Here is a 115,343-nt window from a genome sequence, read left to right as displayed (position 1 = left end):
TAATACCCGATCTATTTTATCATAAAATACCGATTCTGGAATTGGTAAAATACTATCTGTTACCCAAATTCTTTTTAAAGAATGTTGAGCAATACTTGAAAAACTTATTATTAATAGCAATAAAACATAAAAAGTATTTTTTTTCATTTTGATTGGTTTTTGGTTCGTTTTTTTAGCAATGCTGGTCAATTCGATAAATTAAATAGCTATCGAAACTTCATGTAATCTAAATATTTTTATATTGATAATATTTCACAGTTATTGAATTCTTATGTCTGATTAATTCAGTAACCCACTATTCAACACAATCTTCCTAATTTCAGCTTCAAAATAATAAGCGATATCAAAATTATCAAAGGTTTGGTTTTCCAGAACAATGATACTTGTTTTTGTTTCAGGATAATATAAATTTACCGATGTAAATCCTTGATCAGGTACGATTCCGGTATGACCAAATTCTTTAATTTTAGCTTCGTCGTTCACACGAATGCCATAGCCATATCCAATTTCTTTATCGCCAAAAACAGGATGTTGGTTGGTAATTGTATAAGTGGTCATTCGGGCGTAGGTAGCTTCTTTTAAAAGTTTACCATTATGCAGCAAATCATTCCAAATAGCTAAATCTTTAACTGTGCTAACAAGTCCTGCAGCAGGAACTCGATCTTTAGGAATAATAACACCCTGGATTACTTTGGTTGTATTGTCTTTAAGATATTGACGACCGTTTACAACTTCATCTTGGTTATCTGAGTTAGGAAAAAAACTATCTTTCATTTTGTTCACTTTGAACAATTCGTTTACAACAGCTTCATAGGTTTTATTAGTTACCCTTTCGATAATCTGTCCTAGCAAAATATAATTCAAATCGGTATATTTAAATTCAGTTCCAACAGCAAAGGCGGTTGGCTTTTCTAAATCTACAATTCCTGAAGTATGATTTAGTAAATTCTCTACAGTAACAGTACTAGTCCAGGGCTGTTTTAGGTTTGGTAAATATTTTTTTATAGGAGTATTTAAAACAATCTTTCCTTTTTCAACTTCCTGAAGAATTAAAACAGCAGTTATTTGCTTACTATTGGACAAAATAACAAAATGGTCATCTAGTTTTAGAGGTGTTTTTTTTGTATAATCAGAATAGCCGTATGCTTTAGAGTATTTGATTTTTCCGTTTTGAGAGATTAGTATAGTCCCATTAAACGGACGTACTGAAGTTGTTTGAATTAAACTATCAATTCTGGCTGTGTAATTGTCTTTGACTTGAGCAAAAATAGTTTGTTTAAAAGCGAAGAGTAATAATAGAATTAGGAAAAACGTAGGTTTGATTTTCATGAAATTAGAATAGTTTTTTTTGGTTTATAGTTAAAAAAGCAAAACAAAAATACTATTATATTTGTTAAAATTTTATTTGATAAGGAATAAAATTATCTTAGGTTTTACTTCGTGTTTCATCTGATTTTGGTTTGAGGACTCCGATACAAATCAATTTTTTAATTAATATTTTTCTTTACTTCTTTGTAGATTTAACTAGCGTAGATAATTTTTTAATTGTAAGATTAATGTCTTAATATTGTCACGAAAATTTAAGACTTAATATAATCAATTACCTATTTTATGAAATTTCCAAAACTACTATTTTTTTTACCTCTAATGAGTGTGGTAATAACATCATGCTCCTCTGATGATTCTAAATCTGATCCAGTTGTAGCACCACCAGTTATTGATTTGGCAAATCAAAAACTGATTTCTTTTTCTTATCCTTATGATCCGTATATCGGAATTAGACGTGATGACGAATCCTATGAATATGATAACACAAATAAAATTGTTAAAGTAAAAGAAGGTGGATATGTTTATGGAATTACTTATGTGAGCCCAGATTTAATTGAGGTTAATCAATTAGAAGATAATCTTACAGGTTTTAAAATAATTTCTAAAAGATCAATTCATTTAAAAGCTGGAAGTGTTGAGTCAATAATAAATAACGAAATTTTTGTATCTGAAACTAATAGTGAAATTTCTAGTGTTAGTTCAGATTCAACAGTTTTTACATATAAAAATCAATACATTTCTAAAGTTGAATCATATAGAAAAAGTAAATATTATCCTACTTATAGATTAGGTCAACAAGTGGATTTTGAAGAACAGAATGGAAATATTACCAAAGCCATAATCAAATCAGTTCTGGCAGGAACTAGCTATACGATTAATTATACTTATGATTCTGATGCTTATGTAAAAGGTAGTGATTATACGTATGAAACTCCACTGCTTTATAGCTACTATACGCTTTTTTCTGTACTACATGACAAATTTGGAAAAAAGAGCACTAATAATATTGTAAAAATAGATCATGAGTATACTGATTCAAAGCCATCTCCGAGGTCCTTTAAAACAATGACTCTGAGAAGAATTTTGGATAGTGAAAAAAGATTAAAAGAAATTGTAGTATCAGGAACTACTTTTGATGATCTTAAGAATTATGTAGGTTTAGATTTTAAAGATGCTAAAGGTACTTTTACTTATAAATAATTGTAGAAAATAGATTGTTTTCCTAAAAGAAAACCACAAATTGTACTAGTCATTTTTAGTGTAATTTGTGGTTTTTTTTAGGTTTTATAATCAGAAGTGTATTACCCTAAAAATGATTTCAATTCCTCATAAGTAGCAATCTTTACACTTACTTTATCCTCATTAATAACACTTTCAATTTGTTCCGGAATCGAAAGTTTAATTCCTAAAGCAGGCTCAACAACATCAAGAAATTTAATAGGATGAGCAGTTTCTAAGAAAATACCAATTGCATTGTCATGCTTTTGTAATTCTTTTTTCAAACCAAGATAGCCAACTGCACCGTGTGGTTCTGCAATATAACCGTTAGCTTTATAAATCTGTTTCATTGCTTCTAACGTTTCTTCATCAGTATAACTATAAGAAGAGAAGTCTTTTTCGAAAGCTTTTAAATCATTTTGGTACATTTCCTGAATACGAATAAAATTACTCGGGTTACCAACGTCCATGGCGTTTGAGATAGTTGCTTTAGAAGGTTTCGGGTCGTATTTTCCGTTTTCTAAGAACCTTGGTACAGTATCATTTACGTTTGTAGAGGCCACAAAATGTTCAATTGGCAAACCTAATTTCTTGGCCATAATTCCGGCGCAGATATTCCCAAAGTTTCCACTTGGGCAAGAGAAAACTAACGGTTTGTTTTGGCTTTTCAACGCTTTGTAAGCAAAGAAGAAATAGAACATTTGCGGCAGCCAACGCGCAATATTGATAGAATTTGCTGAGGTAAGGTTTTTATGTTTTAGAGTTTCATCTAGAAAGGCTTTTTTTACCATATCCTGACAATCATCAAAAACACCATCAACTTCTAGAGCTTTGATGTTTTGACCTAATGTTGTTAGTTGCTTTTCCTGAATGTCGCTTACTTTTCCTGAAGGATATAAAATCACAACTTCTACACCCGCAACGCCAAGAAATCCGCTTGCAACGGCTCCACCAGTATCACCCGATGTAGCCACAAGAACTGTATTTTTACTTTCTGCTTTATCTTTGTTAAAATAGGCCAGACAACGTGACATAAATCGTGCACCAACATCTTTAAAAGCCATTGTAGGCCCGTGAAATAATTCAAGCGAATAAATTCCTTTTTCGACCTCAACAACTGGGAAATCAAAACATAACGTTTCGGAAATTATTTCTTTTAAGATATGCTCAGGAATTTCATCTCCAACAAATTGTTTGATGGCTTCAAAAGCGATTTCTTCATTGCTCAGATTTTCGATTGCATCAAAAAAAGAAGCATTTAATGGTGTGATAGTTTCTGGAAAATACAATCCTTTATCACTTGCTAATCCTTGTATTACAGCTTCCTGAAAAGAAACCTTTGGGGCATTATGGTTTAAACTATAGTATTTCATTTTTTTATTGCTTTGCGCAGTAAGCTTTAGGCTAGAGGCTTTAAGCTTTTTTGCTAATGTTTAATTATTTTTATGCTTCAAACGGTAGGCTTAAGGCTTAAAGCCTATTGCTTAAAGCTAAATTACGCGTACTCCGTCTGGATTAATTTGCGAGATATGAATTTCGTATGGTAAATCTATATTATCATATACTTCGCTCATGGCTTTACCGATTTTTTCAGCGTTTTCTTTTCCTCTGCTTAAAGCAAAAATAGAAGGGCCAGAACCTGAAATTCCAGAACCTAGTGCGCCATTTTCGAGAGCTGCTTGTTTAATTAAATCAAAACCAGGAATCAAGACACTTCGTAAAGGTTCTACGATTTCGTCATGAAGAGATCTTCCGATCAAATCGTAATCTTTAGTATATAATCCAGCGATTAAACCACCTACATTTCCCCATTGCATAATGGCGCTTTTTAGGGAAACATTTTGTTTTAATACCGAACGTGCATCAGATGTTTTTAGTTCGATTTGAGGATGTACAACTGTAGCATATAATTCTTCTGGACTATCTATTTTTATAATATCCAGCGGATTGTAGCTTCTTACCAAAGTAAAACCACCCAAAAGGGCAGGAGCAACGTTATCGGCATGAGCATTTCCGCTAGCTAATTTCTCGCCTTGCATGGCAAATTGTACCAATTCTTTTCTAGAATAAGGACGTCCTAATAATTCGTTTATGCCAAATACAGCACCAGCAGAACTTGCGGCACTACTACCGATTCCGCTTCCGGCTTTGATATTCTTATAAATTTCGATTTCAAATCCGAATTCGGTTTCTATAGTTTCAAGCATTGCCAATGCTGCAACTCCAGCTACATTTTTCTCAGTTTCCAAAGGCAAATCGGCACCAATAATTTTTGTGATACGAACACCTTTCTGATCTGATTTACGAACAATCATTTCATCACCCGCAGTTTCTAAACAAAGTCCGAGAACATCAAATCCACACGAGAGATTGGCAATTGTTGCCGGACAAAATAGTTTTATTTCTTTCATTTTTTTTAAGTTTCTGAGGCTCTAAGTTGCTAAGTTTCTAAGCTTTTTCTTAAATAAGAGTCTCTTTATATCTTTATAATAATATTTAGAATTCCTAAGATACTAAGTTTCGAGTTTTTCTCAGAACCTTAGTAACTTAGCAACTTAGTACCTCAAAATTAATTATTCCCAATTCTAATTACATCTGCAAAAATCCCCGAAGCTGTAACTGCAGCACCAGCACCAGCGCCTTTTATAAGTAGCGGCTGATCTACATAACGATCGGTGTAAAACAATACAATATTGTCTTTTCCTTCCAGATTATAGAATGGATGATCTTTTGGGATAAATTGTAATCCTACGCTTGCTTTTCCGTTTTCGAATTGAGCTACATATTTTAATCTTGAATCTTTACTTAAGGCTTCATCATAAATAGATTCAAAATGTGCTGAATATTTTTTTAATGATTCAAAGAAAGCTTCATTTGTAGTTGTTGCAAGAGATTCTGCAGGCATGAAAGATTCATTTGCAATAGCATCAATATCCATTTCATAACCACTTTCTCTAATTAGGATTAGAATTTTTCTGGCAACATCAATTCCGCTTAAGTCAATTTTTGGGTCAGGCTCAGTAAATCCTTGTACTCCGGCTTCTTTTACCACATCGAGGAAAGAGTTGTCTTTATCAAAATTATTAAAGATAAAATTCAAACTTCCAGATAAAACAGCCTGAATTTTATGTACTTTATCACCAGATGCAATTAAGTTTTTTACTGTATCTATAATTGGTAAACCTGCACCAACATTGGTTTCGAATAAAAATGGAGCATTGAATTGGCGTGATAAATTTTTTAGTTTTTTATAATTAGCATATTCAGATGAACAAGCAATTTTATTACAAGTTACTACCGCAATACTTTGTTTTAAGAATTCTTCGTAAGTTTCAGAAACAGTTGCATTTGCTGTAATATCAACAAAAATACTATTACGTAAATTCAGTTCTTTTGCACGTTCTATAAATGCATCTTTATTAGCTGTTTCTCCATTTTCAAGAGCCGATTGCCATTCTTTAAGTGAAATGCCATCTTCGTCGAAAATCATTTTTCTAGAATTGGATAAAGCAATAACGCGAACATTTATCTTTAGGTTTTCTTTCAAAAACTTTCTTTGGCTGTGAATTTGTTCGATGAATTTTTCTCCCACGTTTCCAACTCCCATTACAAATAAGTTGAGTTGTTTGGTATTCTCTTCAAAGAAGTTTTCGTGTAGGGTATTCAATGCTTTTTTTACATCACGCTCATTAATTACAACCGAGATATTTCTCTCGGAAGCCCCTTGAGCAATGGCACGAATATTCACGTTATTTTTACCTAAAGTACTAAACATTCTTCCGCTTAAACCTTGGTGATTTTTCATGTTTTCACCAACCAATGCAATGATGCAAAGGTTTTTCTCAACAATACAAGGATCCACTTTATTTTGAGTAATTTCTACTTCAAAAGCACCATTAATTGCTTGTTCTGCATTTTCGGCATCAGCATTTAAAATACCGATACAAATAGAATGTTCAGATGATGCCTGAGTAATAAAAATGACATTGATACTTTCGTTAGACAAAACTTCAAAAAGACGTTTTGAAGAACCGGAAACACCAATCATACCTGAACCTTCAAGAGTTATTAGCGAAATATTATCGATATGACTAATTCCTTTTACAATAGTATCTTTTGATGAAACCTGATTCGAAATATAAGTTCCTTCCGATTCTGGTTCAAAAGTATTCTTGATTACAATAGGAATGCTTTTTCTTAAAACGGGTTGGATTGTAGGCGGATATAACACCTTGGCACCAAAATGCGATAATTCCATCGCTTCCTGATAAGAAATAGTTGCAATAGGGTGTGCTTGTTTTACAATTTTAGGATTGGCAGTGTACATTCCGTTTACATCAGTCCATATTTCCAGTCCTTTAGCATTCAGTGCGCCTGCCAGAATTGCAGCAGTATAATCAGACCCGCCACGACCTAATGTTGTAATGATTCCATCTAGTGACGAAGCTATAAAACCAGGCATGATAACGACTTGAGATTCATTTGTAGCAAAGTAATCACGAATTAATTGATTTGTAACTTCAAAGTTTACAGCGGCTTTCCCAAAATGATTATTGGTTTTTATAAGTTCGCGGCTGTCTTTGTAACCGCTATTTTTATTAGTTTGTTTTAAAGCTTCGGCAATAATATAAGACGAAAGCAATTCTCCAAAACTCAAGATAGTATCAGATGTTCTATTGGATAATTCTCCTAATAAGAAACATCCGTCAAGTAAAGTTTCAAGATGGTTTATAATTCTTTTTACGTGGCTTAATAAGCTACTTTGTTCGCTAACAGGAATTAGAGCTTTTAAAGTATCTAAATGTTTTTTCTCTATTTCTGCAACTATATCTTTAAAACTTTCGTCATTAGAAGCTGCTTTCGTAGCAGCAGCCTGAAGTAAATCGGTTACTTTGCTTAAAGCTGAAACAACAACTACTAATTGATCTTGTTCTGATTTTTTGTTTACAATTTCTAAAACTCTTTTTATATTTTCGGCATTGGCGACCGAAGTTCCACCAAATTTTAATATTCTCATTTTGTGTTTTTTATTTTATAAATGCAAGTGTTTATACGTATTCAATGCTTTTCTTCTTTCTAGAAAAAAAAGTATGGATAACCGGATTATATGTAAAAATGTATACCCCTAAGGGGTAGTAGTAATTGTAGAAGTTGTTGTAGCAGTAATTGCAACCCAGTTTTGAGTTGTTATCGAAGAGTGATATTTTATACTGTTATCTTTCATTTTTGATTTTTCAAATGTACAGGTTTTTCTAAAGAGCAAAAAATCAAATTGAGTTTTTGCGAATATTTTAATAATCAGGAGGGTAAAATTGCAATACTGACTATTTGTTAAAATTTAAAGCTTCAAAATAGGGTATTCATATATTTATCTCAGATTAAGAGGGGTATTTTCTTTTGTCTGAGCAACAATATGAGTTTAAATCGCTTACAAATCGAACTTCAATAGTAAAATACATATATGCAGTATAATTTCTCGTTTCAATATTTGCTATCTTAATTTTGAGGTCAAGTTACTAGGGTTATATTTTAGGAAATGGATATATTTAATTTTAAAGAAAATTATTATTAATAATTTGTTTATTTAACATGTAAAATCTTTAGTTGTTTGTGTTGTTTTTAACTATTTTAGCCGAAATAATTAAAAAAAAATATAAAAATGAAGAAAAAAATCACTCTGTTATTTGTATCTTTTTTCATACTTACATCTTGTAGTAGTGATGAAGATAGTTCTATTATTCCAATAGCACCAGTGGCTCCTACTGCTATTCATGCAGTATTAAATGAAGGTAGTGTAGATGTAGATTGGTCTGTTGTACAAGGTTCTGGTATTACATATAATGTTTACAGAAATGCTGTAAAAATTAATAAAGCTCCACTTACGGAAGCAAAATTTACAGATGTTCTTAAAAATACAGGTTCTTTTGTATATACTGTTACGGCTAATTTAGATGGTGCGGAGAGTACAAAAGGAGTGGTTTCTGAAAAAGTAATATTAGAACTTCCTAAAACAAAAACTATGCAATCAATTGATATATATTATGACACGAAATATGAATATGCATATACTTATGACACATCTAATATTACTAAATTAGTGAGTCTAACTATTAAAGAAACCAATACAGATTTAACATACAAAAAGGTAACTGTAACGAATACAGTAGTTAAGTATACTTATGCTGGAAATTTAATTACAAAAATGAGCTACTATAGTGTTGATGATATTCCTAGGTCCTCTGTTGAGAATGTGTATAATGCGCAAAAGAAAATGATAGGTAGGATAGTAAAAAGATCGGATGGAAGTATTAATTATACTGTAACTTATAAATACAATGAGGATGGAACAATTACTGAAACAAATGACGCACGTGATTCGGGTGTGGGGATATATACTTTCGGAAAAGGTAATTTGGTAAAATATAGTATTACAACTCCAATGCGTGAAGATGAATATCTTGCGGTAAGTAATTATGTATTTGATACAAAGAATGAACCTACTTTAAATATTTTAGGATTTAATTTTTTTGTAAATAATAGTAAAAATAATGAGATCAGCTCCTCAACTGTTATTACGCTTAATGGTGAACTTTCGAGTACGGAATCGTCTAAAAGTGATAATACGTATAATGAAAATGGTTATGTTTTAACAACAATGAAAACTCTTAAGGTATCTTCTGGTGAAACATTACAAACTCAACAAACAGTTATTACTTATTATTAATTTAAGAAGTTTTAATTTGCCTAAAATTATAACAAAAGCACCCCATTTAGAGTTGCTTTTGTTGTTTTGGCACGTTCCTTTATTTACTATTAAGATTAAATAATCCTAAATAAACATTACTTTTTAATATTTGGCATTATAAACGGTCAAATTATAGTGGTTTATATTTTTGAGAATTGATACAATTTTATAATTAATCCTAAAAAAAAGATTATTATTCATTTAATTATATGTTTAACATGTAGAACCTTTGGTTATTTTAGCTATTTTCGCCGAAATAATTATAAAAATAAAAATGAAGAAAAAAATTACTCTGTTATTTATATCTTTTTTCATACTTGCATCTTGTAGTAGTGATGAAGATAGTTCAGCTACTCCAGTAGCTCCTGTGGCTCCTGTGACTATAAAAGCAGCATTAAATGGGGGTGGAGTAGATGTAAGCTGGTCTGTTGTGGGAGGTACTGGTATTACGTACAATGTTTACAGAAACGATAATCCTGTAAAAATTAATGCCGCCCCACTTACAGAAGCAAAATTTAAAGATGTACTTACATCTACTGGTTCTTTTACATATACTGTTACTGCTAATTCAGGAAGTATGGAAAGTGCAAAAGGGGTAGTTTCTGAAAAAGTAATATTAGAACTTCCTAAAACAAGAACTGTAGAATCAATTAGTACTAGAGAAAACACAAAATCTGAATATACGTATACTTATGATGCGACCAATATTACTAAAATAATAAGTCAAACGATCAAAAGTACTACGACTAGATTAAGTGATCAAACCGTAACTGTATATGATGTAATAGCAAAGTATACGTATAACGATGATTTAATCACAAAAGTGACCTACTATAATGTTGATAATACTGTTAAGTCATCTTATGAATATGTATATAATACAAAAAGAGATTTGACATCTATGATAAGAAAGGGATTTGATGGAACTATTGATTATACAATTAATTATGCTTACGGTACGGATGGTTTAATCACCGAGACGAGCGATTACCCTGATTGGGGCACCTGGGTTTATACTTATGAAAAAGGTAATATGGTTAAATATGTTCATTCAACTTCATATGTTGATATGACTAACTATGTTGAAACATCAGATTTTGTTTATGACACAAAAAATATGCCTACAAAAAATATTTTAGGATTTAATACTACTCTTATAGGTGTTAATAGTGCTAATAATGAAGCTAGCTCTTCGGTTATTGTAACTGAAGATGGAAATGTAGTCAATACCAGATTATCGAGAAGTGAATATACCTATAATGAAAATGGTTATGTTTTAACAAAAATGAGATTTCATGGAAAACCTACTGCAACAGTGCTAAATGAAAAAACAGTTATTACTTATTATTAATTTAATAGATTTTTAAAGTTTATATAAATTATAATAAAAGCAACTCATTTAGAGTTGCTTTTATTGTTTTTACTACTGTTTTTTCATTTTCTTATTTTTTATTTGAGAAGAAGTATTAAATAATCCTCAATAAACATTGCTTTTTAATATTGATTTGCTGAATTTTGACATTCAAATACAATATAAAATGAGCAACATTCATTATATCAGTACGGAGCTACTGAATTTAGAGCAATTACAAGAGATAATCGTAGAGCAAAAAACATTAGAACTATCTGATGAAGCTAAAATCAATGTTCAAAAATGCAGGGATTATTTAGATAAAAAAATGGCTTCACATTCTGAGCCTATTTATGGTATCAATACAGGATTTGGATCACTTTGTAATGTGAAGATATCTAATGAAAATTTATCTAAACTTCAAGAAAACCTTGTAAAATCTCATGCTTGTGGAACAGGTGAGGAGGTACCACAAGAAATTGTAAAATTAATGTTATTGCTTAAGATACAATCATTAAGCTACGGACATTCGGCTATACAATTACAAACATTAGAACGTTTAGTTTCTTTTTACAACAATGATATTTTACCAGTTGTTTATACGCAAGGATCACTTGGTGCATCTGGAGATTTAGCTCCATTAGCACATTTATCATTGCCGTTGTTAGGTGAAGGTGAAGTATATTTTGAAGGGAAGAAAGTACACTCAAGTGAAGTTTTAAAACACTTTAACTGGGAGCCAATTGTATTAAAATCTAAAGAGGGATTAGCATTATTAAACGGTACACAGTTTATGAGTGCTTACGGAGCTCATATTTTAATGAAAGCTTATAAGTTCTCTTATCTAGCCGATTTAATTGGAACAATTTCTTTGGAAGGTTTTGACGGAAGAATCGAACCGTTTCATGAATTGATTCATTTTATCCGCCCTCATAAAGGACAAATTGTTACCGCACAACGTATCAAAGAATTTTTAGAAGGAAGCGAAATCATATCTCAGGTAAAAACGCATGTTCAGGATCCATATTCGTTCCGTTGTATTCCGCAAGTTCATGGAGCTTCAAAAGATGCTATTGATTATGTGAGAAAGGTTTTTAAAACAGAGATTAATTCGGTTACTGATAATCCTAACATATTTGTAGAAAGCGATGAGATCATTTCTGGAGGAAATTTCCACGGGCAACCTTTGGCTTTAGCCTTAGATTTTATGGCAATTGCTTTGGCTGAATTAGGAAGTATTTCTGAAAGAAGAACGTATCAATTAATTTCAGGATTACGTAATCTTCCTGCATTTTTGGTAGATAATCCAGGGTTAAATTCAGGATTAATGATTCCGCAATATACAGCAGCAAGTATTGCTAGTCAGAACAAGCAATTAGCAACACCATCTAGTGTAGATAGTATAGTTTCTAGTAATGGCCAAGAAGATCACGTGAGCATGGGTGCAAATGGTGCTACCAAAGCATTGCGTGTTATGGATAATTTAGAGCGTATTCTTGCTATTGAATTATTAAATGCTTCGCAGGCAATTGCTTATAGAAATCCGTTGAAATCAAGCGACTTTATCGAGATGTTTTTAAGCAGTTATCGCGAAGTTGTACCGTTGGTTACTGAGGATAGAATCCTACATTATGATATCGAAAAGACAATTTCATTTTTGAATAGTTTCCAAATTGAAAATGATTTGTTAACAATGGCTTAACATAGCGAAAGAATAATGAAGTAATTTTGCAGTATTAAAAATATAAAAATGTCAATAAACAGTATTTTCCAATTTTTAGTGCCGAAAGACAAGAAATTCTTTCCACTTTTTGAAGAAGCATCAAGCAATTTAATTGAGTTAGCTTCTAACTTACACGAAGCAGTAAATCTTCCTTTGAAAGAAAGAGAAGTACTTTTTCAAAAGATTGATGAATTGGAACAAAAAGGCGAGGATATTACTCGTCAGACAAATCTAGAATTAAGCAGAAACTTCATTACTCCATTTGATAGAGAAGATATTCATACTTTGATTACTTCTATTGATAACGTAGCCGATTATTTACATGGTGCTGCAAGCAGAATGAAGTTGTATCAGGTTGATAAGATTACAAAATCTATCAGAAAAATGACTGAAATCAATCTTGAAGCATGTCAGAATATTGATAGTGCAGTAAAAGAATTGAGAAATTTAAAGAATTTCAAAGTCATTAAGGATGCGTGTGCCAGAATTAATAAACTGGAAAACAAGTCGGATAATGTTTATAACAAAGCAGTTTTTGAAATTTTTGAAAACGAAACAGACGCTAAAAATATTATTAAATATAAAGAAGTGTTATCTGTTTTAGAATCTGCAACAGATAAATGTAAGAGTGTTGCAAACATACTAGAATCTATTTCTGTAAAACATTCTTAAATTCAATTTATTTCAATTCTGAAGTTATAATTTTATGACGCTACTTATAATTATTATAGTATTAGCTTTAATCTTTGATTACATCAATGGTTTTCATGATGCGGCAAATGCTATAGCTACAGTTGTTGCTACAAAGGTATTAACGCCTTTTCAGGCCGTTCTTTGGGCAGCATTTTTTAACTTTTTGGCTTATTGGGTTTTCGGTTTTGGTGTAGCAGATACTGTTGCTAAAACAGCAAACACCATGGAAATCAATCTAGTTGTGATTTTGGCAGGGGTTATCGCTGCTATTTGTTGGAACTTATTAACTTGGTGGTTAGGAATTCCTTCAAGTTCATCTCATACCTTAATTGGAGGTTTTGCTGGTGCTGCAATTGCTCATGCAATCGCTGTACATGGTTTCTCTGGTTATGTAGGAGAAGATGGTACCACACAATATTGGTATCAAATTGTAAGCTGGTACAAAGCAGGAAAAGACGGAGGGATGCCCTCGGGAGTTCTCGTCATAGTTGCTTTTATCGTTTTAGCACCGCTGTTAGGAGCATTAGCTTCTTATTTAATTTCTATTTGGTTATTGAACTCTTCTAAAAAAAGTATTTTACCAAAGTTATTCACGATTGCTTTAATGATTTTTACAGCTGTTTTTATCTATTACCAAATGATTCCTTATGAAACAATCATAAAGGATGGAGGAAAACCTCGTTTTGCGTCTTCAGAATTTTGGAGCGTTGTATTAGAGGCACATAATATAAAATGGTTTTTGGTAGGATTTATTATCTATTCAATTTCAGCATTTGCTTTGATATTTAGTAGTTTAAATCTTCATCAGGCAGATGGAGCACTGAAAAAAATGCAATTACTATCTTCGGCTGCTTTTAGTTTAGGTCACGGTGGTAACGATTCTCAAAAAGTAATGGGTATTATTGCAGCAGCAGTTGCGGTTTATATTCATACAAATCCAGGTGTACATATGGATGCTTGGTTAGATGTGGTACTTCCGTCAGATGATGGAGCATTCAAGATGCCATCTTGGATTCCTTTAGCTTGTTACTCTGCAATTGCAGCGGGAACATTAAGTGGTGGATGGAAAATTGTAAAAACAATGGGTTCTAAAATCACTAAAGTAACTTCATTTGAAGGTGTAGCTGCAGAAACTGCAGGAGCATTAACATTATACTTTACAGAGCATTTTAAAGTGCCAGTAAGTACAACACATACTATTACAGGATCTATCATTGGGGTTGGATTAACAAAACGTGTATCTGCCGTTCGTTGGGGTGTAACAGTAAGTTTATTATGGGCTTGGGTATTAACGATTCCTGTTTCGGCACTTTTAGCTGCAATAGTGTATTATATACTTAGTATTTTTATATAATAGAAAAAAAGTATTTGTGAAATGTGAGATTTAAAATCGCATTTTAAACCTATAAAAAAAAGCTAGTTTCTTTATTGGAGGGCACTGAAAAACATCCCTTATTTTGATTGGGATTGTTTTTAGACAATGAAAAAACGCTTATAACAGGATTTAAAAATATCCGTTGTAAGCGTTTTTCGTTTTATATCTGTTTTTTATTTGCAGCTATATGAATCGATTTTTGATTTATAGGGGGCATTTTGTGTAGGCATACTTATTTTATAAATTTCTTACATTAATTTCAGTATTCTTTTTAAGTTGACTGTAAAAATAGCCATTGCTCCTTGCATTTGCATATTGGCAATGCCGTACGATATTGCTCTATCATAGCCATGTACGTTTTTTAACTCACTATTTTTAGCCTCTATTTTGTATCGATGTTTTGCTTTTTCTTTGAAATAATCCGTTTCTTGAAAGGCGATTTGTTCTTGGTGTAAGTCTGATTTTATCCTTACACAGTAGGTTTTTGTTTTTGCCCCTTTATAACACCCCTGTTTTAAAGAACAAGATTTGCATTTTTCGACATCGAAATAGTAGGTATATGTTTGATTTTTCCCAACATTTTTTTTGCCCTGTCTAGCTTTTCGTATAGCCATATGTCCTGCAGGACAAACCATTCTATCGGCATCTTTATTATATTGAAATTTATCTTCCTCTTTTCTTGTCCCATTTGCTACTGAAACATTTAACTTAGCTACAACTCTAATATTTTTCCCGTTTGCTCGCTTGAGATTTTCTGTTCCTGAATAAGCTCCATCACCAATAATGGTATTTACATCAATTCCGTTTTGCTGACTAATCTCTAAGAGTTTTGGTAACTCTGGACCATCTGCTTTCTCTCCTGAGGTAACTACAGCCGCTGTGATGATTCGCTCTTCGGTCATCGCTAAATGAGTCTTGTATCCAAAGAAAGAGCTATCTGCGGATTTATGACCTGTTTTAGCATCTATATCTTTTGATAAGATAAAATTTTCCTGAGTATCTTCTATAGTTTCTTTAAGCAGATTTAGCTTTTCTTTTACAGCAGGTATAGAACTCAAAGATTCTTCTTTTTCTATGCGCTGCTCCAGTTCTTTACAATAGGCTAATTCTTTTTCCAATTCATTGGTATTGTTCTTCTCGGGCATATGCTCTTTGAATTGGTCATCAAATAAATATACTGTTCTTCGTAGAAGTTTAGAGCGCTCTCTTAATACATCAATTGCTGCAAATGGATTTGATCTTGATAAAGTGTGTGTAGCATCAACTATAATAGACCTGGATCTGATGATTCCCTTTTCGACGGCTATAGATACTGTTTTACCAATGAGTAGATTTAATAAGTCCGTATCCTTCAGGCGAAGTTTACGAAATTTCGTTAAAGAACTTGGATTAATAACACTCTCCTCTGGTGTCATTTCTAAGAAATACTTAAAAGACATATCAAAACGTGAACGTTCTACTACATCAACATCCGAGACATCATAAATTGTTTTTAGAAGTAAATACTTAAACATACGCACTGGGCTTTCTGCTGTGCGACCATTAGTGATGCAATATTTATTTAGCAACTCATCGTAGATGAATGAGAAGTCTATGAGTTCGTTGATTTTTCTAAGGAGATTATCCTGAGGAACAATTAAATCATATAATGAGGAATAGGGACTAAACTGAATTTGTTGCTGTTGAATTAACATCTAAAAAGCCTTATGATTACACTCAAAAGATACAAAAAAAAGGAGCAGAAACTTTTAGCTTCTACTCCTTTTAATTAACAATTTATTCGTGAAAAGGACTTTTTCAGTGCCCTCCTTTATTGAGACTAGCTTTTTGTTTGTTGCATGTTTTTTACTGCCTAAATTTTATTTTCTATTATTAATATGTTGATTTAAAAAGATTAATCTTTCTGAAGCTTTAATAATATAAAAGACAATTTAATGGTTATTGACTTGTTTTTTAAAACTAGTTTTTTTAGAAGTTTTCATTCGAGTTAATTGCAAGGATGGCATAAATTAAGGTAAAATTGGCATTTACGCCAAATATGAAGTTTATATCTTTGAATTATGGAAAAAAAACTGATAGTTATTGTTGCAATACCCGATATGCTTATTCTGGATCTTGCAGGTCCTATGGATGCATTTCGCCTTGCAAAACATCTGATTGAAGAACAGGATAAGCAAATTAAATCTTTTAATTATGATGTTGTAATTGCATCACCTACGGACGAATTATATTTAGGTAATTTTAATGGTTTAAACTTTAGTTGTGATAAGAAAGTTGTTGACATTGTTGAGCCAATTGATACCCTTATTATTAGTGGATTTTCCTTTAAAACTCCACCACAGGATTATCTGATTTTTCAGGAATGGTTACAGAAAAATGCATACAAAATCCGTCGTGTTTGTTCCGTTTGTGTGGGAGCATTTTTATTAGCAGGATCAGGATTGCTGAATGGTAAACATGCAACTACACACTGGATGTATTGCGACTTACTAAAAAAGAAGTATCCCTTAATTCAGGTAGAATCGAAACCTATTTATATACAACAAAATTCAATATATACAGCTGCGGGTGCATCAACTGGTATTGATTTGTGTTTGGCTTTAATTGAAGAAGATTGTGGAAAGGAAACAAGTCTTTCTATAGCAAAAATATTAGTTATGTATTTACAAAGACATGGTAATCAGAGTCAGTATAGTAACTTTCTCTTACAGCCTGTGGTAGATAGTATGATTATTAAAAAACTTCATTTCTGGATATTAGAAAATTTAAATAAGCCGATAACTGTTCAAAATATGGCTGAAAAAGCAGCTATGAGTCTGCGTAATTTTAATAGAGTCTTTACTGCCGAAACGGGAATTACTCCTGCTAAATACGTAGAAAAAGTACGATTAGAAACGGCGAAAAAATATTTAGAAGAAACAGATCATGAACTAAAAAATATAGCGCATCTGGTAGGATTTGTATCAATAGATACTATGAGAGGAGTATTTATGAAACATTATCAGATTTCTCCCGCTGTTTATCGTATACAGTTTCAGAAATCAGACTTTAATCTGCTATTATAAAACCGTAGCGTTAAAAATGTAGAATAATAATTAAAATTAAAATCATTTAAAATGGAATCAAAAAAATTTCCACAATTCAACGAAAAAAAAACAATAAAAGTCGCGTTTCTAGTATTTGATCAAGTTGAAGCACTTGATCTGAATGGTCCTATAGATGTATTTGCCAAAGCTAATTTTTTTGGTAACAGATTTGAGCTCTATAGTGTTTCCCCAAATGAAAGTTTAGTATATTCTGAAGGTAATATCCTTCAAATCAAAGCTACTTATAATTTTTCTAATGCTCCACAGGCAGACATTATAGTGATTCCCGGGGCAGAACCATCTTTAGCAAAGCAGATTGGGGATAGTAATATTGAGATTGCCGAATGGATTAAAAGTCAACATAAGGCGGCGGCATTGATATTCTCAGTTTGTACAGGCTCCGTGATTCTTGCTGCAACTGGAATATTGGATAATAAAAAAGCAACTACTCATTTTGGAGCAATGCAGTATTTAAAGATGCATGAAAGTATTGAGATTGTTGAAAATGTACGATATGTCTTAGATGATGAAGTACTCACCACTGCAGGAATCACTTCGGGTTTAGACGGAACATTATATGTAATTGAAGAAATATTAGGTAAGGAAATTGCTGAGAATGTTTCGAAAATACTGGTTTACAATCGCGATGCGGTTTATGAATAATTAAATATAAATTTATTAAATGAAAGCTACAGGAGTAAAAAATCTTGTAGCTTTTTTGTTTGTTGAAATAATTTGTGCAAAAACTAAAATAGAGTACATTTATTCTATTCTAAAAATAGAACGAAGGAATAAAGATTAAAATGGAAGAATCGAATAATAAGTTCTTAGCTGAACAAATAGAAAGAATTAAAAGTAAGTTAGTCGAGGCTAAACAAATAGATAAAGGCTTAAAAGTATTTGGAGCTTCAAGTCATAAGTATATCTTGGGAGAAGTTGTAAATGCAGAAGATATATTAAAGTTTGAAACCGAATACAGTGTAGAGCTTCCGAATTGTTATAAAGCGTTTTTAATGAATATTGGAAACGGAGGGGAATCGTTTTTATCTTCGGCTGCAGGACCTTTTTACGGAATATACCCACTAGGAAAGAATGTAAATGACTTAATCTATGAAAATACTAAGGAGTATTTAAAAAAAGATTGTATTCTATATCCTAAAATGTCAGATGAGTATTGGGATGATTTAATCGAAAAAATAGAAGAAGATACCATTTCAGATGACGATTATGAAAAGGAACTAGGAAAGGTATATGGGGGATTGTTGCCTATTGGTGAGCAAGGTTGTTCTTGTTATCATGCAATTGTTTTAAATGGAGAATTTAAAGGAAGAGTTTTAAATATTAATAGTGAAAGATATAATCCTCAGTTTACTTTCGAATTAAATTTCCTGGATTGGTATGAAAGATGGCTTGATGAAGTAATTTCGGGTGATTTAATGCAGGATAATGCAGGATGGTTTGGGTATAGAATAGGAGGTTCTTTGCAAGATATTCTAAAAATGTACTTTTCGACTAATGCTGATGAGGTGAAGAGCGATTGTTTGACAGGGATTTTAATCAAGCAAAAGCTAGATGCTGAGACATTAGATATAATCGAAGAAGAATATAAAATAAGTAATGGCGAAATTCAAAAAGAGTTACTTCAGATGCTCGCAAAATTTGATTATGAACGTGCGTATCCTTATTTAGTTGATTTTGCCGATGTGAGTTTATTGCATGTTTTTCAATTTGTATTTTGGTATGCAAAAGATAAAAGTTCAGATTGGCTAGGAGTAATCGAGTCGAATATGGAAATGATAAAAGACGACGAAACTTTTAGTTTTTGTGCATATTTATTAAAAGAAATGAATATCGATTATAGCTATCTTATAATTCCTTTTACTGAAAATGATAATGAGAGTATAAAAGTTACTACATATTATATGCTTGGACAATTAAGTAATAAAGAAAATTATATAGATAGCTTTATTATAGGTTTAAATGATAAATCAAATAGAGTTATTCACACGGCTTTGCAAGCTTTAAATGGGGTAGAAGACAAGAAGCTTTTAAAGCATTATAAAAATATAGCAGAAAGATTTCCTGTAGAGCAAGATTATATTTTGGTAAATCTAAACCACAGACTTAAGCCGTTCGGGCTATCCAATACTACAATTAAAGATTTGGTTCTAGATGCTTAAAGTAATTTTAATTCTATAAAAAAGAGGATAATTTCATTGAAAATTATCCTCTTTTTTTATGATTTATGCTTTCCTGCAAAGTCTTTTTTGACCTTGTAGGTATTTAAATGATTATTTCTATTTTAAACTTCAACTTTAAATCCTAGATCAACATCATATGCCGATTGTCCTCCCTGAACACCCCAACTTTCTTTCTGACTATCTCTAACAACAATTAAAACATGGTCTTTTGGGATGCCTAATTCAGATAAGTTTTTAGTCATTTCACTGAATAGTTTTCTTTTTGCATCAATAGAACGTCCTGAAAATGCATCAACACTTATTAAAGTGTATAATTCAGGTTGGGTTTTAGTTGGTGAAACTGCAAATCTATGTGGCGGATGAACTAAAAGTCTGACGGTTTTATCTTCAGGTGGGATCTGAAAAGCTGTTACCATTGCAGAATGAACTGCATCGATAATTCTAGTACCTTCTTCTTCGTTATAGTCTTTTCTAACTTCTATTAAAATTGCCGGCATAATATTTTTGTGTTTGAGCTACTTGGTTTTAGTTGTTTTGACTGATGTTGATCCTTTTGACTTTATGACTTTTAAACTTTCGACTTACTTTTAACTACTTCTGAAAGTTTTTGTGATTGTGTTTTCGCTTGTATATTGTCTGCTTTAAATGATTTGTACTTTTTGAGATAATACTTATTGTACCATCTATTTCTAGCATGGCTAATTTTACCTCTTTATAATGTTCTACACCATGTTCCCGCATAGCTTCTTCAATTTCATCCGAAGATATATTTAATTTACTTAGCGATTTAAAATCGATATGACCATTATGAATGAGAACTTCAGGTTTTTCTAGCAAAAGATTGTGTAGTCCTTTGTATTTGTAGGTGAGTTTTTTTAGAATATAATTAATGATAAACAATACGGCTGCTGCAGCAATTCCTCCTAAAAGACTTGTGTCGCTACCAACCATTGCGTTTTGGACAGCATTACTAATTAATAATATCAGAATTACATCGGCAGTATTGAGCTGAGATAATTCCTTTTTTCCAAAAACACGTAATGCGATTACCATAAAAAAGTAAACCGAAGCACTGCGGATGACAATATCGAGATATGGATTCATTTTTTTAGTATTCGGTTTTTTAGTAACAGTGTTTGGTAACAGTATTCAGTTGCAGTAACTGAGACTGTAAACTGCAACTGTACACTAAAAACTTATCTAAGTTTAAAATTCTTTTCGATAGCTTTTATCATTTCACTGGCAACATCTTTATTAGTCGCTCCTTCAATTCCTTCTAAACCAGGAGAAGAGTTTACTTCTAGTAATAAAGGTCCTTTTGATGAACGTATAATATCTACACCAGCAACTTTTAAATCCATTGCTTTGGCAGCTTTTATGGCGATTCTTTTTTCTTCGCTAGTTATTTTTAATATCGATGCAGTTCCGCCTAAGTGAATATTTGCTCTAAATTCACCAGGCATAGCTTCACGCTGAATAGCTGCAACTACTTTTCCGTCGATTACAAAACAGCGTATATCTTTACCGTTTGCTTCTTTAATGAACTCTTGTACCAGAATATTAGCATTTAAGCTTTTAAAGGCATTTATAACACTTTCTGCAGCCTTTTTTGTTTCGGCTAATACAACACCTTTTCCTTGAGTTCCTTCTAATAGTTTTACGATTAAAGGAGAGCCTCCAACCATTTTTATCAAATCGTCGGTATCTAAAGGAGAATTAGCAAAACCAGTTGTCGGAATATCAATTCCGCTATGCAATAATAATTGTAAAGAATATAGTTTATCGCGTGATTGGGTTATTGCTGAAGCAGAGTTTAAACAAAAAACCTTCATGGCTTCAAATTGGCGTGTTAATGCACAGCCATAAAAAGTTATGCTTGGGCGAATACGCGGAATAATAGCATCAAATTCATTTAGAATTTTTCCGCCACGATAATGAATTTCTGGAGTTTTGGCATCGAGTTTCATGTAGCATTCTTTGATGTTCAAAAACTGCATATCATGACCTCGCATTTCGCCAGCTTCCATGATTCTTTTGTTGCTATATAATTCAGGATTACTGGCTAAAAGACCAATTCGTAAACCAGAACTTGCTTTTTCAGAATTTTGATATAATTCTTTTAGTGTATCAGATGACGGTTGCCCTAAAAGATATTTTTCCTCAGGATCAACAAGTACTCTGCCACTCATTGCTTCTCGACCTAAAAGCATTCTGAAACCCATCGAATCTCGATTGGTCAAAGTCATTTCTATAGGCCATTTGGTATCACCAATTTTTAGGCTGGTTTGTATAACATAGCGTTGCTCTCTAAAACCGCTAGAGCTTTTTACAACCCTTTTGTCTACTAGCGGAGCTTCGCAATGTATTATTGTTTTTGTATTGTTTTGTATCGGATTAATATCAAATTTAACCCAATTTGCATCATTTTTTATAAAAGGAGCTATGTTAATGGCATGCATCGCCGAGGTTTTTGCACCCGAATCTACACGTGCTTTAATTGTAGGGATTCCCAATTCAGGAAATGAGCACCATTCTTCGCTACCTAAGATGACTTTATTTTGAAGCATAATTTGATTTGTTTTACTTAATCAAAAGTAAATATTTGTTTTTAATAATTGACCGATTTCATATAAAGAATAAACCCGTTATGTTATAAAAAACGTAACGGGTTTATGATTTGTTATAAAAAATAAATTATATTATTGATTTGTTGGTTCTTCTGCTTTATGAACATCAACAGTAAGTTCTTGTAATTCTTCATTTAAATCAATTAAGATTTCATCGCCTGAAGTAATTTTAGAAGTAATTATTTCTTCTGCCAATATATCTTCAACGTATTTCTGAATCGCTCTTTTTAATGGTCTTGCTCCAAATTGCTTATCGAAACCTTTATCTGCGATGAAAGCTTTGGCTTTATCGGTAAGATTTAATTTGTAACCTAACTCTTCTACACGTAAGTATAGTTTTTTAAGTTCAATTTCGATAATCAAATCGATATCGCTTTTCTCTAAGCTATTGAATACAATAACATCATCAATTCTGTTCAAGAATTCTGGTGCAAATGTTTTCTTCAATGCATTTTCGATAATGCTTTTAGAATTATCATCGGCTTGAGCAATTTTTGCAGCAGTTCCAAATCCTACTCCTTGACCAAAATCTTTTAATTGTCTTGCTCCAACATTAGAAGTCATGATAATTATAGTGTTTTTAAAGTCAATTTTACGACCTAAACTATCTGTTAAATAACCATCGTCTAGAACTTGAAGCATCATGTTAAATACATCTGGATGTGCTTTTTCAATCTCATCTAAAAGTACCACACAATAAGGTTTTCTACGAACTTTTTCGGTTAATTGTCCACCTTCTTCGTAACCAACGTATCCCGGAGGCGCTCCAACTAAACGAGAAATAGCAAATTTCTCCATGTATTCGCTCATGTCAATACGTACTAAAGCATCTTCAGAATCGAATAATTCTTTTGCCAGAACTTTTGCTAGTTGTGTTTTACCAACACCAGTTTGTCCTAAGAAAATAAATGATCCAATAGGTCTGTTTGGGTCTTTAAGACCGGCTCTGTTACGTTGTATAGAACGAGCGATTTTTAAAACAGCTTCGTTTTGACCAATTACTTTGTCTTGAATTAATTCAGGAAGTTTGGCTAATTTGTTGCTTTCTGTTTGTGCAATTCTGTTTACAGGAATTCCTGTCATCATAGATACTACATCGGCAACATTATCTTCGGTTACAAGAATTCTATTATTTTTAGAGTCTTCTTCCCATTGTTCCTGAGCTATAGCTAGTTCTTTTTCGATACGCTTTTCGTCATCGCGAAGTTTAGCAGCTTCCTCGTATTTTTGTTTTTTAACAACTACGTTTTTCAGTTCACGTACTTCTTCTAGTTGGCGTTCTAGATCAAGGATTTGTTTAGGAACATCAATATTAGTAATATGCACACGAGATCCAGCCTCGTCAAGAGCATCAATTGCTTTGTCTGGTAAGAAACGCTCCGACATGTATCGGTTTGTTAATTTCACACAAGCTTCGATTGCTTCTGGAGTATATGTTACGTTGTGGTGATCTTCGTATTTGTCTTTGATGTTGTTTAAGATTTCAATTGTTTCTGCAACAGAAGTTGGTTCTACAATTACTTTCTGGAAACGTCTCTCTAAAGCACCGTCTTTTTCTATATATTGTCTGTATTCATCAAGTGTTGTTGCTCCAATACATTGGATTTCTCCTCTTGATAAGGCAGGTTTAAACATATTCGAAGCGTCTAGAGATCCAGTTGCACCTCCAGCACCAACGATAGTATGAATTTCATCGATAAAAAGGATGATATCATCATTTTTCTCTAACTCGTTCATTACAGCTTTCATTCGTTCTTCAAACTGACCACGATATTTGGTTCCTGCTACAAGGCTTGCTAAGTCTAGGGTAACTACACGTTTGTGAAATAAGATACGGGATACTTTTTTCTGAACAATACGCAAGGCTAGTCCTTCGGCAATAGCAGATTTTCCTACTCCAGGTTCACCGATTAATAAAGGGTTGTTCTTTTTTCTACGGCTTAAAATTTGCGAAACGCGTTCAATTTCTTTCTCACGCCCTACAACAGGATCTAGTTTCCCTTCCTCTGCCATTTCTGTTAAATCTCTCCCAAAATTATCTAGAACAGGTGTTTTTGATTTTTTGTTGGACTTATTGGCTGGATTATTAAAACTTCCTTCTTTAAGACTGTCATCTTGTCCTGAATCATCATTATATGATTCGTTTCTTGGCAAGTTTTCTAAAAATTCTTCTTCGCTTGGAGTCATATTTAAGTATTGTTCTTTAGCTATATCATAATCTATTTTTAGCTTATTCAATAGCTTGGTTGTTGGATCGTTTTCGTTTCGTAAGATGCATAAAAGCAAGTGTGCCGTACTAATAGATGAACTCTGGAATACTTTGGCTTCTAGAAATGTAGTCTTTAGCGCTCTCTCAGCTTGACGTGTGAGGTGCAGGTTTTTTTTCTCTACATTGACTTCGGCACTAAGATTGGCAGGGCTCAGTATTTCGACCTTCCTACGTAAATGCTCTAAATCGACTGCTAGGTTATTTAATATATGAATGGCTTTTCCGTTTCCATCCCTTAAAATGCCTAGCATCAAATGTTCAGTACCAATAAAGTCGTGACCCAATCTTAAGGCTTCTTCTTTACTGTAGGTAATAACATCTTTTACTCTTGGTGAAAAATTATCATCCATAATATATAATTAGTATTGTAAATTTAGTGAATTAGTGTATGAAAAACAAAAACCATACCCATTAGAAACTCATGTCAGCTAAGGGACGAAAAAAATAATAATAAAAGAGTTAAATAAGATTTAAATTATTAACTAAAATGTAAAATAAAGTTGTTAATAAATCATTGAAATAAGTAGGGGAAAATGCCCTCAAAAATTTCAAAAAGGCGTATATTGGCACGTTTTGAAACTAATATAATTTTTTAATATAACAACTTATGTCTGAAGGAGAAAAGTTAATTCCTATTAACATAGAGGATGAAATGAAATCAGCTTACATCGATTATTCGATGTCAGTAATCGTATCAAGAGCACTTCCAGATGTTAGAGATGGCTTGAAACCAGTGCATCGAAGAGTTCTTTACGGAATGTATGACTTAGGAGTAACATCAAAATCTGCCCACAAAAAATCTGCGAGAATCGTAGGGGAGGTTTTAGGTAAGTATCACCCACACGGAGATACTTCAGTATATGATGCCATGGTACGTATGGCTCAAGAATGGAGTTTACGTTATTTATTAGTGGATGGCCAAGGTAACTTTGGTTCTGTAGATGGAGATAGCCCGGCAGCAATGCGTTATACGGAGGCTAGAATGCGTAAGATTTCAGAAGAAATAATGGCTGATATCGAAAAAGAAACAGTTGATTTTCAATTGAACTTTGATGATACTTTATATGAGCCTAAAGTAATGCCTACCAGAGTTCCTACCTTATTGGTTAACGGAGCAACAGGTATTGCAGTTGGTATGGCTACAAATATGCCACCACACAACTTAACAGAAGTTATCAATGGTACATTAGCGTATCTTGACAATAACGATATTGAAATTGACGAATTAATTACTCATATTAAAGCTCCCGATTTTCCAACAGGAGGTATAATATATGGTTACGAAGGCGTTCGTGAAGCATTTAAAACAGGTAGAGGACGTATTGTAATGCGTGCCAAAGTAGGTTTTGAAGAGGTAGATGGTAGAGAATGTATCATCGTTACCGAAATTCCATACCAAGTTAATAAAGCAGAAATGATCAAACGTACTGCTGATTTGGTAAATGATAAAAAAATTGATGGAATCGCAAATATCCGTGATGAATCAGATAGAAATGGTATGCGTATCGTTTATATCCTAAAACGTGATGCAACTCCTAATGTAGTTTTAAATACATTATATAAATATACGTCATTACAATCTTCTTTTAGTGTAAATAATATTGCACTGGTAAAAGGTCGCCCACAAATGTTGAATCTAAAAGATATGATTCACTATTTTATTGAGCACCGTCATGATGTTGTAGTTCGTAGAACAAGATTTGAATTACGTAAAGCAGAAGAAAGAGCTCATATCTTAGAAGGTTTAATTATTGCATCTGATAATATTGATGAAGTAATTGCTTTAATAAGAGGTTCGAAAAACACCGAAGAAGCTCGTGAGAAATTAATCGAAAGATTTAAATTATCAGATATTCAGGCACGTGCAATCGTAGAGATGCGTTTACGTCAATTAACAGGTCTGGAACAAGACAAGTTAAGAGATGAGTATAATGAATTGATGAAATTAATCGATCATTTGAAAGCATTATTAGCAGATGTAGACTTAAGAACTAATTTGATTAAAGAAGAACTTATCGAAATCCGTGATAAATACGGAGATGCGCGTCGTTCATTAATTGAATATTCTGGTGGAGACGTAAGTATCGAAGATTTAATTGCCGATGAGAATGTTGTAATTACAATTTCGCATGCAGGTTATATCAAGCGTACAAACTTAACAGAATATAAGACACAAAATAGAGGAGGAGTTGGACAAAAAAGTGCAGGAACAAGAGATCAGGATTTCCTTGAGCATATGTTCGTAGCGACCAACCACCAATATATGATGTTCTTTACCCAAAAAGGAAAATGTTTCTGGATGCGTGTTTATGAAATTCCAGAAGGAAGTAAAACGGCAAAAGGTAGAGCAATCCAAAACTTAGTAAACATTGAGAGTGATGATAAAGTAAAAGCTTTCATTTGTACACAAGACTTAAAAGATAAAGATTACATCAATAGTCATAATCTTGTAATGGTAACTAAAAAAGGACAGGTTAAGAAAACTTCTTTAGAGAAATATTCTAAACCTAGAGTAAATGGTGTTGCTGCAATTACAATTAAAGATGGTGATGAATTACTTGAAGCTAAATTAACTAACGGAGAAAGCCAAATTATCTTAGCTGTTAAGTCAGGTAAATTGGTTCGTTTTGAGGAAACTAAAACGCGTCCGATGGGAAGAACAGCTTCTGGAGTTCGTGGAATTACCTTAAAAGACGATACTGATGAAGTAATTGGTATGGTTACTGTTGATAAAGACAACGTTAACGATTCACAAATCCTTGTTGTAACTGAAAACGGATACGGTAAACGTACTAAATTAGTTGATGATGATGGAGAAGATGTTTACAGAATTACTAACCGTGGAGGAAAAGGAGTGAAAACTCTTAATATTACCGAAAAAACAGGTAAACTTATCTCTATTAACGCAGTTACAGATGCTGATGATTTAATGATTATCAATAAATCTGGATTAACAATTAGAATGGCTATTGAAGATTTACGTGTAATGGGTCGTGCAACGCAAGGTGTTCGATTAATTAACCTTAAAGGTAAAGATTCTATTGCAGCTGTTACTAAAGTTATGAAAGATGATGTTGCAGAAGTTATTGTTGACGAAGATGGTAATGTTATCGAAAGTGTTATCGAAAGAGTAAAACCAGATTTAGAAGTTCTTGAAGACGATGGAGTTGTTGAAGACGATGAAGACGACGAAGATGATGTTGAGGACGAAGACGGAGATGATTCAGAAGAAGAGGAAGAGTCTGAAGAATAAATAATAAGAACCCAACAAACAATTTAAATAAATCAAAAATTAGAATTATGAAAAGTAAATATGTAATACTAGCGTCAGCATTATTGATATCGGTAGCTACTTTTGCTCAAAAAGATCAAATTAAAGACGCTGAAAAAGCATTGAAAAATGGCGATTCTAAATCGGCTATTACTATTCTGGATGCAGCAGATTACCTAATTGTAAATGCAAAAGATACTGAGCAAGCTCAATATTATTTCGTAAAAGGAAATGCTTATTTAGATATGGCAAAAAAAGGAGTAGAAGAAAGTAAATACCTTCTACTTGCTGCAGATGCATATAAAACATTAATTGATACTGAAAAAACATCAGGAAAAGTTAAGTATTCAACTCAGGCTGCTGCTTCAATTACTGATATCAAAGGAAGATTGATTAATGGAGCTATAGCAGATTCAAAAGCTAATAAAAATGCTGATGGTGCAAAAAAAATATATGATGCTTATTTGTTAGACAAAAAGGATACTATTAATTTGTATTATGCTGCTTCTACTTATGTAAATGCAGGAGACTATACAGCTGCTTTACCTTTGTATGAAGAATTAAAAAAACTGAACTATTCAGGAAAAGGAACAGCTTACTTAGCAACAAACAAAGCTTCAGGAGAAGAAAATGCATTTAATACTGCAAGTGAAAGAGATCTTGCTGTTAAGATTGGAACTCATGAAAAACCAAGAGTAGAAGTTTCTCCTTCTAAAAGAGGTGAGATTTATAAAAACATCACTCTTATTTTAGTTCAAAGTGGTAAAATTGAAGAAGCTAAAAAAGCAGTAGCTGAAGCTAGAGCTGCTAATCCAGAAGATTCTTCATTAATCTTGACTGAGGCAAATTTATACTTAGAAACTAAGGACTTTGAGACTTATAAAAAATTAATCGGTGAGGTTTTGAAAAACAATCCAAACGATCCTGATTTACTTTTTAATTTAGGTGTACTTAGCGGAAATGCTAAAAACGCTGCTGATGCTGAGAAATATTATGCTAAAGTAATCGAAATCAAGCCTGATTATACTAATGCTTATATTAACCTGGCTGCATTAAAATTAGAGGACGAAAAGCCTATAATTGATGAAATGAATAAGCTTGGAACATCTGCAAAAGATATGAAGCGTTATGATGAATTGAAAGCTAAAAGAAATAATCTTTTTAAAAGCACAATTCCTTATCTTAAAAAAGCTTCTGAGTTAGATCCTAAAAATGAGGATATTTCTAAGACACTTTTAAACGTTTACAGCGCACTTGAAATGACAGCTGAATACAAAGCATTGAAAGCAAAAATGTAAAATTATTTTGCAAGCATAAAAAAACCGAGATTTATATCTCGGTTTTTTTATGCTTTGTAAAGATGTACCGCAGTGCATCTTCTTTCTCTATTAATTTTTAAGAACTGAGATAATAATTGCAATGTGAGTTAATCAGACATTCATTGCATTTTGGTTTTGGACGACAAATTTCTCTTCCTAAAAATGATATTACCATTCCTATTTCTCCCCAAATATCCTTTGGTAAAATCTGCATTAATTCTTTCTCTACTTTATTACCATCTTTAGATTCATTTGTTAATCCAATTCTTGGAGCAACACGTATAACGTGTAAATCAGCAATAATTCCTTCTGCAGGTTTTTTCGATTCTCTCAAAATTACATTTGCAGATTTTCGACCAATACCTTTTAAAGCAACCAGATCTTTCATTGTCATCGGGATGTTTTCATCTTTTTTAAGAGTATTTGCAATTTCTATTAACCATTCCGCTTTCGTTCTGTAGTTTCTAACTTTACTAATGTCAGCAAAAAGTTCTTCCAGATTTGTTGCAGCAAGACTTTGCATATTTGGATATTTAGCAAAGAATGTAGGTGCAATGGAGTTAATATTTGCATCAGAATCTTGTGCAGACAATATGACCATTACAAGCAGCTGATACGTGTTTTTATAATCCAAAGGATGTTTTCTTCCCTTATATTTAGCAAGAAGAGGCTCTAGATTTTCTTTCCAATTTGGCGAATCTCCAAATAAATCCATGACTATTTGTCTTTAAAATCTATCGATAAGGAATTTACACAATAGCGTTGTCCAGTTTCAGTCGGACCATCGTTAAATACATGTCCCAAGTGACTTCCGCAATTGGCACATAAAATTTCAGTTCTTTTCATACCATGGCTCACATCCGAGATATATTCTACTTTACCTGGAATCGATTCATCAAATGAAGGCCATCCACAATGCGCATCAAATTTTGAGTTGCTCTCAAACAAAGGTTCATTACAAGCACCACAACAATAAACACCTTTTTCGAAATGAAGATTGTATTCTCCAGTATGCGGGCGTTCAGTTCCTTTTTGGCGAAGTACTTGATAACGGTCATTACCAAGTTGCTCTCTCCATTCTTGTTCTGTTTTTTCGATTGGATATTTCATATGTTTTATTTTAATTTATTTTTATCAAAAAGTAAGACTAACAAAATTAGTTACTTATGTTCGATAAATTGTACGGTTTTATTAATAACATTAGTATTGCCTAATATTTTTCGATGACCTAATCCTTCAGTTAATATTAGTGTACCATTTTGTAAATGTTCATTAATATGAATTCCAGCTTTTACGGCAACTTCAGGGTCATCTTTATCATGAATAACCAAGACAGGAATAGTTACAGCTGCTGCGGCTATATATGCCGAAAAATCATTCATTTTTATGTTGTGCTTTTCTTCAAAATAGTCACGTAAACGAATGCCTATTTCTGGTTTTAATTCTAGTTTAGCAACAAAGTCATCAACAATATCCTGAACAATATCACCGCTGCCAATAAGTACTGCTCGATTAATCTTTAGTCCCTGCTTAATAGCGTTTAATACAGACATACCACCTAATGAATGCCCGACTGCAGCTTCAAAAGGACCATATTGTTTTTCAATCTCTAAGATTGAAGCAATAAAATCTACCATATGAGTAGTTTTTCCAGGAGATTTTCCGTGAGCAGGAGCGTCAAAACTTATGGTTTCATAACCATGCTTAAGTAGTTCATCGGCAATCTTAAATAATTGCGTTCCGCGGCCTGACCAACCATGAACCAATAGAATCTTTTTTTTGCTTTGGCCAAACTTATAAACAACAACTTCTTTATTAATCGCAGGAACTTTTATTGTATTCTGGATGCTTTTATGATCCATTTCTAGTTCTCTTTTCGGAACTTTATGTTTTATTGGAGTTATAAAAAGTTTTATTGCATAGGAAGTAACCCACTTAGGTGAAATGAAATTAAGGAGTTTGCCTGTAAATATTATAAATTGAGGAACTTTTAATGATTCTGTAGGGCTAGGCTTTTTTTTAGACATTATAATACGTTTTAAGGAGCTTTTTGTTGTAATCAAATTTTAAAAATATAAAAGTAACACAATTAATAAAATCTATTGATAAGTTATAATTTAATAAATGTGCGATGCATGGGATAATAATCTAATTATGATATTTTTTAAACGAATTGTATAAAAAATAAATTTAGAATAATCGTATTTTTGTATGTCATTAAATGTAAAAGTCATGAGAAATAAATTATTGTTGGGAATATTCACTATAGCTTCAGTGTATTCATGTGCAGTAAATCCTGTTACAGGAAAAAAGAGTCTTAATTTTGTTTCTAATAGTGAGTTATTTCCATCTTCGTTTCAGCAGTATAATACTTTTATTAAAGAAAATAAAGTAATTACAGGAACTGCCGATGCTAAGCGAGTTGAAGTTGTTGGAATGAAAATTAAAGCAGCGGCCGAAAAGTATCTAACTTACTTAGGACAATCTCAATATCTTAAAGATTATCGCTGGGAATATAAATTGGTAGATAATAAAGAGGTGAATGCCTGGTGTATGCCAGGAGGTAAAATTGTAGTTTATTCTGGTATTTTACCAGTAACTAAAGATGATGCTGGTTTAGCAACAGTTTTAGGGCATGAGGTTTCGCATGCTTTGGCTAATCACGGTGCACAACGTATGAGTGCAGCTCAATTACAACAATTAGGTGCAGTAGGAGTTGCTGCGGTAACAGGTAGCCAGAGCGCTGACAAGCAAGAAATGTGGCAAAAATATTATGGAATTGGCTCACAAGTAGGAGTGATGCTCCCATTTAGCCGAAATAATGAAAGTGAAGCTGATAAGATAGGGTTAACGCTTATGGCAATTGCAGGATATAACGTAGATGAATCTATAGCTTTTTGGAAAAGAATGTCGGCTCAATCTTCGGGACAAACGCCAGAATTTCTTAGTACACACCCATCTGATGCTACTAGAATTGCTAATCTGAATGCTTTAATTCCAGAAGCAAAAGCTACTGCTCTTAAGGTTGGAATTATTAGGTAAAATTTCTCTAGGCTTAAGTTGCGATTAGATAGATAAAAAAAAACGAATTTCACTTTTAAAATTTGTGTTAATTCGTAAAATTAGTGTTCAAAATAGATTTACTTGTATGAATAAAAAAAGATTGACCTTTTAAAGTCAATCTTTTTTATTTACTATTTTGTTTGAGTGTTATTTAGTAACAGTCATTTGTGGATATACGCTATTTGTAGCAGGATTAATTACTCCAGTAGCGGTGTAACCATTTGCATCTTTGATAACAATGTTTTTAATGTTACTTGTTTTTGCAACACTAAGAATATTGATTTTTCTGAATGGAATACAAAGGTTAAATTTAAAGCTATTTGCTGTGATATCTTTAGCAGCAACTGTTACTGTTTTTGCAGTTTCTAATACAGTTCCTGTATCTGAATAAACATCATAAGTAACTTGTAAGTTTCCAGAAAGTGCTTTTCCAGCAAGTGGATATTTATAGTCTAAAGTAATATCAAAACCATAAGAATAAAGTCCGCTACATGGTAATGAAGAGGTTTTTACAGATCTGAAATTAGATACAGTCATTGTTTTGTTATAGTTTCCAACATTCCACAATGATTTGTTTTCATTAAATAATTCTGTAGTATATGCATTTATTCCTAAAGCTCCGAAAGAGAAAACTCCTGAAGAATAGAAATCTCCTGTAGAAGCAAAAGCTGATGTTTGAGAGATACTTCCATTTCCGATAGTAGAACTCTTAATTCCGAATACAATATTTCCTTTTATATCTAAAATATTAGAATCTAATAATTTAATTTTAGGTTTGATTGTTATTTTCATATCCGAGATAACTTCTCCTACTAAATCACTTTCAGTAACTTTTGCATTTGTGATGTTATTTTCATAGATGAAATGGCTCTTTTTACCAGGTATACCGTTGTAATAAGCAAAACCAATTTTGAATGTTCCGTTAGAATTGATAGCAAAATGAGATGCTTTTGTTACATTAGCCTGAACTTCCATTGGAAACGAAATTTCATCAATGCTTATTTTAGCAGGAAGATCTCCTAAAAGGTCACCAGCTGGAATATCAACATCTATTTCTACTTTTTTAAGTAAGTCTAAGATATTTGCAGGAACATTGTCGATTAGGTTGTAAGCATATTTTTTATTTACAGCTCCATCAAACGTAAAGAACGGATTGATAGCACTATTAATTTGGTAATACACTTCTATCTCGTTAGGAAGTAACTTAGATTTTCCAAATCCTATTTTGATATTAAGAGTTGAATTTACAGAAGTGTTTGGGCTTAATGTAAAACCGTTTGATTTGTAGTCTTTGACATTATTGAAGATGTCATAAGTAAAAGTGTTATCATAGTTTCCTCTTGCTGTAAGCAATGAAGTCTTTTTAGAATTTAACGCTTTTTCGCTTTCTTGCACATCCATTGAAAGTTCAATAGAACCTCCTTGGAATAAATCTCCAATATAAGCATCAGTTGTTTCTAATGAAAAGCTATTGTTATTTTTAGTAACATTAGAAATTTTTCTGAAATATACTTTACCACTATCAGATGTTAAGTAAATTAAATTTCCTGAGATAAGTTTTTCACTCATTTCAGAAGATGAAGCTTCAACTTCAAATTTACCTTTTTCCATATCTGCTTCAGAGCTAGAAATTGTAGCATTTTCAGAAGAAATTTTTGTTAAATCAGGGTTTACTGCTAAGTCCTGAAGTTTATAAGTCACCCCATCAGCCGATCCAGATGCATTAATCACTCTACTAGGATCATTCGCAGTAGCGGATAGGTCTTTCCCTAAATCATTATCACTAGAACATGATGTTAATGTGATAAAACTGGCAATAAATAAGTACAGTACTTTTTTCATAGTTTGTTTTTTTTAAGTTTAGAACAAAAATATCATGATGTACGCGCTGAAACTACCCCAATAGATTATTAAAATGGTTAAATAAGACTATATTTTGCTTTTTGAATTAAGGCGTGTTTTGTTTTAAGAAAACATAACTATTTTTCAGGCTTTTTATCGAGTTGTAAAATGATGTGGTTGAGAAGGATAAATTTTTATTAACAACATATTATTTAATATATGTTTTTCAGAAATTTATTTAATTACAAATAATAAATAGATAAATTCGCAGCCTATTAACGAAACTATTTTTATGAAAAACTTACAAAAAGGAGATAAGAAATTATTAAATGCGTGGGCATTTTATGATTGGGCAAACTCGGTTTATACGCTTACTATAGCCTCAGCAGTATTTCCAATATTTTATGAAGCTTTGTTTGCAGAACGTAATCATTACATTCAAGTTTTCGGAATGAATCTTAAAAATTCTGCTTTAATTAGTTTTATAACTGCGATGGCCTTTTTGGTTGTTTCTTTTATTTCCCCGTTATTATCAGGAATTGCTGATTATGTGGGAGACAAAAAAACATTTATGAAGTTCTTTTGCTATATGGGAGCCTTATCCTGTATGGGATTATATTGGTTTAACCTTGAGAATATATACGTAGGATTAGCATTTTATTTTCTGGGATTACTAGGGTATTGGGGAAGTTTAGTTTTTTATAATTCGTATTTGCCAGATATAGCTTTTGTAGAGCAGCAGGATAAGATTAGTGCCAAAGGATATTCTTTAGGATATATAGGTAGTGTTGTTTTATTACTTCTCAATTTAGCTATGATAATGAAACCAGAATGGTTTGGAATTGAAGGAACAGAAACAGAAAAAGCTTCAAATGTGGCTATGCGTTATTCCTTTTTAATGGTAGGAGTTTGGTGGATATTATTTAGTCAGTATACTTATTATTATTTACCAAAAGGAAGTAAAGACAAAGGAGAAAAATTAACTACATCTGTAATTTTTAATGGCTTTAAAGAATTAAAAAAAGTCTGGGCATTATTGAAACAAAATATTCCTTTACGAAGATATCTGGGCGGATTTTTCGTTTCAAGTATGGCAGTTCAAACCGTTATGCTTGTTGCTACTTATTTTGGAGCACAGGAAATTCAATGGTCATCCGAAGAAGAAAGCACTATTGGGTTAATTAAATGTATTTTAATAATTCAATTAGTAGCTGTTATTGGTGCTGTATTTACTTCGAGAGCTTCTGCAAAATTTGGAAATATTCCAACCTTGATTGTAATTAATATTATTTGGGCAATTTTTTGTGCACTTGCTTTTTTCATCACATTACCAATTCATTTTTATGTGATGGCTACAGTTGCTGGATTTGTAATGGGAGGAATTCAAGCGTTGTCACGTTCTACGTATTCCAAGTTATTACCTGAAACAGAAGATACTGCTTCATTCTTTAGTTTTTATGACGTGGCTGAAAAAGTTGGAATTGTAATCGGAATGTGTGTTTACGGTATAATTGATCAAATAACGGGAAGTCCGCGCGCAGCGATTGTAATTTTAGGAATCTTTTTTGTAGTAGCTATTTTTCTATTAAGAAGAATACCTAAAAATGACATGGTAAATAAGTAAAATATAATTATATGATAATTACTTCGCCACTATTAATATGTTGTGGCGAAGTAAAAATTATTTGTTTACAATTTCTTTTAACATCTCTTGAGCTAATTTATTAGTCGAATCTACTTCTAAGGCTTTTTTATAGAAAACTGTTGCCATTTTTTTGTTTTTATTTTTTAAATAACATTCGCCAATTAAAGTATACGTATTTGAATTTCTATTTAAATTAGAAAGGTCTATAGTAGTAGCACTTATCGTAAATATTTTGATAGCATCATCATATTTATCTCTTCTCATAAGGTATTTTCCCGTATTAACTAAATCTGAAACTTCATTCGAGAAATCGTATTTATCTTTTTCTTTTGATTTAATATGATTGTAAAATGCAATACCGGAATCGTAATTATCAAGTAATTTACCTCTAATCTCTAAATAAATAGATTTTTTGGGTAAAGAGAAAGGTTTGTTATCCAGGATATTAATGATTGATTCTGCAATTTCAGGAAGTTTAAAATTTTGATTATTGGCTATCATGGTTATGATTACATCTTCTTTATTTCTATAAAAAACAAAGGACTCATAATTGTTTCCTGATCCCTGATGAGAATGCTCCAGAAGATTTCCTTTTTTAATAACCACATTTCCTAAACTGGATTCAGAGCTTGCATCAAAGCTTTGCGAAAGTATATGTAAAGAATTTTGATTTATTAATTTTCCATCATGCAGACCTTTAACCCAATAAAATAAATCACTAATGGTAAAATACATTTCGCCACCACCATGAATAAAGGTTGTTTCTTTATAATCATTATCAAATGAACCTGCCATATTTAAAGAAAGTATGGAGTCTTTAGGGATTTCTCCACCTTCAATATCTAGTGGTTTAAAAAGATTTTCTTTTATAAAATCAGGATAAGAAAGAGAGGTGATTTTCTTTATGATTTCCTGCTGAAGAAATATATTGGCATTACTATAATTATATCCTTTTCCGGGAGTAAATTCTAGTTTTTTAATTTTATTTAATTCCGAAATATACTCAGTATCGGTAGTTTTTGATATTCTAGGTAAACCGCTAGTGTATTGTAAAAGATGTTGTATTTGAATTTCATTTGCCCATTCAGGTAAATAGGTCAAGTAATCAGAAACCTTATCTTCCAGTTTTAGCTTTCCTTTTTCTTTTAATAGTAGTATTGCAACACCATTAAATTCTTTACTAATAGAGCCAATAGGCATAGAGGATTCGTAGCAGAGTCTTTTGCTCTTAGTGTAATCGGTATATCCTAATTGTGACACATAAATGATTTTACCTTCTTTGGCAACGATTATATTCCCATTGAATATCCCTGTTTCATTTGCTGATCTCATTAAAGAATCTAAATTTCTTTGCTTGTTTGGTTGTCCAATAATCATAGAACAACTTAAAAAAACAATGAGAAAAAGTAATTTTTGTTTCATGATTTCTATTTTTTTGATTAATAGCTAAAAAGAAGACGTTTGAAACACTAATTAATCTTTATAGCTAATGATTTATTTGTTCATTCTGTTTTCGATTTTAGGAAGCATTTGTTTGGTGTTATCATTTTATAGTTTTCAAAAACAGCAACACTCAGTCCTTTAAGGTTATACTTCGTCATTAATGATGCAGTGCTAGCCTTTAGGCTATCTAGGACGATGATTTTATTTGCTGGTTTTTCCGTATATTCTCTTTTTTGCCCAAAAGACAGGGCACAAGAAAGCACCAGAAGGAAAATATAAATTATCCGTCTCATTTTTATCGAGTTTTAAAGGGTTTTTTAGGGATTATATCCCTTCAGCTTTATTTGCCAGAGTTTTTTAAATCGGTCAATAAACCTAGAGATGCAGCTTCAAGGTAAGTGCCCGAATTGTTATCGCTTTGATTCATAATAATTATAAAACCTAAATTATATTCAGGATATATTTTCAGCATATTTTGCGTGCCATTAGAGCCACCATCTTTGGCATAACTAAGCTTTTTGTTACTGTCTTCCTGAATTTCCCAAAAATAGCCCATATCACCATTTACATAGATTCTTCGATGCGATTCTATTACAACCTTATTGGTCGTATCTAATTCAAATTTTATGAATTTGATTAAATCACTCATTGTTGATTTTAGCATTTTTGAAGCTCCCCAAAGATTGCTTGATAAATTGGTCATTAACAATCCACTTCCGTTATAACCATTAGCAAGAACATCATTAGGAGCTAATTTTACCTTTGTGTTTTTCATTCCTGCTTTGTCAAAAATCACCTGACGCAATAGGTCTTCATAATTTTTTTTGTAAACATTTTCCAAAATATGTGCACATAATTCAGGACCTAAAGCTCCGTATTTAAACGCTGCACTTGAGCCTGGTAAAGTATCAACTTTTACTTTTCTTAAAGCGTTAAAAAAATCAGTTTTGGTGTAAGATTTATCTAGCCTGTTTTTATGAACAAGAAAGCTATCAGGACTAAATTTTTGTCTTATTTCTTTGGTATCAGGAAAAGGAGTTAGAATTCCGCTTCGGTGTGTAATTAGATTTTTTATTTTGATAGGAGTTCCTTTAAATTCTAAATTCGGGAATCCTTCATTGAGATACTTTCGAATATCATCGTCTAATTTTAATTTTCCATCTAAAACTGCATTTGCAACAAGAGTTCCTGTAAATACTTTAGTAGTAGACGCTATTTCAAACAGCGTTTCGTTTGTGGCTTTATTCCCTTTTCCTTTATCTATTTCGCCATAATGTCTGGTATACGTTTTACCGTCTTTTATTACACCAATAGAAACCGAATAGGCTTTTGAATCTTTTAGTAATGCATTGGCATTTTTATCTATAGATGCGAAAATTTCTTTTTCGCTAAGAGTATTTATTCTTTGCTGACTTGAGCATGAAAAACCAATGCTTAATAAAAAAGCAATAATTATATTTTTCATAGTTAGTTTTTTTTTGTTTAATAATTATTGCTTCTTTGTGATCTTTATTTTTTTAGGCTTTCGAGATACTTCCTGAGCCGCTTACTTTGGTGTCTTTTGTTTTAGGATCTCCCTTATATTGAATATCACCTGAACCCGAAACTCTGGCTTTTAGGTTTTCGCTACAAAAAACTTTGCTGTCACCAGATCCAGAAATGGTAATATCTACATTTTTAGCTTTTAATGCATCTGAATCGATATCGCCAGAACCAGACAATTTTGTTGTGAAATTTCCAGTATTTCCTTTTAAAACAACATCTCCGGAACCACTTACAGCAAGGTTAAATGAAGTTGCGTCAACATCTAGATCTAAATTTCCTGAGCCTGATAACGCTGCCGAAAAAGAATCAGATTTTATTGTACTCTTAGATCTTACATCTCCAGATCCTGAAAGTGTAACACTAGATATTTTTTCGAAAGGAATAGTTAGTTGGATGTTTTTACCCATGCTCGAACTAATATTTTTGTTTTTTTCGGTGTAAATTTTAAGAACATTGCCTTCAACTTCAACTTTAATATACTGTTGTAAATTTTCTTCGGCTTTAACTATAATTGCACCTTCTTTTCCTGCAACTAAATCGACATCAAACGATCCCATTACTTTAATATCATCATAAGAGCCAGTTGAGCGAGTATTGGTTACAACTTTTCCATTTCCTTTTATGCGTTCTTTAGACCATTGTGCATTGGCAACTGTACTTAAAAAGAATACGCTACAAACTAATAATTGAATTGATTTTTTCATTTTTTGATTGATTTTTAATGATTTATTGTTTTATTGTTTTTTAACTAATGATATACTTCCATAACTTGAGGTAAGAACGACTTTGTTTTGTCCTTTTTTCTTGTAAAACCCGTCGATTTTTTTTGCATTACTCTTTTCTTCACTAATAGAAATCTGAAGAGAAGAATCGGTTTTTATGCCAGAATATCTTGCCGAAATATCAAAGTCGAAAGCATAGTTGCTATCATATCCAATTGATACATCTGAATATCCAGAGGTAACATTTATATTATTGGCTTTTTCGTTTATGATGCCTACAGCCAGATTACCATAATTAAGATCTATGCTTAATGTATTTAAAATTTCACCAATATTAACAGTCAGATAATTTCCTGCTCCTGCAATAGAACCCATTTTCTGAAATTTAAATGTTCCGTAATTACAATCGTATCTAATATTCTGACCATCCCCCATAACAATATCAGTATAATTGGTGTCAAGATTAATTCTTCCAGCACTATTAATTTTAAGTCCTGAATATCTCGCTTCTAGATTTCCGTTTTTAATGTGTTGTATGCTAGAGTTTTGACAATATTCTATATGAATTGTATTTGCATTCCCATTTAATCTGCCCAGATTTACTTTCCCATATTTACAAGAGATATCTGTAGTTGATGCTAAATCTCCTGTAGTGATATTTCCGTATTTATTATTAAGCTTTACAGTTCCATTTTTCGGGATTTTTAAGGTGTAATTAATCTCAAAACTATTATTACTTCCTTTGCTTTTGTATGTTGAGTTCCCAATGCTTGTGCTGGCAGTAAGCATTGATTTTAATGCTGTGATATTTACATTGATACTGTTTAATTTTTCGTTTACCCAGTTTTCATTGTTTCCAGATACTTTTATAATTACTTCAATATCAATTTTATCTTCATCCCAGGTTGTAACCGTGATATTTCCGTATTTACTGTCTATATCTATTCCAGCATCAGAGTTAACGATATAGGTTTTCTTGATAACTTTTTGCTTTGTCGAATAACCATCGTCATTTGCAAATCCTAAAAAGGGAATTATCAGTAATAAGATAAGGAAGTTATAGTGTTTTTTCATGAGTGCTGTTTTTAAATTTTTCATTTTCGTCAATACGGGTTAATACATTTTGCAAGAATGAAATACGGGTTTGTAAATTGCTAATCATAGCGTAAATAATCTGTTTGTTTTCGCCATTTTTTTGTAGTTCGGTAATGATTTTTGCATAATCATTATCCATAACTTTCATTTGTTTAAGGGCATCGCTAATTATTTGCTCGTTTTCGGGCGATTTCTTGTCATGAAGTTTTTCAAGTTCATTGGCAATTAGAGCTCCAAAAATCGAATCAGTTCTTTTGGTTTCCTGTGAGGCAAATTTTAATTCTTTTGGTTTTTGATTTGCATTAAAAAACACAGAAATCCCCAGCATAAGTACTATCGAAGCTGCGATAGCATATGTAATTGTATAATTCTTTTTCGGTTTTGTTTTCTTTAATTTATTTAAAAAATCTGCTTCATGTTGAGGTTCCATCTCCTGGATATCCCACTGGTTTTCAAATTTTTCAAATAATTGGTCTAGTTTGTCATTTTCCTTTTTCATATATCCAAATTTTTATTTTTTAGAGGTGATATATAGTATCGCCTTTTTGATAATTAGTTCTTTGTTCCCACAAAATTGTTTAAGTGGCGATTTCATATCTCCTCTAATTTTTTTCTTAAACTGTTTTTAGCTCTGTTCAATGTAGTCCGGCAATTGGCATAGCTAATAGTAAGTATTTCACTTATTTCTTCTTGATCGTACCCTTCAATATAAAATAAGGTCAAAACCATTCGATAGTTATCCTTTAAGCTTAAAATAGCTTCCATGACTTGTTTTACCTTCAGAGAATCCAGATCTAGATTTTCAGAAAAGAAACTATCATTTTCCTCTATTTTATATAAAGTCTTACTAAGATCTTCTATTTGAAACTTATTGTTTTTTTTGTAAAAATCAATACTGTAATTAATTACGATTTTCTTGAGCCAAGCTCCAAAAGCGACTTCTTGTTTATAGTCATCAATTTTGGTGAATGCTTTAAGAAAAGCTTCTTGCATAACATCTTGAGCATAGTGTTCGTCTTTTACAATACGATACGCAACATTATACATGGCTTTACAGTATCTGTTGTATACTTCAAATTGTGCTTTTTGATTCTTTTGTTTGCACAATGTTATTAATTCTTCGATATTTTGGTTAGTTATATTCAAGTAGCGTCTAATGGTTTTTATTAATGACGGTGTTTTTTTTGGTTTGTTACACTTTTGATAAAATTAAATGTAAATTTTTTATAAAAGTTTTTTTGAGGCTTTAATTTAAAGCGAAACTTTCTATATTGCCGATTCTTAAAAATCAAAGTCGTTGTTTGCATTTGTTTGGCACAATGATTGTCTATTTTTATAGTTATGCAAATAAATTAAGCTCTTGTGGCGTTTTTATTTGAGATTAAGCAAGTTTATTCGATAATTTGCGATTTGAATTTATTTTTTTAATGACAAAACGACTTATATTATACTATGTCAAATCATAAAATACTTACTATTGACAATCTGTCACTTCAAGAATTTGATTCTGAAGCCGAATTAATACCGTTATTGACTCCTGAAGATGAGGAAGAAATGAATAACGAAGAATTACCTTTTTCGTTACCAATTTTACCTTTACGCAACACTGTTTTATTTCCAGGAGTTGTTATTCCTATTTCTGCAGGTAGAGATAAATCTATAAAACTTATAAATGATGCAAACGCAGGTGATAAAATCATCGGAGTTGTATCTCAGATAAACGAAGAAGACGAAGATCCATCCAAAGATGATATTCATAAGGTAGGAACAGTTGCGAGAATTCTTCGTGTCTTGAAAATGCCTGATGGAAATATCACGGTTATTTTACAAGGGAAAAAACGTTTTGAAATTGCTGAGGTAATTTCTGAAGAGCCTTATATTACTGCAAATGTAAAAGAGGTTGAAGAAACGCGTCCAGATAAAAACGATACAGAGTTTAATGCTATTGTTGATTCTATAAAAGAATTAGCAATTCAGATTATTAAAGAAAGCCCAAGTATCCCATCTGAAGCTACATTTGCAATTAAAAATATTGAAAGCCAATCGTTTTTAATCAATTTTGTTTCATCGAATATGAATTTATCGGTGAAAGAAAAACAAGGATTACTTTCGATAAATGGCTTAAAAGACCGTGCGCTTGAAACGTTACGTTACATGAACGTTGAGTTGCAAAAATTAGAACTGAAAAACGATATACAATCAAAGGTTCGTTTTGATTTAGATCAGCAACAACGAGAATATTTCTTGCATCAGCAAATGAAAACCATTCAGGAAGAATTGGGAGGCGTTTCGCAAGAGGAAGAAATGGACGAGATGAGTCTAAAAGCCAAAGAAAAGATTTGGGATGAGAAAACGCAAAAACATTTCGAGAAAGAATTGTCTAAAATGCGAAGAATGAATCCGCAATCGCCAGATTTTGGTATTCAAAGAAACTATCTAGAGTTATTTTTGGAATTACCTTGGGGAACATTCTCTAAAGATAATTTTGACTTAAAACATGCTCAAAAAGTATTAGATAGAGATCATTTTGGTTTAGAAGAAGTAAAGAAAAGAATGATTGAACATTTGGCAGTTTTAAAATTGCGAAATGACATGAAATCACCAATTATATGTTTAACAGGACCTCCGGGAGTTGGTAAAACATCGATAGGAAGATCTGTTGCCGAAGCTCTAGGTAGAGAATATGTACGTATTTCGCTTGGTGGATTACGTGATGAAGCCGAAATACGTGGACACAGAAAAACATATATTGGCGCAATGCCAGGTAGAATAATCCAGAGTTTGAAAAAAGCAGGAACTTCTAATCCAGTTTTTGTTTTAGACGAAATTGATAAATTATCAAATAGTAATAGCGGTGATCCATCATCAGCTTTACTAGAAGTTTTGGATCCAGAACAAAACAATGCTTTTTATGATAACTTCCTTGAAATGGGATATGATTTATCTAAAGTAATGTTTATTGCAACTTCTAATAATATGTCGGCTATTCAACCTGCGTTGAAAGACAGAATGGAAGTTATCAAAATGTCTGGATATACTATTGAAGAAAAAGTAGAAATTGCACGTAAGCACTTGTTTCCAAAACAACTTTTGGCTCATGGTTTAACTGCAAAAGATTTGACTATTGGTAAAAAACAATTAGAAAAAATCGTTGAAGGATATACTAGAGAATCAGGTGTTCGTAATCTTGAAAATAAAATGGCTCAGGTAATCCGTAATGCTGCTAAATCGGTAGCGATGGAGGAGGAGTACAATAAAAAAGTAACTGACGAAGATATCGTTAAGATATTAGGTGTACCAAGATTAGAGCGTGATAAATATGAAAGCAATGATGTTGCTGGTGTAGTAACAGGATTAGCGTGGACAAGCGTTGGTGGAGATATTCTTTTTATAGAATCATTAATATCTGAAGGAAAAGGTTCTTTGAGCATTACAGGAAATTTAGGAACTGTAATGAAAGAATCGGCTACAATTGCATTAGAGTATATTAAGGCAAATGCTAAGAAATTAGGATTGAATCCAGAATTGTTCCAGAAATATAATATTCATATTCACGTACCAGAAGGAGCAACTCCTAAAGATGGTCCAAGTGCAGGTATTGCAATGTTAACTTCATTAGTGTCATTATTAACACAAACTAAAGTAAAGAAAAACACTGCAATGACTGGAGAAATCACTTTGCGTGGAAAAGTATTGCCAGTAGGCGGAATCAAAGAAAAAATATTGGCTGCCAAAAGAGCTAACATTAAAGAGATTATTTTATGTCATGAAAACAAAAGTGATATTGACGAAATAAAACCAGAATATTTAGAAGGTTTAACTTTTCATTATGTGAAAGAAATGAGCGAAGTTTTAGCTCTTGCTTTAACAGATCAGAAAGTTAAAAATGCTAAAGATTTGAAATAAAAGGCATTGAATAGGTCTTAAGGACAATTCGAAATCTGAAATAAAATTCCAGATTCTAAATGATATAATAAAAAGTTTAGGGTTTGGAATTTTTTATTTGATACATAGAAGATTTAAGTAAATTTTCACCATTAAGTAATTAAGAAAAGTTAAGTATTCGGGACGAGAAGAAATCCGTGTTTATCCGTATTTTCGCTTTAGCGAATCCGTTTAATCCGTGTGTCATTTGCGCTGAATTTTCACCATTAAGTAATTAAGAAAAGTTAAGTATTCGGGACGAGAAGAAATCCGTGTTTATCCGTATTTTCGCTTTAGTGAATCCGTTTAATTCGTGTACCATTTGCGCTGAATTTTCACCATGTAAGTAATTAAGAAAAGTTAAGTATTCGGGACGAGAAGAAATCCGTGTTTGTCCGTGTTTTCGCTTTAGCGAATCTGTGTTATCCGCGTGCCATTTTCGCTAAATTTTTTACCGTTGAGTAATTAATTAAGAAAAGTTAAGTAAGCCCCAAACTTGTCTTTCCTGTAAAAATGAATATTGTGTTTAATCCGCGTTACTTTGGCAAAGAGTTAAACCAGATAGAAGCTGCAATACATAATAAGTTTAGGTTTTGGAATTTTTATTTTAAATTGAAATCCACAATTTGTAATTTGTCACATTATAATTTTATCTTCGCAGCTGCGTTTTAGTAAAAGGTAAAAGCAATATATAAAGCATGCTAAAAAAACTGGGATTCTTTTATTTATTTACTTTTTGTACTGTTTCCTACGGGCAAATAGGAGGTAAGTATACCTATCAGTTTTTAAATCTAATGCCTTCGCCCAGACAAGCCGCTTTAGGAGGTAAAGTAATCACCATTTATGACGACGATGTAAATCAGGTATTGTTTAATCCTGCTACTTTAAATCAGGATATGAGTAATCGTCTGGCATTAAATTATGGAAGTTATTATGGCGAAGTAACTTATGGTAGTGGTTCTTACGCATATACATATGATCAGCATTTACAAACTTTTCAGGCAGGCGTAAGTTATGTCAATTACGGAAATTTTGACGGATATGATGAGAATGGTCAGGAAACTTCGGATTTTACAGGAAGTGAAGCAGCATTATCTTTTGGGTACGCTTATAATATTCCATATACAGACATTCATATTGGGGCAAATGCCAAGCTGATTTCTTCGACTCTTGAGAGTTATCATTCTTTTGGTGGAGCTCTGGATTTAGGGATGATTTATATCGACGAAAAAAATGATATAAACTGGGCTTTGGTCATCAGGAATATAGGAACTCAATTTAGTACCTATTCAGGGATTCATGAAAAATTGCCTTTGGAGGTAATTGCAGGAGTTTCGCAAGAATTAGAAAATGTGCCTATTCGATGGCATCTTACATTAGAGAATTTACAGCAATGGAATCTTGCTTTCTCTAATCCAGCACGAGCAGAAACCGGTATTGACGGAACTACAACCGAAGAAAATGTGTCATTTTTTAATAATGCATTACGTCACGTGATTTTTGGGGTTGAACTTTTCCCTAAAAGAGCGTTTAATTTGCGACTGGGATATAATTTTAGGAGAGGCGAAGAATTGCGAATCCTAGAGCAACGTAATTTCTCTGGAATGTCTTTAGGTTTTGGACTAAAATTAAATAAATTGAAATTTAATTATTCCTACTCCAGATATAGTTTAGGAGCAAACACAAATCTTTTTGGGTTAACGATTAATTTTCAGGACTAAAAATAAAATAATAGAATTACTATCTTTAAACATTAAAATCGATATTTTGAAAAAAATAACAATAGCTATCGACGGATTTTCGTCAACGGGAAAAAGTACTTTGGCGAAACAATTAGCAAAAGAGTTGGAATATGTATATGTTGATACTGGTGCAATGTATCGTGCCGTAGCACTTTATGCTATGAAAAACGGATATATAAATGCAGATTCTTTTGATAAAGAAAAACTTGTTGCTAGTTTACCTTCAATACAATTGGCTTTTCAGTTTAATGCCGAATTGGGTTTTGGAGAAATGTTTTTGAATGGCGAAAATGTAGAAAAAGAAATCAGAACAATCGAGGTTTCTAGTTTTGTGAGTAAAGTTGCCGAAGTTTCTCAGGTGCGTTCTAAACTAGTAGAGCAACAACAAGAAATGGGAAAAAATAAAGGTATCGTTATGGATGGCAGGGATATAGGAACTGTAGTTTTTCCAGATGCTGAACTTAAAGTATTCATGACAGCAAGTGCAAGTACACGTGCGCAAAGACGTTTTGACGAATTGCAACAAAAAGGAGATGATGTATCTTATGAAGAAGTCTTGAAAAACGTTGAAGAACGTGATTATATCGATACGCACCGTGAAGATTCACCATTGGTAATTGCCGATGATGCTGTAGAGATAGATAATTCCTACCTAAATAAAGAAGAACAATTTGCAGCCGTTATGGAATTAGTGAATGATGTTGTAAAAACAGCTTAATTCTTTGCAGATTTCATTTTAAATAGTAGTTTTACCGCCTAATTTTATTTTAAAGACAATTCATCATATGGGAATTAAAAACAGATTGATTATAATGAGCTTTCTTCAGTTTTTTGTTTGGGGAGCGTGGCTTATTACAATCGGAAATTATTGGTTTGGAACAAAAAATTGGGAAGGAACTCAATTTGGTCTAGTTTTCGGAACCATGGGAATTGCTTCTTTATTTATGCCAACTCTTACAGGAATTATTGCTGACAGATGGGTAAACGCCGAAAAATTATATGGTGGTTTACATATAGCATATGCTTTAGTTTTGTTTGGAATAGCACAAGTTACTACTCCAGATCTTTTTATATATGTTATGCTTGCTGCAATGTGCTGCTATATGCCTACAATTGCATTGAGTAACTCCATCTCATATACTTCGCTTAAATTAAATAATAAAAATATCGTAAAAGATTTTCCACCCATTCGTGTATGGGGAACAATAGGCTTTATTGTTGCAATGTGGATTACGAATCTTAGCGGAAATAAATCAACAGAATATCAGTTTTATATCGCCGGAATTGCGGCATTGATATTAGGAGTGTATTCGTTTACCTTACCTAAGTGTAAGCCACAACGTTTAACTAAAGAAAATGCTTCGTTAACAGAAACATTAGGATTAGAAGCTTTTAAGTTATTTGCTAATTATAAAATGGCTTTATTCTTTGTGTTCTCTATGTTTTTAGGAGGAGCTTTGCAACTTACAAATGCTTACGGAGATGTTTTTCTGGATGAATTTAAACATTTTCCTAAATATGCCGATTCATTTGTAATCCAGTATTCTACAATTATCATGTCGATTTCTCAGGTTTCTGAAACCTTGTTTATCCTGGCAATTCCGTTTTTCTTAAAGCGTTTTGGTATCAAACAAGTAATGCTTATTAGTATGCTAGCTTGGGTATTACGTTTCGGATTATTTGCTTTTGGAGATCCTGTAAACGGTTTATGGATGATTATTATGTCATGTGTGGTTTACGGAATGGCGTTTGACTTCTTTAATATCTCAGGTTCATTATTTGTAGAAAGTAATACGGATTCTAAAATACGTTCTTCGGCACAGGGATTATTTATGATGATGACCAATGGTGTTGGGGCAATTCTAGGAAGTTTAACTTCGGGATGGGCAATAGATAGATTCTTTACAAAATCATTTAAAAACTCATCTGAATTAGCTGGGTTTTTGCAAACAGACGCAGCAAATCCTAAGATGTTAGAATTTGTAAAAAGCCATGGAAATACAGTTTCTCCTGATGGTATTTTTGGTAGCGAAATTTTAATGAAAGACTGGCATAACATCTGGTTGTCATTTGCAGCTTATGCCTTGGTTATTGCGATTGCTTTTGCTATTTTATTTAAGCATAAACATGATCCAAAAGAATTTGAAAATATGAGTCATTAAGAACTTATTGATATATTTTAAAATCCCGTTTTCTAGTTATAGAAAACGGGATTTTTGTTTATTTTTGTTATTCAAAATTATATATTTCACCCCAACGACGCAATCAGGTTATCAACCTGCTTTTTTTGTTCAGCATATTTTTGTTGCAATTCTGAGCCTTCGCCCATTCGGTTGTAGTATTCCAAGCCTTTGTTGGCGAAGAATTTTTTATGAAAGTTAGATATTTCAGGAAGGTTCGGAAACAGAATATGAAAATTCATCTCGTAATAAGCCTGCCATTCTCGTTCGTTTTTGTCTAAAACATACGGTTTTATTGTCTTTTGGTTTACATGAACCATTTCGTGAGCAATAAGAATAAGCATTAATTCTAGAGGAAACTCGAAAGTGTTTTCTGGAATCCGGATAATTTGTGGTTTTCCAAAATCACCTTCGGTAGTCATTAGGATAAAACTAGGTTCGGCTTTTTCTCTAAATTCAAATCCTTTTAAGTTAGAATTCTTGAGATTATACTTTTTTAAAAGCCAATAAACAGCATTGATAACTTGTCCGTTTTTATGGAAAGTATCAATTTTTAGTTTTATTTCTTCTAGTGTTAATGTCATGAGATAAAAATAAGAATTTTAAACTTTTATAGTGTCATTTAGAGTTTTAATTAAAACTTATTGTATAAATTCGCTTGATCAGTTTGGAGAATGAAGAAATATAAAAAAAATATTTATGAGAGATTTGAAATTGTTTTTTCTAATTTTTTCGTTGCTCACTTTTGGTAGTATTTATGCTCATAAGGATAGAGGCGAGTATCCAAAAAGTATTAAATTTATTTTTATTGATAAAGAGGTTTTAGTATTGAGTTATGATGATTCAAGATTAAAAAATATTTGCGATGAAATAATTTCAGGAAAAAGGAAATTGACAGAAGTGTACGTGACGTATAAAACCGGTGAAGTAATAAGTGCAAAATTTAATGGTAAAAATTGGACTTCAATTAGTATATTATATAAAAATAAAAGAGTATTTGTTGACAAAAATATCTTAGAAAAAATTAAAGAAATTCATTTTTCAACACTCACTTTGTCTTGGTCATCTGATTATGATAAGGCCTTCTCATCATCTTACTTTATAATAAGTTTTGATATGGGATCTGAACTTTTTTATGATGAGTTTCCTAATGTACAATTGTTTTTTAACAAGCAGGTATTTTCAAAAGCTCAAGTTTGGAAACAAATTAGTAAAGATGGTAAACAGGGGAGTAATTTGTAATCTTAAATTTACCGCAAAGGAGTAAGTATATCTTCGAAAACTTTTTCTAACATTTCAATTTAATAACCCGACAGATTTAAAAAATCTGTCGGGTTTCGTTTTAGCGTTAGTAAAAAGTTCTTAAAAATTACAAAACCTCTAATCTAGCCCCGATAGAAGTGAAAATACTTTTGTGCCGGGGTTCGGCACAAAAGATTGTAACGAATAGCGGGACTTTAGGTCTTAAAAACGGTTAAATCTTCTGCTTCTGAATAATTGGCTGATAATCATTTGGAATTGTTTTGCTATTACAAATAAATGTATTAATTTTGCAGACCTTTTGGCAGAGAAGAGTTTCCATTAGGTATCAACTATTTATGTAAAACAACTTCTGTTTTTTCTATCGCTTTATGAAACTCAAGAAAAGCAGAATACAAATTTTTTATCAGCATGTCTGAACAATTAAAATCACAAGAAGAGTTTTTAGCAAATTTTAACTGGCATAACTTCGAAGAAGGTATCGATGCAGTAGATGAGAAAAACTTACAAGAATTCGAAGACTTAGTATCAAAAACTTTCATCGCTACAGATCAAGAAGAAGTAGTAGAAGGTGTAGTTGTTAGAATTACAGATAGAGACGTTATCGTTGATATCAACGCAAAATCGGAAGGTGTTATTTCTTTAAACGAATTCCGTTACAACCCAAACTTAAAAGTTGGTGATAAAGTAGAAGTATTAATCGACATCCGTGAGGATAAAACAGGTCAATTAGTATTATCTCACAGAAAAGCTCGTACTATTAAATCATGGGATAGAGTTATTGCTGCAAACGAAACAGGTGAAATCGTTAATGGTTTTGTAAAATGCAGAACTAAAGGTGGTATGATCGTTGACGTTTTCGGTATTGAAGCTTTCTTACCTGGATCTCAAATTGACGTTAAGCCAATTAGAGACTACGATGTATATGTAAACAAAATGATGGAATTCAAAGTGGTAAAAATTAACCACGAATTCAAAAACGTTGTTGTATCTCATAAAGCGCTTATCGAAGCTGATATCGAAGTACAGAAAAAAGAAATCATCGGTCAATTACAAAAAGGACAAGTATTAGAAGGTGTTGTTAAAAACATTACTTCTTATGGTGTGTTCATTGACTTAGGTGGTGTTGACGGATTAATTCACATTACTGACCTTTCTTGGAGCAGAATCAATCACCCAAGTGAAGTTCTTGAATTAGACCAAAAATTAAACGTTGTAATCCTTGATTTCGATGATGAGAAAACAAGAATTCAATTAGGATTGAAACAATTAAACGCTCACCCATGGGATGCTTTAGATGCTAATTTAACTATTGGTGATAAAGTAAAAGGTAAAGTAGTTGTAATCGCTGATTACGGTGCATTTATCGAAGTTGCTGAAGGTGTTGAAGGTTTAATCCACGTTTCTGAAATGTCATGGTCTACTCATTTACGTTCTGCTCAGGATTTCGTAAAAGTTGGAGATGTTGTTGAGGCTGTTATCTTAACTTTAGATAGAGATGACCGTAAAATGTCATTAGGTATCAAACAATTGACTCAAGATCCATGGACTGATATTACTTCTAAATACCCAGTAGGTTCTAAACATACAGGTATCGTTAGAAACTTTACAAACTTTGGTATTTTCGTAGAATTAGAAGAAGGAATTGATGGATTAATCTACATTTCTGACCTTTCTTGGACTAAGAAAATCAAACACCCATCTGAATTTGTAAATGTTGGTGAGAAACTTGATGTAGTTGTATTAGAATTAGATGTTGAAGGACGTAAATTATCTTTAGGTCATAAACAAACTACTGCTAATCCTTGGGATCAATACGAAGATTCTTTCGCTGTAGGAACTATCCACAATGGTGAAATTTCTGAAATCGTTGATAAAGGAGCTACTGTAGAATTCGGAGATGATATCGTTGCTTTCATTCCTACTCGTCACCTTGAAAAAGAAGACGGAAAGAAATTGAAAAAAGGTGATACTGCTGATTTCAAAGTAATCGAATTTAACAAAGAATTCAAAAGAGTAGTTGCTTCTCACACTGCTATCTTCCGTGAAGAAGAAGAGAAAAACGTGAAAGCTGCAACTGAAAATACTTCATCTAACTCATCTACAAATGCACCAGCTGCAACTTTAGGAGATAACAATGATGTATTAGCTGCATTGAAAGCTAAAATGGAAAAAACTGAGAAAAAATAATTCTTAAGTTTATCTAAATATAGAAAGTCCCACAGCAATGTGGGACTTTTTTTTATGTTTAATTTTTACGGCTAAGAGAGGAGTCGAAGAGTAGGAGCAGTTTCCTGCTATCCACTATATCTTTTTATTTTTAAAGAAAAAATAAAAAGGATGTCGTTACTATCAGGGCTATAAGAATCATTTTCATTAGGATATCATTATTTAAATAATAACGTGGACTATAACGTAAGATTCTTGGTTTTTAAGTGGCGATGTGGTTTGTTTAGTTTATTTTAACAAAAAAAGTTGTGTTATTATCTTAAAAAGTTATTTTTGTTCAAAAATAACTATATGAAGAAAATCTACTTTTTAATTCTGGTTTTATGCTTTTTTAATGGATTGAGTGCACAGGTTGTGAGTATTCCTGATGCAGTTTTAAAAAATATTTTGATTTCTACAAATTGTGTCGACACTGATAATGATGGTATAGCCGATAGTGATGTTGATACAAATAATAATAATGAGATTGATTATGATGAAGCTAGTGTAGTTAATAATTTATATTTGGATGGAAATATTAGCTCTTTAGAAGGTTTTAATTCTAATATTTTTTCAGGATTGAAAAACTTGAGTATTAAAAATACTTCTTTAACTAAAATAAGTCTTTCCTATTTTGGTTCGTTAAAGATCTTAAAAATAAATAATAATTCACAATTAAAATCTTTGCTTTTAACTTATCTGACTTCTTTATCAACTCTTGATTGTTCTAATAATCAATTGAATTTTATAAAAAGAGATAATACCAATAATATCGCTAACGTTAATTGTAGTTGTAATAATTTGACTACACTATATTTTTCAGATATAAACGCATTAACTAATTTAAACTGCTCAAATAATAACATTTCAACTTTATTTTTAAATCGTCTATATAACGTTTTTAGTTCTCTAGAGTTTAATAATAATTTAAATTTAAACTCTATTTGTGCATATCAAAGTGATATTTCATTAATTCAAAATAAATTAGCAGAATATGGAATTGCTAATGTTGCAGTAGTAAATTCTTGTGCTTTACCTCCATGTGTGGAAGGAACCATATGTTTTGATGATGAAAATTTTAAAAATTCTATTTTAAATAATACAACTATTGATTTAAATTTTGATGGTGAAATTCAATTTTCTGAAGCATTACAAGTAACTACAATGAGTATAGCTCAAAATGTTAAGTCAATTAATACAATTAAGTATTTTACCAACTTAAAAAGTTTAACTATTGATAACACTCAAATTGGAGGAACAATAGATTTAACCAGTTTGGTTAATTTAGAAGATTTGACTGTACAATGGAACAGTATTTTTTCAACATTAAAAATTGATGATTTAACTAACTTAAAGACTTTAAATATTAATAATAATCATAATTTGGTCGGCTTGTATGCAAATGGACTTACAAATCTTAGCAATGTTAGATGTAATATTAATCAATACTTGTCTGTTTTTCAAATGAAAAACGCCCCTAGTTTATTAACTATTGATTGCTCAAACAATGCTATTACATCTTTAGATTTATTAAACGGTACAAACATAAAATCCATTAAATGCTGTAATAATAATATAACTTATTTAAACACTGGTTCTACAACAAATTTAATTGATTTAAATTTTTCCGGAAATAAAATTACCTCTTTTGTTTTTTTACCATTTGTAAATTTGCAAACGCTTAATTTTTCTGCAAATCCAATATCAATTTTTGATTTAACAGGGTTAAATAAGTTACAAAAGCTAGATTGTCAAAGTGGAAAGTTTTCAAAAATAGATGTTTCCTATTTACCTAATCTAAAAGAATTAAATTGTGGATATAATAATATTTTAACTGATATTTTTATTAAAAATAATAATCCTAATCAGGATTTGATAAAATTAGACATAAGTGGAAATTTAAATCTTAAACATATTTGTGCAGATATTATAGATTTTAATGTTATTCAAAAAAGCATAGATTTAAGTGGTTTAAATAATGTCTTATTAGATTCTAGTTGTAGCTGCGTAGGTGCTTGCAGTGATGCAATTATTAATTTTACAGATCCAATTTTTAAAGCAAAATTATTATCTGCAACTAATCAAAATTATGTGGCAAGGAATTTATATGGTTCTTATTTTAAAATTGATGCTAATAATGATAAAGAAATACAATTAAGCGAAGCGTTTAATGTTTATTCTTTGACTTTAAATGAAAGTAATATTTCTTCTTTACTTGGAATTGAATATTTTGTAAATCTTGGAGTATTAGATTGTTATATTAATAAAATTAAATTGCTTAATGTCAGCAATTTGTCAAAATTAACTTCCATTCAATGTCAGATTAATGGCTTAACTTCATTAAATATAAGTGGGTTAACAAAAATTCAACGACTTATTTGTTCTACAAATAGTTTAACATCTTTGGATCTTAGCAATTTAACCGAATTAACGCATCTTGACTGTTCAGCAAACCAATTGTCATCATTAATGATAAAAAATGGAATAGATGAAGACCGACTTTATTTTACTCAAAATCCCAATTTAAAATACATTTGTGCTGACGAATCTCAAATTCCAGCTATACAATCACAACTATTATCAGCAAATATTAAGGATTGTAATGTTAATTCGTATTGTACATTTAAACCAGGAGGTAAGTTTTATGCAATTAAAGGAAATAATAGATTAGATTTAGATAATAATGGATGTGATAATGGAGATATTAAATTTCAAAATATGAAAGTTAATATTTCAAATGAAGTTATAACAAACAGTTCCGCATCTGATGAAAATGGCGATTACAATTATTATGTTAAATCGGGGTCTTATAATGTTACTCCAATACTAGAAAACCCAGCGTATTTTAAAGTTTATCCAACAACTACTAAAGTTACTTTTCCAACAGAATCCAGTCCATTTACTCAAGATTTTTGTATTACTGCAAACGGTGTTCATCCAGATTTAGAAGTTGTTTTATTACCATTAGAACCCGCAAGACCAGGTTTTAATGCTGTATATAAAATTGTCTATAAAAATAAAGGAAATACTATACAATCTGGTTCGGTAAGTTTAAATTTTGAGGATGCTGTTTTAGATTTCGTTATTGCAAAACCTACACCAGTGACTCATTCCTTTAATAATTTATCTTGGAATTTTGTTAATTTATTGCCATTTGAAACTCGCGAAATTAAATTCACGCTAAATGTAAATTCTCCAATAGAAAAACCAGCATTAAATATTGGTGATATATTAAAATTTAAAACAACAATAGCAGGTGCTGTAACAGACGAAACTCCAATTGATAATATATTTGCTTTTAATCAAACAGTTGTAGGATCGTTCGATCCAAATGATAAAACCTGCTTGGAAGGAACAGTTATTACACCAAGTCTAATAGGTGAGTATGTACATTATATGATTCGTTTTGAAAATACAGGAACCTATGCTGCGCAAAACATCGTTGTAAAAGATATGATTGATTTATCTAAATTTGATATTTCAACTTTAATTACAACGAGTTCAAGTCATTCTTTTGAAACAAAAATTACTGAAGGAAATAAAGTAGAATTCATTTTTGAGAATATCAATCTTCCTTTTGATGACGCTAATAATGATGGTTATGTTGCTTTCAAAATTAAAACAAAACCAACATTAGTAGTTGGGGATACATTTACAAACGAGGCAAATATTTATTTCGATTATAATTTTCCAATTCTAACTAATAAAGCAACTTCTACATTTCAAACAACATTAGGGACTCAGGATTTTGAGTTTTTAAATTATTTTACAGTATTTCCTAATCCTGCAAATGAGGTTTTAAATATAACTAATGCAAAGAATATCGAAGTACAATCGATTGCTGTTTATGATGTTTTAGGGCAATTGGTTATTGCTGTTCCAAATGCAAAGTCAGTTTCTACAATAGATGTTTCGAAACTTAGAACAGGTAATTACTTTATAAGAATAAAATCGGATAAAGGAAATTCAAGTACTAAGTTTATTAAAAAGTAATTCTTATTTTTCCATAATATAGAAAGTCCCACAGTTATGTGGGACTTTTTTTTATGTTTAATTTTATTGCTCTGATTAAGTTGTAGAGTTTGGAAGTTTGTCTATATAGTAACGTGGATGATATGGATTTGCTAAGGCAAAGTCGTAGAGTATAACGGATTTTGTTTTATCCGCAAGCTTGTCTTTCTGAGGAACTAAGAATAACCGTTTGCTATATTAAGTTTTAGTTGACTGCCAACAATTCTGATTCCTCAGGTGTAAAATCATTTACAATTGCATAAGTTTCAATTTTAGCAATTGCCATTTCGTCCAAAATGTCCACTAAATTCTTATAATTGGATTTTTTACTTGGTTTTATAATTACAATTGGACCAATTTTAGGTTTTCCAATTGCTGCTGAATATTCCAAAATAGTTTTATTTCTATTAAAAAGTTCTTGACGGATTCCGTTCTTTCCATAATTTAGTTCTTTTGGACCAGTTATCGGAGTAAATAAAAGACCAGAATAACTAATAATTTTGTCATTATCATCCAGTAAAATGGTTATAATACGGCTCATATCTGCACCACAGTTGATAACGTGATGTTCTTCTTCATCGAAATCTTTCTCAGGTAAACTTAAACTCATGATTTTTGGTTTACCCAATTCAGTCGTAACCATAAAAAATACAATTAATAAAAAAGAGACGCTTACCATGGCGGTTAAATCTACACGTGCTTTTAGTTTTTTGCTTCTTACTTTCTTGTCTTTTTTGTAGATTTCCATGATTGTGAGGTTTTGAATGATTTAAAAGTAAATCTGAGTTAATTTAGGTTTTTGTGTTATTTGGTTATCATAAATATAATAATTTTTGAATATGATTGAGAAATAAGTTGATTTGTTTTTTTATGTATTGCTATTTCAAAACAAGATATAAATATAAAAGTCCCACATTCCTGTGGGACTTTTATATTTAATTTTCATCACATTGAGCAGAGTGAAGAGTTAGAGAACTTATCTAAAATAGTAACGCGGATTAAACGGATTTGCTAAAGCAAAAACGCTGATAGAACGGATTTTTTTTAACAATGAAATAAAATCCGTTTTAATCTGTGTCTTCGCCTAAGCGAATCCGTTTAATCCGCGTACCTTTTTCAAGACAAACCAAGCCTTTGAACCTTTGTTACTTAGAATTTAAGAACCTTAGATTCTCTTTTTCTTAAAGTAAATTCACAGTTAAAGTAATATTCGTTTTCAATAACTTTGATATCGGACAAATTTCTTTGGCTTTTAAAGCAGTTTTAGAAAACTCATCTTCAGTGATATTTGGAACTTTCCCTTTTAGATCCAAATTAATCTGAGTTATTGTGCCGTCTTCAAACGTAACAGTGGCTTCTGTATGCAAATCTTCGGGAACATAACCAGCTTCTGATAATAAAAAGCTTAATTGCATTGTAAAACAGCCAGAATGAGCTGCAGCAATCAATTCTTCGGGATTGGTACCTACACCGTTTTCAAAACGGGTCTTGAACGATAGTTGTGCATTATCTAGAGTGGTACTTTGTGTACTAATAGTTCCTTTTCCTTCCATTCCAGTGCCTTTCCAGTTGGCATGTGCTTTTCTAGTAAATTTCATCTTTTTTGAATTTAATGGGTTTATTAATAATTATGACAACTCAATTAATTGGATTTTATATATTGTTTTGAATTTCAAATGATTGTATTCTCAAATATAATCAAATTTTGGTTGTAGAGACGCACCGCAGTGCGTCTTTTAGATGTTGTTAAGAAAAAAAACACGGTGAAGACGCATTACAGAGACACACTGCGGATCGTCTCTATTATTTCACAATCATTTTTTTGACAATTCCATCAGAAGTTTTTACAAAATAAATCCCTGTAGAGAATTGTGATGTATTGATGGTTTGTGCATTTTTGGTAGTTAAAACATTTTTACCATTTATATCAAATACCTGAACATCGGCAGTTCTGTTAAAATACACAATTCCTTTTTGCGACGGATTTGGGAATAATGCAAAAGTAGGAGTGCTGTCCGAAACAAAATCGGGAGCTGATAAGCTTTTGGCATTAACTTCAAAGATGGTGATTGTACCACTTATTTCATTAGCTACAAGAATATATCCTTTTCCTGTAGGGCTATTTTCGGGAGCGATATAAGTAATACCTTCTGGCCCGTGATCTCCTGCATATGCCGATGTGCTTCGGCTATTTTTGTATTCTACAAATTTTGCATTATTAGGGTCGGTCACATTATATACCATAACTCCACCAACACGTTCTAATGATATGAAAGCAAAAGTTTCGCTTCCGATTTTTGCAGTTGTTATACCTTCAGGTTCTGGACCTTTGGCACGGCTTCTTGTTTTGGCAGTATTACTTTCGTGATCAGCATTAAAGAGTAATGGTAAATTTGAAGCTGTGTACATTTCGAAGTCGTCTCCGCTATCAAAAACAATTTGTTTGGTAGTTGCATTAAAAATAGAAAAAGAACGTGTTCCTACGCAATTGATTTCTTCAAATTCTGCATCGCCATCTAAATTTCCATTTAGATTTGTTGTTCTAAAACGACCCAAATTATACGTTTGTTTTAAAACAGCTGAATTAGGAAAAATAGTTGCATCTAGATTGGTTGCTCCTACAGTTGTTCTTTCTACAAAACCAGTATATTCTTTTTCGTCGCCTTCATTTGCAGTAACCAAATATGTATTTGCTCCAACAGTATAATTTGCAACTCCATCAGGAAGATAAAAGGCTTTCATGGGCCAATTGGCAATTAATACTTCACCGTTGTTATCCGATACATCAAATCCGTTTCCAGGAATACTAATATCTTTTGTTCCTAATGCCCAGATATCGGTTATCGTATTATTGGTTAAATCAATCTCAGCAATAGCATTGTTTTCCTGCAAGGTTACCCATGCTTTTTTAGAGTCAGAATTTATAGTAACGTATTCTGGTTCTAAATCCTGAGATAGAGTACTCGTTAGTTTCAGTTTTCGAACGCCTGACGCAATTAAAGTAGCTTCCTGAGTATTATAAGCTGTAAATAGTAATGTTGTAACATTTGATTGGTTTAAAGCGGTAATTCCGCCAGAAATATCAATTATACTTACAGAACCTTCTGGATCTACAGTATAATCAAGATTTGGTTGTCCTTCATTAGCAGTCATAACCTTTTTTCCATCTGGCGAAAATGTAATCATATCCGGTAAAGCACCTACGATTACTTGTTTTTGAAACACACCATCGGTATCAAAAAATACTACTGAACCATTAAGGGCTTCATTTGTATTTGGAGAAGCAACAGCTACAATTCCGTTTTTTACCGCAACACTTGTTACGCCGCCATAAACATTCATATCTATAGATTTGATCACTTTTGGAGCTGTAGGGTCGCTAAAGTTTATTACATCCAGGAATCCTGCAACTGCACTTGTAGTAAATAAGCATTGAGAAGTTTTGTCATGAACCACAATCTCGCAGGTACTAGTATTACTTCCTGATGGATCAAAACTGCCTATATAATTTAGTTCGATTTCTTTATTAGGAACAGGAGCTAAACGATCATTATCTTTAATGTAAATTGTTGTTGTTGATGTTCCTGTAATCGTAAAACCAACAGGATTTTCTAAACTCAGTACGAAATATTCAGCTTGTTGTTCTTCTAAATTATCATCGATAATAGGAATTGTAATAGTTTGCGTTAAAGCGCTTGAATTGGTAAAATGCAAGGTTTGTGTACTTAAGGTAAAATCATTAGCATCAGCGGTACTAAAAGGCACTCCTTTTACAACTAAATCGACAGAACCAGTTATCGGACTTCCTAGATTGATTATAAAATTCAAGTTTCCTGCATTTTCGTTTACAGTAACAAAGTTGGAAGCAAATGAAACAGTTGGACTAGCGGTTGTAAATAATGATGATTGTGTTGTGGCAATTGCATTGTTATTTAAATCTTCGATAGTATTTGGTAGTAATGCCAGATAATAGGTTTGATTATTAGCCAATGCTTGTGCTGCTACAATTGTAATTACCTTATCATTTACTGTTGCGGTAAATGGAATTAGGGTTCCAGTTGCATTATTCAAACGTAATTCTAGCAAAGATGCTACATTAGCGTTATCTATAATATTATCATTGATTAAACGGATACTTTCGTTAAAAGTAATCGTAGGATTAATTGTAGTGCTAATAGCTGTGCTTGCGTTTGCAGGCAAAATAGTTGCGACAGGAGCGTTTGTATCTCCGCCACCATTAGGAGTTCCTTCGGTTGTGAAATTATCAAAACGATTATTTCCGCCAGTTCCGCCAGGACCTTGAACAAATTCGACCTTTAATTTAAAATTCGGATTGTTGTTTGCGCCTGTAATTGCTGTAAAATCTAAAGTAGCTAAACCAGGATCACCGTTATTTGGGGTGACTGGAATAAAGGAGATATATGTATTTCCGTCAAGAGAGTAGAACCAATTTTGCGTTCCTGCTCCTTGTGCAGAGCGGCGTGTAGCAAATTTTACAATTATATCTTTATAGCCTGTGGTTGGTAATGCAAATACAAGTGCGCCACCTATAGGATTGCTAAAACGGAGGTGAGTACCCGAAACTTCGCTATTGCGAGAGTTTAGATTTAAAAGGTCGAAATTTTGTCCAGTTCCGCCATTAAACTCTATAAAACTAGTTCCTCCTGCAATGGCAGTTATAGTAGTTCCAGAAATTAGAGCAACATTTGGAGTTGTCATAGTCGCTACAGATGTAGGATTATTAAACGACCAGTAATTAATTAATGTTTGACTCCAAGAGAAAGAAGAGGTTAGGAGTAAGAAAAAGTAAAGTAATCTTTTTGTGTAAAGTTTTTTCATAGTTTGTAGTTTAGTTATAGACTACAAACATCACTTAAAACTGTTATAATAAGATTAATATAAAAACAAGGAATGATTAAATCAAAGACCTGAACGTTTACTAAAGGTTATTATTTGTAATTGTTATTCAGGTAATTATAAATTGATTAAATAAAAAAATGGTTTGAAAGTTTTACACTCTCAAACCATTTTATGTGATATAACAGAAGTATTAAATCGCAGTTACAATAGCAACAAAATCATCTGCTTTTAACGCAGCTCCACCAATAAGACCACCGTCTACATCTGGTTTAGAGAAAATTTCTTTTGCATTGTCAGGTTTTACACTTCCTCCGTATAAAATAGAAACTTCTTCAGCAATTTCTTTTCCAAAAGCTTTACGAACAGTTTCTCTAATAAATTCATGCATTTCTTGTGCTTGTTCTGGCGAAGCAGTTTCTCCAGTTCCGATAGCCCAAACTGGTTCGTAAGCTAGGATAACATTAGCCCAAGATTCTTTTTCTATTTGAAACAAACCATCAGTTAATTGGTTTTCAACCACATTAAAATGATTTCCTGTTTGACGGTCTTTTAATTCTTCTCCAAAACAGAAGATAACTGTTAACTCATGTTTTAAAGCAGTATCTACTTTATTAGCGATTAGTGCATCAGTTTCTTTAAAAATAGCTCTACGCTCAGAGTGTCCAAGAATAACGTAGTTTACACCAACGCTTTTAAGCATATCTGCAGAAACTTCACCTGTAAAGGCACCACTTTCAGCTTGGTGTACATTTTGTGCAGCAACCTCAATAGTTGTAAACTCTAAATGTGCAACTGCAGAAGCTAAGTTTACAAAAGTAGGAGCTACAATTACTTGAGCCTCACTTACTGTTGGTAATTTAGCAATTAATTCGTTTAATAAATCTTCAGTTTGTTCTGCGTTTTTATGCATTTTCCAGTTTCCTGCAACAATTTTCTTTCTCATCTCGGTTCGTTTTATTTTTTTATTTTTTGAAATTCTATACTTTTATTTTAAGCTTTGTAAAGTTTGATTGATTTTTTCAAAATCCTTTTCGATTGCGCGATACAAAACAATTTTACCTTTTTTGTCCACAATGATATATCTCGGAATCCAATCTAAATCAATTGCTTTTCCAAAAACACCTTTCATACCGTCGTTCATCATAAAATGATCACCTTTTATTTCGTGTTTTTCAATTCCAGCTTTCCATTTATCAGCAGTTTTATCTGCCGAAAGGAATAAGTAAGATACATCTGGATTGTTTGCTTGTAATTCTTTTACTTGCGGCATTGCTTTTACACAATCTCCGCACCATGAAGCCCAAACTTCGATAACCAAAGTTTTTCCTTTGTACTTTTTTAAGATGTCTTTAAAAGCAACCTGACTATTATCAGTCGCTAATAATTTTTCTGATAGCGCTTCTTTAGAAAAAGCAGTTTTTTGCGCATTTGTACAAGAAAACGTAACAAAAGCAATAAGCGATAGAACTATTTGTTTCATGGTTAATTATTTTTTACCAAAGTTAAACAAACAAATCGAAACAGAAATAGAGATTAACAAAATTTGAAGGCGTCCTTATTTTGTCACAAATTGAGAAGTTTTGGTTACAAAAAGGAAAATGAAATCGTAATAGTTACACCACAAAACGAGTTTTTGGAGTGTTTTTTATTCAAGAGATTTCATGAAGAGGGAAAAAAGGCTCTTTTTTTATTTAGTTAGATGATTTTTAAAAGCCAAAAAACGTCTAGGCAAGCTATAAAAAATGTCCAATAAATTCTCAGTCAGAATTATATTGAATATTATATTTATTTTAATTCATAATTGCCATTTGCCCATTTTTTGCAAGGCACAATCCAATCATTTAAAGCTTTATATAAAAAGCCATGTTTCAGACCTGTATTCAATTCAATTTCCTTGAAATGATTGATTTTTAATTTTGAAGTTTCTTTTCGTTTTATGGCTGATACTCCGTAAATATCTGATTTCTCATAGATTGTCAAGATATTTCCACAATAATTTATAACAGGAATATTTTGAATATCAGATTCTGTAAAGCATCCGATAAATACAAAATTAACATTGGGATTTGCTAAATAAGTAGAAACGTATTGTGCAAGATAGCCTCCTTTAGAAGTTCCTATTACCGTTATTTTATTTGGTTTAACTCCTTTTTTAATTAAGCTTTTAATTTGCTTTACAACTTTTTTAGCATATCCATCAAAATCGGTATTCTTATTTCTTAGCTCACTAAAAACGATGAAGTTGTCATCTTTAAATGATTTAATGATTTCATTGTATTCTGCTTTTCCATATTCAGGATGTACAGCATTTAAATCATTTTCTTCAAGAAACTTATTATGTAAAAAAAAGATATAGGCTTGGGTTGTATCTTGTGTTTTGGCTTGACCAAAACTTAAAGAACTCAAAAGCATAAAAAATAAAATAAACACCAGATTATGTATTTTGCTCATTATGTTTTCGTTTTTTAAGTAAGAATGTTCTTGACTTTGATTTTAGTAACCATATAAGTGATATAAGTAAATATAAGCGTGACTAATCAGCATAAACCTTAAATGGACTTACATCACTTATGTGGTTAACTTTTTTGTAACAAACTATAATTATTCAAATTTTATAATTTCAAATCTTTAATGTCGTTATAATGTACTTTTTGAGTAATAGTTCCATCATTTAAGATTACGATACTAGGATTTGCTCTTTCGATTGTTTTTAGCGTTATAGCATCACAAAAGTAAAAATCGACATTTAGTTTATATTGTTTTTTTGCAGCAGCAATTTCATCTTGTCCCGAAGCTGTCATTGCAATTACTTTATATCCTTTTGCTTTAGCTTCCTGATTTAGTTTTTCTAATTTTTCCATTCCAGATGGCTCAGAACGAGTTAAATCATAAGTAACAAAAATCATAAGTTTAGGCTCTTTTAGTAATTGATCTTTATGATCTTCACCATCTTTTTCCATGCTAAAATCATGAATTGGTGGTACGTAACCTTCAGTGATTACTTTGTCTTTTCTGTCAACAAAAGTAGCTCCTTCGGGAATAGCCATTAAATCTTTCTCAGTAAATTCTTTGTTCACACCATTTACATTGTAAATAAAAATCATTTCAACAACAGATTGTGGTGCTCCTTCTGGAATTTCCATTCCTTTCTCGATGTTTGAACCTACTTTGTAAGGACGGAAATCTTTTATTGGTAAATGGTTCAATACCCAAACTCCCATAAAAATGCATAAAAATATAGTTACGTATGCAACAATATTTTGAACGCTATTACTAAATAATGGTTTAATCAATTCTTTATTAATGAACAAAATCAAGATGAAGAATAATAAAACAATATCTTTTGTGAATGATTGCCAAGGTGTTAAATGTAAAGCATCACCAAAACAACCACAGTCTTTTACTACATCAAAATAAGCCGAATAAAAAGTAAGGAATGTAAAAAGTATAATCAGGATTAATAAACTCCAAATTGTAGCTTTAGATTTGTATCCAATAAGTAACATTACACCTAAAACTACTTCTAAGATTACTAAGAATAAAGCCAAAGCCAAAGTTATTGGCTCTAAAAAAGGCATATTAAATACAGGTTCGCTAAAATATTCTGCCAGTTTATATGAGAATCCTACAGGGTCGTTTAGTTTTATTAATCCAGAAATAATAAATAATACTCCAACAAAAAGTCTAGAGAATTGGGTAATTATATTTTTCATAAAAAGTTTTTTTATTTACAAATTGCAATTTATTTTTTTGTGTCCAAAGGGTTTAATATAAGCGCAAAAACAGCATAATTAATCATATCCTGATAATTAGCATCGATACCTTCGGATACTAAAGTTTTTCCTTTATTATCTTCGATTTGCTTAACGCGAAGTAGTTTTTGAAGAATGATATCGGTTAAAGAACTCACACGCATATCACGCCAAGCTTCACCGTAATCATGATTTTTGGCAAGCATTAATTCTTTGGTAAGTTTTACTTTGGCATCGTATAATTCGGTAGCTTTTTCTACGTCTAAATCAGGCTGATCAACAACACCTAATTCTAATTGAATCAATGCCATTATGGAATAGTTGATGATTCCGATGAATTCTCCTTTTTCATCCTCGTCAACTTTACGAATTTCATTTTCTTGTAAACTTCTAATTCGTTGCGCTTTTATAAAAATTTGGTCGGTTAATGAAGGCAATCTTAATATGCGCCATGCACTACCATAGTCTTTCATTTTATTGATAAAAAGCGAACGACAAATCGCAATTACATTATCGTATTCTTGAGAAGTATTCTTCATTATTGATGTATATTTGTCTAAATTTCTTCAAAAATAGGGATAAATTTTTGAAAGAGTTTAAAGTTTCAGGTTTAAAGTTTTAAGTTGTTGAAATAGTTAATCTTGATTTCTAGGCCTCAAACTTTAAACCTGAAATAAAGAAAACATTAAACAAAACACAAAATGACAATTAACTGCAAAGGGCAACTTATTGATTTGTCAGTTCCTAAAGTAATGGGAATTTTAAATGTAACGCCAAACTCTTTTTTTGATGGCGGAAAATATGATAGCGACGAAGCTATAATAACTCAAGTAGGAAAAATGCTTGCCGATGGAGCAACGTTTATAGATCTTGGAGCTTATTCGAGTAAACCAAGTGCCGAGTTTGTTTCGGGAGAAGAAGAACTAAACCGAATTGTTCCTGTTGTAAAGTTGATTTTGCAGCATTTTCCGGATGCATTACTTTCCATAGATACTTTTAGAAGTGAAGTTGCACAAGCTTGTATAGAAAATGGAGCGGCAATTATTAATGATATTTCTGGCGGAAACCTAGATGATAAAATGTTTGATGTTATAGCCAAATATAATGTTCCGTATATCCTGATGCATATGCGAGGTACGCCACAAACGATGCAAACCTTGACTGATTATGATGATATTGTAAAAGAGATGCTTTTTTATTTCTCCGAAAAAATAGCACAAGCCAGAAGTTTAGGTATAAACGATATCATATTAGATCCTGGTTTTGGCTTTGCTAAAACACTAGATCAAAATTATGAAGTTCTACAAAAAATGGAATTATTCAATATCTTGGAATTACCTGTTTTAGCTGGATTTTCGAGAAAATCTATGATATACAAATATTTAAATACAAACCAGCAAGAAGCGTTGAACGGAACAACAGTTTTGAACACGATTTCTTTAACAAAAGGAGCTAAAATTTTACGTGTTCATGATGTGAAGGAAGCAATGGAATGTGTGAGTTTGTTTAATAAAATAGCAGTTTAGCGAATAAATTTAATTCAACACTTGTGAAAGGAACGCGGATTAAACGGATTTTATTCCGTCCCGACATTCTGGGATTTGCGTTCCCTTATAGACAATACTGAAAGTCGTACAGACAAAATAAATTTGTGACAAAAAATAAATAAAAACATAGAATTTAAAATATGAAATACCTTAGTCTTATTCTCGTTTTACTTCTTTTTTCTTGTGGAAAAAAAGAGGATATTCTGTTGCCAAAATCGAATGTGTCTGTAGTGAAAGATGTGCAAGACCATTCGCCTATTTATATCTTTTTTAGAGTAAATGGAAAAGATACTTTGGCGGAAGTAAATAGAAAAAACAGTATTATTTCGACCAATTGGTTGTTTAATATAGACAAGCGTTTGCCTTTACGATTAGTTATTCCAGAAGTAGCAAAATTGCAAGAAAAGAAACGAGCTGACAAAGCACATGAAAATAAAAAAGCCGAAAATTATTATTCGTACGCAGATAGCATCGGAAAGAATTTAGCTTTTGTACCTTTTACGGAAGTGTATTATAAACTCGAAAAACCAAAACAAGAAGGATTAATCATCTTTTTTGAAAAGAATAATAAAATGGTTAAGGTGAATAACGAAACAATTAAAAGAGAAGAATTACTCAATTATATTGCGAGTCTTGATTTTGCGGTTAAACCAAAAATGCAATTTTGCTTTGATAAGAATATGAGTTATGAAAGTTATATTCAGGATAAAGTTTTAATTAATAAGTTGCAATCATTTGCAATGGTCATAGATGAATTTATCTATTAAACTAATTTAACGATTAACACCTCAACAAATAAACGATTAACCTGGCAGCTCAAATATATGCAACGCTAACGCGGAAACATAAACAAAATCGATAAAGAATAGAAAAAAGAAAACCCCGCAATGCGAGGTTTTTTTATGCTTTTAGCAAAGAAATCTATTGATGATGATAAGGTTCATTTCTTAAAATTGTAAACCCGCGATACAATTGTTCTATAAAAAACAAACGAACCATTTGGTGTGAGAATGTCATTAGCGAAAGCGAAATTTTCCCTTGTGCTTTGCTGTAAACCGTATCCGAAAATCCATAAGGACCACCAATTACAAAAACCAAGGTCTTGATACCTGAGTTCATTTTTTTCTGTAATTCTTCTGAGAAACCAACGCTTGAGAAGTTTTTACCATTTTCGTCTAATAAAATTAATTGATCGGTTGGCGTTAGTTTTGCCAGAATCAATTCGCCTTCTTTTTCTTTTTGCTGACTCTCCGATAAGTTTTTTACATTCTTAATATCTGGAATAATCTCCAAATCAAATTTGATATAAAAAGACAAACGCTTGGTATAATCGTCAATTAAAGTTTGAAGGGATTTATTATCGGTTTTGCCAATGGCGATAAGTTTGATATTCATCTTAGGAATTATATTTTGTTTTGAGTTTTTGCCACAGATTAAAAAGATTAGACTGATTTTATCCCGACGCTTCGGGATTGCGAGCTTTGCGTAAACTTTTGTAAACTTTGTGGTTAAAAGCTAACTAGATTTTATTCTCAAAAACAGTTTCAAAATGTTCTACAATAGGAAACGGTTCGTAATAATGATGTAATAATTTCTTCCATTCCAGATATGCTGCCGATTCTCTAAAACCAATTGTGTGGTCTTCGAGATTGCGCCAATCGACCAATAAAAGATACTTATTGGGCTGTTCCATGCATTTTTTAAGGCTGTGCCCTAAATAACCTTCTATAGAACTTATATACTGACTTGCTTTCGCAAAATCATTTTCGAAATCCTTTTCCTGGTCTTTTTTTACAAATAAAACAGCTGCTTCCTGAATCATATTTTATTTTTCAGAAAATTTAGCTTCAAAAGTTTTAAATCTTGCGTCAAGGTCTTTTAGTAATTGCTTTTTTACGGCATTATCCTGAATGAAACTGTAGTTGATACTATTGTAAACATATTGCTTAATTGTCGCATAAGAAACATCCTGATATCTGCTGGCCAATAAAACATATTGCTCTGTCATATTTGTTCTTAAAATCCCTGCATCATCAGTACTAATTACAATTGGCACATTAAATTCTTTGTATAATGTAAAAGGATGACGTGCATTTTTAACTTTCAGGATAAACTCATTACTTACCAAGTTAATCTCAATCGGAATATTATTCTTTGCCATATAACGCAATAAGTCATACGAGTTTTCTTCGTAAGCGATATCTACACCATGACCAATTCTATTAGCTCCGGCAGTATGAATAGCTGAAGTAATATGCCATGTTAATTCTTCTGGTTGTACGAGTCCTAATGTAAGTTCACCAGCATGAAGTGTATACTTTACATCTGGAAAACGAGAATGGCAGTATTTAAACATTACCATGTGTAACCAATAATCTTTCATAGACGTTTCGCCATGTTCTGGAGAAACGATATTTACACCTGCTACAAGCTTGCTTTTGTCAGCAGAGATAAAGGCAATCATAAGATTTTTGAACAAATCTACAGGCTCCATAAAACGCAACACAAAGTTTTGATAGCGCATTGTGAAGTTTGCATCATCAATTTTAAGATCTTTATGTAATTTGGCTATAAAATTAGTATTGAAATCCTCAGCGTATTTTACAGCATTTTTATCTTGTAATGATTTATAAAGTGCATCTAAAGATTTAAAAATTGCTTTTTCGTCTTTTTGTGCAGCAGCTTGTCTTAGTTTTGTATTAAAATCGGCTAAATCATCCACATTCATATCACAAGGAATTGTGTTTAATTGTGTTTCGATATAGCTTACATTTTCTTTAATTGCTCTGTTTTTAAGCTCAAGCATACCTTCGGCAAAATGTCCGTCGATAGTTGGAGAAAATTTCTCGAAAGAGTCAAAGAATAAATCATCAGAAGGAACAGCAACACCATTGTAGTCTTTTGCAGACCAGGTTTGCATGATTTGTTGCTTGTAATATTCTAGTTTTCCACTGTTTCTAAGGGAAGAAAAAGTTTCCCAGTTTCCTTTTGCAGGTTTTGCTTTTAGAACTTGCATGGTTTCTAAATTCAAATAGAAATCTTCTGCGATAGCTCTTTCTAGTAAAGGTTCGGCATAGATAGAGCCTGAAAAATGATGATGTAAATCACCGCCTTTTGGCATCTGAGAAAAGAAAGCAGTTAGTGCTGCTTCGTTATTTCTGATTTTATCTAAATAAGTTGCTGTTGATTGTGAAAAGCAGAGTTGTGCTATGAAAAAACTAAAAACTGTAATTATCCTCGTCATATAGTAAGTTTAAATTACATGCAAATGTAATTGATTAGGAGGACATTTGAAAATTAAGATGAAAATTGGTAAAACGACTGCTTGTTTTCTTATATAGATATAAAAAAAGACGCACTGTTGTGCGTCTTTACAGAAACTTTTAAAAAAAAATAGAACGCGGATGACACAGATTTACTTCGTAAAGACGCAGATAAAAACAGATTTTTAAAATAACAATGAGATAAAAATCCGTTTTTATCCGCGTTTTCGCCAAAGGCGAATCTGTATCATCCGCGTTCCATATTATGCGCAATTGGAACTCAGCATTGCCCTACGTCTCCGCTTAGTCTAACAAGATTATGACTTAGAACCTTAGCATCTTTGCAGCTCAAAACCTTTGTACCTTAGTTTCTTAGTTCCTCAGAACCTTTGAGCCTCTTAGTGAAACAATACATCTTTTATATCGTCTGTTTTATCAAATACGCTTTTCGCAAAAGGGCAAAGCGGAATGATTTTTAGATTGTTTTCGCGAGCATAATTTACTGCTGCCATAACAAGTTTTTTTCCAACACCTTTACCGTTAAAATCGGGATTTACTTCGGTGTGGTCAATTATAAATTTAGTGTCTCCAGCCCAAGTGTAGGTCATTCTTCCTCCTTCTTTTCCGTCTTCTACTGCTTTATAATATCCTTTTCTTCCTTCGTTTATTTGTTCTATTTCCATGATATTTAGTCTAAAGTTGTTTGTATTTGTATCGTGTTTGTTAGCGTTTTGTGAATTGGGCAACTATTGGCAATTTTTAAAAGCCTTTCCTTTTGAGCTTCATCTACATTTCCTGTTATCTCTATCTTGCGGTTTAATAAGGAAACGTTTTGTTCAGAGTTTCTCTCAAAATCTACCGAAATATTAATTTCTGTAATATCCCATTGTTTACGGTCAATATACATACGCAATGTAATCAATGTGCAAGATGCCAATGCAGAAGCCAGTAACTCGGAAGGGGAGAAGCCCAAATTTTTTCCTCCCATTTCTTGTGGCTCATCAGCAATAACTATATTACCGCTTGCCGATTTTATTTCCGTTCGGTATTTTCTTGTGTCAATATTTGCTGTTATTGTATTCATATTAATTTATCGTATTTGAGGTTTTGGTAAAGGAACAAAATCGGTTTCACCAGGGACTTTCGGGAAAGTTTGTGCTTCCCAGTCTTGTTTTGCTTTTTCTAATATTTCTTTGTCTGATGAGACAAAATTCCAAAAAATGAAATGTTCTTCTGGAAATGGAGTTCCTCCAAATATATAAACGGTTGTATTGGCAGCAATTTCGAATTCACATAAGGTACTGTCGTTTGCAATCAGGATTTGTTTCGGGTCGTATGTATGTCCATCAGCTTTTATACTTCCTTCAAGAATATATAATCCGCTTTCTCCAAATAAATCTTTTCCGATGTTTATTTTTTGAGCCGTCGTACTTTTGATCTCAATAAAATATAACGGACTATATACGGGAACTGGTGATTTTTTTCCGAAAGCTTCTCCTGCAATTAGCTTATATGAAACTCCATCTTTTTCCCAACTCGGAATATCACTGGCTTCTACATGCACAAAATTAGGTTCCATTTGTTCCAATTCTTTTGGTAACGCCACCCAAATTTGTAATCCGTGAAGCGTTTTTTTAGATTCACGCAAGTATTGTGGTGTTCTTTCAGAATGCACAATTCCTTTTCCTGCTGTCATCCAGTTTACTGCTCCGGGTTTGATTTCTATTTCAGATCCCAAACTGTCTTTGTGCATGATACTTCCCTCAAATAAAAAAGTAAGCGTCGATAATCCGATGTGAGGATGTGGCGGAACATCTAAATTTTCTTGTTCGCTTAAATGAACCGGTCCCATATGGTCAATAAATACAAATGGTCCAACGGCTCTTTTTTGCCGAAAGGGCAATAATCTTCCTACCATAAAATTACCAATACTGGCAGCGCGTTCTTCAATAATTAGATTTACGTTTGACATATTATATTTTTTAAATTAATCTTCCAGAGTTCCAAATTTACCATTATTGTAATCATTTACAGCCTGAACTAATTCTTCCTGCGTGTTCATTACAAAAGGTCCGTGAGTAGCAATTGGTTCTTTAATTGGTTCTCCGCTTAAAATCAATACGATACTATTTTCTTGTGCTTTGATATGAAAATCTTCGCCTTCATTTTCGAATAAAACCAAATGATTTGGCGGTACGTTTGTAATATCGTTTACTGTAATACTACCTTCTATAACCAATAATGCAGTGTTGTAAGTTGCTGGGAAATTAAAAGCTGCTTTTCCGTCTTTAAGTAATCTTGCATTAAGTAAGTGCAAAGGGGTAAAGGTAGATGCAGTTCCTTTTACATCTTTATATTCTCCAGCAATCACTTCGATATGACCACCATTTTCAGGAAGTTCATATTTATTAATTTGGTCATTAGTGATTCCTTGGTATTTAGGTTTCGACATTTTGTCTTTAGCAGGTAAGTTTACCCAAAGTTGTACCATTTGGAAATCGCCTCCAGTTTTACTGAAATTTTCTTCATGATATTCTTTGTGCAAAACTCCCGATGCTGCAGTCATCCATTGTACATCGCCTTCGCCAATTACTCCGCCACCTCCGCTACTATCATGATGTGCTACTTTGCCTTTATAAGCAATAGTTACGGTCTCAAAACCACGATGTGGATGTACACCAACACCTTTTGGAGTATTTGTAGGCGGAAAATAAAATTTTGAATTATAATCTAGCATGATAAAAGGGCTCATGCGTTTCATGCTTAATTGTGGTACACTCGGAATAAAATTGTGCACTCTAAATCCATCACCAACATAATGTGGTTGTCTTGGAGCTACTACTATTTCTATATTTTTAGTTTTCATAATGTATTTGTTTTATTGTTATACAAAGTTACTCTCATTATGAAAAATGTAACTTAATGTAGATTAAGAAGTGAGTTAGTATAAAAGTAAGGAATATTATTTAATTTTTTTTAGTTGTTGGTTGAGGGGTATCAGTTGTTGGTTTTTAAAATGATGAGTTTTAGAAAATAGGAGGTTTTGAATTGATTATAAATGATTTGGCTTTAGCCAAAATAATAAAACTTTTTTAGGCAATTGTTACTAAAATTTTCACGCAAAGCCGCGAAGTCGCAAAGGAAAGGTGTGTAATCTTGGCGCTTTTGCGATGACTTTATTTGTAAGAGTATTAAAACGACATTAACCTATAAAAAAGGGATCAATTCAAAAATGAGAATAAAAAAAGGACGTTCATACAAAATCGTACAAACGTCCTTTTTAAACTATTAATAGAAGATCTAGAATTTCATTCTCTGAATCCTTACGGCATTTAATATTGCTAATAAAGCAACACCAACATCTGCAAATACAGCTTCCCACATGGTTGCTAAACCTCCTGCACCAAGTATTAGCACAACAGCTTTTACAACAAATGCCAAAGTGATATTTTGCCAAACGATTTGTTTGGTTTTTTTACCAATGTTTATAGCTGTATAAATTTTTGTTGGTTGGTCGTTTTGGATAACGATATCTGCAGTTTCAATTGTAGCATCACTTCCTAAACCGCCCATTGCAATACCTGCATGAGCAAGTGCAACAACCGGCGCATCATTTACACCATCGCCTACAAAGGCAATTTTTAGGTTTTTATCTTTAAGTGCTGTTACTTTCTCGACTTTGTTTTCAGGCAATAAATCTCCGTAGGCTTCATCGATATTTAGTTCTTTTGCAACAGCATTAACAACAGCAGTTTTGTCGCCCGAGAGCATAACTGTTTTTACGTTTATCGAATGTAAACTCTGAATCGCTTGTTTGGCATCTTCTTTAATTTCATCGGCGATTAAAAAGTAACCTGCATATTTCTGGTTAATGGCAATTACGATTATAGTAAACGGTGTATTGTCTATCTCGGAATCATAGCTTATGTTGAATTTCTTTAATAGTTTAGCATTACCTGCCAAGATTTCGTTTCCATCAACTTTTCCTTTTAAACCATGACCTGCAATTTCTTCTACATCAGTAACCGAAACACCTTTTTCAGTACCTTTTGCATATTCGATTATGGCAGTTCCTACTGGATGCGTTGATTTGGTTTCGAGCGCTGCGGTATATTTTACTAAATCAGCTTCTGGAATATCTATTGCAACTACTTTCTGAACTTTAAAAACGCCTTTGGTCAATGTTCCTGTTTTATCCATTACAACAACTTGAATAGCTGCCATGATATCAAGGAAACTAGAACCTTTAAACAAGATTCCGTTTTTACTTGCTGCTCCAATTCCGCCAAAATAACCTAGCGGAATAGAAATAACCAAGGCACAAGGACAGGAAATAACCAAGAATACCAATGCTCGGTACAACCAATCACGGAAGATATATTCATCTACAAAGAAGTAAGGCAATAAACAGATTGCAATTGCGGAATACACTACAAATGGTGTATATACTTTGGCAAATTTCCTAATGAACAATTCAGTTGGCGCTTTCTTGGCTGTTGCATCCTGAACCATTTCCAGAATCTTGGATAATTTACTATCGGTATATAATGCTGTAACGCGTACCTCAGCTACTGAGTTTAGATTTATCATTCCTGCCAAAACACTTTCGCCTTTGCTCTTGGTGTCAGGTTTACTTTCACCTGTTAAAGCCGCTGTATTAAACGAAGCATTATCAGAGAGTAATTCTCCATCTAAACCTAGTTTTTCTCCAGGTTTAAGCTGAATAATAGACCCAATTTGAACGCTTTCGGCTTTAATTATTTTTGGCTGATTATTTTCCAGAATAGTAACCTCATCAGGACGTTGGTCGAGTAATGATTTAATATTTGCTTTTGCTCTGGTAACTGCCAGTGTCTGGAAGGTTTCGCCAATAGCATAAAACAACATTACTGCAACTCCTTCGGGATATTCGCCAATGGCAAAAGCTCCGATTGTAGCAATACTCATGAGCAAAAATTCTGAAAAGAAAGAACCCTTTCGGGCGCTTTCTAATGCTTCTTTAACGACTGGAAAACCTACCGGTAAATAGGCAATTACATACCAAACGATTCGTATCCATCCTGTAAACCAGTTTTGTGGTAAATAATTATCAAAAACAATAGCAATAATTAATAAAGCAAAGCTAATTATTGATGGAGCAAACATCTGGAAAACGGTTTGGTCTCCTCCTGAATGGTCGTGCCCGTCGTGATCATCATGAGTTTCTTGCTCATCATGGGAACAACATCCTGAATTCGTATTTTTTGAAGATTTTTTATCGGGGACTTTACAATCTACTTGCTTATTATTCTCGTCGGATTTATGTTGATGGTTCATATTTATTTCTTTTTAAATCCACAAAATTGAAAATTCTGTGTTGTGTTAAATGGTGTAATATGATCTTCTGTAAAACATTTTATTGTTTCAAAACTTTTTTGGAAAGTATCTTTCATATTCTTTTCAGAATATTGCTTTATTTCTAATCCGCTACATTTTAATGGTCCATTTTCTGAAAATGTGCCTAATAAAAAATGACCATTAGGATTGACTGCATTACTGATAATGGAGACATATTTATTGATACTTTCGTCATTAGTTAGAAAATGGAAAACGGCTCTGTCATGCCAAAAATCGAATTTTACATCAGGGATAAATTCTGTAATATCCGAGACAATCCAATGTACGGAATTAGCTTTTTCGCCTAAGCGTATTTTTGTTTTTTCTAGTGCAGCAGCAGAAATATCCAATATCCAAATGTTTAGAAAACCTTTGTCTAATAAAGCATCGACCAGATTACTATCGCCACCGCCAACATCAATGATATTGGCAGTTTTTGATAGTTTTATGTTTTCTATATAATCTATTGCAGTTTTAGGATATTCTTGTGTCCAGCTTACTTCATTTGGAGTTTTGGTCGTGAATACATTTTCCCAATGTTGCTTATTATTCATATAAAAATTAATGTGTGTGCTCTCCACCGCCTTTTTGGGCTGCTAATAAGTAGAAAGCACCCTGTGTAACAATTTGACTATTCTCAGGGATTGAAGTTACAAATTTTATTTCGGTATATCCCATATCGGTTGTACCAGGAATAACTTCTATAGCTTTAAAGTGTATTTCTTCATGCTCTTCTTTGTGTTCTGCTTCAGATTCTTGTTTTGCTCCTTTTTCAGGATGAGGATGTGAATCTTCTTTTATGTAGATAAAAAATTTGTCCCCATTTTTTACCACAGCTGCTTTTGGTAAAGATGGAACTGTGGCACTGTTTAAATTGATATTAGCAGAAACATACATTCCTGATATTAATCCTTTGGCATCATCTGGGTTTATTTTGGCGTGAACCGCAACAGTTTTACTTTCGTTAGAAAACGATTTATTGATACCAAATATTTTTCCTTTTATCGATTTATTAGATTGATTGGTAAGAATAAAATCGACTTCCTGACCGATTGAAATCGAACCTAAATCTTTTTCATATACGTTTAGATCTAAGTGCATCTGGCTATTATCAACAACTTCAAACAACGGGATTCCTGTATCTGCAAATGCACCTTTGGCAATGCTTATTTTCCCCACATAACCACTTATTGGTGATGTAATAGGTATTAATGCGCTGTTACTACTTGTGCTTACATTTAATGCTTGCAATCTGTTTTTTGCAGCTTGTGCTCTTGCTTTTTCTACAGCTAGTTTTGCTTTTACTTCCTGAAATATTTTTCGGGGATTTACATTTTCATCAGCCAATGTTTTCTGACGATTGTATTCCAATTGTAAATACTCGATATTGGCTGTAGCCGATTTATAATCTTCTAACATTCCAACAACTTCAAGATTTTGGATGGTTGCCAAAACCTTTCCTTTATTTACAAAAGTACCTTCCAGAACAAAGATATCTTTAACTGTTCCGCCAAGTAATGTAGCTATTTGAGCCGAATTTTGAGGAGGAACTGTTGTGTATCCATTGGCTTTAATAATGGTGTTGAGGTTGCGATTTTCGACTTTACCAAATTGAATTCCAACTGTCTTAAATTGCGCTTCGGTTAATGATACTTCTGTTTGTTCCTTTTCTTCTTCATGTGCTTCTTCTGTTTTCTTTTCGTTGCATGATGTTAAAGCCAGCATTAAAAAAGCAATTGGAAGTAGGGTAGAAGTACGGCTTATTGTGTTCTTTATATTTTTCATTGTAAGGAATGTTAGTTATTGGAAATTGAAGGAAATTGTAATCGAATGGCACTTTGATTATATGTATTCAAAGTTTCAGCATATTGTTTTTTGATATCAATTGCTTGATTTAAAAAACTGATATACGTCCAATAACTCATATCTCCGTTAGCATAACTTTTTTGTGCTGTTGTAATAATTTGTTCTGCATAGTGCAAACCTTCTGTTTGGTAATAATGCAACTCTTTTTCCTGTTTTTCAAATTCATTTTGTAGTTCCTGCATTTGTAATTCCAGCGAAAATTGATTTTTCTCTAATTCCAGTTGTGATTGCGCAATACTTATCGAAGCTGCTTTGGCTTTAGCCGTATTTACACCTCCAAACAACGGAATTTGTAAACCAGCCGTAAATCCTTGAAACATAGATTTAGTATCGATGGTTTGAGCAAAATAACCTAAACCTAATTTTGGTGTACGTTGTGCTTTAAACGTATTGGCTTCTTTTTGGAAAACCGAAATTTGTTGCTGATAATAATCATTCATCAAACCTTCTACTTTCGATTTATTAGATTCCGTAAGAGAAGCAAATTGAAGCGGTGTAGTACTATCAGGGACAATGTTTTCTTTTGTTCGAACAAAAAACTGTAATTGCTTCTGATAAATAGCCAAATCGTATTCTAATTGTGCTTTTTGTGTCTCAATTTCTTTAGATTTAGCCTTTGCGCTAATAACTTCTATATTGCCACTTTCGCCTGTTTTAAAACGAAGTTCTGCATTTTTTAGGAACAAAGCATACACATTGAATAATTCAGTATTTAGTTTTTGAACAGAAACACCGTATAGATATTGATAATAGGCTAATGTTACTGCTTTTTCGATTTCATATTCGGATAAAGCTTTTTGTTTTTCGGCCAGTTTTACCAGTTCTTCCTGCAATTGTCGATTGGCTTTGGTAATTTTTCCGATAGGGAAATATTGCTGTACCGAAACATTATTATCATATGAAGCACTATTAAATTGCCCTCCTTGATATTCTACTTGCAAAGGGTCGGGTTGAAACGCTGTCTTTTTAAGCACCGTTTGTTTTTCTATCTCTTTATCAGCGATTTTTAAGTTAATACTATTAGTTTTTGCCATTTCGATTGCTTTATCCAAACCGATAGGTTGGTTGTTTTGTGCAAAAGAAAAGCTGCTAATAAGTAATAAAAGCACTGTTACTATAGGTTTTATCATCGTTGTTTTTCTTTTAATTTTCGTTTCGAATAATAAGTATAGTATCGGCAAAACAATAAGCGTAAGTAATGTAGCCGAGAATAAACCGCCTATTACAACAGTTGCAAGAGGTTTTTGTACTTCGGCACCGCCACTAGTAGATAATGCCATTGGTAAGAAACCTAAAGAGGCTACGGCTGCGGTCATTAAAACAGGACGTAATCTTGTTTTGGTTCCAATTAATACACGTTGTAAAGGATCTGTAATACCTTCGGCTTTAAGCTGGTTAAAGTAAGATATTAGTACAATTCCGTTTAATACTGCAATTCCAAATAAAGCAATAAAACCAATTCCTGCCGAAATACTAAACGGCATTCCACGCATCCACAATGCGAATACACCTCCAATTGCCGAAAGTGGAATTGCGGTAAATATCAAAGCGGCTTGTTTAGTGCTTTTAAAAGTGAAATAAAGTAATACCAAAATTAAACACAAAGCAATTGGTAAAGCAATAGAAAGACGCTTATTAGCTTCGATTAAGTTTTCAAATTGTCCTCCGTAAGTAACATAATATCCTGCAGGAAGTTTGAAATTGTTGTCCAGTTTTTGCTGAATTTCTTCTACAACACTTTTCACATCACGTCCGCGAACATTTAGTCCGATAGTTATTCTACGTTTACCGTCTTCACGAATTACCTGTACAGGACCTTGCTCATAATCGACAGTTGCAACTTGCGAAAGCGGTACTTGCTGACCATTTGGCAACGGAATAAATAAATTACTCACATCGTTAATGTCGTTACGATTGTCTTTGTTCATACGAACTACGATATCAAATCGTCTGTTTTCTTCATAGATTTTACCTGCAGCTTCTCCTGCAAACGAAGAACGAAGAATTTTATTTAAATCCTCGATATTCAAACCATACAAAGCAATTTTATCATAATCGTATTTAATGGTAATCTGAGGCAATCCACTTACTTTATCGGCTTTAAGGTCACCAATACCTTCAATTTTATTGATTTTTGAAATTAGCTCATTGGCTTTTCTTTCCAGAACATCCAGATTGTCTCCAAAAATTTTAATAGCAATATCACTTCGGCTACCTGTCATTAATTCGTTAAAACGCATTTGAATAGGCTGAGAAACTTCGATATTGGCTCCAGGAATTTTTTCCATTTCTTCCTTCATCATATGTGCAAGGTCTTGCCAATTATCTGCGCTCGTCCATTCTTTTTTGTCTTTTAGCACAATAATCAAATCTCCACTTTCTATAGGCATAGGGTCAGTTGGGATTTCGCCACTTCCTATCTTGGTTACAATGGTTTTAATCTCTGGAAATTTTGCTTTAAGCATTTTCTCATATTGCGTTGTTGTTTTTATCATTTGCGATAAAGAGCTTCCTGTCATGATCGTAGCATTAATAGCCAAATCTCCTTCTTCGATAGTAGGAATAAATTCTCCTCCCATGTTTTGAAACGTTACAAGTGCAAGAACAAATAATGTAACAGCAATACCCAAAACAGCTTTCTTAAAACGCAATGCTTTATCTAAGAATGGAGCATATATTTTTTCGAACCAAGCCATCATTCTGTCACTAAAGTTTGGTTTATGCTCAGTGTTTTTGGATAGAAACATGGCACTCATCATCGGGACATAAGTAAGCGATAATATAAATGCACCAATAACGGCAAAACCAACTGTCATTGCCATTGGTTTAAACATTTTTCCTTCGGTTCCAACCAAAGCTAATATTGGGAGATAAACAATCAGGATGATGATTTCTCCAAAAGCAGCACTATTTCTGATTTTTGAAGCCGAAGCATATACTTCTTCGTCCATTTCAGATTGAGTTAATTCTTTTTTCTTCTTGAGTTTTTGCAAATGATGCATCGTGGCTTCGACAATAATTACGGCACCATCGACAATAATTCCAAAGTCAATTGCTCCAAGACTCATTAAGTTTCCGCTTACGCCAAAGGCATTCATTAAGATTACAGCAAAAAGCATGGCTAGCGGAATCACAGAAGCAACAATTAGTCCGGCACGAAGGTTTCCTAAGAATAATATCAGTACAAAAATTACAATTAAAGCTCCTTCCAGTAAGTTCTTAGAAACAGTTCCTATTGCATTATCTACCAGTTTGCTTCGGTCAATAAATGCTTCGGCAACAACACCTTCGGGTAGCATCTTGTTTACCTCAATCATTTTTTCTTTTACACGCTCTACAACTGCTTTAGAGTTTTCCCCTTTTAGCATTAGCGTTAAACCACCTACAATTTCGCCTTTACCATCTTTGGTTGTAGCACCAAAACGAATGGCATTTCCTAATTGTACAGTGGCTACATCACGAACCAAAATAGGAGTAGCATTTCTGTTTTTAATAACAATGTTTCCTATATCTTTTATTCCAGATGCCATACCAACACCACGAATAAAATAAGCGAATTCATCTTTTTCGATATAAGCACCACCAGTATTTTGGTTGTTTTTTTCTAGTGCATCAAAAATTTCGGTAATCGTAACTCCGGCACTATTTAATCGGTTTGGGTCAACAGCAATTTCGTATTGTTTTACGCTTCCTCCCCAAGTACTTACTTCGGCAACACCTTTTACGCCTTGTAATTGTGGTACAATAATCCAATCCTGAATCGTTCTTAAACTGGTAGCATTGTATTTATCTTCGTAGCCTTTTTTGGCATAAACATCATATTGATAAATTTCGCCAAGACCTGTTGTAATTGGAGCCAATTCTGGCGTTCCGGCATATTTAGGGATGTTTTCTTCGGCTTGTTTTAATCTCTGGAATACTTGTTCACGTGCCCAATAGGTATCGGCATTTTCTTCAAAAACAACAGTAACAACCGATAATCCGAAACGAGAAATACTTCTAAGTTCAATTACTTTCGGAATTGTTTTTAGAGATTGTTCTATCGGATAGGTTATTAATTGTTCTACTTCCTGACTCGCAAGAGTAGGAGCGGTAGTAATAATTTGCACCTGATTATTTGTAATATCAGGAAGCGCATCGAGCGGTAAATTTTTAAGTGAAAAACTTCCCCAGGCTATAAGAACCAAGGTTAGTAATAGTATAATGAATTTATTCTTTATACTAAATTGTATAATCTTATCTAACATTTTCAGGATATAATGAATGAGAAATCAGGACGAGAAATCGCCTGTTTTTTTGTGGTACACCACAACACATTTACCCGTATCCCGAAGCGTCGGGGCGGGCTACATTATACTATTTGGGGTGGTTGCCAAATACTTCCGTAGAAATTGGAAGCAAGAATTGAATGGTAAGATGATAAAGGCTTTTTAATAAGAGCTGTCTCTTCGTTAAAAATCCATGTAATGGCAGGAGCTGCAGTTAAAACTTGAGCTGCGCAACAATTACAACTACAGAAAGGAGCGCAAAGGTCCAATCCTTTTGTGTGAGATTGATGACCATTATCTTTACTTACTATTTCGCTTGTATGCGATTTAGTTTCGCTTTCCAGCGTATCTGCACAAGGCAAGCACGATAGCACGATTAAATAAACTGATAATATGATGTTAATCCATTTCACGGCAGTAAAATTACAGATAAAAGTCTGATATTTTAAAAAATATTTATGTTTTTTAGCAGAATAATAACATAGTTTTAGTGTAAAACCTTGAGTTATAAGTAAGGTCTTGTTCAGGAAATACCTATTTTTTTACCTAAATTTTAAAAAAAAACGAACCATATAAGTTATGTAAGTTCATTTAAGGAAAACTTATATTTCCTTATATCACTTATATGGTTTTTAAAGAAACAACTGTTTTATTCTTAGTATTAAATCAATTCGAAATCCAGTAATTCGCTTTCAGTGCCATTAATTATTATCGATAATTGATGTTTTCCTAAATGAAATACACGTGTTGTGATTACCTTAAATGATTGGTTTCTTTTAATCTTAACTAATTGATTTGGCTGATAAATACGCTCACTAATTTTGAATACTTTTTTAGCCAGATGCCCTTTTGATTTCTGATAATAAACGGCATATTCTAATCGAATAGTTTTGCTTACAGAGTTCGCATTATTCAATGAAAACTGAAATTCTAAGTATTCACCAATTTTTACTTTTGGAGTACCAATTTCAAATTCTGATAATAGGATATTAGTGCTCTCTAAGCCATAATGTTTCAGGATATCTACATTACCTTGTTTTAGTAAAGTGCGAGAACCGTGTTTGATAATAGCATCGGTTTCTGGGCTTATATTTTGCCATTTGGCAACAATATCAAGCACAATTTCGGGATTGTCTTTTACAATGTCGTTGAGGTTGTTGGCAACGCTTCGACGAACATATTCGGACGAGTCAGTTTTTAAATTTTCTAATATTGGTAAAATTGGCGTAGGGTCTTTCTTTAAGGCAGGAATTGCCATTGCCCAAGGTAATCGAGAACGAGAACCTTCACTAGCCAAGCGTCTTACATGGTGATTTTCATGCAAAGACCATTTTATCATTTCATCAATCATATCCTGATGGTATTTAATAATAAATGGGCGTACGGCAAACTCGCAACTTATAAATTGCGTAATCATTACAAAAGCTTTTGCGCTTGTTTTAAAATCATCAATACCGTATTTCTCTATATAATCAGCAAAAAAGATAAAAGCCAGATTACCATCAGTAAATTTGTTTTTCTTTAAATTCTCGATAATATTCTCAATTGTTAAAACTGCTTTTCCAAAGTCTTTAGGCATAAATTCATGTAAGACAATTGTAGTATGCTGCATGCGATCTTTCCATTCTTTATTGACAAAATCAGCATCAAAAATCAAATTCATAAATTGTTGTTTGTCAAAGTCAGGAATGACTTTAGCTACACAATCAGTAAAATTTTCGTAAAAAGCAATCGAGTAAATATCTTTAATTAATCCCATTTGATAGTAAATTGAAGTTCAAAGATATTTAATAGAGAGCATACAAAAAATAAAAAAGCGAACCATTTTAAACCATATTTCTTAATGATGAAAAGAAGATATGAGTAATAATGTTTAAACCATTAAGGCATTAAGTTTCATAAAGTGTAAAGCTTAATCTTTCTTAATTTCTTAATGGTAAATAGAAGATAATCTTAATACCTTAATGGTAAAAAAAAATATTATTTAGGTAAATAAGATAAATCTTTAGCAATGTCTAAATAAAATTTATTTAGCCAAGTACTAGTTGATTGTATATAATCTGGAGCTACAACACTTAAGTGATCTTGCCCTTTAATAGTAGGATGTACATCCCAAACACCTTTTGGCGCCAACTTTCTGTTAAGCGGATCCATTAATACATAATCATGCCCAATAGGATATTGACTTGAAACTACACTTACTAGTCCATCATTTGGTCTCCAATTTAAGAAGCCAAGAGGTAAGCTTGCTGTAGTTCGGCCTATATTAGCAGCTTCAAGTTTAAACAAAAGACTCATAGTAGAGGCAGGTGACCAAGTTCCATTAGTTTGCTCAACCATGTCATTAAATGTATACGATGCATAATAAACATTTGGCGAACTCTTAACCCATTCGTTTTGTACCTGCATTGCTTTTACACTCAAGTCATACATACAATTATCTTGCGAATTCCAAAAACGAGCCGATGATGGAGCGCCAGAAGATGTTTTGTCAAATATCCTGTCAAAATATGCCTTTACAGTTTCATTTTTTTGACGTTGTAATCCCCATTGACCAAGGTCAAAATTGTAAAATGTATTTTGCTCTAGTCCAATTCCTCCTATAGCGCCCATTCCAAGTACCATTTTCATAAGATCCTCTCTAAAATAACCAGAATCTACAGTTAAAGCACCATTTTGTACACCAGCAATTGAGGTAAGACTTGCTACCCAATTTTTTTTGTTTCCTTTAAATAAGTCCGAAGTCGGAGCTTCTTGACCACTAGAAACATAAGCTTTTTCTGCTGCATCGCCATTTTCTAACAGCTGAATTAAAAATCTTGGAGACGCACCACCTAAACTATGACCTACAAGATGTACTTTATTAGTAGCACTCCATTGTTTGTAAAATCCAGGATAAGTATCGCCATAACGGTTATGTCCATGTTTTAGAGCATGCGCAGCACCATAATCGACTCTTCCGCCTACAATATTATAGTAAAGCTCAACAGCACGATCCCAATTACTAGATATTGGCCCTACCGATGCCGTAAAAGTTTTATATCCGTAAAGGTTTAAATAGGTTTGAGTATCTCCAAGTCCGCCCCAATAACGATAACCAAGCATTTCATCGCGTCCCCAGCCGCACATTCCGTGTACCAGTACGATAGGATAATTATTTTGTCGTTTGTTAGGATAAGCATCGAGACTGTTTGTCGTTACTTGTTTTGCAGTAAGAGATTTAGTGGTTGCGGTTGTAGCTGCCGAAGTCAAATCTTCTTTTTCACACGAAGTAATAATTGTTATGCAGAAGAGTAAGAGAATAATTTTTTTCATAAATAAGAATTTAATTTTTTTTTAAATTGAGTGTCATAAATTAGGATGAGTACTTTAAAAATGCACCAGTAATTTTTTTTTGTACTAATAAATCAGACTTATTTAGTATTTTAATAGTAAGATTATATTTACATTGCGAATTTGTTTAAAAACGCAAAGACTATCTACTACTAAAAGTTTTTAAAAAAGTATTTTAAGACATTTTTTATTTCTGATGTTCAGAGAATCAGAGGATTCAGTGTTGTGAAACTCATGGAGATTATTCCGAAATTTCGGGGCTGAGATTGTATACTTGCACTAAAGACTTTTTCTGGCAGATATTAATAAAATATGTGTTTTAAATTTTCAAATCGTCTAAATTTTCAAATCCACAAAATATATCCTACTTTAGCATTCTATTAAAATTCATACAAAATGATTAACGAAGTACAATTTCAGAACGAGTTACAATTGCTTATTTTTAATGCAATTCGCGAAGATGTAGGGACAGGAGATTATAGTTCTTTGGCTTGTATTCCTGCAGATGCACAAGGAAAAGCCAAATTATTGGTAAAAGAAGATGGAATAATTGCAGGAGTTGCTTTTGCTAAAATGATTTTTAATTATGTTGACCCAAGTTTAAAAGTCGAGACATTCATCGAAGACGGAACTCCGGTTAAATACGGAGATATCGTACTGCATGTTACAGGTAGTTCACAATCGATTTTAAAATCGGAGCGTGTTGTGCTTAACTCCATGCAACGTATGTCGGCAATAGCTACTAAAACAAACCAATACGTACAACTTTTAAAAGGTACAAATGCCAAGATATTAGACACCCGTAAAACGACACCAAATTTTCGTGTTGCCGAGAAATGGGCAGTAAAAATAGGAGGTGGCGAAAATCATCGATTTGCACTTTATGATATGGTAATGCTTAAGGATAATCATATCGATTTTGCTGGCGGTATAACTTTGGCTATAGCCAAAACCCAAGCCTATCTTAAAGAAAACAATCTTGATTTAAAGATAATTGTCGAAGCTAGAAGTCTTGATGAAATTAGAGAAATTCTACAAAGTGATGGTGTTTTTCGTATTTTAATAGATAATTTTAATTATGAAGATACTAAAAAAGCGGTTGAATTAATCGGTGATAAATGCCAAACAGAATCTTCAGGTAATATTAACGAAAAAACAATTCGTGAATATGCTTTATGTGGAGTCGATTATATTTCTTCGGGCGCATTAACGCATTCAGTTTATAATATGGATTTGAGTTTAAAAGCATTTTAGTTTAAGTTTTAATTATGACTTACGACTTGTGAGTTAGAATTGTAATCTAAACTCAAAAATCTAAAATTTAAAAAGTATGTCTGTAGAAATAGAAGAGCGACTTGATAAAGTTCCTGTAGTACGCTATCTGGTTCGTCTCTTAAAGAATATAAAACTGCCATGGCTCGAAGGATTTTCATTGTATGATTTACTCGAATTATATACTATTGGAATCATCGAAGGAGCATTCTCATACCATGCAAGTGCTGTTTCTTTTAGTTTTTTTATGGCATTATTCCCGTTTGCGCTGTTTATACTTAACTTAATTCCGTTTATTCCGATTGATGGATTTCAACAAGATTTTTTGCAGTTTGTACAGCAAGGAGTTCCGCCAAATACGTATGATGCAATTAGCAAAATTATTAGCGATATTTTAAATAATAGTCATTCAGGCTTATTATCATCGGGGTTTTTACTTTCCATTTTTTTAATGGGAAATGGGATTAACGGGATCCTTAGTGGTTTCGAATCATCAAAGCATGTCTTTGATAAACGAGGTTTTTTTCGACAATATTTAGTAGCCTTAGCAATATCGCTTGTCATGACAATTATATTGTTTGTAACCGTTGCTACAATTGTTGTTTTTGAGGTATTTATCCAAAAAACAACAATTCAGGATGTTCTAAGCGATAGGATTCCTCTTATTATCATGGGGCGTTACTTATTTGTAATCTTAATGATTTTGATAACATCCTCTATATTATTGCGTTATGGTACCAAGCAGTATAATAAAGTGCCGTTTATAAGTATTGGTTCCGTATTTACAACAATCCTAATTGTTATATCTTCATACTTTTTTGGGATTTGGGTTATAAAATTCTCAAAATACAATGAACTTTATGGCTCAATTGGTACATTATTAATTCTAATGTTTTACATTTGGATAAACTGTATGATTTTGCTTTTGGGTTTCGAACTAAATGCCACAATCAGAAAATTAAGACAAAAAAATAATAATAACATTTAGAAGCTATTCCTGCTTTCCGCTATATCTTTATCCCTAAAAGAATCGGGATAAAGGATGTCGCTGTAATCAGGGCTAAAAAACAAACATCATGAAAAACTGGATCTTAACAATGGGCTTATTATTTGTAGTAATAGGCAACGTACAAAGTCAAACTGTAATCGGAAAATGGAAAACTATTGATGATCAAACAGGAGAAGCAAAATCGATTGTAGAAGTGTATGAACAATCAGGTAAAATTTATGGTAAAGTAGTTGAGATTCTTCGTGAAGATCACAAAAAAGATGTGTGTACTTCGTGCTCGGGAGCGCTTAAAAACAAGCCTATCTTAGGAATGGTAATCATAAATGGTTTAAAAAAAGATGGTGATGAGTACAACGGAGGAACAATTTTAGATCCAACAAACGGTAAAGTGTACAAATGTTATATTACATTAGACTCTGCAAATAAATTGAAATTACGCGGATTTATTGGATTTTCTCTTTTAGGAAAAACACAATATTGGGTAAGAGTTAAATAAACTTAATTGAGTTATAAAAAAATGCGAAATAAATTAATGATATTATTTTTGCTCATAGGATTTACAAAATCTTTTGGACAAACAGAAAATAATAAATTACAAATAAGTCATCTTACAGGTGACTTTTATGTTTATAAAACTTTTCACGATTACAAAGGAACCCTGATTTCTGCCAACTCCATGTATCTGCTTACGGATAAAGGTGTTGTGTTATTTGATGCCCCTTGGGACGAAGCACAATTTCAGCCATTGCTAGATAGCATAAAAGCCAGGCATCATAAAGATGTTGTTATGCATATTGCAACACATTCGCACGAGGATAGAGCAGGAGGCTTGGGATTTTATAAGCAAAAAGGTATAAAAACATATACTATAAAACTAACCGATCAGATTCTTGAAAAAGAAGGTAAAAAAAGGGCTGAGTTTGTAATACCAAACGATACTACATTTACAGTTGGGCAGCACCGTTTCGAGGTTTTTTATCCAGGTAAAGGACATGCGCCAGATAATGTTGTAGTTTGGTTTAATAAAGAAAAAATACTGTACGGAGGATGTTTTGTAAAAAGTACCGATGCAAGAGATTTAGGTTACTTAGGAGATTCTGATGTAAAAGAATGGGAGCAATCTATTAAAAAAGTTCAGGCAAAATTCAAAAAACCAGTATATATCATCACAGGACATGATGATTGGAAAGATCTCCAATCTCTTAACCATACCTTAAAAATGGTAAGAGAATATAATGCAGCAAAAGCTTCTGGGAGTTCAGATAAAAAGTAAATTTGCTTTAAAATTAAAAACTAAATAATAGTATTTCAAATACTATTATTTTAAATCATACATATCTTTAAAATGCATTTTGTAGAAGTCATTTTACCACTTTCATTAGCCAAAACGTTTACGTACCGTATTTCCGAAGCAGAGTTTAATTTTATTCAGAAAGGGATGCGTGTTGCTGTGCCTTTTGGTAAAAGCAAAATGTACACCGCATTAGTTCTGGATATACATCAAGATGAACCAACGCTGTATGAAGCTAAAGAAATTCATCAAATTCTGGATGAAAAACCAATCGCTACCGAAATTCAAATAGCGCATTGGCTTTGGATTGCTTCCTATTATATGTGTGCTATTGGCGATGTATATCGTGGTGCATTCCCAAGCGGATTATTGCTAGAGAGTGAAACAGTAATTTCGCATAAAGCAGATGTTTTTATAGATCAAACTGTTTTAACAGACGAAGAGTATTTGGTTTACGAAGCATTGCAACAACAGAGTTCGCTTAAGGTTCAGGATATCGTTTCGATTTTAAATAAAAAGAATATTTTTCCTATTCTTCAAAAATTAATAGATAAAGATATTGTTGTACTCCAGCAGGAGATACAAGAAAGTTACAAGCCAAAATTGGTTCGTTATGTTAAGTTACATAGCAAGTACGATTCCAATCAAGGGTTAAGTGAGTTGCTAGACGTGCTTAAAAATGCTGCCAAACAAAAAGAAATTGTTATGGCATATTTTCAGTTAAGTGCGGCCGAAAAGAAACCAATAACAGTTAAGAAATTGGTAGAAGCCTCACAATCATCATCGGCAGTTGTAAAAGCCTTAATTGAAAAAGAAATCTTTGAAGAGTATTTTTTACAACAAGACCGAATTAATTTTACAGGAAAAAGTACCGAAAAAGAACTACAGTTAAGTTTGGTTCAGCAAACAGCTTTTGAGGAAATTAAAACTAGTTTTATCGAAAAAGAAGTTTGTTTACTTCATGGAGTAACTTCCAGTGGTAAGACCGAAATTTATATAAAACTTATAGAAGAGTATTTGGCAACAGGAAGACAGGTTTTATACTTGTTGCCCGAAATTGCACTTACGACACAATTAGTAAGCAGATTACGAATTCATTTTGGAAATAAAGTAGCTGTTTTTCATTCTAAATATAGCAATAACGAGCGTGTTGAGGTTTGGAATCAGACTTTAGGGAATGCCGAAAATGCGCAAATAGTAATAGGAGCAAGGTCGGCTTTGTTCTTGCCATTTGCAGATTTAGGATTATTGATTGTTGATGAAGAGCATGAACAAACTTTTAAACAAGTAGATCCTGCCCCGCGTTATCATGCACGTGATGCAGCAATTGTTCTGGCAAACTTTCATAAAGCAAAAGTCCTTTTAGGTTCGGCTACGCCAAGTTTAGAAACTTATTTTAATGCACAATCACAAAAATTCGGGCTAGTAACAGTTACAGAGCGTTATAACAATGTTCGGATGCCGGATATAGCCTTGGTCGATTTAAAGGATAAGTATTTTAGAAAACGCATGACGGGACATTTTAGCGATGTTTTAACCGAAGCAATTTCTGAAGCGATAAGTTTAGGCGAGCAAGTTATATTGTTTCAAAACAGACGTGGATATTCACCTATTATAGAATGTATTACTTGTGGGCATGTTCCGCAATGCCAGCAATGCGATGTAAGTCTTACTTATCATAAACATAAAAACCAATTGCGATGCCATTATTGTGGTTATAGCATGGCAAAACCAACAAATTGCCATAGTTGTTCTAGTATTGATTTAACGACCAAAGGTTTTGGTACAGAGCAAATAGAGCAGGAGTTGATTGCGCTTTTCCCAAATGCCAAAACAGGCAGAATGGATCAGGACACAACTCGAGGCAAGTTTGGGTTTGAGAAAATTATAGATAGTTTTAAAAATCGGGAAATAGATATTTTGGTAGGAACACAAATGCTTGCCAAAGGATTAGATTTTGATAATGTGAGTTTGGTAGGGATAATGAATGCTGATAATATGTTGTTTCACCCTGATTTTCGTGCTTTCGAAAGAAGTTTTCAAATGATGATGCAAGTTTCAGGACGTGCAGGACGCTCAGAGAAACAAGGTAAGGTTGTAATCCAGACCTATAACCCAAATCATAATACAATTCAGCAAGTAACCAATAATGATTATGCCGGGATGTACAAAGAGCAATTGTATGACAGGCAAATTTATAAATACCCTCCTTATTTCCGACTGGTTAAATTAACGCTTAAACACCGTGATTTTGATAAGCTAAAAGAAGGTTCTATATGGTTGTATCAGGTTTTGAGTCAGAATTTGAATATGCCAGTTTTAGGTCCGGAAGAACCTGTTATTAGCAGAATAAGAAATGAATATATACGAACGATTTTAATTAAGATTCCGCAGAATGTGCCGTTGGGAGGTACAAAAAAAACTATTCAGAAAATACTGAATAGTTTTGAGGCTGTTGCGCAATATAGAGCGATAAGGGTGGTAACAAATGTCGACTTTTATTAAACGTTTTAATGTGTTATAGATAAAGCCCGAACGAGGTCTTCTTTTTTGTTTCGACTTAACGGAATTTTTGTGATTCCGATTTCGGCAAATTTGCTATTAAAACGTTCTACTTTGTCGATATTGATGATATACGATTTATGTACTCGAATAAATTTTTCTTTTGATAAATCATTTTCAAAAGACTTCATTGTCGAAAGTACAAGATTACTATCATCTTCTGTAACAACTCTTACATAATCACCAAAAGCTTCAATCCACTTAATTTTTGCAGTGAAAATTTTAAGTTTTTTTAGATTACTTTTGATAAAAATATGTTCTCCTTCATCTTCTTTTACATCTGTACGTAAGGCATATAGGTCTAGTGCTCTTTTTACAGAAGCATTAAAACGATCTATTGCTATTGGTTTTTGTAGATAATCGGTGGCGTCATAATCAAACGCCTTTAAAGCATATTCTGCTTTAGACGTAATGAAGATAATTTGAGGTTTTGTTTTTAGACCATCTAAAAAATCAAAACCATTTATAACGGGCATTTCGATATCTAAAAATATCAAATCAATATTATTTAAAGAGATACAACTTCTAGCTTCAATCGCATTAGAAAAATCTCCTATTAAGTGTAAATTCGGATGATTATTGACTAATTTTGAGATAATAGTTCTTTGGATAGAACTATCGTCTACTACAACACAATTTAGTTTCATAACATTTAAATTTAGGGAATGTAATAGTAAATATAGATTTATTTTTAATAAAAAACTAGATTTAGAGCTTATTTTTTGTCATACGTCGAATAAAAGCAAAAAAGTGTTGGATATATAAAATAAATGGTTACTTTTGCACCCAATTTTAACAAATAAATATTGTATTTATGAATCATTATGAAACTGTTTTCATTTTAAATCCCGTTTTATCTGAGGTTCAGGTGAAGGAAACAGTAACGAAATTTGAAGAATTTCTTACTAGTAGAGGAGCTGAAATGGTATCAAAAGAGGATTGGGGTCTGAAAAAAATGGCTTACGAAATCCAAAACAAAAAAAGTGGTTTTTATCACTTATTTGAGTTCAAAGTAGCAGGAGAAGTTCTTATTGCTTTTGAAACTGAATTTAGACGTGACGAGAGAGTTATGCGTTTCTTAACTGTAAGTTTAGATAAACACGCTATTTCTTGGGCTGAGAGAAGAAGAACAAAATTAAAATCTACAAAAGCTTAATTATTATGTCTACAATAGAGCAATCAGCAAAAGGAAAAAAAGACGGAGATATCAGATATTTAACGCCTTTAAACATAGAAACTAACAAAACTAAAAAGTATTGTCGTTTCAAAAAATCTGGAATCAAATATATCGATTATAAAGATGCAGATTTTTTATTGAAATTCGTTAATGAGCAAGGAAAAATTCTTCCTCGTCGTTTAACAGGAACTTCATTAAAATACCAAAGAAAAGTGTCTGTAGCTGTTAAGAGAGCACGTCACTTAGCTTTAATGCCATACGTGGCCGATTTATTAAAATAATATTAAACAACAGTTGTTGGTTTCCGGTAAGATGGAACCTAACTTCTCAAATATAAGGACAACAACATGGAACTTATTTTAAAACAAGACGTACAGAATCTAGGATTTAAAGATGATGTAGTATCTGTAAAAGCTGGTTACGGTCGTAACTTTTTAATTCCTCAAGGTTTTGCTAATTTAGCAACTCCTTCTGCAAAAAAAGTATTGGCTGAAAACCTAAAACAAAGAGCACACAAAGAGGCTAAAATTGTTGATGACGCTAAGAAAATAGCTGAAGCATTGAAAGCACTTGAAATTAAAATTTTCGCAAAAGCTGGTGGAGAGAAACTTTTTGGTTCTATCACTAACATAGATATTGCTGAAGCTTTAGAAAAAGCTGGTAACTCTATCGAAAGAAAATTTATTACTAGCGGTATCGTAAAACGTACTGGTAAATATGCTGCAAGCATTAGATTACACAGAGATGTTGTAGTTGAATTACCTTACGAAATTGTTGCTGAAAAGTAATAGTTTTAATTTATAATATGAAATCCCGATGTAAATCGGGATTTTTTTGTTTAAAAGAGATAATAATTAATTAGACTTAAAGTTATTTGCACAAAGCATCTTGCTTAAAGCTTATAGCGTAAGGCATAAAGCCTAAAAAAAAATGAAATACGCAAGATTAACAAAAGAACAATTTGATGAATTACATGCCGAATTTGCTAACTTTTTAGGAACGCAAGCAATTGATAAGGCAGAGTGGGATTCGATCAAAATAAACAAGCCTGAGGTAGCTGAGCAAGAGCTAGATGTATTCTCTGATTTAATTTGGGAAGGCGTTCTCTCAAGAGCCGAATTTTTAGAACATTTTTCTAAGAATCATATTTTCTTATTTCAATGTTTTGATACACATGTGCAATCAATAGTTTTGAAATCCTTAGTTCCAGAAACTGATTTCCTGACTAAAGAAGGTTTACAATGGCTTAGTGACAATATGTTTACTGAAACTATCGAAATGAAAGTTGGTAAAAAAGTTTTTACCGATGATCGTAATACTTCAATTTTTGAATTAATTCAACAAGGAGCATTCTTGAGCGATGGTCAATTGTTTAAGCAAATAAATACGATTATCGAATCGTAATCGCTTTGATTGATTACCATTAAATAAATCTGGATTGAATTAAATTCTAATCAGTATATTCTTTACTGCCCAGATTTCCTTAATATCTTCAGAGTCGATAGTAGTGTTTTTAAAGAAAGCATTATCATTGCTTAAAGTAAAGTTTTTTTCTAAAGGGCTATCATTACTTATTCGATTAATGATTAGCCCTTTAGTTTTACTTATTATTACTACAATCGCATTTTCTTCTATCGTATTTATATCTGCAATTTCACAAACTACAAATGAATTTGCGTTTATAATAGGTTTCATATTATTACCAACTACTTCAAAAGCTCTTGAAATTTTGCTTTGGATAAACGGAAAATGATATTTGGGTAAAGTGTTTAATAAATCTTCATTTCCAAGACAATATTCAAACTGAATCTCTCTTTTAATTAAAGGGGTATTGTTTAATATTATATTGTTAGTTTTTTCGTTGTGGCTTTTTTCTGAAAGTATTTTATTTAAGTCAATTTCATGAACATTGCAAATTGAGATTATTGCACTAAAATCCAAAGTATCCCTTTTCTTCCATGTAGAGATAGTGTTTGGTTTGATATTCAATAATTTAGATAACTCGATGTCGGTGTTTATATGTAAAGCTTTTTTTAATCGTTTTAGGATTAAATTCGCATTTAGTGATTTTTTTACTTGCATATTCGAAAAAATATTTTTACATTTATGAAATATTAATCATTAAACGATTGTTAATTAATATTAAGACTGTTAAAGAAATAGTCAAAAAACGTTAATTACTCTCATCTTTTAAGTTAATATCTTAAAATTTGAATTATTGCCCAAAATCGCACAACACCGAAAGTCAGATATAAATCTGATTAAGTATAGATAGGTTATATATTTATATAGAATCGGGGAATTCTAATGAAATGGAGAGCAATATATAAAAAAAAATGATTATTTATTATTATTCTAATTTGTTTTCTGTAATAAAATAATATAATACCACATAATAGCATGAAGGCTTTTTAAAAAAAGCTCTTTAAATAAATAAAATTTTTGTACGATTTTTTGTCAATTATTATTTAACCTGGATGCTTATGGAATTTATAATTACTTTTTTCAGAAGAAATGAATTCTTCTTTTCTTTATTTTTTACTTCATTAGCATTCAATTCAAAATTAAATGTCATATCTAATTTTGTTGGTATAGCTAGAAAGCAATTTTCCCTTTTAAATATTTTTATAAAACAACTGATTTTTTGTATCCCAAAATTAAACAATCAGTATGTTCAATATAGGCGTGATTATCGATGTTGTCTATTCGATAATAATACGTAGGTAGTATTATTAATTTGAGTCTTCAGTCCCCAGAAGCGTAAATCGACTACTCAAGTATTAGTAATTAAATCTATTTATAAAATCAATAGATTTTTGTTTTTCGCATTTCTTGTAGAACTCTGTTTCTTTAAGATTATCGTGTGAATGCTTTCTTGTACTTAAAATCGTCGAGTTAAAATTTCTGTTTTTTATTTTTATGGATGACCATATGGAGCATCGCATACAGGCTTTTAGTGCCTTATGGTAACCAAAAAATGACAAAAGTAGAATCCCTAATAAATACATTAATCTCTTAAAAACATTTTTATGAAATTAAAATCTACTTTAAATGACTCTTGTAAACGTCTTTCTTTTTTTAGCATTCATTTGACTTTTAAATTTTGTCGAATTAAGGAATCATACGCTTCTTCGCGAATTGAGTTTGCAACAAATTCTGAGTAATTTTTTATAGACCTTAAAATTTAGATGTTTTTAACAGCATTAGAATGTATTTCTGATGATTTGTTATTATGGCTTTTGTTTTAATAATCTCTGCGTAAATGCACAAGAGAGGTTGTTGATAGAGTTGCCTATTTATCATATTGGAATTTATTTATCACTTTATTAATCTCTCAGGAATATGAAAACATTTTTCTTAACAATAAAAAAGGGGGCATTTCTACAAAATTATTTGTGGTTGTTTTTGATATTAATTCCCTTTTCGAGCTCATTTTCACAGACTTTTTGTAAGCCGACCTCACAGACCAATAGTACAGGTGGATTATTGTGCGTTGGTATGAGTGTAACGACTCCCAATGATGCATTTGATGGAAGTATGGCTACTTATGCTTCGTTAACAAATGCTGTTGGTTTACTCTGTTTTGCACAAGAAACATTAAGTTTTAGTCAGACAGCAAAAGCGGGAGACCAAATTGTTTTTTATTTAGGAACAGGAAACGGATTGTTGGATGTTGGTTTATTATCTAATGTCTCTGTTCAGGCTAAAAATGGAGCGGCTGATGTTGGCTCGCAGGTAGCCTTAAATAGTCCATTATTAAACCTTCAGCTGTTACCTGGTAATGCAATAGCAACTGTAACATATACATTGCCCGGTGATGCAAATGGTGTAAGAATTGAAACTGGAGGCCTATTAAGTTTATTAGTAAATTTAAGAGTATATGAGGTGCGTTTGCAGTTTGCACCGCCAACTATTACAGGAGGCCAATCACAATCAGTATGTTATGGGCAATCAGCAGCTCTTTCTGCTACGCCTGGTGCTGGAACAACATTGGCTTGGTATAGTTCAGCAACTTCTACTACTGCACTTTCTACTACTAATACATATACAACACCAGCTTTAACAGCTACAACTACTTATTATGTAAGCGTTTCAAGAGGTGTAGGTTGCGAAAGCGATCAGCGAATACCAGTAACAGTAAATGTTCTAAATCCTGTATTGCCCGCTATAGATAGTAGCGGTACTGCAATTTGTTCTTCTACAGCTACAAAGGCGACTACATTATCGGTGATAAGTCCCGTACCGGGAACAACTTATTCCTGGTTTAGTACTCCAACTGGAGGTGTTGCTATAACTACAGGTACTACATATACACCTACAGTATCAGCGGGTGTGACTAATTTTTATGTTGAGGCTTCGATAGGAGCTTGTAAGACACCGACAAGAACTCAGGTTAGTGTTACTTTAACTCCAATTCCTGCTGTGGCAACGGTATTAACGCCAAGTGTCTCAATATTAACGGGACAAAATGCAACCTTAAGCGCTTCGACATTAGAGTCTGGCGTTGTTTTGGATTGGTATGATGTACCTACAGGAGGAACTTTATTATTAGCTAGTTCTAATACTTTTACTACTCCAATACTAACTGCTACCAAAACATATTATGTTGAGTCGCGTAATGTTGCAGGAGGATGTGTAAGTGCTACCAGAGTACCGATCGTTGTAAATGTTTCAACTAGTTCGTTGGGAGGATGTTTGGATGCTAATAGCCAACAGACAGCTCAAAACGGACTTTGCTTATTATGTTCTTCAAGTAATCCTAACAATTCGGTTGATGGTAGCAGCAGTACAGCAGCCACATTATCAGTGCCTGTTGGTTTAGTTACTGGTTGGATTCAACAAACACTACAGTTTAATAACTCAGGTCAGGCCGGAGATGTTATTACAGTTGATTTAGAAATTCCAACTGGACTTTTAGATATAAGTGCCTTAAGTTATATTTCATTAGCTACCTATAATGGTGCTACCTATAATAATGATAGGGTAGCTGTAAACAGTTCTCTTTTAAATATTCAATTATTAACGGGTAATCGTTTTAAAGCAAGTCTTACAGCAGGTTCAGCCTTTGATCGTGTTGAGATTAGGTTAGGAGGTTTAGCAACATTACTAACAAATCTTAATATTTATGGGGCTTCATATAAATTTAAAGCAAGAACTATAACTGGAAATACGACAATTTGTAGCGGACAAACAACAACGTTAATGTCTAGTGCAGCTTTAGGTGAAACGATTAAGTGGTATGATGCTTTAACTGGAGGAACTTTATTGAGTAGCACAGCTGCTTATACAACATTACCTTTAACCGTGAATACTACCTATTATGTAGAAGTTACTCGCAATGGTTGTTTAAATAGCGAAAGGAATCCTGTTCTTGTAACAGTTAATAATCCTGTTGCTCCAACAACGGTTGTAGCTACACCTTTAAATGTATGTAGTGGAGAATCCACAATAATAACAGTTGATTCACCAGTTGCAGGTACAACTTATAATTGGTATGATGAATCTGCAGGTGGAAATTTGGTATTTACAGGTACGACTTATACGACACCAGGTTTAACTGCTTCTGTAACTTATCATGTTGAAGCAGTTATTGGAAGTTGTTCAAGTCCTACACGTACTCCGGTACATGTAAATGTTAATCCAATACCAGCAGTACCAACTGTAGGATCATCAACAGTATTTATTCAATCTGGACAGAATGTTACTTTGCAGGTTACGAATCCTGTTACAGATGTAGCTTACGATTGGTATGATGCTCCAATTAATGGAAACTTACTATCATCTGGCACAACCTCATATACACCATCTCCTGCTTTAATAGTAAATAAGAGCTTTTATATTGCAGCGAGAAGTACAACTACAGCTTGTACAAATAGTAAAAGGGCTGTTATTAATGTTGTTATAAGTAATTCAATCAATTCTTGTTTATTAGCTAATTCACAAGTAACTTCAAAAGGAGGAACAACAGGATGCTTATTATGTGATTCAACAAATAACGGAGCTTCTGTGGATGGAAATAATGCAACTGCTGCCAACCTTTCAATTCCTGTTGGTTTACTAGGGGATTATATTCAGCAAATGTTGAGTTTCCCTACAACAGGGCAAACAGGTGATATTATAGATGTTGAATTAGGAATTCCTGTGGGACTTCTTGATATCAGTGCTCTTTCGAATATTACTTTGCAAAGTTTTAACTCAGGTGTTCCTAATAGTGATCAAGTTACTATTAGTTCGCTTTTAAATGTTCAACTATTAGGAGGAAACCGCTTTAGAGCGAGTTTTACAGCAGCAGGTCCATTTACAAGTGTTCAGATTCAATTAAGCGGATTAGCTACTCTATTAACGAGCTTAGATATTTATGAAGCTTCTTACAGATATCCAAATGCTTCGATAACAGGAGCATCATCTCCAATTTGTGCAGGACAAACTACTACATTAACAGCTACGGCTACGGGTACACAAACATTTACTTGGTATGATGTAGCAACTGGTGGGACTGCTTTAGCAACTAATACAAACACTTATACAACGGGATCATTACCAGGAACTAAAACATTTTATTTAGAAGCTAGTCGTGGAGTTACACCGTGTTTGAATACTAATCGTCAGGCTATTACAGTAACAGTGTTGCCTATTCCTACAGAAAGTGATATTACGATAACAACTCCTTTAACCGCTACTTGTGCGGGAGGTGCTGTTTTATCTCCAACATCTACATTTGCGGGAGCAACATTTAAATATTATACAGATCAAAGTAAAACTCAGGAAATTATAACAGGGACTACTATTGTTGCCCAACCTGGAGTTACCTTCTCCAAAGATGCTTCAACAGGTGCTCTTACAATTAGTGGACTTAATGCTACTGATGCACCTTATAAATATTATGTTTCGGTACTTAATGGAGGTATTTGCGAAAATATAGACGGAGCTTTAAAAGAAGTTGTAGTAAATTTTCCAGCAGGCTCAGCTTTAACAGTTACAGCAACTTTGGCTGGTTGTGCTAAAGTAAATTTAAAAGATGCTATCACAAATTTTGATACATCAGGAAATACAACATATACTTTCTTTGATTCATCAAACAATCCAATCACAGAAGTTGCCGCAGGGAATATTACAGTAAGTGGTGATTATTGGATTCAGGCACAAACAACTGGTGTTGATTGTCCATCTGTAAAACAAAAAGTAACGGTTACAATTAATCAGTTACCTACTTTAACAGCAGTAACAAGTTCGGTGGTTGTGAATTTAGGTGATTCTGTACCTTTATCCGCAACTTCAAATGGAACTGTTACCTGGTATGATCCATCAGGGAATGCTATACCATCAAATAATACAGGCACACTTAATACTGTTGGTGTTTTTACTTATACGGTAATTGCGAGTAATGGAACTTGTACTAATAGTCAGACTATTACAATTACTGTTATAGACCCAGCTAGTTGTGATCCATTATTAGAGAGAGAATATGCTACAACTCAACAGTGGGGAACTATTGTTACAGGAACTGTTACAAATGAAGCTAGTGCTGTAGATGGTAATCCACAAACCTATTCTACAATAACAACTGGTTTAGGACTTTTAGGTATCGGAACAACATGGCAAAATCTACAATGGCCAGGAACAATAACACAAGGTACTCCTGTAACAATTAAGTTAGGTTCAGATTATAGCGCTGTTGCACTGGGACAAAGTGTTACTGTGGTAGGAACTAAACGTGATGGACTTGGAAACCCAATTGATATTGGAACTTTACAATCTATATCAGGATCATTACTAAATTTATTATCAGGTCAAAATTCATTCGAATATACATTTGTTCCATCCGATGCTACAGGGCCTAAAGCTTATGACGGTATTCGAGTACAAATGGGGTCAATTTTAGGTGTAGCACAAAATATTAATGTGTATGATGCTTATTATGATAAGCCAGTTACTCAGATAACTTGTGGACAAGGTGATATTGAAGATGTTTTCTTTGGTGTAAAAGACTTAGGAGTAGGCGCATTAACAGCTACTGTAGGGGTGACAGACCCGTGGAATATTGCCGATGGTGATGTTGCTACTTATGCTACAATGTTTAGTGGAGCAGGAGTACTTGCTGCTGCTCAGCTTACAGCAACTTTTAGAACACCATCGATGGTTGGAGATAGCCTTAGAATAACAATTTCTAAACCTGGAACGATTTTAAATCTCAATTTGCTTACAGGATTTAATATTCAGCTTTATTTAGGAAATACTGCCGTTGGTGCACCGATTCAAAACAATAGTAGTTTATTGTCTTTAAGACTACTTTCGGGAGGTACAATAGCAATGACCGTTGTTGCACCTCAAACTCAACCATATGATAGAGTTACAATATCTTTAGGAGGTGTAGCAAGTGTGTTAGACCAACTTAGAGTACATAATATTGACCGTGTAACAAATACTAAAGTTCTTGGGGGAGACATTAATAATATGGTGACGGTCTGCCCTGGTAGCAATATAACATTAGAAGTGCCCCCTGCCAATTGTTCGACTTATAAATGGTATGACTCCCCAACTGGAGGGAATTTCCTTGCCGATGGTCAGACATATACGATTCCAGCTACGTTAGCAGCAGGTACTTATAAATATTATATCCAACCAATTCGTTATGGCTGTGCAGCTCTTGCGAGAGGAGAAGTGACTGTAGTTGTTAGAGCTACAACTCCTGCAGCAGCAGTAGAAAGTGTAACAATTAATGGGGAAAATAACACTATTATTTGTGCTGAAGATGGAAAAGTAACATTGAATGCAACTTTAGCTGCTACACCAGTACTTACAAATCCAATATACTATTGGTATAGTTTTGATGGTACAACAAGTCAGTTGGTTCCTGGGGAAACAACTTCTGAATTAAAGTTAACAGGATTAGTTCCTGGAACTTATACTTATTATGTTGGAGTAAGTTCAGATGAGTTTTGTGAAACAGTTTCAGGCGATAGAAAACAAGTTACGTTCACAATATTGCCAACATCTTTACCAACAGATATTGCAGTAAACAATGCTTCTATTTGTCATGATACTGATGCTGTATTAACACCAACAAGTACTTTGGGAAGTCCAATCTTCTTTTGGTATTTTGATGCGAATAAAACACAGCCTATTACTGATGGATTAGTGGTTGATAATGTCACTTATGCAGTTAGTAATGTGGGAGTTTTAACAATCTCAGGATTAACAAAACTTATGAGCCCTTTTTCTTATTATGTTGCAGTAACAAGTGATTTTACATGTCAAAATAAAAATGGTGAACTTCAAGTTACAACCGTAACTGTGATCGACCCAGCTACACCAACTACTACTGATGATACTCAAGATTTCTGTCTGGTAAATACGCCAACAGTAGCAAATCTTCAGACAAATGAGACTAGCGTAATTTGGTACAACGTTGCAACTGGAGGAGCGGCTTTAGCTCCGACAACAGCTTTAGCAAACGGTGCTTATTATGGAGCAATCTTAGACCCAATAACAGGATGTGAAAGTTCAGTTCGTTTACTAGTAACCGTAACCGTAACTGATCCAGCTACACCAACTACTACCGACGCTACTCAAGACTTCTGTTTGGTAAATGCACCAACAGTAGCAAGTCTTCAGGTAAATGAAACTGGCGTAGTTTGGTACAGCACCGCTACAGGCGGAGTGGCTTTAGCGCCAACGACAGCATTAGCAAGCGGAACATATTATGGAGCCATCCTTGATCCGATAACTAATTGTGAGAGTTCAGTTCGTTTACTAGTAACCGTAACCGTAACTGATCCAGCTACACCAACTACTACCGACGCTACTCAAGACTTCTGTTTGGTAAATGCACCAACAGTTGCAAGTCTTCAGGTAAATGAAACTGGCGTAGTTTGGTATAATGTTGCCACTGGAGGAACAGCTTTAGCATCAACAACAGCATTAGCTAGCGGAACTTATTACGGAGCAATTCTAGACCCAGTAACTAATTGTGAGAGTTCAGTTCGTTTACTAGTAACAGTTACTGTAACAGATCCTGCAACACCAACTACTACCGACGCTACTCAAGACTTCTGTTTGGTAAATGCGTCAACAGTAGCAAGTCTTCAGGTAAATGAAACTGGCGTAGTTTGGTACAGCATCGCTACAGGTGGAGTGGCTTTAGCGCCAACGACAGCATTAGCAAGCGGAACTTATTACGGAGCAATCTTAGACCCAGTAACTAATTGTGAGAGTTCAGTTCGATTACTGGTAACAGTAACCGTAACTGATCCAGCTACACCAACTACTACCGATGCTACTCAAGACTTCTGTTTGGTAAATGCGCCAACAGTAGCAAGTCTTCAGGTAAATGAAACTGGTGTAGTTTGGTACAGCACCGCTACAGGCGGAATTGCTTTAGCGCCAACAACAGCTTTGGCTAGCGGAACTTATTATGGAGCAATCCTTGATCCGATAACTAATTGTGAGAGCTCAGTTCGTTTACTAGTAACAATAACAGTAACAGATCCAGCTACACCAACTACTACTGATGCTACTCAAGACTTCTGTTTGGTAAATGCACCAACAGTTGCAAGTCTTCAGGTAAATGAAACCGGCGTAGTTTGGTACAGCACTGCTACAGGCGGAGTGGCTTTAGCGCCAACAACAGCTTTAGCGAGCGGAACTTATTATGGAGCAATCCTTGATCCGGTAACTAATTGTGAGAGTTCAGTTCGTTTACTGGTGACAGTAACAGTAACAGATCCAGCTACACCAACTACTACCGACGATACTCAAGACTTCTGTTTGGTAAATGCGCCAACAGTAGCAAGTCTTCAGGTAAATGAAACTGGCGTAGTTTGGTACAGCACTGCTACAGGCGGAGTGGCTTTAGCGCCAACAACAGCCTTAGCAAATGGAACATATTATGGAGCGATCCTTGATCCGATAACTAATTGTGAGAGTTCAGTTCGTTTACTGGTAACAGTAACAGTTACTGATCCTGCAATACCAACTACTACTGATGCTACTCAAGACTTCTGTTTGGTAAATGCTCCGACAGTAGCAAGTCTTCAGGTAAATGAAACTGGCGTAGTTTGGTACAGCACCGCTACAGGTGGAGTGGCTTTAGCACCAACTACAGCTTTAGCAAGCGGAACTTATTATGGAGCAATCTTAGACCCAATAACAGGATGTGAAAGTTCAGTTCGTTTACTGGTAACAGTAACGGTAACTGATCCAGCTACACCAACTACTACTGACGCTACTCAAGACTTCTGTTTGGTAAATGCACCAACAGTAGCAAGTCTTCAGGTAAATGAAACTGGCGTAGTTTGGTACAGCACTGCTACAGGCGGAGTGGCTTTAGCGCCAACAACAGCTTTAGTGAGCGGAAATTATTATGGAGCAATCCTTGATCCGGTAACTAATTGTGAGAGTTCAGTTCGTTTACTGGTAACAGTAACGGTAACTGATCCAGCTACACCAACTACTACTGACGCTACTCAAGACTTCTGTTTGGTAAATGCACCAACAGTAGCAAGTCTTCAGGTAAATGAAACTGGCGTAGTTTGGTACAGCACTGCTACAGGCGGAGTGGCTTTAGCGCCAACAACAGCTTTAGCTAATGGAACATATTATGGAGCAATCCTTGATCCAGTAACTAATTGTGAGAGTTCAGTTCGTTTACTAGTAACCGTAACAGTTACTGATCCAGCTACACCAACTACTACCGATACAACCCAAGACTTCTGTTTGGTAAATGCACCAACAGTTGCAAGTCTTCAGGTAAATGAAACTGGCGTAGTTTGGTATAATGTTGCCACTGGAGGAACAGCTTTAGCGCCAACAACAGCTTTAGCTAATGGAACATATTATGGAGCGATCCTTGATCCAGTAACTAATTGTGAGAGTTCAGTTCGTTTACTGGTAACCGTAACCGTAACCGACCCTGTAACACCAACTACTACCGATACTACCCAAGACTTCTGTTTGGTAAATGCACCAACAGTTGCAAGTCTTCAGGTAAATGAAACTGGCGTAGTTTGGTACAGCACCGCTACAGGTGGAGTTGCTTTAGCACCAACAACAGCTTTAGCGAGCGGAAGTTATTACGGAGCGATTCTAGACCCAGTAACTAATTGTGAGAGTTCAGTTCGTTTACTGGTAACTGTTACCGTAACAGATCCTGCAACGCCAACCACTACCGACGATACTCAAGACTTCTGTTTGGTAAATGCACCAACAGTTGCAAGCCTTCAGGTAAATGAAACTGGCGTAGTTTGGTATAATGTTGCCACTGGAGGAACGGCTTTAGTACCAACAACAGCTTTAGCAAGCGGAACATATTACGGGGCAATTTTAGACCCAATAACTAATTGTGAGAGTTCAGTTCGTTTACTGGTAACCGTAACCGTAACTGACCCTGTAACACCAACTACTACTGATGATACTCAAGACTTCTGTTTGGTAAATGCGCCAACAGTAGCAAGTCTTCAGGTAAATAAAACTGGCGTAGTTTGGTATAATGTTGCCACTGGAGGAACAGCTTTAGCGCCAACAACAGCCTTAGCAAATGGAACATATTATGGAGCGATCCTTGATCCGGTAACTAATTGTGAGAGTTCAGTTCGTTTGCTGGTAACGGTAACGGTAACAGATCCTGTAACACCAACTACTACCGATACAACCCAAGACTTCTGTTTGGTAAATGCGCCAACAGTAGCAAGTCTTCAGGTAAATGAAACAGGAGTAGTTTGGTATAACACCGCTACAGGTGGAGTGGCTTTAGCACCAACAACAGCTTTGGCTAGCGGAACTTATTATGGAGCGATCCTTGATCCAATAACAGGATGTGAGAGTTCAGTTCGTTTACTAGTAACAGTAACAGTAGCAGATCCAGCTACACCAACTACTACCGACGATACTCAAGACTTCTGTTTGGTAAATGCGCCAACAGTAGCAAGCCTTCAGGTAAATGAGACCGGCGTAGTTTGGTATAATGTTGCCACAGGCGGAGTGGCTTTAACGCCAACAACAGCTTTAGCGAGCGGAAGTTATTATGGAGCAATTTTAGACCCAATAACCAATTGTGAGAGCTCAGTTCGTTTACTGGTGACAGTTACAGTAACTGCTCCAGCTACACCAACTACTACCGATACAACTCAAGACTTCTGTTTGATAAATGCACCAACAGTAGCAAGTATTCAGGTAAATGAAACTGGCGTAGTTTGGTACAGCACAGCTACAGGTGGAGTGGCTTTAGCGCCAACAACAGCTTTAGCAAATGGAACATATTATGGGGCGATCCTTGATCCGGTAGCTAATTGTGAAAGTTCAGTTCGTTTACTGGTAACAGTAACGGTTACTGATCCTGCTACACCAACTACTACTGACGCAACTCAAGACTTCTGTTTTGCAAATGCACCAACAGTAGCAAGTCTTCAGGTAAATGAGGCCAATGTAGTTTGGTATACCACAGCTACAAGCGGAATCGCTTTAACACGAACAACAGTCTTAGCTAATGGAACCTATTATGGAGTTATCCATGATCCGACAACTAATTGTGAGAGTTCAGTTCGTTTATTAGTAACAGTAACAGTTACCGATCCTGCAACGCCAACTACAAATAACGCAACTCAAAGTTTCTGTTTGACAAATGCGCCAACAGTGGCAAGTCTTCAGGTAAATGAAACTGGCGTAGTTTGGTACAATGTTGCAACAGGAGGAACTCCATTAGCACCAGGAACATTACTAGTTGCAGGTACGTATTATGGAGCTCTGAAAGATGCGACTACAGGTTGTGAAAGTAGTTTGAGATTAAGTGTACAGGTCAACTTTACAGGTAATGATCCGGTTACAATAACTCCAAGCAAAGTAGCTCCTTGCGTTTTTGATGAGATTACGTATACAACTGCAAGCGGAATGTCAAATTATAATTGGACAATTACTGGAGGTGGTACTATTACAGCTGGAGGTCTAGCTACCGATAATTTTGTAACAGTTTCATGGCCAGCAATAGGACCAGCAAGTGTAAGTGTTTCTTATTCTAATCAATGTAATGAGACAAATAGTAAATTACTAACCCTTGCAGTTGCAACTTGTTCAGATATAACAATGAGCAAAACGGTAGATAATCCAACTCCTAACATTAATGATAAAGTTACTTTTACTGTAACAGTAAATAATGTAGGATCAGGAGACTTTATAGATACAATAGTTAGTGAAATTTTGCCAACAGGATATGATTTTATAAGCGCACAAACTACTACTGGAACATATAGTAATATAACTGGAGCATGGAATATTCCAGTATTAAATGCTAATGAAAGCGCAGTACTTACTGTAGTGGTTCAAGTATTGCCAACAGGGAATTACCTAAATGTAGCCACGGTTGTTATTTCAAATCCAATAGATTCTGATACAACAAATAATCACGGTGAAGCTTCTGTAACTCCTGTATGTTTAGTGGTTTATAATGAATTTACTCCTAATAATGATGGTGCAAATGATGTTTTCAAAATAGATTGTATTGAAAATTATCCAAACAATAGTTTAAATGTTTATAACAGATACGGATCATTAGTTTATAAACAAGACCATTATAATAACGATTGGGACGGAATAGCAAATGTTTCGGGAGCAATTAACAAAGGAGATAAATTACCAGCGGGAACATATTATTATGTTCTGGATATTGGTGCAGATGGAGTAGTTAAAACAGGTTGGTTATCTATTATTAGATAACCCCCTGTTAACATAAATCATCAAATTAAATTAACTGACTAAATAGTTATAGTATGAAACTAAGTGTAAAATTTATAGAGTCCTATTTTTTAATATTTTGCGGGTTTGTATCGTTCTTTGCTAATGCGCAACAAGATCCTGAATATACACAGTATATGTACAACACAATGGTTATTAATCCAGCTTATGCGGGTTCTACAGGATACTTGGAGGCAGTATTATTACATCGATCACAATGGGTTGGTATAGATGGTGCGCCACAAACACAATCGCTTTCTGTACAAGCACCATTAAGAAATGAAAAAATAGGTTTGGGACTAAGTGTTGTCAATGATAAACTAGGACCATCAAATGAGCTGTATCTAGATGGTAATTTTTCATATTCCATACCATTAGGGTATGAAAAAAGATTAGCATTTGGGTTAAAAGCAGGAATGCGAATGATGAACATAGACTGGTCAAAAGGCCGATACTATGATGGTAATGATGCATTGTTAAATACTAATATAAATAATGTTATCAAGCCTTCAATAGGAGCAGGGGTATATTACTACACCGACAGGTGGTATGCAGGAGCATCCGTACCTAGCTTTATAAGAAGTGATTATTATAATGATATACAAGAATCGATAGATTATGATAGATTACATTATTATTTTATGGGAGGATATGTATTTGATTTGAGTCCAAGTTTAAAATTTAAACCTGCATTTTTAGCCAAACTGGTAAGTGGAGCACCAATGTCTGTAGATGTTTCTGCCAATTTTATGCTTCAGGAAAAAGTAGTGTTAGGAGTATCCTACCGCTTTGATGATTCGGTTAGTGCATTGGCAGGATTTCAAATTTCGCCAAGTTTTTACATCGGATACTCATATGATTATACCGTAACCAATTTGAATAAATACAACGATGGTTCCCATGAATTCATATTGCGTTATCAATTTCATAAAGATCCAAGTAAAATTAAATCTCCAAGATTCTTTTAAAAACCTGACCTATGAAAAAATTCTATATACTTAGTTTGCTATTTAGCTTTGTATCAATTTTGGCGCAAACAAACTTAAAAAAAGCCGACGCTTTATTTAAAAATTACTCCTATACAGATGCTGCAAAAGCATACGAAGAGTGTTTGCAAAAAATAGATAAACCATCGGTTCAAACTTTAAAGAATGCAGCCGACTCGTATTATTTTATTTCCGATAATCGAAATGCTTTAAAATGGTATCAAAAACTATATGAAGTTCAAGGAGATAACCTATCCGATATTTATTATCTAAGATACATTCAATCCATGAAAGGAGTTATGGATTATGATAATGCGGATAAAGTAACCAAAGAATACTTAAATAAAAAAGGAGATCAAAAAGAGATAGACAGATATATCTATCAAAAGAAATTATTAGATAGTTTATCAAAAGCAAAATCACTTTATACTTTAAAAAATATTGCTATTAATACCGATAAATCCGATTTTGGAGCAACTTTTTATGGAGATAAAGTAGTATTTACATCGGCAAGAGATACAGGTAATTTTGATAAAAAATTATACAATTGGAACAAACAACCATTCTTAAATTTATATGTAGCCGAAAGAAGTGCGATTGATGGGAGTTTATTCAATGAAGTACTTTTTATACCTAATGTAATGTCCAAGTATCATGAGGCAACAGTAACCTTTAGCCCAGATTGGAAAACCATGTATTACACAACCAATATTCTTAAAAAGAATAAATTAGTGATAGATGAATCCAGAACCAATAACTTCCAGATTATAAAAGGAACAATAGAAGATAACAAATTAGTTAAAACCGAAAAAGTATTTTTTGATAGTGATAAATACTCAGTAGGGCATCCATATTTAAGTGATGATGGCAAAATGTTATTCTTTGCTTCGGATATGCCAGGAGGTTATGGAGAAACCGATTTGTACGTTGTAAAGATAGCCGATGATGGTACAATGAGTTCACCACAAAATTTAGGACCAACAATTAATACACTTGGTAATGATGTTTTTCCTTCATATAGAAATGGAGTACTTTATTTTTCATCAGATGGACATTATGGTTTAGGCGATTTAGATGTATATGAAAGTAAACTATCGGGAGAATTAAATTTTTCTGCTCCTAGAAATTTAGGTGCACCAATAAATAGTAATAAAGATGATTTTTCATTTGTAATAGATCCCAAAGAAAATTACGGTTATGTATCATCAAATCGTGCACAAGGAAAAGGAGATGATGATATTTATTATTTTACCAAAGGAAAACCTATCTGTAATCAACTCGTTTCTGGTCAGGCAATAAATACCAAAACCAAGAAAGGTTTAAGCGATACATTTATTATAGCATATGATGTTTATGATGCCGTTATTACCGAAACCAAAACCGATGCAGATGGAAATTATAAATTAGAAGTTCCGTGTAATAAACGAATAAAAATGACGGCCAATAAGCCAAATTTTAGCGGAGACGAAAAATTTATAGAAACTACAAAAGATAACAATTCCGAGATAAAAGACGTTAATTTCTATCTTAGTAATTATGATGATTTAGTAGTTAAAAAAGATGGAGTAGAAAAAGTAGATATCAATCCTATTTTCTTCGATTATGATAAATCAAATATCAATCCTCAAGCCGCAGCCGAATTGGATAAAGTTGTATTTGTGATGCAAAAATTCCCTAAGATTAAAATTAAAATCGAGTCACATACAGATTCCAGAGGTAAAGACGCTTATAATATGAAGCTTTCGGATGCCAGAGCAAAATCTACTCAAACTTACATTCTTTCTAAAGGTATTGAACCTTTCAGAATTGCTAGTGCAATAGGTTATGGAGAAAGCCGATTGGTGAATAAATGTAGTAATGGTGTAAAATGTACTGAACAAGAGCATCTTGCTAACAGACGTTCCGATTTTATTGTAATAGAAAAATAATGTTCAAAAAACTTTGTGAAAACCATTCTTAAAAGAGTGGTTTTTTTGTTTTTAATTATACTTTTGAATGTCTATTTTAGACAAACTTTTTTAGGATAATAAAAGACAATCGAATTATAATAAAATATGAATATTCAGGATTCCATACAAGCTTTAAGAGATGAACTAAACGTGCATAATTACAATTATTATGTACTTGATAATGCTACAATATCAGATTATGAATTTGATTTGAAATTAAAGCAACTTCAGGAGTTAGAAGATCAGCATCCAGAATTTTTTGATGAAAATTCACCAACTCAACGAGTAGGAGGAACAGTAACCAAAAACTTCCAGACAGTAGCTCATGAATATCGTATGTATTCATTAGATAATTCATATTCAAAAGAAGATTTGGTCGATTGGGAAACCAGAGTTCAAAAAGTATTAGGAAACGTTGATTTACAATATACTTGCGAATTAAAATACGATGGAGCTTCGATAAGTATTACTTACGAAAACGGAAAATTAAAACGTGCAGTTACTCGAGGAGATGGATTTCAGGGAGATGATGTAACCAATAATATCAAAACTATAAAATCGATTCCGTTACAATTAAAAGGAAATTATCCACCTGTTTTTGCAATTCGTGGCGAAATAATTTTACCATTTGCAGGATTCGAAAAAATGAATCAGGATTTAATCGAAATAGGAGAAACGCCTTATTCAAACCCAAGAAATACAGCTTCAGGAAGTTTAAAGTTACAAGATAGCGCTGAGGTTGCCAAAAGACCATTAGAGTGCTTACTTTATTTTGTAACCGGTAATAATTTACCTTTCTCCTCACAGTATGAAGGGCTAGAACTAGCAAGAAAATGGGGATTTAAAGTACCTGTAGAAGCTAAACTGGCTAACAATTTACAAGAAGTATTTGACTTTATAGATTATTGGGATGTACATCGTCATGAGCTACCTTATGAAACCGATGGAGTAGTAATAAAAGTAAATAGTATTCAGCACCAGGAAGAGTTAGGTTATACATCTAAATCGCCTCGTTGGGCAATTGCATATAAATTTAAATCAGAGCAGGTTTCGACCAAATTAAACTCGATTTCGTACCAAGTAGGAAGAACAGGGGCAATTACGCCAGTAGCAAATCTAGAGCCAGTACAATTGGCAGGAACAATTGTAAAACGAGCTTCTTTGCATAATGCCGATCAAATAGAAAAATTAGACATTAGAATAAACGATACCGTTTTTGTAGAAAAAGGAGGGGAAATCATTCCGAAAATCATCGCAGTCGATTTAACACAGCGTCCAGCAGATGCAGAACCTACAAAATACATTACACATTGTCCAGAATGTAATACAGAGTTAGTTAGATCAGAAGGAGAAGCAAATCATTATTGCCCTAATTTTTACGGATGTCCACCGCAGATTATAGGTAGAATCCAGCATTATATTTCAAGAAAAGCAATGGATATTGAAGGACTTGGAGGAGAAACCGTAGCGTTACTTTTTAATAATGGATTAGTTCATAATTACGCCGATTTATATGAGTTAACCGTAGAGCAGATTTTACCTTTAGATAGAATGGCTCAAAAATCGGCAGAAAACCTAGTAAAAGGAGTAGAGAATTCTAAAAAAATCCCATTCGAGAGTGTTTTGTTTGCACTCGGAATCCGATTTGTAGGAGAAACAGTAGCCAAAAAATTGGCTAAACATTACAAAAATATTGACGCATTGAGCCAAGCCACTTTAATGGATTTAGTTCTGGTAGATGAAATAGGAGAGCGTATTGCAAAAAGCGTAATAGAATTTTTTGAGAACGATGAAAATAAGAGAATCATTGAACGCTTAAAAAGTTACGGAGTACAATTTGAGATTGTCGAAAAAATCAATCCAAATGCAACTACCAAATTTGAAGGAAAAACTTTTGTAGTTTCGGGTGTTTTCTCTAAATTTTCAAGAGATGATATTAAAAAAACTATCGAAGATAATGGAGGTAAAGTAGGAAGTTCAATTTCTGCCAAAACTGATTTTGTTGTTGCCGGTGAAAATATGGGGCCAGCTAAATTAGAAAAAGCTAATAAATTGAATATCCCTATAATTTCAGAAGATGATTTTATAACCAAATTAAATGAAAGCTAACACCCCGTCATTAATTCTTTACTTCTTAGCATTAACATTAACAATTATCTTTGATTTTTTAGAGCAAGATTTTATTGGTATGTACGCAAAGGCAATAGTAGTGCCTTCAATATTTATATATTATCTTATTACAACCAATTATAAGATAAGTATAATTCAGGGATTTATTTTTGCACTTTGTTTTATTGGAGAAGTATTTAATTTAATGGAGGTAGAGGCTTCAGAGTTGGGTTCACTCTTCTCTTTTTTATTAGTCTATTTGTTATTGCTAAGATTAATAATAGAAGATTATCGAAAAATAAAATTAAGAAAAAACGACTATTTGCCAGTAGCAATAGTCGTTTTGTTTATTATATACCTTTTAGTATCTGTTCTCGGGTTACAATACGAGAAAGTAGGTCAGAACCATTTTATTTATACCATATATGGTATAGTATTGAGCGTGTTAGGTTGTGTCTCATTTATTAGTTATATAACCAAAGGTACGTATCTCACCCTTTTAGTAACGTTGATGACAACTTGCTTTATCTTCTCAGACATCTTTTTTATTTTTAACCAATCCTTTGATCATTCAGTAGTATTGGCCTTAATAAGAGATACGACCCAAATGTTGTCCTATTATTTTATGGTAAAATATTTTATCCAAAAAAGAATCGAAAATATTCGGGTTAGACAATAATAGATTTTCCTTGAGCCGATTTTGTTTTATCATTATTAAGATAAAAGTCAATTCTTCCTAAATTAATCCCGTAACATCCTACCTGATTAACTAAGACATCTTCACCAGCTTTATTTTTTACAACAGTAGGCTTATCAAGAAAAGTATGCGTGTGTCCACCAATAATCAAATCGATATCCTGAGTTAGTTCAGCTAGTTTTAAATCACAGATTTTAGTAGCATCATCACGATATTTATAACCCAAATGTGATAAACAAATTACTAAATCACATTTTTGTTCTTTTTTAAGAATTCGAACCATATCAGTAGCTGTTTCAACAGGATCATTGTAAACAGTTTCCTTATACATTAATTTATCTACCAATCCATCAAGCTGAATCCCTAAACCAAATACACCTATTTTTATACCATCTTTATTAAAAATCTTGTACGGTTTTACAAGCCCGTCCATTACAGTATTTTTAAAATCATAGTTAGAAGAGATAAACTCAAATTTAGCATGAGGCATTTGTGCATATAATCCATCTAAACCATTATCAAAATCATGATTACCAATTGTAGACGCATCATATTTCATCATGCTCATTAGTTTAAACTCCAGTTCACCACCATAATAATTAAAGTAAGGAGTTCCCTGAAAAATATCTCCGGCATCCAATAAAAGAACGTTTGGATTTTCTTTACGAATTACATCAATCAAAGCAGCACGTCTAGATACACCACCCATGTTTGCATTACGAGGATCATCAGCAGGAAAAGGGTCAATATGACTGTGAACATCATTGGTATGTAATATAGTTATGTGTTTTACATTTGATGATGTAAAACTGCTCATAGATAAACCCAAACTCAATAATGCTGTACTAGCAGCGGTTTTTTCAATAAAATCTCTTCTTTTCATTTTAATTTATTTTGCGGTAAAACGCTTGAACCCAAAGTTCTTAAATATTTTTTTAATTGTTTATCTTATTCTTGTGTTACTCGGACATCATTAGGAACCGGAATTGTATCAACAGATTTAAAATAATCAATAAGAATGTCTCGTAGTTTGTAATTTAAATCATATTTCTGAACACTCTTTTTAAAGAAGTTCATATTGTCACCACCATTTGCTAAGTAATCATTTGTAGCAACATAATAAATTTTGTCTTTTTCGACAGGTTTACCCTGAACTAAAACATTCGTTGCAGTATTGTTCTTAGTTATCGTAAAAGTCATCCCAGAAAGAGGATGAGGTTTCTTTTCACCAATAAAATAGGTAACCATTTCTAGCACCTGTTCTCCTTTTAGAGCCATAACAACTAGACTGTTTTCAAAAGGCATAATTTCAAATGCATTTCTGGCAGTAACATTCCCTTTAGGAAGAATTGCTCGAATCCCACCATGATTAAGAAAACAAATATCAAGATCTTTTTTCTCTCTGGCTTTAAAAACTAAATTCCCTCTTTGCAGGCATACATCAGCCATTAAGTTACCAATAGTTGTTTGCCATTTACCAGTACTTTTATCCAGTGTTTGAGGACAATAAGCAAGCACACTATCTAAATCTTTATTAATGTGCTCTCTGTAAGGCTTAATAAAATTCTCAATCTCGGGAGTTTGATTTTGAGTACTTGTAATAGGAATTAGTTTACCTTCAATTTTTGAAACTTGATAAGTTTGTTTGCTACAAGAAACTCCAAAAAAAAGTGTTAAGAATATAACAAAAAGTTTTAAAAATCCGTTATACTTTTTTAGTTTTACCATCTTAAATGCGACTTAAATAATTAATTTTGTAATCTAGTAAAAGTACTATGTTTTTAAATTATACAAAGGTTTTTTTTGTAAAAAAATCGTTAAAGAAAAATCTTAATAATGTAAAAAACGGTGCATTTACTAATGATATACAAAAGGTTGGTTTACTTATAGATGAAAGTCATTTTTCAGAAAAAGAAGCTTTACTAGCCGAATTGGTATCAAAAGGAATTGAGAAAAAGAACATCAAAATTATTGTTTATAAAGACAAATTCAATAAAAAAGAGACGTATTCTTGTCCAACTTTTGGGATTGATCATCTTAATTGGAATGGAAAGATTGCCGAAGGATTTTTAAAAGACTTTGTAAACGAAAAATTCGATTTATTAATAAGTTATTATGATATCGAAAAAGTAATGCTGATGCTTGTAACACAAAATTCGAATGCCAGGTTCAAAGTTGGTTTTGCATCAATTGATAAAAGATTAAATCGATTGATGATTGATACCAACGTTCGGGAATATAAAATTTTCGTGAATGAATTATTTAAATATTTAAAAAACATTAAACCAAATACAATCTAATATGCAATCATTAATAGGAACAGGCGTTGCACTAGTAACTCCTTTTAAAGAAGATTTTTCAATTGATACAGAAGCATTACAAAGAATAGTTAATTTTTCTGTAGATGGAGGAGTTGAATATCTTGTAGTTATGGGTACGACTGCAGAAAACGCAACATTAACTCAAGACGAAAAGGAACTTGTTATCACTACAGTTATTAATGCAAATAAAGGAAGATTACCTTTAGTATTAGGAGTAGGAGGAAATAATACAATGCAAATTGTTGAAGAATTAAAAACTAGAGATTTTTCAGCTTTTGAAGCTATATTGTCAGTGTCACCTTATTATAACAGACCTACCCAAGAAGGAATTTATCAGCATTTTAAAGCTATTGCCGAAGCATCACCAATACCAGTAATATTATATAATGTTCCAGGAAGAACATCTAGCAATATGTTGCCATCAACAGTTATACGTTTAGCAAATGATTTTGCAAATGTAGTTGCAATAAAAGAAGCTGCAGGAGATTTGGTACAAGCAATGCAATTGCTTAAAAATAAACCAAGTGATTTTCTCGTTATATCAGGAGATGATATGATTGCTTTGCCAATAATTTTGGCGGGAGGTTCAGGTGTTATATCAGTTATTGGGCAAGGTTTTCCAAAAGAATTTTCAGAAATGATTCGTTTAGGATTGAATAGAAAAGTAAATGAAGCATTTAAAACACAATACTTTTTATCAGATTGTATTGATATGATTTTTGAGCAAGGGAATCCAGCAGGAATAAAACAAGTGTTTAAATCACTTGGTATTGCTGAGAATGTTGTAAGATTACCGCTTGTTGTAGCCGATGAATCACTTGTAAATCGCATTGATGAATTTGTTAAAAAAAGTATTAAATAAAAATAAAAAACGAGGTGTTTTATTATACCAAAAAATATTTTGTAGTAGCTAAATTAATAACTAAATTTGCCACCGAAACTTCGGTGTGGTTTTACTTGGATATAAACATCCTGGGAATCATAATAAAAGTAAAAAAATGAAAAAAATAATATCTGTATTGTTTGTAGTTGTTCTTTTTTGTTCTTGTAGTGATTATCAAAAAGCACTAAAAAATGATGATGTAGCAGCAAAA

General features: G+C 32.9%; 86 protein-coding genes (2 of these 86 running past the window's edge). 39 read left to right on the top strand and 47 right to left on the bottom strand.

Annotated elements, in window-relative coordinates; genetic code table 11:
* Both AC3IPI_RS21365 and AC3IPI_RS21360 read right to left on the bottom strand, forming a co-directional pair.
* Positions 1–147, bottom strand: partial view of an SMP-30/gluconolactonase/LRE family protein gene (locus tag AC3IPI_RS21365; protein WP_489155586.1) — the start only. 681 nt of this gene lie to the left of the window's left edge; 147 of the gene's 828 nt are visible here — the first part of the coding sequence; the start codon lies at positions 145–147; its stop codon lies beyond the left edge, outside the window.
* A 132-nt stretch (positions 148–279) separates the two neighbouring features.
* Positions 280–1,329, bottom strand: a complete 1,050-nt coding sequence (locus AC3IPI_RS21360; RefSeq protein ID WP_489155584.1) for a serine hydrolase domain-containing protein — start codon at positions 1,327–1,329, stop codon at positions 280–282.
* Positions 1,330–1,611: 282 nt separating this feature from the next.
* Here AC3IPI_RS21360 and AC3IPI_RS21355 point away from each other — a divergent pair, with 282 nt between their 5' ends.
* Entirely contained in the window at positions 1,612–2,529 is a 918-nt protein-coding gene (locus AC3IPI_RS21355) for a hypothetical protein (protein WP_489155581.1), read from the top strand.
* A gap of 101 nt (positions 2,530–2,630) precedes the next feature.
* Here AC3IPI_RS21355 and thrC read toward each other — a convergent pair whose 3' ends face one another.
* The 3 genes from thrC to thrA form a co-directional block, all read right to left on the bottom strand.
* Complete coding sequence (thrC, locus tag AC3IPI_RS21350) at positions 2,631–3,920, bottom strand: threonine synthase (RefSeq protein WP_489155579.1); 1,290 nt, start codon at positions 3,918–3,920, stop codon at positions 2,631–2,633.
* 117 nt (positions 3,921–4,037) lie between these two features.
* Positions 4,038–4,958: a homoserine kinase gene (locus AC3IPI_RS21345; protein ID WP_489155577.1), complete on the bottom strand. Its 921-nt coding sequence runs from the start codon at positions 4,956–4,958 to the stop codon at positions 4,038–4,040.
* Between the two features lie 158 nt (positions 4,959–5,116).
* Complete coding sequence (gene thrA / locus AC3IPI_RS21340) at positions 5,117–7,564, bottom strand: bifunctional aspartate kinase/homoserine dehydrogenase I (protein WP_489155575.1); 2,448 nt, start codon at positions 7,562–7,564, stop codon at positions 5,117–5,119.
* Positions 7,565–8,206: 642 nt separating this feature from the next.
* On the opposite strand from thrA, the gene AC3IPI_RS21335 reads away from it, so the two are divergent.
* The 5 genes from AC3IPI_RS21335 to AC3IPI_RS21315 all read left to right on the top strand — a co-directional run bounded on the left by AC3IPI_RS21335 (position 8,207) and on the right by AC3IPI_RS21315 (position 14,413).
* Complete coding sequence (locus tag AC3IPI_RS21335; RefSeq protein WP_489155573.1) at positions 8,207–9,271, top strand: rhamnogalacturonan endolyase family protein; 1,065 nt, start codon at positions 8,207–8,209, stop codon at positions 9,269–9,271.
* 295 nt (positions 9,272–9,566) lie between these two features.
* On the top strand, positions 9,567–10,643 hold the full coding sequence (locus AC3IPI_RS21330) for a hypothetical protein (RefSeq protein ID WP_489155571.1): 1,077 nt from the start codon (positions 9,567–9,569) through the stop codon (positions 10,641–10,643).
* A 187-nt stretch (positions 10,644–10,830) separates the two neighbouring features.
* Positions 10,831–12,345 carry a histidine ammonia-lyase gene (gene hutH / locus AC3IPI_RS21325; RefSeq protein ID WP_489155569.1) on the top strand — a complete coding sequence of 505 codons (1,515 nt, stop codon included), beginning with the start codon at positions 10,831–10,833 and terminating at the stop codon, positions 12,343–12,345.
* Between the two features lie 48 nt (positions 12,346–12,393).
* On the top strand, positions 12,394–13,038 hold the full coding sequence (locus tag AC3IPI_RS21320) for a DUF47 domain-containing protein (protein ID WP_035627329.1): 645 nt from the start codon (positions 12,394–12,396) through the stop codon (positions 13,036–13,038).
* Between the two features lie 34 nt (positions 13,039–13,072).
* Positions 13,073–14,413: an inorganic phosphate transporter gene (locus AC3IPI_RS21315; protein WP_039114616.1), complete on the top strand. Its 1,341-nt coding sequence runs from the start codon at positions 13,073–13,075 to the stop codon at positions 14,411–14,413.
* A gap of 269 nt (positions 14,414–14,682) precedes the next feature.
* Here AC3IPI_RS21315 and AC3IPI_RS21310 read toward each other — a convergent pair whose 3' ends face one another.
* A complete protein-coding gene (locus AC3IPI_RS21310) occupies positions 14,683–16,128 on the bottom strand; it encodes an IS1182 family transposase (protein ID WP_489153512.1) in 1,446 nt (481 codons plus the stop codon).
* A gap of 366 nt (positions 16,129–16,494) precedes the next feature.
* Here AC3IPI_RS21310 and AC3IPI_RS21305 point away from each other — a divergent pair, with 366 nt between their 5' ends.
* The 3 genes from AC3IPI_RS21305 (at position 16,495) to AC3IPI_RS21295 (ending at position 19,700) form a co-directional block, all read left to right on the top strand.
* Complete coding sequence (locus AC3IPI_RS21305) at positions 16,495–17,499, top strand: GlxA family transcriptional regulator (RefSeq protein ID WP_489155566.1); 1,005 nt, start codon at positions 16,495–16,497, stop codon at positions 17,497–17,499.
* A gap of 51 nt (positions 17,500–17,550) precedes the next feature.
* Positions 17,551–18,183: a DJ-1/PfpI family protein gene (locus AC3IPI_RS21300; protein ID WP_489155564.1), complete on the top strand. Its 633-nt coding sequence runs from the start codon at positions 17,551–17,553 to the stop codon at positions 18,181–18,183.
* Positions 18,184–18,323: 140 nt separating this feature from the next.
* Positions 18,324–19,700, top strand: a complete 1,377-nt coding sequence (locus AC3IPI_RS21295) for an SMI1/KNR4 family protein (protein ID WP_489155561.1) — start codon at positions 18,324–18,326, stop codon at positions 19,698–19,700.
* A gap of 122 nt (positions 19,701–19,822) precedes the next feature.
* Here the strand turns inward: AC3IPI_RS21295 and AC3IPI_RS21290 are convergent, their stop codons facing one another.
* The 4 genes from AC3IPI_RS21290 to AC3IPI_RS21275 all read right to left on the bottom strand — a co-directional run bounded on the left by AC3IPI_RS21290 (position 19,823) and on the right by AC3IPI_RS21275 (position 24,967).
* On the bottom strand, positions 19,823–20,218 hold the full coding sequence (locus AC3IPI_RS21290; RefSeq protein WP_086894538.1) for a tautomerase family protein: 396 nt from the start codon (positions 20,216–20,218) through the stop codon (positions 19,823–19,825).
* Between the two features lie 94 nt (positions 20,219–20,312).
* Positions 20,313–20,825, bottom strand: coding sequence for a DUF421 domain-containing protein (locus AC3IPI_RS21285; protein ID WP_039114609.1), 513 nt, complete (start codon positions 20,823–20,825; stop codon positions 20,313–20,315).
* A gap of 92 nt (positions 20,826–20,917) precedes the next feature.
* Positions 20,918–22,288 carry a 30S ribosomal protein S6--L-glutamate ligase gene (gene rimK / locus AC3IPI_RS21280; RefSeq protein WP_039114607.1) on the bottom strand — a complete coding sequence of 457 codons (1,371 nt, stop codon included), beginning with the start codon at positions 22,286–22,288 and terminating at the stop codon, positions 20,918–20,920.
* Between the two features lie 132 nt (positions 22,289–22,420).
* Positions 22,421–24,967, bottom strand: coding sequence for an ATP-dependent Clp protease ATP-binding subunit (locus tag AC3IPI_RS21275; RefSeq protein WP_489155558.1), 2,547 nt, complete (start codon positions 24,965–24,967; stop codon positions 22,421–22,423).
* A 257-nt stretch (positions 24,968–25,224) separates the two neighbouring features.
* On the opposite strand from AC3IPI_RS21275, the gene gyrA reads away from it, so the two are divergent.
* A complete protein-coding gene (gene gyrA / locus AC3IPI_RS21270) occupies positions 25,225–27,870 on the top strand; it encodes a DNA gyrase subunit A (protein ID WP_039114604.1) in 2,646 nt (881 codons plus the stop codon).
* Between the two features lie 47 nt (positions 27,871–27,917).
* Complete coding sequence (locus tag AC3IPI_RS21265; protein ID WP_489155556.1) at positions 27,918–29,186, top strand: tetratricopeptide repeat protein; 1,269 nt, start codon at positions 27,918–27,920, stop codon at positions 29,184–29,186.
* 97 nt (positions 29,187–29,283) lie between these two features.
* Here the strand turns inward: AC3IPI_RS21265 and AC3IPI_RS21260 are convergent, their stop codons facing one another.
* From AC3IPI_RS21260 to AC3IPI_RS21250, 3 genes are read right to left on the bottom strand one after another with little or no spacing between them, the layout of a single operon-like run.
* Positions 29,284–29,922 carry an endonuclease III domain-containing protein gene (locus tag AC3IPI_RS21260; RefSeq protein WP_489155554.1) on the bottom strand — a complete coding sequence of 213 codons (639 nt, stop codon included), beginning with the start codon at positions 29,920–29,922 and terminating at the stop codon, positions 29,284–29,286.
* Positions 29,923–29,924: 2 nt separating this feature from the next.
* Entirely contained in the window at positions 29,925–30,317 is a 393-nt protein-coding gene (gene msrB, locus AC3IPI_RS21255; protein WP_039120421.1) for a peptide-methionine (R)-S-oxide reductase MsrB, read from the bottom strand.
* 50 nt (positions 30,318–30,367) lie between these two features.
* Positions 30,368–31,234 (bottom strand): alpha/beta hydrolase, encoded by an 867-nt coding sequence (locus AC3IPI_RS21250; RefSeq protein WP_489155553.1) that lies wholly within the window; start codon positions 31,232–31,234, stop codon positions 30,368–30,370.
* Between the two features lie 205 nt (positions 31,235–31,439).
* Between AC3IPI_RS21250 and AC3IPI_RS21245 the strand changes: the two genes are divergently transcribed.
* Positions 31,440–32,249 carry a M48 family metallopeptidase gene (locus AC3IPI_RS21245; protein WP_489155551.1) on the top strand — a complete coding sequence of 270 codons (810 nt, stop codon included), beginning with the start codon at positions 31,440–31,442 and terminating at the stop codon, positions 32,247–32,249.
* A 168-nt stretch (positions 32,250–32,417) separates the two neighbouring features.
* On the opposite strand, the gene AC3IPI_RS21240 is transcribed toward AC3IPI_RS21245, so the two are convergent.
* Positions 32,418–34,112 (bottom strand): hypothetical protein, encoded by a 1,695-nt coding sequence (locus AC3IPI_RS21240; protein ID WP_489155549.1) that lies wholly within the window; start codon positions 34,110–34,112, stop codon positions 32,418–32,420.
* A gap of 292 nt (positions 34,113–34,404) precedes the next feature.
* Between AC3IPI_RS21240 and AC3IPI_RS21235 the strand changes: the two genes are divergently transcribed.
* Positions 34,405–35,736 carry an MFS transporter gene (locus AC3IPI_RS21235; protein WP_489155547.1) on the top strand — a complete coding sequence of 444 codons (1,332 nt, stop codon included), beginning with the start codon at positions 34,405–34,407 and terminating at the stop codon, positions 35,734–35,736.
* A 57-nt stretch (positions 35,737–35,793) separates the two neighbouring features.
* Here the strand turns inward: AC3IPI_RS21235 and AC3IPI_RS21230 are convergent, their stop codons facing one another.
* The 6 genes from AC3IPI_RS21230 to AC3IPI_RS21205 all read right to left on the bottom strand — a co-directional run bounded on the left by AC3IPI_RS21230 (position 35,794) and on the right by AC3IPI_RS21205 (position 41,708).
* Positions 35,794–37,179 carry a serine hydrolase domain-containing protein gene (locus AC3IPI_RS21230; RefSeq protein ID WP_489155545.1) on the bottom strand — a complete coding sequence of 462 codons (1,386 nt, stop codon included), beginning with the start codon at positions 37,177–37,179 and terminating at the stop codon, positions 35,794–35,796.
* A 361-nt stretch (positions 37,180–37,540) separates the two neighbouring features.
* Positions 37,541–38,665: a serine hydrolase domain-containing protein gene (locus AC3IPI_RS21225; RefSeq protein WP_489155543.1), complete on the bottom strand. Its 1,125-nt coding sequence runs from the start codon at positions 38,663–38,665 to the stop codon at positions 37,541–37,543.
* A 52-nt stretch (positions 38,666–38,717) separates the two neighbouring features.
* A complete protein-coding gene (locus tag AC3IPI_RS21220) occupies positions 38,718–39,449 on the bottom strand; it encodes a head GIN domain-containing protein (protein ID WP_489155541.1) in 732 nt (243 codons plus the stop codon).
* Between the two features lie 30 nt (positions 39,450–39,479).
* Positions 39,480–40,541, bottom strand: a complete 1,062-nt coding sequence (locus tag AC3IPI_RS21215) for a hypothetical protein (RefSeq protein WP_489155539.1) — start codon at positions 40,539–40,541, stop codon at positions 39,480–39,482.
* Entirely contained in the window at positions 40,525–41,061 is a 537-nt protein-coding gene (locus AC3IPI_RS21210; protein ID WP_039114591.1) for a hypothetical protein, read from the bottom strand. Before AC3IPI_RS21210 ends, AC3IPI_RS21215 begins: the two co-directional genes overlap by 17 nt.
* 92 nt (positions 41,062–41,153) lie before the next feature.
* Positions 41,154–41,708, bottom strand: a complete 555-nt coding sequence (locus AC3IPI_RS21205; protein ID WP_035627285.1) for an RNA polymerase sigma factor — start codon at positions 41,706–41,708, stop codon at positions 41,154–41,156.
* A gap of 306 nt (positions 41,709–42,014) precedes the next feature.
* Between AC3IPI_RS21205 and lon the strand changes: the two genes are divergently transcribed.
* The 4 genes from lon to AC3IPI_RS21185 all read left to right on the top strand — a co-directional run bounded on the left by lon (position 42,015) and on the right by AC3IPI_RS21185 (position 48,390).
* On the top strand, positions 42,015–44,468 hold the full coding sequence (gene lon / locus AC3IPI_RS21200; protein WP_039114589.1) for an endopeptidase La: 2,454 nt from the start codon (positions 42,015–42,017) through the stop codon (positions 44,466–44,468).
* 716 nt (positions 44,469–45,184) lie between these two features.
* The gene (porQ, locus tag AC3IPI_RS21195) at positions 45,185–46,207 is read left to right on the top strand and encodes a type IX secretion system protein PorQ (protein ID WP_489155536.1); all 1,023 of its coding nucleotides are present in this window, start codon (positions 45,185–45,187) and stop codon (positions 46,205–46,207) included.
* A gap of 46 nt (positions 46,208–46,253) precedes the next feature.
* A complete protein-coding gene (gene cmk, locus AC3IPI_RS21190) occupies positions 46,254–46,946 on the top strand; it encodes a (d)CMP kinase (RefSeq protein WP_039120412.1) in 693 nt (230 codons plus the stop codon).
* A gap of 67 nt (positions 46,947–47,013) precedes the next feature.
* Positions 47,014–48,390: a nucleoside permease gene (locus tag AC3IPI_RS21185; protein ID WP_039114583.1), complete on the top strand. Its 1,377-nt coding sequence runs from the start codon at positions 47,014–47,016 to the stop codon at positions 48,388–48,390.
* A gap of 86 nt (positions 48,391–48,476) precedes the next feature.
* Here AC3IPI_RS21185 and AC3IPI_RS21180 read toward each other — a convergent pair whose 3' ends face one another.
* Positions 48,477–48,992, bottom strand: coding sequence for a hypothetical protein (locus AC3IPI_RS21180; RefSeq protein ID WP_489155533.1), 516 nt, complete (start codon positions 48,990–48,992; stop codon positions 48,477–48,479).
* A 115-nt stretch (positions 48,993–49,107) separates the two neighbouring features.
* Here AC3IPI_RS21180 and AC3IPI_RS21175 point away from each other — a divergent pair, with 115 nt between their 5' ends.
* From AC3IPI_RS21175 to AC3IPI_RS21165, 3 genes are all read left to right on the top strand, one after another.
* Complete coding sequence (locus tag AC3IPI_RS21175; protein WP_039114579.1) at positions 49,108–49,650, top strand: hypothetical protein; 543 nt, start codon at positions 49,108–49,110, stop codon at positions 49,648–49,650.
* Positions 49,651–50,079: 429 nt separating this feature from the next.
* A complete protein-coding gene (rpsA, locus tag AC3IPI_RS21170; protein WP_039114576.1) occupies positions 50,080–51,858 on the top strand; it encodes a 30S ribosomal protein S1 in 1,779 nt (592 codons plus the stop codon).
* A gap of 330 nt (positions 51,859–52,188) precedes the next feature.
* Positions 52,189–55,869 carry a DUF7619 domain-containing protein gene (locus AC3IPI_RS21165; protein WP_489155530.1) on the top strand — a complete coding sequence of 1,227 codons (3,681 nt, stop codon included), beginning with the start codon at positions 52,189–52,191 and terminating at the stop codon, positions 55,867–55,869.
* A gap of 223 nt (positions 55,870–56,092) precedes the next feature.
* Here AC3IPI_RS21165 and AC3IPI_RS21160 read toward each other — a convergent pair whose 3' ends face one another.
* From AC3IPI_RS21160 to AC3IPI_RS21125, 8 genes are all read right to left on the bottom strand, one after another.
* Positions 56,093–56,635, bottom strand: a complete 543-nt coding sequence (locus tag AC3IPI_RS21160; protein ID WP_489155528.1) for an ExbD/TolR family protein — start codon at positions 56,633–56,635, stop codon at positions 56,093–56,095.
* Between the two features lie 433 nt (positions 56,636–57,068).
* Positions 57,069–57,485: an OsmC family protein gene (locus AC3IPI_RS21155; RefSeq protein ID WP_264286085.1), complete on the bottom strand. Its 417-nt coding sequence runs from the start codon at positions 57,483–57,485 to the stop codon at positions 57,069–57,071.
* Positions 57,486–57,690: 205 nt separating this feature from the next.
* Positions 57,691–60,726, bottom strand: a complete 3,036-nt coding sequence (locus AC3IPI_RS21150) for a choice-of-anchor I family protein (RefSeq protein ID WP_489155525.1) — start codon at positions 60,724–60,726, stop codon at positions 57,691–57,693.
* 211 nt (positions 60,727–60,937) lie between these two features.
* A complete protein-coding gene (gene tpiA, locus AC3IPI_RS21145; protein ID WP_129537938.1) occupies positions 60,938–61,690 on the bottom strand; it encodes a triose-phosphate isomerase in 753 nt (250 codons plus the stop codon).
* 42 nt (positions 61,691–61,732) lie between these two features.
* Complete coding sequence (locus AC3IPI_RS21140) at positions 61,733–62,227, bottom strand: TlpA family protein disulfide reductase (RefSeq protein WP_039117636.1); 495 nt, start codon at positions 62,225–62,227, stop codon at positions 61,733–61,735.
* Between the two features lie 305 nt (positions 62,228–62,532).
* Entirely contained in the window at positions 62,533–63,198 is a 666-nt protein-coding gene (locus AC3IPI_RS21135) for an alpha/beta hydrolase (RefSeq protein ID WP_039117637.1), read from the bottom strand.
* A 161-nt stretch (positions 63,199–63,359) separates the two neighbouring features.
* Positions 63,360–64,460 carry a BT_3928 family protein gene (locus AC3IPI_RS21130; RefSeq protein ID WP_039114565.1) on the bottom strand — a complete coding sequence of 367 codons (1,101 nt, stop codon included), beginning with the start codon at positions 64,458–64,460 and terminating at the stop codon, positions 63,360–63,362.
* 29 nt (positions 64,461–64,489) lie between these two features.
* Positions 64,490–65,038, bottom strand: coding sequence for a DUF1599 domain-containing protein (locus AC3IPI_RS21125; RefSeq protein WP_035627248.1), 549 nt, complete (start codon positions 65,036–65,038; stop codon positions 64,490–64,492).
* A gap of 162 nt (positions 65,039–65,200) precedes the next feature.
* Between AC3IPI_RS21125 and folP the strand changes: the two genes are divergently transcribed.
* A complete protein-coding gene (folP, locus tag AC3IPI_RS21120) occupies positions 65,201–66,025 on the top strand; it encodes a dihydropteroate synthase (protein WP_086894770.1) in 825 nt (274 codons plus the stop codon).
* A 161-nt stretch (positions 66,026–66,186) separates the two neighbouring features.
* Positions 66,187–66,813: a hypothetical protein gene (locus AC3IPI_RS21115; RefSeq protein WP_489155521.1), complete on the top strand. Its 627-nt coding sequence runs from the start codon at positions 66,187–66,189 to the stop codon at positions 66,811–66,813.
* A 154-nt stretch (positions 66,814–66,967) separates the two neighbouring features.
* Here the strand turns inward: AC3IPI_RS21115 and rlmH are convergent, their stop codons facing one another.
* The 14 genes from rlmH to AC3IPI_RS21045 all read right to left on the bottom strand — a co-directional run bounded on the left by rlmH (position 66,968) and on the right by AC3IPI_RS21045 (position 84,134).
* Entirely contained in the window at positions 66,968–67,441 is a 474-nt protein-coding gene (gene rlmH, locus AC3IPI_RS21110) for a 23S rRNA (pseudouridine(1915)-N(3))-methyltransferase RlmH (protein ID WP_035628752.1), read from the bottom strand.
* A 124-nt stretch (positions 67,442–67,565) separates the two neighbouring features.
* Positions 67,566–67,868 carry an antibiotic biosynthesis monooxygenase family protein gene (locus AC3IPI_RS21105; protein WP_489155519.1) on the bottom strand — a complete coding sequence of 101 codons (303 nt, stop codon included), beginning with the start codon at positions 67,866–67,868 and terminating at the stop codon, positions 67,566–67,568.
* Positions 67,869–67,871: 3 nt separating this feature from the next.
* A complete protein-coding gene (locus AC3IPI_RS21100) occupies positions 67,872–69,290 on the bottom strand; it encodes an amidohydrolase family protein (RefSeq protein WP_489155517.1) in 1,419 nt (472 codons plus the stop codon).
* A 417-nt stretch (positions 69,291–69,707) separates the two neighbouring features.
* Complete coding sequence (locus AC3IPI_RS21095; RefSeq protein WP_489155514.1) at positions 69,708–69,992, bottom strand: GNAT family N-acetyltransferase; 285 nt, start codon at positions 69,990–69,992, stop codon at positions 69,708–69,710.
* Between the two features lie 5 nt (positions 69,993–69,997).
* Positions 69,998–70,393, bottom strand: coding sequence for an OsmC family protein (locus AC3IPI_RS21090; protein ID WP_489155512.1), 396 nt, complete (start codon positions 70,391–70,393; stop codon positions 69,998–70,000).
* A 6-nt stretch (positions 70,394–70,399) separates the two neighbouring features.
* Positions 70,400–71,281 carry a pirin family protein gene (locus AC3IPI_RS21085; protein WP_489155510.1) on the bottom strand — a complete coding sequence of 294 codons (882 nt, stop codon included), beginning with the start codon at positions 71,279–71,281 and terminating at the stop codon, positions 70,400–70,402.
* A gap of 15 nt (positions 71,282–71,296) precedes the next feature.
* Complete coding sequence (locus AC3IPI_RS21080; RefSeq protein WP_489155508.1) at positions 71,297–72,175, bottom strand: pirin family protein; 879 nt, start codon at positions 72,173–72,175, stop codon at positions 71,297–71,299.
* Between the two features lie 434 nt (positions 72,176–72,609).
* Positions 72,610–74,625 carry a heavy metal translocating P-type ATPase gene (locus tag AC3IPI_RS21075; RefSeq protein ID WP_489155506.1) on the bottom strand — a complete coding sequence of 672 codons (2,016 nt, stop codon included), beginning with the start codon at positions 74,623–74,625 and terminating at the stop codon, positions 72,610–72,612.
* A 2-nt stretch (positions 74,626–74,627) separates the two neighbouring features.
* Entirely contained in the window at positions 74,628–75,239 is a 612-nt protein-coding gene (locus AC3IPI_RS21070; protein ID WP_489155504.1) for a class I SAM-dependent methyltransferase, read from the bottom strand.
* A gap of 7 nt (positions 75,240–75,246) precedes the next feature.
* The gene (locus AC3IPI_RS21065; RefSeq protein WP_489155502.1) at positions 75,247–76,470 is read right to left on the bottom strand and encodes an efflux RND transporter periplasmic adaptor subunit; all 1,224 of its coding nucleotides are present in this window, start codon (positions 76,468–76,470) and stop codon (positions 75,247–75,249) included.
* Between the two features lie 11 nt (positions 76,471–76,481).
* Positions 76,482–80,798, bottom strand: a complete 4,317-nt coding sequence (locus tag AC3IPI_RS21060; protein WP_489155500.1) for a CusA/CzcA family heavy metal efflux RND transporter — start codon at positions 80,796–80,798, stop codon at positions 76,482–76,484.
* Between the two features lie 104 nt (positions 80,799–80,902).
* Positions 80,903–81,232: a DUF6660 family protein gene (locus AC3IPI_RS21055; protein ID WP_323489246.1), complete on the bottom strand. Its 330-nt coding sequence runs from the start codon at positions 81,230–81,232 to the stop codon at positions 80,903–80,905.
* A gap of 248 nt (positions 81,233–81,480) precedes the next feature.
* Entirely contained in the window at positions 81,481–82,578 is a 1,098-nt protein-coding gene (locus AC3IPI_RS21050; RefSeq protein ID WP_489155498.1) for a DNA alkylation repair protein, read from the bottom strand.
* 221 nt (positions 82,579–82,799) lie between these two features.
* Positions 82,800–84,134 (bottom strand): esterase/lipase family protein, encoded by a 1,335-nt coding sequence (locus AC3IPI_RS21045; protein WP_489155496.1) that lies wholly within the window; start codon positions 84,132–84,134, stop codon positions 82,800–82,802.
* Positions 84,135–84,548: 414 nt separating this feature from the next.
* Here AC3IPI_RS21045 and nadC point away from each other — a divergent pair, with 414 nt between their 5' ends.
* From nadC to priA, 5 genes are all read left to right on the top strand, one after another.
* Complete coding sequence (nadC, locus tag AC3IPI_RS21040; RefSeq protein WP_039114538.1) at positions 84,549–85,406, top strand: carboxylating nicotinate-nucleotide diphosphorylase; 858 nt, start codon at positions 84,549–84,551, stop codon at positions 85,404–85,406.
* A gap of 76 nt (positions 85,407–85,482) precedes the next feature.
* Positions 85,483–86,412 (top strand): YihY/virulence factor BrkB family protein, encoded by a 930-nt coding sequence (locus AC3IPI_RS21035; RefSeq protein WP_039114536.1) that lies wholly within the window; start codon positions 85,483–85,485, stop codon positions 86,410–86,412.
* Between the two features lie 88 nt (positions 86,413–86,500).
* Entirely contained in the window at positions 86,501–86,929 is a 429-nt protein-coding gene (locus AC3IPI_RS21030) for a DUF2147 domain-containing protein (RefSeq protein WP_039114535.1), read from the top strand.
* A gap of 21 nt (positions 86,930–86,950) precedes the next feature.
* A complete protein-coding gene (gene bla-B1-FLAV / locus AC3IPI_RS21025; protein WP_489155493.1) occupies positions 86,951–87,706 on the top strand; it encodes a subclass B1 metallo-beta-lactamase in 756 nt (251 codons plus the stop codon).
* Between the two features lie 72 nt (positions 87,707–87,778).
* A complete protein-coding gene (gene priA, locus AC3IPI_RS21020; protein ID WP_489155491.1) occupies positions 87,779–90,229 on the top strand; it encodes a replication restart helicase PriA in 2,451 nt (816 codons plus the stop codon).
* 5 nt (positions 90,230–90,234) lie between these two features.
* On the opposite strand, the gene AC3IPI_RS21015 is transcribed toward priA, so the two are convergent.
* Entirely contained in the window at positions 90,235–90,933 is a 699-nt protein-coding gene (locus AC3IPI_RS21015; protein ID WP_035628734.1) for a LytR/AlgR family response regulator transcription factor, read from the bottom strand.
* Between the two features lie 167 nt (positions 90,934–91,100).
* Between AC3IPI_RS21015 and rpsF the strand changes: the two genes are divergently transcribed.
* The 4 genes from rpsF to AC3IPI_RS20995 all read left to right on the top strand — a co-directional run bounded on the left by rpsF (position 91,101) and on the right by AC3IPI_RS20995 (position 92,867).
* Positions 91,101–91,442, top strand: a complete 342-nt coding sequence (gene rpsF / locus AC3IPI_RS21010) for a 30S ribosomal protein S6 (protein WP_035628733.1) — start codon at positions 91,101–91,103, stop codon at positions 91,440–91,442.
* A gap of 5 nt (positions 91,443–91,447) precedes the next feature.
* A complete protein-coding gene (gene rpsR / locus AC3IPI_RS21005) occupies positions 91,448–91,744 on the top strand; it encodes a 30S ribosomal protein S18 (RefSeq protein WP_002987043.1) in 297 nt (98 codons plus the stop codon).
* A gap of 66 nt (positions 91,745–91,810) precedes the next feature.
* Positions 91,811–92,251 carry a 50S ribosomal protein L9 gene (rplI, locus tag AC3IPI_RS21000; protein WP_039117655.1) on the top strand — a complete coding sequence of 147 codons (441 nt, stop codon included), beginning with the start codon at positions 91,811–91,813 and terminating at the stop codon, positions 92,249–92,251.
* 142 nt (positions 92,252–92,393) lie between these two features.
* Entirely contained in the window at positions 92,394–92,867 is a 474-nt protein-coding gene (locus AC3IPI_RS20995; protein ID WP_039114526.1) for a DUF6495 family protein, read from the top strand.
* 39 nt (positions 92,868–92,906) lie between these two features.
* On the opposite strand, the gene AC3IPI_RS20990 is transcribed toward AC3IPI_RS20995, so the two are convergent.
* Positions 92,907–93,545, bottom strand: a complete 639-nt coding sequence (locus AC3IPI_RS20990) for a LexA family transcriptional regulator (RefSeq protein WP_052259481.1) — start codon at positions 93,543–93,545, stop codon at positions 92,907–92,909.
* A gap of 1,416 nt (positions 93,546–94,961) precedes the next feature.
* On the opposite strand from AC3IPI_RS20990, the gene AC3IPI_RS20985 reads away from it, so the two are divergent.
* The 5 genes from AC3IPI_RS20985 to AC3IPI_RS20965 all read left to right on the top strand — a co-directional run bounded on the left by AC3IPI_RS20985 (position 94,962) and on the right by AC3IPI_RS20965 (position 111,910).
* Positions 94,962–106,169 (top strand): Ig-like domain-containing protein, encoded by an 11,208-nt coding sequence (locus tag AC3IPI_RS20985; RefSeq protein ID WP_489155486.1) that lies wholly within the window; start codon positions 94,962–94,964, stop codon positions 106,167–106,169.
* Between the two features lie 53 nt (positions 106,170–106,222).
* Positions 106,223–107,155: a PorP/SprF family type IX secretion system membrane protein gene (locus AC3IPI_RS20980; protein WP_039113082.1), complete on the top strand. Its 933-nt coding sequence runs from the start codon at positions 106,223–106,225 to the stop codon at positions 107,153–107,155.
* Positions 107,156–107,166: 11 nt separating this feature from the next.
* Positions 107,167–109,101: an OmpA family protein gene (locus AC3IPI_RS20975; RefSeq protein ID WP_489155484.1), complete on the top strand. Its 1,935-nt coding sequence runs from the start codon at positions 107,167–107,169 to the stop codon at positions 109,099–109,101.
* Between the two features lie 126 nt (positions 109,102–109,227).
* On the top strand, positions 109,228–111,231 hold the full coding sequence (gene ligA / locus AC3IPI_RS20970) for an NAD-dependent DNA ligase LigA (RefSeq protein ID WP_409416922.1): 2,004 nt from the start codon (positions 109,228–109,230) through the stop codon (positions 111,229–111,231).
* A complete protein-coding gene (locus AC3IPI_RS20965) occupies positions 111,221–111,910 on the top strand; it encodes a lysoplasmalogenase family protein (RefSeq protein ID WP_039113079.1) in 690 nt (229 codons plus the stop codon). The genes ligA and AC3IPI_RS20965 overlap by 11 nt, the downstream gene beginning before the upstream one ends.
* On the opposite strand, the gene AC3IPI_RS20960 is transcribed toward AC3IPI_RS20965, so the two are convergent.
* Positions 111,900–112,811, bottom strand: coding sequence for a bifunctional metallophosphatase/5'-nucleotidase (locus tag AC3IPI_RS20960; RefSeq protein WP_489155481.1), 912 nt, complete (start codon positions 112,809–112,811; stop codon positions 111,900–111,902). The genes AC3IPI_RS20965 and AC3IPI_RS20960 overlap by 11 nt on opposite strands.
* A gap of 65 nt (positions 112,812–112,876) precedes the next feature.
* Positions 112,877–113,656, bottom strand: a complete 780-nt coding sequence (locus tag AC3IPI_RS20955) for a 5'-nucleotidase (protein ID WP_323489255.1) — start codon at positions 113,654–113,656, stop codon at positions 112,877–112,879.
* 47 nt (positions 113,657–113,703) lie between these two features.
* On the opposite strand from AC3IPI_RS20955, the gene AC3IPI_RS20950 reads away from it, so the two are divergent.
* From AC3IPI_RS20950 to AC3IPI_RS20940, 3 genes are all read left to right on the top strand, one after another.
* Positions 113,704–114,228 carry a DUF6913 domain-containing protein gene (locus AC3IPI_RS20950; protein WP_039113076.1) on the top strand — a complete coding sequence of 175 codons (525 nt, stop codon included), beginning with the start codon at positions 113,704–113,706 and terminating at the stop codon, positions 114,226–114,228.
* A 1-nt stretch (position 114,229) separates the two neighbouring features.
* Entirely contained in the window at positions 114,230–115,111 is an 882-nt protein-coding gene (dapA, locus tag AC3IPI_RS20945) for a 4-hydroxy-tetrahydrodipicolinate synthase (protein WP_489155478.1), read from the top strand.
* 136 nt (positions 115,112–115,247) lie between these two features.
* Positions 115,248–115,343, top strand: partial view of an outer membrane protein assembly factor BamD gene (locus AC3IPI_RS20940; protein ID WP_039113093.1) — the 5' portion only. 699 nt of this gene lie beyond the right edge of the window; only the first 96 of its 795 coding nucleotides appear in the window; the start codon lies at positions 115,248–115,250; its stop codon lies off the right edge, out of view.

The sequence above is a fragment of the Flavobacterium sp. GL_143 genome (genome assembly GCF_057834355.1).
The sequence above is the reverse complement of the archived record's forward strand: the minus strand, read 5'-3'. Positions and strand labels throughout refer to the sequence as shown.

Bases quoted from the DNA above. Each gene is read 5' to 3' on its own strand.
- AC3IPI_RS21360 (WP_489155584.1), bottom strand. From the start codon at position 1,329: ATGAAAATCAAACCTACGTTTTTCCTAATTCTATTATTACTCTTCGCT.
- AC3IPI_RS21355 (WP_489155581.1), top strand. From the start codon at position 1,612: ATGAAATTTCCAAAACTACTATTTTTTTTACCTCTAATGAGTGTGGTA.
- thrC (WP_489155579.1), bottom strand. From the start codon at position 3,920: ATGAAATACTATAGTTTAAACCATAATGCCCCAAAGGTTTCTTTTCAG.
- AC3IPI_RS21345 (WP_489155577.1), bottom strand. From the start codon at position 4,958: ATGAAAGAAATAAAACTATTTTGTCCGGCAACAATTGCCAATCTCTCG.
- thrA (WP_489155575.1), bottom strand. From the start codon at position 7,564: ATGAGAATATTAAAATTTGGTGGAACTTCGGTCGCCAATGCCGAAAAT.
- AC3IPI_RS21335 (WP_489155573.1), top strand. From the start codon at position 8,207: ATGAAGAAAAAAATCACTCTGTTATTTGTATCTTTTTTCATACTTACA.
- AC3IPI_RS21330 (WP_489155571.1), top strand. From the start codon at position 9,567: ATGAAGAAAAAAATTACTCTGTTATTTATATCTTTTTTCATACTTGCA.
- hutH (WP_489155569.1), top strand. From the start codon at position 10,831: ATGAGCAACATTCATTATATCAGTACGGAGCTACTGAATTTAGAGCAA.
- AC3IPI_RS21320 (WP_035627329.1), top strand. From the start codon at position 12,394: ATGTCAATAAACAGTATTTTCCAATTTTTAGTGCCGAAAGACAAGAAA.
- AC3IPI_RS21315 (WP_039114616.1), top strand. From the start codon at position 13,073: ATGACGCTACTTATAATTATTATAGTATTAGCTTTAATCTTTGATTAC.
- AC3IPI_RS21310 (WP_489153512.1), bottom strand. From the start codon at position 16,128: ATGTTAATTCAACAGCAACAAATTCAGTTTAGTCCCTATTCCTCATTA.
- AC3IPI_RS21305 (WP_489155566.1), top strand. From the start codon at position 16,495: ATGGAAAAAAAACTGATAGTTATTGTTGCAATACCCGATATGCTTATT.
- AC3IPI_RS21300 (WP_489155564.1), top strand. From the start codon at position 17,551: ATGGAATCAAAAAAATTTCCACAATTCAACGAAAAAAAAACAATAAAA.
- AC3IPI_RS21295 (WP_489155561.1), top strand. From the start codon at position 18,324: ATGGAAGAATCGAATAATAAGTTCTTAGCTGAACAAATAGAAAGAATT.
- AC3IPI_RS21290 (WP_086894538.1), bottom strand. From the start codon at position 20,218: ATGCCGGCAATTTTAATAGAAGTTAGAAAAGACTATAACGAAGAAGAA.
- AC3IPI_RS21285 (WP_039114609.1), bottom strand. From the start codon at position 20,825: ATGAATCCATATCTCGATATTGTCATCCGCAGTGCTTCGGTTTACTTT.
- rimK (WP_039114607.1), bottom strand. From the start codon at position 22,288: ATGCTTCAAAATAAAGTCATCTTAGGTAGCGAAGAATGGTGCTCATTT.
- AC3IPI_RS21275 (WP_489155558.1), bottom strand. From the start codon at position 24,967: ATGGATGATAATTTTTCACCAAGAGTAAAAGATGTTATTACCTACAGT.
- gyrA (WP_039114604.1), top strand. From the start codon at position 25,225: ATGTCTGAAGGAGAAAAGTTAATTCCTATTAACATAGAGGATGAAATG.
- AC3IPI_RS21265 (WP_489155556.1), top strand. From the start codon at position 27,918: ATGAAAAGTAAATATGTAATACTAGCGTCAGCATTATTGATATCGGTA.
- AC3IPI_RS21260 (WP_489155554.1), bottom strand. From the start codon at position 29,922: ATGGATTTATTTGGAGATTCGCCAAATTGGAAAGAAAATCTAGAGCCT.
- msrB (WP_039120421.1), bottom strand. From the start codon at position 30,317: ATGAAATATCCAATCGAAAAAACAGAACAAGAATGGAGAGAGCAACTT.
- AC3IPI_RS21250 (WP_489155553.1), bottom strand. From the start codon at position 31,234: ATGTCTAAAAAAAAGCCTAGCCCTACAGAATCATTAAAAGTTCCTCAA.
- AC3IPI_RS21245 (WP_489155551.1), top strand. From the start codon at position 31,440: ATGAGAAATAAATTATTGTTGGGAATATTCACTATAGCTTCAGTGTAT.
- AC3IPI_RS21240 (WP_489155549.1), bottom strand. From the start codon at position 34,112: ATGAAAAAAGTACTGTACTTATTTATTGCCAGTTTTATCACATTAACA.
- AC3IPI_RS21235 (WP_489155547.1), top strand. From the start codon at position 34,405: ATGAAAAACTTACAAAAAGGAGATAAGAAATTATTAAATGCGTGGGCA.
- AC3IPI_RS21230 (WP_489155545.1), bottom strand. From the start codon at position 37,179: ATGAAACAAAAATTACTTTTTCTCATTGTTTTTTTAAGTTGTTCTATG.
- AC3IPI_RS21225 (WP_489155543.1), bottom strand. From the start codon at position 38,665: ATGAAAAATATAATTATTGCTTTTTTATTAAGCATTGGTTTTTCATGC.
- AC3IPI_RS21220 (WP_489155541.1), bottom strand. From the start codon at position 39,449: ATGAAAAAATCAATTCAATTATTAGTTTGTAGCGTATTCTTTTTAAGT.
- AC3IPI_RS21215 (WP_489155539.1), bottom strand. From the start codon at position 40,541: ATGAAAAAACACTATAACTTCCTTATCTTATTACTGATAATTCCCTTT.
- AC3IPI_RS21210 (WP_039114591.1), bottom strand. From the start codon at position 41,061: ATGAAAAAGGAAAATGACAAACTAGACCAATTATTTGAAAAATTTGAA.
- lon (WP_039114589.1), top strand. From the start codon at position 42,015: ATGTCAAATCATAAAATACTTACTATTGACAATCTGTCACTTCAAGAA.
- porQ (WP_489155536.1), top strand. From the start codon at position 45,185: ATGCTAAAAAAACTGGGATTCTTTTATTTATTTACTTTTTGTACTGTT.
- AC3IPI_RS21185 (WP_039114583.1), top strand. From the start codon at position 47,014: ATGGGAATTAAAAACAGATTGATTATAATGAGCTTTCTTCAGTTTTTT.
- AC3IPI_RS21180 (WP_489155533.1), bottom strand. From the start codon at position 48,992: ATGACATTAACACTAGAAGAAATAAAACTAAAAATTGATACTTTCCAT.
- AC3IPI_RS21175 (WP_039114579.1), top strand. From the start codon at position 49,108: ATGAGAGATTTGAAATTGTTTTTTCTAATTTTTTCGTTGCTCACTTTT.
- rpsA (WP_039114576.1), top strand. From the start codon at position 50,080: ATGTCTGAACAATTAAAATCACAAGAAGAGTTTTTAGCAAATTTTAAC.
- AC3IPI_RS21165 (WP_489155530.1), top strand. From the start codon at position 52,189: ATGAAGAAAATCTACTTTTTAATTCTGGTTTTATGCTTTTTTAATGGA.
- AC3IPI_RS21160 (WP_489155528.1), bottom strand. From the start codon at position 56,635: ATGGAAATCTACAAAAAAGACAAGAAAGTAAGAAGCAAAAAACTAAAA.
- AC3IPI_RS21155 (WP_264286085.1), bottom strand. From the start codon at position 57,485: ATGAAATTTACTAGAAAAGCACATGCCAACTGGAAAGGCACTGGAATG.
- AC3IPI_RS21150 (WP_489155525.1), bottom strand. From the start codon at position 60,726: ATGAAAAAACTTTACACAAAAAGATTACTTTACTTTTTCTTACTCCTA.
- tpiA (WP_129537938.1), bottom strand. From the start codon at position 61,690: ATGAGAAAGAAAATTGTTGCAGGAAACTGGAAAATGCATAAAAACGCA.
- AC3IPI_RS21140 (WP_039117636.1), bottom strand. From the start codon at position 62,227: ATGAAACAAATAGTTCTATCGCTTATTGCTTTTGTTACGTTTTCTTGT.
- AC3IPI_RS21135 (WP_039117637.1), bottom strand. From the start codon at position 63,198: ATGAGCAAAATACATAATCTGGTGTTTATTTTATTTTTTATGCTTTTG.
- AC3IPI_RS21130 (WP_039114565.1), bottom strand. From the start codon at position 64,460: ATGAAAAATATAATTACCCAATTCTCTAGACTTTTTGTTGGAGTATTA.
- AC3IPI_RS21125 (WP_035627248.1), bottom strand. From the start codon at position 65,038: ATGAAGAATACTTCTCAAGAATACGATAATGTAATTGCGATTTGTCGT.
- folP (WP_086894770.1), top strand. From the start codon at position 65,201: ATGACAATTAACTGCAAAGGGCAACTTATTGATTTGTCAGTTCCTAAA.
- AC3IPI_RS21115 (WP_489155521.1), top strand. From the start codon at position 66,187: ATGAAATACCTTAGTCTTATTCTCGTTTTACTTCTTTTTTCTTGTGGA.
- rlmH (WP_035628752.1), bottom strand. From the start codon at position 67,441: ATGAATATCAAACTTATCGCCATTGGCAAAACCGATAATAAATCCCTT.
- AC3IPI_RS21105 (WP_489155519.1), bottom strand. From the start codon at position 67,868: ATGATTCAGGAAGCAGCTGTTTTATTTGTAAAAAAAGACCAGGAAAAG.
- AC3IPI_RS21100 (WP_489155517.1), bottom strand. From the start codon at position 69,290: ATGACGAGGATAATTACAGTTTTTAGTTTTTTCATAGCACAACTCTGC.
- AC3IPI_RS21095 (WP_489155514.1), bottom strand. From the start codon at position 69,992: ATGGAAATAGAACAAATAAACGAAGGAAGAAAAGGATATTATAAAGCA.
- AC3IPI_RS21090 (WP_489155512.1), bottom strand. From the start codon at position 70,393: ATGAATACAATAACAGCAAATATTGACACAAGAAAATACCGAACGGAA.
- AC3IPI_RS21085 (WP_489155510.1), bottom strand. From the start codon at position 71,281: ATGTCAAACGTAAATCTAATTATTGAAGAACGCGCTGCCAGTATTGGT.
- AC3IPI_RS21080 (WP_489155508.1), bottom strand. From the start codon at position 72,175: ATGAAAACTAAAAATATAGAAATAGTAGTAGCTCCAAGACAACCACAT.
- AC3IPI_RS21075 (WP_489155506.1), bottom strand. From the start codon at position 74,625: ATGAACCATCAACATAAATCCGACGAGAATAATAAGCAAGTAGATTGT.
- AC3IPI_RS21070 (WP_489155504.1), bottom strand. From the start codon at position 75,239: ATGAATAATAAGCAACATTGGGAAAATGTATTCACGACCAAAACTCCA.
- AC3IPI_RS21065 (WP_489155502.1), bottom strand. From the start codon at position 76,470: ATGAAAAATATAAAGAACACAATAAGCCGTACTTCTACCCTACTTCCA.
- AC3IPI_RS21060 (WP_489155500.1), bottom strand. From the start codon at position 80,798: ATGTTAGATAAGATTATACAATTTAGTATAAAGAATAAATTCATTATA.
- AC3IPI_RS21050 (WP_489155498.1), bottom strand. From the start codon at position 82,578: ATGGGATTAATTAAAGATATTTACTCGATTGCTTTTTACGAAAATTTT.
- AC3IPI_RS21045 (WP_489155496.1), bottom strand. From the start codon at position 84,134: ATGAAAAAAATTATTCTCTTACTCTTCTGCATAACAATTATTACTTCG.
- nadC (WP_039114538.1), top strand. From the start codon at position 84,549: ATGATTAACGAAGTACAATTTCAGAACGAGTTACAATTGCTTATTTTT.
- AC3IPI_RS21035 (WP_039114536.1), top strand. From the start codon at position 85,483: ATGTCTGTAGAAATAGAAGAGCGACTTGATAAAGTTCCTGTAGTACGC.
- AC3IPI_RS21030 (WP_039114535.1), top strand. From the start codon at position 86,501: ATGAAAAACTGGATCTTAACAATGGGCTTATTATTTGTAGTAATAGGC.
- bla-B1-FLAV (WP_489155493.1), top strand. From the start codon at position 86,951: ATGCGAAATAAATTAATGATATTATTTTTGCTCATAGGATTTACAAAA.
- priA (WP_489155491.1), top strand. From the start codon at position 87,779: ATGCATTTTGTAGAAGTCATTTTACCACTTTCATTAGCCAAAACGTTT.
- AC3IPI_RS21015 (WP_035628734.1), bottom strand. From the start codon at position 90,933: ATGAAACTAAATTGTGTTGTAGTAGACGATAGTTCTATCCAAAGAACT.
- rpsF (WP_035628733.1), top strand. From the start codon at position 91,101: ATGAATCATTATGAAACTGTTTTCATTTTAAATCCCGTTTTATCTGAG.
- rpsR (WP_002987043.1), top strand. From the start codon at position 91,448: ATGTCTACAATAGAGCAATCAGCAAAAGGAAAAAAAGACGGAGATATC.
- rplI (WP_039117655.1), top strand. From the start codon at position 91,811: ATGGAACTTATTTTAAAACAAGACGTACAGAATCTAGGATTTAAAGAT.
- AC3IPI_RS20995 (WP_039114526.1), top strand. From the start codon at position 92,394: ATGAAATACGCAAGATTAACAAAAGAACAATTTGATGAATTACATGCC.
- AC3IPI_RS20990 (WP_052259481.1), bottom strand. From the start codon at position 93,545: ATGCAAGTAAAAAAATCACTAAATGCGAATTTAATCCTAAAACGATTA.
- AC3IPI_RS20985 (WP_489155486.1), top strand. From the start codon at position 94,962: ATGAGTGTAACGACTCCCAATGATGCATTTGATGGAAGTATGGCTACT.
- AC3IPI_RS20980 (WP_039113082.1), top strand. From the start codon at position 106,223: ATGAAACTAAGTGTAAAATTTATAGAGTCCTATTTTTTAATATTTTGC.
- AC3IPI_RS20975 (WP_489155484.1), top strand. From the start codon at position 107,167: ATGAAAAAATTCTATATACTTAGTTTGCTATTTAGCTTTGTATCAATT.
- ligA (WP_409416922.1), top strand. From the start codon at position 109,228: ATGAATATTCAGGATTCCATACAAGCTTTAAGAGATGAACTAAACGTG.
- AC3IPI_RS20965 (WP_039113079.1), top strand. From the start codon at position 111,221: ATGAAAGCTAACACCCCGTCATTAATTCTTTACTTCTTAGCATTAACA.
- AC3IPI_RS20960 (WP_489155481.1), bottom strand. From the start codon at position 112,811: ATGAAAAGAAGAGATTTTATTGAAAAAACCGCTGCTAGTACAGCATTA.
- AC3IPI_RS20955 (WP_323489255.1), bottom strand. From the start codon at position 113,656: ATGGTAAAACTAAAAAAGTATAACGGATTTTTAAAACTTTTTGTTATA.
- AC3IPI_RS20950 (WP_039113076.1), top strand. From the start codon at position 113,704: ATGTTTTTAAATTATACAAAGGTTTTTTTTGTAAAAAAATCGTTAAAG.
- dapA (WP_489155478.1), top strand. From the start codon at position 114,230: ATGCAATCATTAATAGGAACAGGCGTTGCACTAGTAACTCCTTTTAAA.